The following is a 115,343-nucleotide window of genomic DNA, read 5'->3' on the forward strand; positions in this document are numbered from 1 at the left end:
CGCAGGTATTCCCGCCCGCCGGCAGTGGTGGTGAAATCCAGTTTGTGGAATAGTGAATATTCGTCTTCACGGTTGAAGATCGAAAGGTCGAGGTAGGTTGTTTTGTCCAGCTCCATGCACAGGCGTTTTCGTGAAATTACAATGAATCAATCTAACGGGAAAGATGCCGGCCCCGGAATTTTCCATAAAAAAAGCGCCGCCGTTGCCGGGGCGCTTCGTGTATGGATGGGTTGAGATCCGCTTAGGCGTTGAATAACAGGCGTTGGCCGCACTGTTGTTCGTTGAACGTCCCGTTTTCGTAGGCGAGGTGCCCGCTCACGAAAGTATGGGTCACGGCTGCGGGGAAGGCATGCCCTTCGAAGGGGCTCCAGCCGCATTTGTAGTAAATGTTGTCTTTGGAAACGTTGGTCGCGGCGTTCAGATCCACGATCACGGCATCGGCCCAGTAGCCCTCGCGCAGGAAGCCTCTTTCCCGGATGCGGAAACATTCTGCCGGTGCGTGGCTCATCTTGCGCACGAGCTGCTCTATGGTGAAACGCCCTGCCTTCACCTGTTCCAGCATCATGAGCAGGCTATGCTGCACGAGCGGAACGCCGGAAGGCGCCTGCAGGTAAGGCTGTTGTTTCTCTTCCCAGGTATGCGGCGCATGATCGGTGGCGATAATGTCGAGCCGGTCGTCCAGCAAACCTTTCCACAGGGCTTCCCGGTTGCTGGCGGCCTTGATGGCGGGGTTGCATTTGATGAGGTTGCCGTATTGCGCATAATCATCGGCCGAAAACCAGAGGTGATGCACGCACACTTCCGCCGTGATCCGTTTTTCGGAAAGCGGTTTCATGTTGCTGAAAAGCTGCAGTTCCTTTTCGGTGGAAATATGGAGGATGTGCAGGCGCGAGTTGTGCTTCATGGCGAACTGAACGGCTACGAGCGACGATTCAAAGCAGGCTTCCTCGTTGCGGATCAGCGGATGGTCGGCCGCGGTGAGCTGGTCGCCTTTCGCTTTTTTGAATTCCTCCATGTTGTGGCGGATGATCTTCTCATCTTCGCAATGCGTGGCAATGAGGAGCTCTGTTCCGCCGAAGATTTTCTCCAGGGTAAGGAAATTGTCGACGAGCATGTTGCCGGTAGACGAGCCCATGAATATTTTCACGCCGCAAACGCGGTCTTTTTTGGCGTTGGTTTTCAGTACTTCCTCGGCATTGTCGTTGGCTACGCCCATGAAAAAGCTGTAGTTGGCGAGGGAGGTGCGGGCGGCGATGTCGTATTTTTCTTCGAGGCGTTCCTGGGTAACGGCTTCGGGCTTGGTGTTGGGCATTTCCATGAAGGAAGTGGTGCCCCCGGCCACGGCGGCCCTGGCTTCGTGGCGGATGTCTGCCTTGTGGGTGAGGCCGGGCTCGCGGAAATGCACCTGGTCGTCGATGACGCCGGGCAGGAGGTGTTTGCCCGTTCCGTCGATTTCACGGCCGGTTTCCCCGATCTGCGGCGCTATTTTTTCGATGCGGCCGTTGCGGATGAGGACGTCGCCCACGGTGGTAGACCCTTCGTTAACGATGGATATATTCTTGATGATGGTGTTTTGCATGCCGCAAAGGTAAATATTTTTACCCTTGCAGATGGATGGAAAACACGATGGTGCGGGTATTGAGCTGGTCGAGGACGCGGGAGTACCGGAGGTTCGGGTCTTTCACGTGGACATCGTTCAAGCCGTTGCTGATCTTGAATTCGGGAGTGAAGATGAAGGAAGGGAAGTAAATTTCAAAGCCGGCGCCCACTTCGTATCCGTAGGCGGTCTTGTTGATTTTTACGAGATCTTCCGCCCGGCGGAGCCCTTTGTTGGACGCCAGGTCGTAATCGAGCTTCATCCCGGCGATCGTGTACACGCGGAGGTTGCCAATGCGGTCGGATTTGAATTTGATCTGGAGGGGGAAGGAAGCGGTGATGGATTCCACTTTCTTTTCGGTAGTCCTTTCAGGATAATTCTCCTTGTAGGAAAGGTTTTTATTGGCGAAGAACAGTTGCGGATTGAAGCGGAGGTCGAACCGGTGGTTGAACCGGAGGTTCGCCAGCAGGCCTACGTTGAAGCCGATGGTTTTGAGGGGCTCGGCTACCATGATGGAATCCTGTTTGAGGAAAATATCACTGTGAGTGAGGCGCAGGTGGCTTTGGTTCACCGCGAGGGTGATGCCGAAATAATAGGGTTTGCCGTCGTGTTCTTCCATATTGAGCTGCGCCTTGGCGGGCAGGGCTGCGAGGAAGAAAACGGCCAGCGTCAGCGGGTGGCGCAGTAAACGGAACAGATCCCGAAAGTAAGCGTTTTGCATGTAACGTCTTGAAAACCAACTTTTTTAAGGATATCGCACATCTCCTGGCCTTGCGGCATCTCTTTCACGGAACTCGGAAGGTACGAATAGGCCGCTTTGTTGCGGGCTACGAGCTTACCGATCGTCGGTGTAATATAACGAAAATAAAAATTATATAATTGTTTGACGGGGAAAGCTGTCGGGTTGGAGAATTCGAGGATAACGGCCATGCCGCCTGGTTTGAGGACGCGACACATTTCGCCGAGGCCTTTTGCCAGGTTTTCGAAGTTCCGGACGCCGAAGGCCGCCGTTATGGCATCAAACGTTGCATCGGGAAAACTTATTGTTTCGGAGTCGCCCGTTTGCAGGGTGATTTTATCGCTGAAACCGGCTTTCGCTACTTTTTCCCGGCCAATTTCGAGCATACCTTCAGAAATATCGATGCCGGTGATATGGTCGGGGGCGAGCATCCGTTGGGCCATGATGGCCACATCGCCGGTGCCGGTGGCTACGTCGAGCAGGGATTTGGGGGCCAGGGGCTTCAGTTTCCGGAGGGCTACTTTCCGCCACCAGACGTCGATCCCGAGGCTCATGAAATGGTTCATGAAATCGTAGCGGCCGGCAATATCGTTGAACATGCTGGCCATCTGCTCCTTCTTGCTTAATTTTGACCCTTCAAAAGGAACCACTTTCTGTACGTCTTTGCTCGTCATAATGGGGCAAAGGTAACAGAGGGGCCGCAAATGGAAAAATTATGGTGATCAAATCTGCAGAATACCTCATCAGCAACGTCGACTGGCAAAAATGCCCTGTGGCCGACAAACCGGAATACGCCTTCATCGGCCGTTCCAACGTCGGGAAATCGAGCCTGATCAACTTGCTGACCAGCAGGGAAAAACTGGCGAAAACCTCGGGTACGCCGGGCAAAACGCAGCTGATCAACCACTTCCTGATCAATAATCAATGGTACCTGGTGGATTTGCCGGGATATGGCTTCGCCAAGGTATCGCAGGGGCAGCGTAAATCGTGGGAGCGGATGATCGAAGATTATTTGCGGAAAAGACCGAACCTCATGAATGTGTTCGTGCTGATAGACAGCCGGCATACGCCGCAGAAGCTCGATATCGATTTCATCAACCAGCTCGGGGAGTGGAACATTCCGTTCCAGCTGGTGTTCACGAAGGCAGACAAAAATACGCAGCTGGAAACCAGCCGTAATACGAAAGCATTTCTTAACAAGCTGCGCGAAACCTGGCAGTTCCTGCCCGCAAGCTATGTCACTTCAACGGTTAAAAAGACGGGCCGCGATCAGATCCTGGCGTTTATCGAGGAAATGAACGCGCGCTTCCAGGGGATTGCCTAATTCACGATCTTGTTGGCGCAGGAGCTGCTGGCAAAGGCTTCCGGCTTGGCCTTGAAGGCGAAGCCCATCCCCAGGATGTAGCCCATGGCCTCGCGCAGCGCCAGGTTGCTCTTGAATTGCGGATTGGTGTTGATGTCTGCATGCACTTCCATGTCCACATCATAATCGGTGAACAGGTCGCACAATTCATAGGCGATCTCGATGCTGCGGGCCACTTCCACGAGCATCCGCTCCTTGATGGAATAAACGTCCCGCGTTTTTTCGTTGTGAATGAACATGAACCCGCCATGGCCTTCGCGCAGGAAAACGATCACGGTGGCGAATTCGGTTTCCAGGCCCTTGACCTGGGAATCCGTACCGATGCAGACCTTTAATTTGTGCCCACGACCGGTTTCCCGGACGATGGCACGCCGCACTTCCTCCTTAATGGGCAGGTGAATGGGTTCACCATTGAATCTTCTCCATTTCATACAGGAATGTTTTAACGGTGATGCGTAAACGATGTGCCTTGCTGATAGTCTTTGTGCCGGTCTCCTGGGTTAAGCCTTTGTATTTGGAATTATTCGAATATACGAAATTTAACTGCAGCAGTAGTTTATCTGGCAGCGGGGAAGATGGTTTGGGGAAATCGTGTGGATTGTGAAGGTCAGAATTGCCCGGTGCTCAGCAGCACGAGGGTGCAGGCTTGTTGGGGGATGATACCGTTTTCCCGGGCCAGGGTTTCCAGTTCCGGGTTTTCGGTGCCGGGGTTGAAAATGATCCTTTTCGGATGGAGGCTGAGGATGTAATCGTAATACTGCACCTGGTTCATGGGATTGAGGTACAACGTCACCGTATCCACACCGCTCAGTGCCGGATGTTCATCCGTAATCGGCGTGTCGCCGATGGAACCGGTGCGCTTGCCGATGGCGGTAACCGGGTGGCCATGCGCCCGGAGCCGCGTAACGGCCAGATATCCGTATCGTTCGGGATTGGGCGAAGCGCCGAGCACAACCGTGTGTTTAGGTGTATCCATACTGTAAAGTTAAGGTTCTACGGATAGGCACACAAAAGTTATACCACCCTTAGAAAAGATGGTACCGTTTGCGGGGCAAGACGCCTTTCACCTGCAGCAATGCGCCCTCCAGCACGGGATATCTGAACGCATAACCGGCCTTCAGCACCCTGACAGGCAATACCCACCTGCTTTTCAACAAAAGCTCAGTTTCCGTACCGATCAGTGCCGCACCGATGTGCAACATCCAGGCAGGTGCCGGCAACCCGAAATTATGTCCGTAGACTTTCCGCAAAGTGGCCGTAAAGCCTCGGTTGTCTGTCGGCTGCGGAGAACTGCAATTATACACCCCGTTACATTCCCCGTGTTCTATTAAGAATTCCAACATCCCCGCCACATCGGTGATATGCACCCAGCTGAATTTCTGTTTCCCGCTGCCCTGGTGCCCGCCCAGGCCGAATTTCAGGAGGTTGAGGTAAGGCTCCATCACACCGCCCTGTGCGCCGATCACGATCGCCATGCGAAGGATGATCTTGCGCGTTTGCGGTGTATCCTGACTGTTGAATACGCTTTCCCAGCGCTGGCATACCTGTACGGAGAAGTCGCTGTGGAATTCGCCGGTATATTCGTCCATGGGCCGGTCTTCCGCATGCCGGTATATTGTGGCCGATCCGGCGTTGACCCATAGCGCCGGAGCTTTTTTGCAAAGACGGACGGCCTCGCCCAGCGCTTCGGTGCTGCGCGTCCGGCTATCGAAAATCTCGTTTTTGTTGGCGGGGGTATACCGGCAATTGACGCTTTTGCCGCAGAGGTTGAGCAGGAGGTCTGCGCCTTCGAGTGCCTGCGTCCAGGCGCCCTGTGTGGCGCCGTCCCAATGGAGGTAGGTAACATTGCCATGCGCCGGGGGCGCCGGTTGGCTGCGGGTCAGGATAACGATGAAGTTGTTCACTCCCCATTCCTCCACCAATCCTTTCCCGATGAAACCGGCGCCGCCGGCGATGACAATGCGTTTATTTCTCATAATATTGAAAATTCAGAAACAATTGAAATATATGGTCAGATGAAAGTCCATCTATGGAATGTCTTAAAAAAATCAGCGGATCACTTTCATGAGGGTGCTGTAGAACCAGTTTTCTTCAGACTTGATGAACGCGTTGAGGGCGGCATCTGTCTGGTGGGCGAATTTCTGGATATTCTGCATCGTGTCCCGGAAGGCGCGGACGTTTTTGTCTTTCGGGTCCCCTTCCACTTTACTGAGTTGGAGGAGGACTTTCAGGATGGGGTCGAGCTCGCGTTTTTTCCTTTCCCTGGCGATGGCGGTCCCTACTTTCCAGATATCTTTTTCGGCGACGAAGAACTCTTTTCTTTCGCCGGGCACGAGTACTTTTTCCACGATTCCCCAGTTCATCAGTTCACGCACGTTCATATTGACGTTCCCGCGCGAGATATCGAGGCCGGTCATGATGTCTTCGGCGCTCAGGGGTTCGGGAGCGATCAGCAGCAGCGCGTGAATCTGGGCCATGGTCCGGTTCACGCCCCACTGGGCGCCCAACAATCCCCATGTCTGGATGAACTGCGCTTTGGCTTCTGGCAATTTCATATATCAAATGTAGGATAAGTTATTGAACTTTCAAAACTTTTTGAAAATTAAATGTTTTAATCGATAGATGCATTGGAGTAAAAATTCGAGAAAAGGGTGAAATATTTATGTTTATATAATATCATAAAGTGATGATTTTGTATCAAAGTGATCAGTACATTTGCAACCCTAAAACGATTGAATAATGAGCAACGAAAATTTAGCGATGCTATATGAAGATGTGGCCCTGATTGCGTTTGAGAAGCAAATGAGAGGCAGTGATCCTTTTAAATTAGGTGATGCGAATCATTGGGATTTGCTGAAGAACGAAGTCAGCGGTGTAGAAGGTTTTAATGTTAAGTTCGCGCTTTCCTATGCAGTTCGGAAATTACTAATCTCGTTAAAAGATGAAGTAAATGCAGCGGAAAAACTGGACGACCTGCATGAAAGAATTGTCCTTGCGAAACATTATCATGAGTTGGCTGATTCATTGAACGAAGTGCATCAATGGCAACAACATTTAAAGGCGCAACAAGTAGTTGATAGTGGCAAGTAAACATTTATCGTAAGCGGAGCGACGAATCGCTCCGTTTTTTAGGGGCTAATCAATAAAAAAGCGCCTCCCGCTGGGGAGGCGCTGTATGGCAGATGATTGTTGCTTTGGTTATACCAGCATGTTTACCGGGTTCTCGAGGAAGTTCTTCACGGTAACGAGGAAGCGGGAACCTACAGCGCCGTCTACCGTACGGTGGTCGCAGCTGAGGGTAACTTTCATCACGTTGGTGGTTTTGAACTGTCCTTTATCGGCAACCACGATCTCCTTGATGGCGCCAACTGCGAGGATGGCGGAATCGGGGGAGTTGATGATGGCGGTGAACGATTCGATGCCCATCATACCCAGGTTAGACACCGTGAAGGTATTGCCGGAGTAATCGTTCGGCTGGAGTTTCTTGTTTTTGGCTTTGTCGGCCAGGGATTTGGCTTCCGCAGCGATCTGGGAGAAGCTTTTCTGGTCGGCGAAGCGGATCACGGGAACGATCAGGCCTTCATCCACGGCAACGGCGGAGCCTACGTGGATGTGTTGGTTGTAGCGGATCACGTCTCCTCTCCAGCTGCTGTTTACGTCTGGATGCTGGCGGAGGGCCATGGCGCAGGCCTTGATGACCATATCGTTGAAGGAAACCTTGGCGGGGGAGATTTTATTGATGGCTTCGCGGGCTGCCATGGCGTTGTCCATGTTGATTTCCATGGTCAGGTAGAAGTGCGGCGCCTGGAATTTGCTTTCGCTCAGGCGGCGTGCGATGGCTTTGCGCATCTGGCTAACGGGCACTTCGTTGAAGCTTTCTTCACCGATAGCTGCGAAGGCGGCCACCTGCGGAGCGGGGGCACCAGCAGCAGGAGCGGCGGCAGGTGCAGCGGGAGCTGCTTTACCGGGCACAAAGCTGTCTACGTCGCGTTTTACGATACGGCCATTGTCGCCGGAACCGGGCACCTGGTTGATGTCGATCCCTTTTTCTTCCGCCAGCTTGCGGGCCAGGGAGAAGCTTTCACACGGCCATCCGCAGAGGCTGCGGCGGGAGCGGAGGCTGCAGGGGCCGATGCTGCTGCGGGAGCGGCTTCGGTTTGAGCTGCGGCCGCGGGCGCTGCACCACCGGATTGTTCGGCGGAGAGGATGGCGTCCACATTGGTGCCTTTCTTGCCGACGATAGCGATGATGCCGTTTACTTTGGCGACATTCCCTTCGGGGATGCCGATATGGAGAAGCGTACCGTCTGCATACCCGATCACTTCCATGGTCGCCTTATCGGTTTCCACTTCTGCGAGCACGTCGTCAGATTTTACGGTATCGCCCACTTTTTTATTCCATGCTACGATCTTGCCTTCCGTCATGGTATCGCTCAGGAGCGGCATGCGGATCACGGTAGCGTTTTTGAGGGCTTCGTCCAGCGCGCCTTTATCTACAGCGGGAGCTGCGGCGGCAGGAGCGGCTGCTTCGGCCTTGGGAGCGGGAGCGGCGGCCTGGGCTGCAGGAGCAGGAGCGGCGCCTCCATCGAGGAGCGATTTGAAATCTTCTCCCGGTTTGCCGATGATGGCGATGATCTCGTTCACCTTAGCGGCTTTCCCTTTTTCCACGCCGATGTATAATACGGTTCCGTCCACGTATGGCATAACCTCCATGGTAGCCTTGTCGGTTTCCACTTCGGCAATTACATCGTCCGATTTTACGGTATCGCCTACCTTTTTATGCCATTCCGCGATCACCCCTTCTGTCATCGTATCACTTAAAAGGGGCATTCTGATAACTTCTGCCATAGTGTTTCTTCGAAATTTTGCCCAAACCTACAAGTTTTTGCGCAAAAACGCAAAGGATGCAGTGTAAGGGAGTTTAAAAATAGTCGTTCCCAAAGGGATGTTACGTTAAAAATCGAGTTCCATGTTGAGACGTTCGCGCAGTTCCTTTACCAGGGGGTATTTTTCCATCATCCGTACAAATTGTTCCTTGCTGGAAAGCGGCACCGGGCCGGTGTCTACCTCAGACTGGCGCGTTTCGTCGAGCGAAAGGGTCAGAATGAGGTCCTTATTCCGGAATTTCTGCTTGAAAAACTCGGAAATTTCGAGTTTTTCCTCTTCCATGAAGCGGTACTGAACGATGTTCCTGCTGGTGATATTGATCTCTTCGGGGCCTCTCAGCTCGGTTTGGGCCAGCTGGAGGTTGCCTACCACGGTCATTTTATTGGCTTGCCTGAACCGGTCGATGAATTCGTCCCAATACACGGCAACGGCGCCGGCGGTAAGGGGGATGGATTCTTTGACAACGGCGTTGGCGTTTTGCTGCTGTTTGGCGGCCAGGGCTTCCTTCATGGCGGCGAGCCCGGTCATTTTGGGCTTCGGCGCACCGTTCCCTGCTGCCGGCGGAGGCGCAGACGCAACCGGGTTGGGCGCGGGCGCGGGTTTCGGGGCCGGCGGCGTAGGGGCCGGGGCCTGAACGGGCTGCACGGGTTGTGCGGGTTGTGCGGGCCTTGCTGCGCCAGACTCGATAGTGAGTTTAGGCTCAGGCGGCGTGATTGTTTTGCTGGTGGCCGGTTTGCCGTAGATCGGTGTGGGGAGCGGGGCCCTCAGGCGCTGGGGAGCCCCTTCAGGAATCAAGTTTTTTTACCACTTCGCCCGTCTGCTCATTGCTCACGAGCGTCACCGCCTGTTGGAGGTAACACAGCCGGATAAGGGCCATTTCCACGTGCAGGCGCTTGTTCCGCGCCATCCGGTACCCGATTTCGGTATCGTTCAGCAATTGCAGGGCCGTTACAATGAAAGGCGCACTCAGGCGGCCGCTCATCTGGCGGTAGCGGTCTTTCAGGTTGGCAGACACTTCCATGAGGTGGAGCACCTTTTCATCCTTGCAAACCAATAAGTTACGCAGGAATTCGGCCAGGCCGCCCAGGAAGTTGTCGCCCTCGAAACCCTTTTGCAGGATTTCGTCGAATATCAGCAACGAGCCCGCGATATCCTGGTGCAGCACCCCTTCCATGATCCGGAAGAAGTAGTCGTAATCGAGGATATTGAGGTGCTCGAGGGTATTTTGATAAGTAAGCTGCCCGCCGGTAAAGCTCACGATCTTGTCCAGCGTACTAAGCGAATCGCGCATGCAGCCGTCCGTTTTCTGGGCGATGAGGTGCAGGGCGTCTCCCTCTGCGGAAAGCTGCTCTTTGTTCACGATCTCCTGCAAATGGTCTACCGTGTCCTGGATCGTGATCCGCCGGAAGTCGAAAATCTGGCAGCGAGACAGGATGGTGGGCAGGATTTTGTGCTTTTCGGTGGTGGCGAGGATGAAGATGGCGTAAGACGGCGGTTCTTCGAGCGTTTTCAGGAACGCGTTGAAGGCCGACGAGCTGAGCATGTGCACCTCATCTATGATATATATCTTGTATTTACCAGCCTGGGGGGCAAAGCGCACCTGGTCTACCAGGGTCCGGATATCGTCTACCGAGTTATTGGACGCGGCGTCGAGCTCATGGATGTTGAAAGAGCTGCCTTCATTGAACGTGCGGCAGGAGTTACATTCGTTACACGCTTCGCCGTCTGCCTGGAGGTTCTCGCAGTTGATCGTCTTGGCGAGGATCCTGGCGCAGGTGGTTTTACCCACGCCCCTGGGCCCGCAAAACAGGAAGGCATGCGCCAGCTGGTTATTGCGGATGGCATTCTTGAGAGTGGTGGTGATGTGGGCCTGGCCTACTACCGTCGAGAAGTTCTGTGGGCGGTACTTACGGGCCGATACGATAAAATTTTCCATGATGGGCGTCGCTCCTTTCCAAAAGTCGAAAGTAACGCAAAAAATAGGAAGTAAAAAGTTGGAAAACGAAAACCGGCCATGGAGGCCGGTTTTCGTAATATTTTCCCTTATTGGAGCATGGGGTGCCGTTTGAACTCCCGCTGCCGGTCGAACAGGTACCGGAAAGTGGTCAGTTTCCGGCTGTGGAAGCCTCCCAGGCTTTCGGCCACATTGAGCATTTTAGGGTTCCAGTCGCCCACCCATTGCATTTCATATTGATCGTACCGCTTCCGGGGCTGGATGACTTTGGCGCCTTCCACGATCATATAGGAATCGACCCCTTTCCCCTGGAACTCCGGTACCACCCCAAACACCAGCCCGGTAAATTTCCGGCAGGCGCCCGTCATCTTCAGCCAGAGGAACTGCAATTTCTGCAACAGGCCGAATTTGCCGTGCATGTGCTTGAAGTACTGGTTGAGGTCGGGGAGGTTGAGCCAGCAGGCAATAGGCTCGTTGTTATGATACACGAACCAGACGATCTCCTCGTCCATCACCGGTTTCATTTTCCGGAAGATGAGGACGGCCTGTTCCCGGCTCATTTCCTTATTGCCGCCGTGGCCCGCCCAGGCTTTGTTGTAGACGGTCACGAAATCGCCGGCGAATTTATCCAGCTGGTCTTTACGGAGATGACGCGCCTCGAATGCCGGGTCTGCCGCGATGGCCGCATGGCGGGCATGGAACTTGCTTTTTAATGTGGTCCCCTGCACGTCGAGCCCGAAACATATCTGGTGGAAAAATGGCAAAAAGCCATAGTTTTCAAACAAAGTTTTGTAGTACGGCGGATTGTAAGCCATGCCGAAAGGCGGGTCCACGAACCCTTCCACCTGCAATCCCCACCAACGGTCGCGGTCCCCGAAATTAATGGGCCCGTCCATCGCCTCCATCCCTCTTTCTGCCAGCCAGGCCTTCGCGGTATCGAACAGGAGATCGGCCGCTGCCTGGTCGTCGACGCAGTCGAAAAAACCGACGCCGCCAACGGGGAAATCGTCGCCCATGGTTTTATATCGCTTGTTCACGAACGCGGCGATGCGGCCGGTGAGCCGGCCCTGTTCGTCTTCCATCACCCAACGGATGGCTTCTCCGAACCGGAACGCCTTGTTCTTCTCCGGGCTGAAAATATCCTCAATGTCTTTATCGAGCGGTTGGATCCAGCCTTCCTTGTCCTGGTTCAGTGTTACGTGTACCTGGAGGAATGCCCGTGCTGTGGTTTCGTCGTTTACCGGTTTTATTTTCATCTGGGACATAGGTGCAAAAATAAAATATATTGGAATCCGTTATTCATCCGGGCGGTTTTTAGAGATGCAAAGTAATGGAAATCATATTTCGCCCCCTAAAAATCCCGTTTGAAATGCGAACTTATCCATCTGCCACAATTAACGTTTCGTTTAGCTTTCCCCTACTATTTTTATGGAATAACTGAACCCGTGCATCCCGTTAATACCGCCCATGGTGGTTTACGCAGTTGAGACCTGAAAAATATATTCCGACATACCCTTGATTCATACCACACACCGTTCTGTTATGCTAAAAAAGAAATGGTGGCTGATTGCTACCCTCCTGTTTGTTTGTGCCTTGATAGGCTTTTTCATGTTCGGGAAGAAGGCGGAAGGCCCCGGCGCCCGCGCTACCGTGAAAAAAGATATGTTCCGCGACATCGTGGCCAGCCCCGGCGAGCTCATGGCGGAAAACACCGTTTACATCCAGGGCCCTCCGCTCCAGGCCAACCAGATCTATGAAGACGTCAAGATCCAGGACATGGTAGCGGAAGGCATCACCGTGAAGGAAGGCGATTACATTGCCACCCTCGACCCCGCCGTGGTCAATAAAAAAATCAGCGACGTGAGCATGGAGCTCGACCGCGCCAATACCACCCTGTCCCAAACCGCGCTCGACACCACGCTCCAGCTCCGCGAATCGCGCGATGCCATCACCAACCAGGTGTTTGGCCTGGAACAGAAACAGATCGCCCTGCAGCTGAGCAAATTCGAACCGCCCGCCACCATCCGCCAGGCGGAGCTCGACCTCGACAAAGCCCGCCGCGACCTCCAGCAACTCGAAGAAAAGCACAAGATCAAGGAACGGCAAAGCATCGCCAAAATGGAACAGGCCCAGCGCGATGTGGCCCGCCATCAAAAGAACCTCGCCAACCTCGAGGAACTGAAAAGCAAATTCACCATCAAAGCCCCGAAAAACGGACTGCTGGTATATGTGAACGACTGGTCGCAGGGCGGGAAGAAAAAATCCGGCTCCTCCATCCGCAGCTGGGACCCCAACCTCGCCATGCTCCCCGATCTCTCCAGCATGCTGTCCAAAACCTACATCAACGAAGTCGATATCAGCAAAATCAAAAAAGGCCAGAAAGTGACCATGGGCCTCGATGCCTTCCCGGAAGTGAAACTCTCCGGCATCGTATCCTCCGTCGCCAACATCGGCGAAAACAGGCCGGGGTCGAACGCAAAGGTGTTTGAGGTGATGATCAAACTCGAAAAAGTGGATTCGATCCTCAAACCGGGGATGACCACTTCCAACAATATCCTCATCAATGAAGTCCCGGGCAAGCTGACCATCCCGCTGGAAAGCGTTTTCAGCGAGAAATCGAAAAGCTACGTGTACCTGCGCAAAGGCAACGTCATCGAAAAGCGCGAAGTGGCCCTGGGCAAGAGCAACGACGAGGTCGTGATCGTGGAAAAAGGCCTGGCGGCGGGAGACGAGATCTTCATGTCTGAACCGGCATCCGCCAAGGAAAACGCCATCGTACCCATCAAATAACCCCTAAAACCGCCACTCATGCAGCAATTATGGGGTACCCGTAATTCCAATAACCTGCGCATCGCGCTGGATTCCCTCGTGGCCAACCGGCTGCGATCGTTCCTCACCGCGCTGGGCATCATCTTCGGCGTGGGCGCAGTGATCGCCATGCTGGCCATCGGCCGCGGCGCCAAGGAGGAGATCATGAACCAGATGAAACTGGTCGGGGTCAACAATATCGTCATCAAGCCCGTCACCGAAAAAAAGGAAGAAGAAGAGAAGGAAGGAACGGAACAGAAAAAGCCCGCCGGACAGGAACAGAAGCAGAAGTTCTCCAAAGGCCTCAGCCTGGCCGACGCGCATTCCATCCTGAAAATGGTGCCCACCGTGGAAGCCATCAGCGCAGAGATGATCCTCGAGCAGGACATCATCTATAAAAGCAAAAGCAAAAAACTGAAAACGGTGGGCGTGGAGCCGTCGTTCTTCGCCCTCAACAATATTGGACTGGCCGAAGGGAAGATGTTCAACGAGCAGCAACTGGCCCGGGGAGAAGGCGTGTGCATCATCGGCGCCGGCGTGAAACGGAAGTTCTTTTTGTCGGAAGACCCGGTGGGCAAAGACATCAAGATCGGCCAGCAATGGCTCCGCGTGATCGGGGTGACCGACGAAAAGCTTATCAGCAGCGCCACGAAAGAAAATCTCGGCATCCGCGACTACAACATGGACGTCTATATCCCCATCCAGACGGCCCTGCTCCGCTACCGCAACCCCGCGTTCCGGATTTCGGAAAACCGCTGGGAAAGGGACGATAATCCGCCGCCGACGCACCAGCTCGACCAGCTCATCGTGAAAGTCCACGACCCGGAGCAGCTCACCGAATCGGCCGGCATCATCAGCCGGATGTTGAAACGGCGGCATTCCGAAGTGGAGGATTTCGAAGTAACGATCCCCGAACAGCTCCTGAAGCAGCAGCAGAAAACGAAAGACGTGTTCAACATCGTACTGAGCGCCATCGCGGGGATTTCGCTGCTGGTGGGCGGTATCGGCATCATGAACATCATGCTGGCGTCTGTCCTGGAGCGGACCAAAGAGATCGGTATCCGCATGGCTTTGGGCGCGCAGAAGCGGGACATCGTCATGCAATTCCTCTTCGAAGCCGTGCTCATCAGCCTTTGCGGTGGCATCATCGGGATCCTGCTCGGCGTGGCCGGTGCTTATTTCGTGGACAAGGTGGCCGACATCAAGACCATCATTTCCGCCATTTCCATCCTTTTATCCTTTGTGCTGGCGTCGTCTGTAGGGTTGATCTTCGGGATCTCCCCCGCACGGAAGGCCGCTAACCAGAACCCAATTGAATGTTTACGCCATGCTTAAAAAACTGATCCTTTCCGCCGTGGTGGCGGCAGCCCTCATACCTGCGGCCCGCGCGCAGCAATCGTTGCACCTCAAAGACGTTATTTCCCTGGCGCAGCGCAACTCGCCCTCGTTCTATCGCGCGCAAAGCCGCGCCCTCAACTCGCTGTATGCCTACCGGTATTTCAAATCGGGACAGATGCCGCAGCTGGCGCTGAACTTCAACAACAGCAGCAGTTTGCTCGGTGAAACGGTGGAAGTGTTGCAGCCGGACGGGAAGATAGAATACATCCGGAGGAAAACCTCCAACACCTCGCTGGGGCTCGGTTTGCGCCAGAATGTGCCCTGGACCGGGGGCTCTTTCTCCGTAAGGTCGGACCTCAGCCGGTTCGATGTGTTCGGCGACCTGTCGTCCCAAAACTACCTGGCCACGCCGTTTTCCATCAACTATAACCAGCCATCGGTGGTGTACAACCCTTTCCGCTGGGAGCGCATGATCGCACCCATCATGTACGACGAAAGCAAGCGCCAGTATGTGGAAGACCTGGAAGTGGTGGGGCTCGACGGCGCTTCGTATTTCTTCGCCGCCCTCAACGCACAGGTGCAGGTGAAAATCTATCAGCAGAATGTAGACAACACGGATACCCTGTACAAAATCTCCAAAGGCCGGTTCGACCTGGGGAAGATCGCGGAGAACGAATTGCTGCAGATCGAATTGAGTTTGCTCAATGCCCGTAACACCCTCGAGCAGTCGACCCTCCAGAAAGAAATGGCTTACCAGGAACTGAAGCGGTTCCTCAACATGCCGAAAGACGCGGATATTTCCCTGGCGATGCCCGACGCGGTGCCCCAGTTCGAAGTGCCGCTGGATAAGGCCGTGGCCGAAGCGTCGAGCAACCGGCAGAGCGTGCTGGAATTCCGGCGCCGGCGGCTGGAGGCCAACCGCGATGTGGCGGCGGCAAAAGCGTACAGCGGCTATGAGTTCAACCTGCAGGCGCAGCTTGGCCAGCGGAACAACGACGAAAAGTTGCGGAAAGCCTATTCCGGCGGCGAAGTGCAGCAGAACCTGAGCGTAGGCGTGGGTATCCCGATCATGGACTGGGGGCGCGCCCGCAACAGGGTCCGCCAGGCAAAGGCCAACCGCGACCTCATCGAGATAGACGTGCAGCAGGAAGAAAGGAAATTCGAGCAGGAAGTGTACCTCCAGACCCAGCAGTTCAACATCCAGAAACGGGTGCTGTCCAGCGCCGCGAAGGCGGATACCATCGCCCGTTTGCGGTACGAGATCACCAAGCAGCGGTACCTCATCGGTAAAATCAGCATCACCGACCTCAACCTCGCGCAGCAGGAGAAAGACCAGGCCACGCAGTCGTACATCACCGCCCTGCGCAGCTTCTGGAACAATTATTATACCCTCCGCCGCCTGACGCTTTTCGATTTCGAGAAAAACGAAAAGATCAGGTACGAATACGACGAACCATAAAACGGAGCCATATACCAGACGGTGCCGGGTTTTCTCCTTTGAAAATCCGGCATTATTTTTTCTGTAAGGGAGGATATGCGTCCCAATTGGATTATGATCGCCGTATTATCCGTGCTGGTGGTGGCGTTCGGGATTAAGTCCTGCGCCGACCAGAGCCGCGCCCGCAAACTGCTGCGGGTGAACGCGGGCCTGATCCGTGAAAACCAGGAACTGAAAGACAGGCTTACCCTCAGCAACCGCACCACCCAGCAGATCGCCGACCGGAAAGACATGCAGTTGCAAATGCAGGCCACTTTCGTGGACCGGCGCGAATATTTCCGCCGGAATTGGAAACAGTACATCACTTTACATACCGGAGATTACAAAACCGGCTTCCTGGGCGGCATCCGCAACCTGGAGATCACACTCCGCAACCAGACGGAATATCCGCTGGACAATGCCGTGGTGATCGTGGAATACCTCCGCGGGAATGGCGCTGTCTTCAAATCCGAGCCTTACACCCTCCATAATATCCCCGAAAAAGGGAGCCGCACCATCCAGGCCAGCAATTCCCGGAAAGGGACAAAGGTGAACATCCGGCTGATGAGCGTCACGAGCCAGCCCATGAACTTCTGCTGGTCGGCCGACAAGCGGGTGGCCCCGGGGGATGAAGACCCCTGGGCCTGCGTTCCCAAAGCCAAACCGGCGGATTCCCTCGCCCGGTAGCGCCAAATGCCCTATATTTATGCCCCGGCGGTCCCCGCTTCGGCATCCGGGCTAAGCCGCATCAGACATGGAGGAGCATATCAACTGGGAAGGAGTCATCGCCGGCGACGTACCGTCGCACACCGCGCTCTATAACCTTTATTTCGACCGACTTTTCAACTACGGCCGCAAGCTCACGGCCGACGAATCCCTCATTGAAGATACCATCCAGGAAACGTTCGTCCGCCTCTGGGCTGACCGCCAGAAGCTACCGCCCGCCGCTGCCTGGAACGGATACATCTTCCGGATGTTCCGAAACGCTCTCTTCCGCCATTTCCGAGACGCCGAGCGCCACCGCCTCAGCCTGGAAGAACTGGAAGCCCGCCTCCCCGAATTCAATGCCGACCACATCCTGCTGGCCCGCGAAAGCGATGCTGCCACGCAGGCCCGCCTTCGCAAAGCGATCGGCGCCCTCAGTGCCCGCCAGCGCGAAGCCATTTTCCTCCGCTTTTATGAAAACCTGTCCTACGACGAAATCGCCGCCGTGATGGACATCTCCGTCAAAGCGTCCTATAAACTGATGGCCCGCGCGCTCAACGAGATGCGGGAAGCCATGGGACTGTCTTTGGTGGCATTACTCTTCCTCCTGAGGCCCTGCTGAAAATTTTTTTTCATTTCCGTGGGGTAAAATTTGCCCCAGCGGGATCATTTAGTTTGTATGATGCATCGATCCGAAGCAGAAAGGAACCCGTCTACCGTAGACGAACTGTTGGCCGACACGCGATTCCAGGAATGGGTGTTGCGCGGAAACCCCGCGCCCGACGTGTACTGGACGGCCTGGATGGAGCGCCATCCCGGCGGGAAAGCCATGATCGATGCGGCCCGGGAAGTGCTCCTGTCCATCCGTTTCGCTGAGCACCGCCCCGATCCTTCAAGGAAAGCCGCGGCCCGGGAATCGTACCTGGCCGGATTGGCGGCTGCCATGGAACGGGAGCGCAGGGCCCGCGTGGTACGGATGTTCCGTAGCGCGGCGGCTGCGGCGGCCGTGCTGCTGGTGGTGAGCGCGGGATGGTATGCCTGGCGCAACCTCAGGGCCGAAGAGTACGCTACCGCCTACGGTGAGATCCGCCGGCTGACATTGCCCGATCATACGGAAGTGGTGCTGCAGGCCAATTCCAGGCTTCGCGTTGCCGGAAAGTGGCGGTACGATGGCGACAGGAAGGTACAGCTGGACGGGGAGGCCTGGTTCAAGGTGCCGCCCATCGCGCAGCACGGCAACCCCGCGCCGCCGTTCACCGTTTCCGCCGGCCATGCTTCCATCACCGTGCTGGGCACAACTTTTAACGTACGCCACCGCAGGCAGGCGCTGGAAGTGGTGCTGGTAGACGGAAAGGTACGGGTAGATGCAGGCGAAAAAAGCCGGGTACTCACGCCGGGAGAAAAAGTCCGCTTCGTGAAAGGGCAGCAAGTCATGAGCGTGACGCAGGCAGATACCGCCGCCGTTGCCGCCAGGGCGAAAGGCCAGCTGGTACTGCATCGCACCACGGCGGAAGAAGTGCTGCATTACCTGGAAGATAATTATGGCTATACGGTACGCCAGGTAGACAGCTCGCTGCTGAAAAAGGAACTGGAAGGTGAATTCGTACAGGGCAAACCGGAAGACATCCTCTTCCTGCTATCCCAACTCCTCGACGCGGATATTACCGTCGACGGCAAAAACCTGGACTTGAAGAAAAGATAAACGGGCAAGACGCCCTCAAATACCAACCGTTAACATAACCAAAATCGAAGCATGATGCACATGAGGGACAAGATCCGTCTGACGATGCTGAGTTTATTCGTATTGATCAGTCAGTTCGCCGTTGCGCAGCAGCAACGCAGCCAGCCATTGAGCGGCATTTTGAAGGAAGTGGGGAAAACGTACAACGTCCGCTTCGCCTATGAGTTTTCCATCCTGGAGAACAAGTCCAGCAATTTCGACCTCGCGGCGCATAAGCAATTGCCGCTGGACGAATTGCTGAAGCAGCTCCTGTATCCGCAGAAACTGGTTTTTATTTACGTGAAACGTGGGCATTACGCAATCGTGCCCGACAATCGCCGGGAAACGACCCCTCCGGCCGACAAATCCCAGCCGGCAGCGCCGGCGTCTTATGACATGAGCGGAACGGTTACGGGCGATGGCGGAACTCCGGTGGTAGGCGCTACCATCAGCGTTCCGGGCACCACGCTCGGCGCGGTGACGGACGACGACGGCCAGTTCCGGCTCCGCCTGCCCATGCCCGCGGCGAAGCTCCGCGTTTCCTGCCTGGGTTACCTGCCGCAGGACGTGCTTCCCGGCTACCGCGACCGCATCGCCATCGTTCTGCAAAGCAATGTGAAGATGCTGGAACAGGTGGAAGTGTCGACCGGTTACCAAACCCTTCCGAAAGACCGGCAAACCGGGGCTTTCGGGCAACTGACGGCCAAAGACCTCCAGCAGAAGCCCGTCCCGAACATCATCGACCGCCTGGAAGGCATGGTGAGCGGCGTTTTGGTGGATGTGCGGAACACAGACGCCATGCTGTCATCCTCCGGCAGCTCGCGCATCGGGATGAGCATCCGCGGGCGCAATACCATCAGCAATCCCAGCACATCGCCGCTGGTCGTGATCGATGGGTTTTCCACCGAACTGGACCTCCGCGCGATCAACCCCGACGACATTGAACGGATCACTTTCCTGAAAGACGCCGCGGCAGCGTCTATCTGGGGCGTTCGCGCGGCCAACGGCGTGGTGGTGATCGAAACCAAGAAGGGAAGCTATCATAAAGCGCCCAGCGTCAACCTGTCTACCGTATTGTCTGTCGCCGGCCGGCCGCGGCTTGCCTATCGCCCGATCCTGAATTCCACCGAATATCTCGATTTCGAGCAGGAAATGATCGATAAGAAACAGTTGACCGATCCCCTCAGCCAGCGGAACCCTTTCATGATCAGCGAAGGCATGGAAATCATGTTCCAGCAGCTGCGCGGAAAGATCACGCCGGCGGAAAAGGAAGCCGCGCTCGCACAACTCCGCGCCCGCGACTACAGCGATCAGTATCAAAAATATTTCCTGCAGAACCCCGCCAACCAGCAGTATAACCTGTCGGTTTCCGGCGGTGAAAACGCCATCCGGTATTTTCTGTCCAGCTCCTACGCGAAAGAATTGCCTATCGCCAAAGGGAACTCGGCAGACCGGTGGACCGTCAACCTCCAGACTACCGCCAAATTCCTGAAACGCTTTACGCTCACGGCCGGGCTCAATGCGGCCAGCGTGAAACAGGAGAATAACGGGTACGGACTGTCGCCCTTGACGCCGGGGACCAGTACGGTATTGCCGTACGCGCGGTTCGTGGATGCAAACGGCCAGCCGGTGTGGGAATCGCGCGCATTCTATTATTCGAAGCTCGACGAGCTGGAATCGAAGGGTTATCTGCCCTGGCGGTTCTCTTATCTCGATGAAATGGCGAATATGGACAACGTGACCAGGGATTATACCTATCGTTTCAATGGCGCGCTCGACATCGACCTGATCAAGGGGCTCAAGGCCACGATCATGGGGATGCAGGAAAAGGGGTTCGTGAAGACGCGGAATTACTATAACGAAGCGTCGTACACCGTCCGCAACACGATTAATAACGCCACTTCCATCCAGACCGGAACGGGCAAGCTCGTGTACGGCATCCCGAAGGGCGCGATCCTCAATCAGCAGGACAATGAGCTGAGCCACTACAACCTCCGCGGCCAGCTGACCCTCAACCGCACGTTCGGCACCAAACACAGGGTAGACGCGGTAGCGGGTTCGGAAATCCGCCAGTATCTCATGACCACTTTCTCCGACAGGAAATATGGTTACAATGACCAGGACCTCACGTTCCAGGCGGTGAATTACGACCTGGAATACTTCACGGCCGTATACAACAACCGCACGAAGGTGGCCGTTCCATCTACATTGACGTATGACCGTAACCGTTATTTGTCGTATTACGGGAACGCCAGCTACACATATATTGGGAAGTATACCTTGTCGGGAAGCGCGCGGCTCGACGATTCCAATCTTTTCGGCGCCAGCAGGAAATACCGCTCCACGCCGCTCTGGTCGGCAGGTATGGCCTGGAGGATCAGCGAGGAAGCCTGGATGAAAACCAACTGGCTCGACAAGCTCCAGCTCCGCGCCACATACGGCCTCAACGGCAACGTAGACCGCAGCACGAGCCCGTACCTCATCGCCAATGTGCTCCGCGATAACATCAACGATCTTTCCTACGCCACGATCCGCAATCCGGAAAACCCGTACCTCCGCTGGGAAAAAACCGCAACACTGAACATCGGTACCGATTTCGCGATGTGGGACGGGAAGTTCGGTGGATCGGTAGACGTGTATTTCAAGAAGAATACCGACCTCCTCGGGCCCGCCACACTGAACCCCACATTGGGTTTCGGAACGGCGACCATCAATACCGCCGCCATGAAAGGCCGCGGGGTGGACGTGACGCTGTTCGGCACGCTGATCGCGCAGCGGAACTGGGGATGGAACACGATGCTGACATTTGCGTGGAACAAAAACGAAGTGACGTCAGCCGACCGCCAGCTCGATAACGTGACGTATTACCTCAGCGGCCAGGCCATCAAGGGAAAGCCGATGAACTACCTGTACAGCTATCGTTACGGTGGATTGGACAACGAAGGCCAGCCGCTGATCTACGACGACAAAAATACGCTCGTGAACACGACGGTGACGGTGACCAATCCTGCAGCGCTGGTGTACAGCGGCGTAACGGTGCCGCCGTATTTCGGTGGATGGACAAATACCTTCCATTGGAAAGGCCTCGAGCTTTCGGCGCTCATCACGTATAAGCTGGGCCACGTTTTCCGTCGGGCTTCGGCGGGGAACTACAGTAACTATATCTCGCAGAAAATCCTTCATGCCGACGTGTCCGAACGCTGGAAGCAACCCGGCGACGAGCAGTTGACCGATGTTCCGGGGATTCCCGTGTTCAACGGGCGCAGCAATCCGGCACGGTACCTTTCCAGCGATAAGCTGATCGAAAGCGGCAGTCATGCCCGTTTGCGCGAGGTGACCCTCAGCTACAACGTGCCCGTTCCTGCTTATGTGAGAAACGTATTGCGGACGCTGCAGGTGAGCGTACAGGGCCGTAACCTCGCCCTGTGGACGAAGAACAAACAGGGCATCGATCCGGATTTCATTCCGTCAGACAACGCTACGGTGCTGCCGCCGGCGAAATCGTTCATCTTCTCGCTGAGAGCAGGATTCTGATGTAACCACAAAAAAGGAAGAACATGAAAAAGATCATCTTTTATATATCGGCGGGATGCATGTTGGCGATGGGCGCCTGCCGCGATTATGTAGACATCAAGCCGAAGGGCGTCATCATTCCCCAGACCGTCCGCGATTACCGGTTGCTGCTCAATAACGTGGGTACGCTGAGCGCGTCTTACGGTACGTCTGACATGGGTTCCGACGACTATGACTTCAACACTGACCCCGCGCTGCAAAAATCCCTCGGGGAGAGCACGATCAATATTTACACGTTCCAGCCCGATTTTTACCGGCAGGATGTGGACGACGGTGAATGGAACACCCTGTACAAACTCATCTACACCGCCAACGTCGTAATTGCCGGATTGCCGGACGCGACGGGCGGAACGCAGGGGGAGAAAGACCAGCTGATGGGCGAGGCGCTCGTGCACAGGGCGTTTGGCTACTGGAGCCTCATCAACCTGTACGCAAAACCCTGGAACGAATCGGCTTCGTCGTCCGACCCCGGTGTGCCTTTGCTGCTGGCGCCCGATCTGAACGCAAAACTCGACCGCGCCACCGTGAAAGCCGTGTACGACCGCATCCTGGCCGATCTGCAGGCCGCATCGTCCATGGTGGCGGAGAAGCCCGCGGTGAAGCTCTATCCCGGGAAGGCGGCCGTGTACGCCATGTTTTCCCGCACATACCTCATGCGCCGCGATTACGTGAAAGCCGGGAAGTATGCAGACAGTACGCTGGCCATCCAGAGCGACGTGCTCGATCTGAATACGATCAAATCGAGCCCGGGTACCCTCATCCCGAGGAACATCCAGAACCCGGAAGTGATCCTCTATAAAACCGCTTTCAACGCATATGCCAGCGCGTTTTACAGCCAGGAGTTCCTGACGCTGCTGGGCACCAAAGACCTCCGGTACCAGATTTTCACCGGCGATGGTCAAACGCTCCTCGGCATCGAGGGGCGCATCTACAACGGTGAATTCCTCGCGTTCGATACCCGCGACGTTGGCCCCCGCGTTCCCGAAATGCTGCTCACGCAAGCGGAGGCGCGCGCCCGTGAAGGCAAAACAGCCGAAGCTTTGACCATCATCAACAACCTGCGGCGCAAGCGTTTCGAGCCGGCGGATTTTTCGGAACTGACGGCGGCTACGCCGGCGGAGGCGCTGAAAATAGTGCTGGAAGAAAGGAGACGGGAACTGTTCAGTCGCGCGATGCGCTGGTTCGACCTGCGCCGCCTCAACCTGGAGCCTGCTTTCGCGAAGCCTGTGACGCACCGGTTCGGGGATAAGTCCTTCACGCTGGAACCGAACAGTGTAAGGTATACATACCCGATCCCGTCGCGGATCATGATGCTCAGTCCCGAAATCAAACCCAATCAACGATAATTTAAAACGGATTGCATATGAACCTTCAAAAACTGACTTTGTTCTTTTGCCTCATGCTCGCCACGCTGACCGTAAGCGCGCAGGACGAAGGGATCCGCTTCACCCACGGCCTTTCCTGGAAAGCTGTGCTGGAAAAGGCGAAGCGCGAGAATAAATACATTTTCGTGGATTGCTTCACTACCTGGTGCGGCCCCTGTAAAATGATGAGCCGCGACATCTTCCCCCAAAAAAACGTCGGCGATTTCTTCAATGAAAAATTCGTGAGCGTGAAGATGCAGATGGATCGTACCGCCAAAGACGATGAAGAAGTGAAGGCGCGCTATGCCGACGCGGATTTCCTGGCAAAGGAATATGCGGTCATGGCGTATCCTACTTTCCTGTATTTCACGCCGCAGGGGAAACTGGTGCACCTGGTGGTGGGAACAGACAGCGCGAAAGGCTTTATCGCGAAATCGGCCGCCGCTTTCGATCCTGAAACGCAATACTACACCCGGATGGAGAATGCCCGCAAAGAAGTTGGCAGCGATCCGGAGAAAGTGAAATCCCTCGTCAGGGAAGCCAAAAAAGTCTACGACGGCGTCAACATGACGAAGCTGATGAAAACCTGGCTGCAGGTGATGCCCGATGTGTACAATAAGGAAGACCTCGCATTCCTCGACGAAATGACCATGCGGTCCGAAGATCCCGGTTTCACCATCTTCCTCCGCCAGCCCGCAAAAGTGGACGCTGTGATGGGGAAAGGGTTTTCAGCGAAGAAAACCGGCCAGATCATCGCCGGGGAAGAGTTGTACAGCAAATGGAAAGGCGAAGGCGAACCGGATATGAAAGGGCTGGAATCCGCGCTCAAAAAGAAATATCCGCAGCAGGCCGGTAAACTGTTCGGGATGTTCAGGTTGAACGTGTACCAGCGGAACGGCCAGTGGGACAAGTTCCAGGCCGAAGCGCGCCGTTTCGTGGAAAAATACGGCGCGGAGATCGCGCCGGCCGAGCTCAGCTCCCTCGCCGGATCGATCGCCCGGAACTGCAGCGATCCCGCCTGCCTGCAATCCGCACTGAAATGGAGCCGCCAGGCCATGGAAGCGGAAGCTTCCGAGCCGATGATCAAAAGTGTATACGCGCACCTGTTGTACCGGCTGGACCGTAAGCCCGAAGGCATCGCATTGCAGAAGGAAGTAGTGGCAGCCTATGCCGCCAGCACTGAAAAATCCGGTGAATACATGCTGAAATCAGCGAAACAACTGCTGGAAAAGATGGAGAAAGGTGAGAAAACCTGGAAAAACTAACGAATCAGCCATGATGATAAACCAACGGCCCCCGTGTTCGCGGGGGCCGTTGGCGTTTTATATTGTTTGGGATGTCAGCGTTTGCTTTTCAGTTCCACTTTCCCGAATTCGGACCCATCGTCTTTCAGCATCACGAGCTGCAGGTCTTTTTCCGTGGCTTTTACCTTGATGAGCGTGCGGTTGCCGTCTTTCGGCCCGCCGCCGATCACGATGGGGTAGGAGTGTTGTCCTTTCACCGGCTGGTAAATGCCCATTTTGTGGGTGTGCCCGGCGATGAAGAGGTCGATGCCCGATTTGTCGAAGGTTTCGGCGAACATTTCGCGGCAATGCATGGGGCCGTGCCAGTCGCCCGAGTAATAATGCGGTATATGCATCATCACTACGCGGAATTTCGCTTTTTTGAATGCCGGGGTGGCCACGATTTTTTTCAGGGTTTCGGCCTGTTGGCGGCGGTATTCGTCGAAGCTCACGATGCCTGCGTATACCGGGTGGTCGTCGGGTTTGTCTTCTCCGGTGTCGAGCACGGTGAAGTGGACGGGGCCCCAGGTGCGGTCGAAGATATATTCGCCGTCGAAGTAATTGGCCAGTTCGCGGCGGTATTTGCCCCGGGTTTCGTGGTTGCCTCGGGTGAAGATGAACGGTTTATTGGAGGCGAAGGCTTTGCCGGCGGGCGCGAGGAGGTGATCGATGATTTGCTTCTCATCTTCCTGATAATCAAACACATCGCCGTTAAAGAACACGAAATCGTACGGGTCTTTGTTCAGGCCGGTGAGGTGGGGGATGGATTGCGGGCGGTCGTGGATGTCGTTGATCACGAGCCAGGATACTTCCGTGGGCTTGAGGGCGGGGGTGGTGAACGAGTATATTTCGGAGACGAGGGTGTCTCCATAAGTGAGTTTATATGGCTGGAATTCCGCAATTTCCTTTGAGTGTACCCGGTAATGATAGGTGGTGCCGGGTTTGAGGTGGCTGAGGCGGATTTTGTGGAGGGTGTTGTAGGAATCGACGACGCCGGCGTTGCTGTGCTGGGCTTTGGAGCCGAGGGCTTCGGTTTCGCCGTATTCTACCCAGCTGTAGGTGGGCTTGTTGCTGAGCCACATGACCGTCATGCCGTCGGGCATGGGGTGCTGGAGGTAGGGTTGGCAGAGGAAGGCGTGGGCTTCTGCGGCGGGAGCGGCTTCCGGAACGGCGTTGGAAACGGCCGCGGCGGCGGTGCGGGCTCCGGGTGCCAGGGTGGCGGCGCCGAATAATCCGGCTTTGGTAAGATTGCCGAGGAATTTACGGCGGGATGGTGCGGGCTTATCGTTTTGTATCATTATAAAGAGTGTTATGCCGCTAAAAATAATATCCCCGGCCGGGAAATGCCAATTTATTGACTATAATTAATATATATTTGATGTCCCGGTGCGGAAAACTGACGAAAATCACCCCAAATCAAATTCCCGGAATTTTGGGTTTTCTGGCTTCAATCGTTACCTTTGCGCGAAATTTTGCATTAGCACATTTTACTTGCGTACTATAAACAACTAACAAATATGCCTAATACAGGTAAGATCAAACAAATCATCGGTCCCGTTGTGGACGTGCATTTTGAAGGAAAATTGCCGGAAATTTATAACGCGCTTGAACTCACCCGTGATAACGGCCAGAAGGTAATTCTGGAGGTGCAGCAGCACCTGGGCGAAGATAGCGTGCGTACTGTGGCTATGGACTCTACCGAGGGCCTGGTTCGTGGTATGAATGTGACCGACAAGGGCGGTCCCATTAAAATGCCGACCGGCGATGCCATTAAAGGCCGTCTGTTCAACGTGGTGGGCGAGGCTATCGACGGTCTCGGCCAGCTGGACGCTACCAACGGCGCCCCGATCCACCGGATGCCTCCCCGTTTCGAGGACCTGGCAACCGACACCGAAGTGCTGTTTACCGGTATCAAGGTAATCGACCTGATCGAGCCTTACGCGAAAGGTGGTAAAATTGGTCTGTTCGGCGGTGCGGGTGTAGGTAAAACCGTACTGATCCAGGAGCTGATCAACAACATCGCGAAAGGCCACGCCGGTCTGTCCGTATTCGCAGGCGTTGGAGAGCGTACCCGTGAAGGGAACGACCTGATGCGTGAGATGATCGAAGCGAACATCGTGCGTTACGGCGATAAATTCAAGGAATCCATGGAACATGGCGGTTGGGACCTCTCCGCTGTAGACCAGGAAGAACTGAAAAACTCCCAGGCTACTTTTGTTTTCGGCCAGATGAACGAACCTCCCGGAGCCCGTGCCCGTGTGGCCCTCTCCGGTCTCACCATGGCGGAATACTTCCGTGATGGCGACGGCACTGCCGGCAGCGGTCGTGACATCCTCTTCTTCGTAGATAACATCTTCCGTTTCACCCAGGCAGGTTCTGAAGTATCCGCACTGCTGGGCCGTATGCCCTCCGCAGTAGGTTACCAGCCCACCCTGGCCACTGAAATGGGCCTGATGCAGGAGCGTATCACATCCACCAAAAACGGTTCCATTACCTCCGTACAGGCGGTATATGTACCGGCGGATGACTTGACCGACCCCGCTCCGGCAACTACCTTCTCCCACCTTGACGCTACTACCGTACTTTCCCGTAAGATCGCGGATAAGGGTATCTATCCCGCTGTGGATCCCCTGGATTCTACCAGCCGTATCCTTTCTCCCGCTATCGTAGGTGAATCTCACTACAATACCGCTCAACGCGTGAAAATGATCCTCCAGCGCTATAAAGAACTGCAGGACATCATCGCGATCCTTGGTATGGACGAGCTGAGCGACGACGACAAGCTGACCGTATCCCGCGCCCGCCGTGTGGAACGCTTCCTGTCTCAGCCTTTCCACGTAGCAGAGCAGTTCACTGGTCTGAAAGGCGTACTGGTTCCCATCGAGGAAACCATCCGCGGCTTCAACATGATCATGGACGGCGAAGTGGACGAATATCCGGAAGCTGCGTTCAACCTGGTTGGTACCATCGACGATGCCATCGAGAAAGGCAAGAAACTGCTTGCGGCTGCTGCTAAATAAGGCCACACACCACTAAACCGATTAACATGTTATTGGAAATATTAACACCGGAAAGAAAGCTGTACACAGGAGAAGTATATGGCATCCAGTTGCCGGGCGTAGACGGTTCCTTCGAAGTGCTGGACCGGCACGCTCCGCTGATCGCCGCCCTGGGTAAAGGCAAGATGAAGGTGCTGAAAGATAAGAGCCATGCAGATCATTACTCCATCGAGGGTGGTTTCGTAGAGGTGCTGAATAACAAGGCGACGGTGCTGGTAGAAGGCGCCACCGCCCAGTAATCTCCTCACAGGCAATATATTAAGGCCGGGCAGCGATGCCCGGCTTTTTTTATGGGTGTATGATGCCGGAATAGTTCAAATCAGTTGAGGGACGGGTCTATCGGGAAATTGGCCATCATGGCGAAGTTGTTGCCCAGTTTCTGGAGGGATTGCTTCCAGATTTCTTCTTCGTTGCCGCTGAAAAGGAGCGGCGGGGTGATGCGGGAAAGGATCCAGCTTTTCTCGTTCAGTTCGCCTTCGAGCTGGCCGCTGCTCCAGCCGGAGTAGCCGATGAAGAATTTGATTTTCTGCAAATCCAGTTCGCCGCGGTTGATGAGCTCTACAACGGTGGCGAAGTCGCCGCCCCAGAAGAGTCCGGGAAATACTTCGAAGCCGCCTTCGATCTGGTCGGGGAGTTGATGTATGAAATGAATGGTGTCGAGCTGGACGGGGCCGCCGTAAAAGACGGGAATATTGGGGGTAACGACGGCGGGAATGAGCTCGTCGAGTTTATGATCGAACGGGCGGTTTACCACGAACCCGAAGCTGCCTTCTTCCTGGTGTTCGCAAAGGAGGACCACCGTTCTGGCGAAATTCGGATCTTTCAGGAAAGGGTCCGCAATCAGCAATATTCCAGGCGCAAGTTGTTCCATACCTTATTCCACATGCTCTAACCAAATTTAACCAACTCCGGGCAACTATCGGCAATAGAAGGTGACTTTTTTGAAGGGGAACTTCTTTTAGACGCATTTTGCCCTTTTTTTGTCGCTTCCGGCATGCATGAAAAAGGATGGCCGTCGGTATTTTTGATTAACACAAAACCCTTTCAAATCATGGCTAAGACCGATTTCAAAACCATCGACCAGTACATTTCCACGTTCGACGCGGCAGACCAGGCGGCGCTAACGAAAATCCGCCAGGCGATCCGCAAAGCTGCGCCCAATGCGGAAGAGGTGATCAGTTACCAGATACCGGCCTATAAGGAAAACGGGTACGTTATTTACTTTTCGGGTTTCAAGGAGCATTATTCCCTTGCGTTTCCTCCGCCGTTTACTGTTTTCGAAGTGTTCGCCAAAGAACTGGCGCCTTACCAGCAATCGAAAAGCGTGGTGCAGTTGCCCAAAGGTTCCCCGCTACCCCTGGACCTCATCGGGCGCATGGTGAAGTTCCGGCTCGAGGAAGCGAAGAACTCCTCCAAATTGAAACCCAAGCCCGCCGCGAAGAAGGCTGATAGTGCTGCCTCCAAAGCCAAACCAGCGGCCGCAGCGAAACCTAAACCCGCCGCGAAAAAAGCCAGCACTTCGGCCCCCAAAGCCAAGCCGGCGACAAAAGCGAAGAAAAAGTAGGGTTAGCTACGCGAAAGGCGAATCCGCCGATTCCCGCTACACAAGAAAGACGCGGCTAAAAGGGCCGATGAGGCAGTTTACTGCGAAATTTACTAAGAGTGAGTCGGCGGTGCCCAATTGCACGAAAACGCATCCTGTCAGCCCGGTTTGCGGTGGCGAACCATTTTCATCCTGCTTCCCTCCCGGGGCGCCGAAATGCTTTTTAAGCCTCGCTGTTGTAGCATCGAGGTATCGATCTACGTTTTGTCTGCACGAAAACGCATCTATACAGCCCGGCTTGCGGCGGCTAAACGTTTTCATCCTGCTTCCCTCCCGGGTCGCCGAAATGCTTTTTGAACCTCGCTGTTGTAGCATCGAGCAAAGACCTGTAGGTCTCGATCAACGTTTTGTCTGCATGAAAACGTTGTGATTTCAGGTATGCTTCATGTTCGCCGGTAATGGCCTGCCTGTCTGCCGCCTGCGAAATGTGGGCTGACATGCGCGAGCTGTATTTTGAGATGTTGTGCTGCAAATACCAGCGGAACATTTTCCTGGCAATCCAGGGAATGACAGCTGCCGTGGCCATGGTACACAGCGGACTGAGATAATGAATCACTTTGCCGATCGCTTTATCGTCCCACCCGCATTTTTCAGACAGGAAAATAAAAAGGACGCCGCAGGTAATACCGCATATCGCCTGGCCAAACCGGTTCAGCGAGAGTTGTTCTTGTTGATGAAAATGATTGGGTCCAAACAATGTTGCAAGTTTTAATTAATGCCCTCGCAGCGAGGCCGCGTAATACTTTAATTCATGGAGGATGGCCAATGCCTGCCTCATCGCTTCATCGGAATTTTTCCGGTGAACATACAGCCAAACCGTTTTACCGGTAATAGGCCCCTTCATTTTATACCGGCTATCCGGATGCCGGAACACGAGCGCATTGTACCATGGCGAAATCGGTAATGATCTCCCCACTACCAGGAATACAGTGATAAATGCATATAAGCCGGTAAGCAATAAAGTCATAATTACGAGGTCAACAATCGTTACATTCATAATGGAATCGTTTATTGGCGGGCAATCTACACGAATAATCCATTCAAAAATTAACGCCTCCGCAATTCGGAGATACCCAGAAACCAGATTTGGGCCCGATTTCCCCTGAAAGCCCCCAGCACCCCGCCCCTCCGGATTCCGCAACGAACCCCGATCTCCGGAAAACCGGGAAATTCTCACCCCAGCCACGGCTGTTTTTCCACACCCCGACACACGCCAATCCCCCACAAACACAATACGCCCACCAGTCCCCACGTTATTCCCTCCGGCCGGCTCAAACCACCAGGCAAGCAAAAGGAAGGACTCCAAACAGCTGTAAGACAATTATTTATAATTGAGAAAGAAGCAAATAAAAAAAGGGACCTAGAAAGATCCCTTACCATTTTATCAACCAAAATCTAAATCGCTTATGGAACGAATCCACGTCGATGTATGTAGAAAGTTTATTCGCTTATTTGTATCTGTTATCCAGTAGCAAATTTGGTACCAGATGACAGAACAAAGGTATGTAAAGAACACATAATAACCGCGCAATTTCTCCGTTAAAATTACGTTAAAGTGGTGTTTTTTAACAGCAGTGCCCCTTTTTATACTATCCACCCCTATAATTTTGTATCATAGTTGCTGTAGCAATTACCAGCGTACGCCACTTTTTTCGCTATATTTATCGTTTCATAGTCTTATAAAATGCTGCCGTTAAAAAAGATATTTCCTGTTCTGATTGCATTGATTTCACTTTCCCTGCTGGGTATCATTTATATACAGTTTAGCTGGATTCGTAATGCTGCCCATATCAAAAAAGAAGAGAAAGAACATAAAATGGAAGAGGCCGTTCTCGCCGCCGGCAACGACATCCTCAGCAAATCCGTCACACCCGTCACCCGCATCCAGATCGACCGGAACAAACCCGACGGCGTGCTCGGCAAATTCATGCTCGACCCCTTTTCCGACAACAACATTAAACAGGTTATACCCATCTCGGCACAGGTAGATATCAACGAAGTGTCTGCCGCGCTCCGCAAATCCATGAAGGAACGCAAGCTCGACACCATCTTCGAATTCGGCGTCGAATCCCCCACGCCACACGGCATCAACATCCAGCTCAGCTCCCGCAATTTCGTGGAACGCCTCCGCCGGCGCGACGTCGACTCCGCACTTTACCAGGAAATCATCGTTCCGCTCGCCGATAACCTCACATCGCCCACCATGGAAGTGCTCCACGTATTCGTTCCGCAAAGCAGTTTCACGGTGTTCAAATCGCTCGGATGGATGATCTTCGGCAGCATCGTTTTCACCATCATCATCGTCACCGCTTTCGCGCTCACCATCCGCACCATGCTCGGCCAGAAAAAACTCTCCGAGATCAAGAGCGATTTCATCAATAACATGACCCACGAGCTGAAAACGCCGCTCGCCACCATTTCCCTCGCCATAGACGCCATCGGCAACGAACGCGTCATGGAAAACAAGGAAAAGATCAGGTACTTTTCGGGCATCATCAAAGAGGAAAACAAACGGATGAACAAACAGGTGGAATCCATCCTCCAATCCGCCCTCATGGAAAAAGAGGAACTGACCCTCAACCTCCAACCCATCGACGTTCACCAGCTCATCACCCATACCATCGACAACCTCCGCCTGCAGCTCGACGGCAAGAACGGCCGCGTGGAATTGCAGCTGAACGCCATCCAGCCCATCCTGAAGGCCGACGAAGTGCATTTCTCCAACCTCATCTTCAACCTGCTCGATAACGCGATCAAGTATTCGAAAGACAACCTGGAGATCCGTATCGCCACTTCCAATACCCGCAAAAACCTCGTGATCTCGATCGCCGACAACGGTATCGGGATGAGCCGGGACACGGTGTCGCGCATATTCGAGAAATTCTACCGCGCCCATACCGGGAACGTGCATAACGTGAAAGGCTTCGGGATGGGGCTTACTTATGTGAAAGCCATCGTAGACGCGCACAAGGGAAAGATCCGCGTGGAAAGCGTTATCGGTAAAGGCAGCCGTTTCACGATGGAGTTTCCGCAGGAGTAGGTTATCTTTGCGGAGGAAATCAGACCGTAGCATAACATGTTGTCAGAAAAAGAACTGAACAGATATAAACATCCCATCGCGGTACCCGGAATGGGCGTGCAGATGCAGGAGCAATTGAAGAAAGCGCGCATTCTCATCATCGGCGCGGGCGGATTGGGAAGCCCCGTTGCCCAATACCTCAGCGCCGCGGGCGTTGGCGTGATCGGCATCGCGGATTATGGGGTGATTCTGGAGGAAGACCTCCATCGCCAGCCCCTCTTCAACATGCAGGACGTGCGCAAGCACAAGGCAAAAATGGCCGCCAGCCGCCTCTTTTCCCTCAACCCCTGGAACAAACATTACCCTTTCCTCATACAGGTAAAACCGGAAAACGCCCGGCAGGTTTTCCAGGGATTCGACCTCATCGTGGATTGCTCGCAGCACCGCCCCACGCACCTCGTGACCAACGACGCCTGCATCCTCGATAACAAACCCTTCGTCATGGGCGAAGTCCATAACTGGACGGCCTGGTGGGGCGGGTTCAACATGCTGCCCGCCAGCGGAGCGCCCGCCGCTTCGTACCGCTGCAACGAATTCCTCCTCGACGATTTCCGCAATTTCGACGCCGGCGCCATGGGCGCCACGCACGGCGCCACCGCCTTGCTCATGGTGAACGAGATCATCAAATACCTCGCGGGCGTACCGGGACTTGCAGGAAAATTGCATACCTTCAATTACCTGCATCACCAGTTCGACGTGCGCGACCTCCATTCCGACGCGTCCAGAATTCAGGGCGTGAAGGACCAGGGGCTGCTGACGGCGGACGATTACGGCATGGAGATCGTGCCGGATGTGGAAGACTGACCCGTTTTCACCCAAAGTCCCGGTCCTGTATGGTATACTACATCCTCGCCGGTTATATCGTTCTCATCGTACTGGCCTTCGTCATCCAGGACCGCTTCATCTGGAAGCCGGAGAAACTGCATCCTGACTTCACTTTCCGGTACGATCAGCCTTTCGAGGAGCTTTTCTTCGACCCCGAACCGGGCGTGCGGCTGAACGGGCTGCATTTCAAGGTGCCGGAGCCGAGGGGGCTTTTGCTGTATTTTCATGGGAACACCCGCAGCATCAAGGGTTGGGGCAAATACGCCCGCGACTATACCCGTCATGGCTACGACGTGCTCATGGTGGATTACCGCGGGTTCGGGAAGAGCACGGGAAAGCGGTCGGAACCGCAGTTGCTGAAGGATGCGCAGTTCGTGTACGACGTGCAGCTGGAAAAATACCCCGAAAGCCACATGCTGGTTTACGGAAGGAGCATGGGGAGCGGGTTTGCGGTGAAGCTGGCCTGCGATAACCGGCCACGGTACTGCATCCTGCACGCGCCGTATTACAGTTTTACCCGCGTCGTCAAGCGATTTTTGCCTATTTTACCGGTAACCTGGGTGTTGCGGTATCACCTTCGCGCCGATCAATGGATCCGGAAAGTGAATTGCCACACCTACATCCTGCATGGAACGAAAGACAGGTTGATCCCTATCCGCCACAGCGAAGCCCTCCGCGCGCTCAATCCCGCGAAAGTGACGCTGATCCGCATCCAGGGCGGCGGGCATAACAATCTGCCGTCTTTCCCGGAGTATCATACTTTCATCCGCGACATCCTGCAGGAATAAAGTTTACGAATCATGGAGCAGCAGCCGTCTACCATCCGCAAATATCTGAAGAAGATCGCCCTGTGGGCCATCGCCGCGTACCTCCTGGCCGGGGTGATATTGTATTTTCTGCAGGATAAACTGCTATTTCACCCGGAAGTGCTGCCGGTCAATTATCAGTACAAATTCGACGTGCCTTTCCAGGAAATGCTCATCCCCGTCAATAAGAAAGTGAAGCTGAGCGCGGTTTTGTTCAAAGCGGAGAATGCGCGGGGGATGGTGCTGTATTTTCATGGGAATACGGCCAATATCAACCGGTATGCGAAGTATATGCCCGATTTTACCCGGAACGGGTACGAAGTGCTCATCATGGATTACCGGGAATTCGGGAAAAGTACGGGCAGGTTGACGGAAGAAGCGTTGTACGAGGATGCGCTCCTCATGTACAAGGTGGCCCGCACCCGCTTTGCGCCCCACCAGATCGTGATTTACGGGAAATCCCTCGGCACGGGGATCGCTACGGAACTGGCGTCTGTCCGCGATTGCAGGCGCCTCATCCTCGAAACGCCCTACTACAGCATCCACGACGTGGCAGCCGAAGCGGCGCCCATCTATCCCTACAGCCTCATGCTCGATTTCAAGCTGCCCACTTACGAATATCTCCCCAAAGTGACCGCCCCCGTCGTGATTTTCCACGGAACGGACGACGAAACGGTACCCTACGCCTCCGGCGAGAAGCTGAAAACTTTCTTCAAGCCGGGCGATACGTTGTTCACGATCAAGGGCGGGGAGCATAATAACCTCGGGGATTATCCCTTCTACCACCAAAAACTCGATTCCATCCTGCAACTTTGACAGGACGCCTGCGGGATCAGCGCACCTCCGTCAGCGAAACGCCGCGGGGCGTCACTTTCAGCTCGTGCGGCACGCCCATTTTGAGGGCGTAGTTCTCGTCCTGATGCCCGACGGGGAAGTCGTAGCACACGGGATAGTCGTATTCCGCCACCAGGTTGCGGATGATCTCGAACTCGGTCTGGCCGAACGGGGTTTCCGTTTCCCGGGGATCGGCGAACGAGCCCACCACGAGGCCGGCCAGGTTATCGAGCCAGCCTGCCCGTTTGAGGTTGTACATCATGCGGTCTACGTTATAGCGGTATTCGCCGATGTCTTCCAGCACGAGGATTTTCCCTTTGGTGTTGGGCTGGGATGCGGTGCCGGAAACGTTGGAAAGGAGGGTCAGGTTGCCGCCCACCAGTTTGCCGGCGGCTTTACCGGTACGGTTCATGTGGTGGGGCTCGGCGGTATACCGGCTCCGTTTGCCGGACAGGGCATCGCGGAGGCTGGCTACATAATTATTGTCCTGGGTAGACGGGGTGATGCCGCTGCACATGAGGGTGTGGAGGCTGGCGATCTTGAATTGTTCCTGGAGATGGGTATGCAGCACCGTGATGTCGCTATACCCGCAAAGCCATTTGGGATGGCGGCGGAAGCGGGAAAAGTTGATCCGGTCGAGGATGCACACGAGGCCGTAGCCCCCGCGGCCGAAAAGGATCGCCTTGATCTCCGGATCGTCCATCATATCCTGCAATTCCTCCAACCGGAGCTCGTCGGGCGCGGAAAAATTATGGAAGCTGGTGCCAACGGTGATACCGAGGTGGACGCGGTAGCCCCATGACCGCAGTACGTCTGCCGCAAACTCGGCCACCTGGAGCTCCATTTTACTGCTGGGGCACATAATGCCTATAAGGTCGCCTTTTTTAAGATAGGGCGGAATTTTGCTCATTCGTCGTCGCTTTAGTTTACCTTTGCAGATTAGTAATAAATTCACAAATAACCTGCTTCGGGTGACCAAAGTAAGTGTTATTTTCAATTTTTTAACGGAGAATACGCCAATGGAAAAATTTAACAGATACCTGGTGACGGCGGCTTTACCCTATGCCAACGGACCGGTGCACATCGGGCACCTGGCCGGCTGCTATCTGCCGTCCGATATTTACGTGCGGTATCTCAGGGCCAGGAAAATGGATGTAAAATTCGTCTGCGGGACAGACGAGCATGGAGTGCCTATCACGATCAAAGCCATGCAGGAAAACGTGAGCCCGCAAGACATCGTTGATAAATACTACGCCGTCATCCGCGACAGCTTCGCGGCCATGGGCATTTCTTTCGATATATTTTCCCGCACCTCCCGCCAGGTCCATCATGAAACGGCCGCGGCGTTCTTCAAGGAGATGTACGATAAAGGCCTGTTCGAAGAACGGGAATCAGAACAATATTTCGACGAGATCAAACAGGTGTTCCTCGCAGACCGTTACATCATCGGTACCTGCCCGAAATGCGGTAACGACCGTGCTTACGGCGACCAGTGCGAACGTTGCGGCAGTTCCCTCAGCCCGGATGAGCTCATCAACCCCCGTTCCGCCCTCAGCGACGCGGTGCCGGTGAAGCGCAAGACCAAACACTGGTACATGCCCCTCCAGCAATACGAGCCCTGGCTGAAACAATGGATCCTCGAAGACCACAAGGAATGGAAAAATAACGTGTTCGGACAGTGCAAAAGCTGGCTGGACAATGGCCTGCAAAGCCGCGCCATGACGCGCGACAGCAGCTGGGGCATCAAGGTGCCGCTGCCAGACGCCGAAGGGAAAGTGCTGTACGTTTGGTTCGACGCGCCGATCGGGTACATCTCCGCCACCAAAGAGCTCACCGAAAACTGGGCCGATTACTGGTGCAAGGACGACACGCGCCTGGTGCATTTCATCGGGAAAGACAATATCGTGTTCCACTGTATCATCTTCCCCGCGATGCTCAAGGGCCACGGCGGTTTCATCGTTCCCGACAACGTTCCGGCCAACGAATTCCTCAACATCGAAGGTGAAAAAGTATCCACTTCCCGCAACTGGGCCGTGTGGGTACACGATTATATCCAGGATTTCCCGGACCAGCAGGACGTGCTCCGCTACGTGCTCTGCTCCACGGCGCCTGAAACGAAAGACAACGACTTCACCTGGAAGGATTTCCAGGACAGGAATAACAACGAGCTGGTCGCTAACCTCGGCAACTTCGTGAACCGTACCATGGTATTGATGCACAAGCTTTGCGGCGGGAAAGTGCCTCAAATGCACGCTTCCGTGAAAGATGCGGCAGACGATGCCATTTTTGCGATGTTGCAGGACGCGAAACTGAAGATCGCCGAGAACCTCGAGAACTTCCGCTTCCGCGACGCCCTCGCCGAAGTGATGAACGTAGCCCGCGAAGGCAACCGCTACCTCCAGGAAAAGCAACCCTGGATCCTGGCGAAAACGCCGGAACTGCAGGCTGCCAACCAGGAAAAGATCGACAACTGCATGCACGTGTGCCTGCAGCTGACGGCCAACCTCGCCATTTTCCTCAATCCCTTCCTGCCGTTTACCGCGCAGAAAATCTGCCATATGCTGAAAGTGGTTGACAGGATGCTGGATTGGGAAAACGCCGGCAGCATGAAGCTTGTTAGCGTAGGATACTCGCTGCGCGCGCCCGAACTGCTGTTCAAGAAGATCGAAGACGAACAGGTAACGGCACAGGTGGAAAAACTTCATGCCGGACTGAAAAAGTCTGCCGCGGCGGCCGCAGCTGCTGCGCCTGCGCCGGAAGCGAAGCCCGCCAAAGCTGAGATCCAGTACGACGATTTCGCGAAGCTGGACCTGCGCGCCGGTACCATCACGCATGCCGAAAAAGTACCGAAAGCGGATAAACTGTTGAAACTCACCGTAGACCTCGGCAGCGAACAGCGGACCGTGGTGTCGGGGATCGCAGAGCATTACGCGCCGGAAGCCATCATCGGCAAACAGGTGACGCTCGTCGCCAACCTGGCCCCCCGCAAAATGCGCGGCATCGAAAGCCAGGGCATGATCCTCATGGCGGAAGATAACGGCAAGCTCGTATTCGTGAACCCGGATGCCACCGTGGCCCCGGGAAGCGGGATCAGCTGATCGTGAGAAAATAATGTTAAAAGGCCGGCGGATTCGCCGGCCTTTTTCTGTTTACGCAAGTTTTCAACCGTAAAAAATGCTAAATTCATTGCTCTAAAGCTGGAAATTATGCAAAGAAGGATCAATAAAGTTGCTGTGCTGGGCTCTGGTGTAATGGGCTCGCGGATCGCGTGCCACTTCGCCGGTGTAGGCGTGAAGGTTTTACTGCTCGATATCGTGCCGAAAGAACCCAACGAAAAGGAAAAAGCCAAAGGCCTCACCCTCGAAAGCAAAGCCGTTCGCAACCGCATCGTGAACGACGCGCTTCAGGCCGCCATCAAATCCAATCCTTCCCCGCTTTATACCAAAGAAGCCGCCAATCACATCTCCACCGGCAACTTCGACGACGATATGAAATCCATCGCAGGCTGCGACTGGATCATCGAAGTGGTGGTAGAAAATCTCGATATCAAGAAAAAGGTGTTCGAACAGGTGGAGAAATTCCGTACGCCCGGCACCCTCATCACTTCCAATACTTCCGGCATTCCCATCCATCTCATGACGGAAGGGCGCAGCGAAGACTTTCAAAAACATTTCTGCGGCACGCACTTCTTCAACCCGCCCCGCTATCTCCGCCTGCTGGAAATCATCCCCACGCCGCATACAGACCCGGCCGTGACGGATTTCCTCATGCATTACGGCGACCTGTATCTCGGCAAAACCACCGTGCTGTGTAAAGACACGCCGGCGTTCATCGCCAACCGCGTGGGCGTTTTCTCCATCATGGCCATTTTCCACATCATGCAGGAAATGGGGTTGGGGATCGATGAGATCGACGCATTGACGGGCCCCATCATCGGCCGGCCCAAGTCCGCCACCTTCCGCACCGCAGATGTGGTAGGCATCGACACGCTCGTGAAAGTGGCCAAAGGCGTGGCCGAGAACGCGCCGAACGACGAAGCGCGCGCCATCATGGACATTCCGCCGTTCCTGCAGAAAGTGGTGGAGAATAACTGGCTCGGCGATAAAACCGGCCAGGGCTTTTACAAGAAAACGAAAGGCGAAGGCGGGAAGGAAATCCTTACCCTCAACCTTCAGACCATGGAATACGGTCCGAAGCAGCGCGCGAAATTCGCGTCCATCGACGCAGCGAAGCCCGTGGAAGACCTCAAGCAACGTATCAAAATGCTGGCAGGCGCCAGCGACAAAGCGGGCGAGTTCTACAAAAACTTCCACGCGTACCTGTTTTCCTACATTTCCCACCGCATTCCCGAAATCGCCGATGACCTCTACAAAGTGGACGACGCCATGAAAGCCGGCTTCGGTTGGGAGATCGGGGCGTTCGAGACCTGGGACCTGCTCGGTGTGGAAAACGGTATTAAAACCATTAAAGACAAAGGCCGGACAGTGGCTCCCTGGGTGGAAGAAATGCTGGCTGCCGGCGTGAAAAGCTTTTACAAAATCGATGGCGGGAAGAAATTCTATTACGACCTCGCTTCGAAATCTTACAAGCCGGTACCTGGTGAAGACGCGTTCATCATCCTCGAAAATATTTCCAACAACATCGTCTGGAAAAACAGCGCCTGCAACCTGTACGATTTGGGCGACGGGATTTTGTCGCTTGAATGGAAGACCAAGATGAATACCATCGGCGGCGAGGTGCTGGAAGGTGTGCACAAATCCATCGACCGTGCGGAGAAAGACTTCCGCGGCCTGTTGCTCGCCAACGACGCGGCCAATTTCTCGGCCGGTGCCAACGTGGGCATGATCTTCATGTTTGCGGCGGAGCAGGAGTACGACGAGCTGGACATGGCCATCCGCCTGTTCCAGCGGAGCACGATGCGGCTGCGGTATTCTTCCATCCCTGTGGTGGTGGCGCCGCACGGGCTGACATTGGGCGGAGGATGCGAGATGAGCCTCCATGCGGATGCGGTGCAGGCCGGTGCGGAAACGTACATCGGCCTGGTGGAGCTGGGGGTGGGACTGATCCCCGGCGGCGGTGGTACCAAGGAATTTGCACTGCGCGCGTCTGACGAATACCGGGAGGGGCAGATCGAGAACCCGATTTTGCAGGACCGCTTCCTGACCATCGCGCAGGCGAAGGTGGCCACGTCGGCCGCGGAGGCGTTCGAACTGGGGATCCTGCGGCACGGAACGGACGCGGTGAGCCTCAACCACAGCCGGATCATCGCAGACGCCAAGCAGAAGGCCGTGGAACTGGCCGATGCGGGATACGTGCGGCCTATCGAGCGGACGGACATCCGGGTGCTGGGGCGTGGCGCCCTGGGCGCGATGCTCACCGGTATCAATGCCATGAAATTTGCCAACTATATTTCGGAGCACGACGGCAAGATCGCCGGGAAGCTGGCGTACGTAATGTGCGGCGGCGACCTGTCTGAGCCTGCGCTTGTCAGCGAGCAATACCTCCTCGATCTCGAAAGGGAAGCGTTCCTCAGCCTTTGCGGAGAGCGGAAAACCCTGGAAAGGCTCCAGAGCGTGCTGAAAACGGGCAAGCCGATCCGAAACTGATTTTATATTTTCGCCATTCAAATCTGTCAACTTGGAAAACACACACATGCTATCCCTGCACCAGCTCTCCAAGCGCTATGGCCCTGTCCAGGCGTTGAAAGGCGTTTCCTTCGACGTGCCCGCGGGCAGCGTTTTCGGGGTACTGGGCCCTAACGGCAGCGGTAAAACGACGTTGCTGGGGATCGTGATGGATGTGCTGAAGGCTGATTCGGGCACTTATGCCTGGTTCGGCCAGCCGCCGCATCATTCCCTCCGCCGCCGCATCGGCACCCTGCTGGAAACACCCAATTTTTACCATTATTATTCCGCGGTCCGAAACCTGGAGATCGCCGCAGCCATCAAGCAGCGCGGGCACGACGACATCGAGCGCGTGCTGAAAATCTGTGGACTCTGGGCAAGGAAAGATTCGAAGTTCAGTACGTTTTCGCTGGGGATGAAACAGCGCCTCGCCATTGCCAGTGCTTTGCTGGGCAATCCGGAAGTGCTGCTGCTGGACGAGCCCACCAACGGCCTCGATCCTGCCGGTATCGCCGAGATCCGTGAGTTGATCCGGGAACTGGGGCGCCAGGGCACCACCGTCATCATGGCCAGTCACCTCCTCGATGAAGTGGAGAAAGTCTGCACCCACGTGGCGATCCTGAAAATGGGGACGCTCCTCACTTCCGGGCATGTAGACGAAGTGCTGGCGAGTGAAGATATGATCGAGGTAAATTCGGCTGACGGCAACAAACTGGAACAGGTGTTGAACGCCATGCCGGGCTTGCGCTCCCTGCGCCGGCATAACGGCGGTTTCCAGGCCGTTTTCGATAACGGGCAAACTGCAGAACAGGTGAATCGTTATTGCTTCGAGCAAGGCGTTGCCCTCAACTATCTCGCACTGCGCAAAAAGAGCCTGGAAGCGCGTTTCATTGAACTGACCAATTAATCCCCCCGCCATGACCGAACTTTTGAAAATAGAATGGCTGAAAGTTAAAGCCTATCGTACATTCTGGCTCTTATCCGGACTGTTCCTCGTGATCGTGCCATTGATTTTATGGTCGTACGAGCTGATCCTGAAAAACAACAGCCAAATGGCCACCTTCCTCGGCGCATTCAGCTTCCCCAAAGCCTGGGAAACGACCGCCTGGATCGGCAGTATGATGTACCCGATCATGGGCATTCTGCTTATCATCTTCCTGACGAACGAAAATAACTTCCGTACCAGCCGCCAGAATATTATCGACGGGTGGAGCAGAGACCAGTATATCCTGGCCAAATTCGGTGTGATGATCACCATGGCGTTGTTTATGACGCTCGTGATCACCCTTTGCGCCGTATTTTTTGGCTTGCGGTCTGGAAATGGAAGTCCGGGCGATGGGATGGGAATGATCTGGCTGATATTTGTACAGTCGATGGATTATCTGGCGTTGGCGATGTTCCTCGGTGTGTTCATGCGCCGTGCCGGTGTGGCGATCGCTATTTACGTGATGTATGCATATGTATTCGAGTTTTTCATCAGCCGGCTGGTGGATTTTAAAGTGAGGGCACATCTGGGCGCACTTTTTCCGCTGGAATGTACCGACAGGATGATCCCCGGGGAAACAAAACTCGTGAACCAGTTGGCATCGCAGGGGATTCAGCCGTTCGAGCAATCGACATTGCAACTGATAGCTTTCGGGTACATTTTGTTGTTCAGCTTCCTCGCTTACCGGAGGATCAAGCGGTCCGATCTTTGATCTCATCGTTAATATTCCGAACGGCCGCAGGAATTGTGGGCCGGTGCATGTACATTTGTTGATAAAAGTAAAAAGGTGAAGCAGGAAAAATTGATACTGGTGACGAACGACGACGGGATAACCGCCCCGGGCATCCGCAACCTGATCGAAGCCGTACGGCCCCTGGGGCAGGTGGTGGTGGTAGCGCCCGACAGTCCGCAGTCCGGCAAAGGCCACGCCATTACGCTGGGGTTTCCCCTCCGGCTGAATTCCGTGGATATCTTCGAGGGTATTGAGGCCTGGCAATGTTCCGGTACGCCGGTCGATTGTGTAAAGCTCGCCCGCGACAAAATCCTGGACCGTGCGCCCGATGTTTGCGTGAGCGGCATCAACCACGGTGCGAACCATTCCATCAACATCATTTATTCCGGCACTATGTCGGCCGCCATGGAAGCGGCTATCGAGGGAATTCCGTCGGTAGGGTTTTCATTCCTGGACTATGCGTATGATGCGGATATGTCCATCCCGCGGAAGGTAGCGCATGAAGTGACGCGCAAAATGCTGGAAACCCCGCTGCCGGCGCATACCCTGTTCAACGTGAATATTCCGGCCGTTCCGGAGAAAGAATATAAAGGTATCCGTATCTGCCGGCAGGCTAACGCCAAGTGGCAGGAGGAGTTCGACGAACGGAGAGACCCTCACGGCAAGAAATACTACTGGCTTACCGGCGCGTTCAAGAACCAGGACAGTGGCGACGATACCGACGTTTGGGCGCTCGAGAACAACTACACATCGCTCGTGCCAGTGCAGTTCGACCTTACCAACTACCGCCTGAAAAAACAACTGGAAGCCGAATGGCATTTCCGATAATCCTATGACCATGTTGAAACAAGACAAACTATCGCTGGGCATTTTGCTGGGGCTCCTGACTCCCATTATCGCCTTTCTGCTATATTATTTGGGTGTTTTTTACCCGAAAGGCCAGGGGCTGGGGGAATTCATCAAAATGTTAGGCGACAACCGGTTCCTCATCCCCAAAATCATCAGCATTTGCCTGCTGGCCAACGGGATCGTGTTTTACCTGTATACCCGCAAACGCCGCGACCTCACGGCCCGCGGGATATTCCTGATCACATTGTTATACGCAATCGTTATCTTGCTGCTTAAAATCATCTAAGAACGGGGCATGAAGTATTACATCATTGCGGGAGAGGCCTCCGGCGATCTGCACGGAAGCAACCTGATCCTTCAACTCAAAAAACAGGACCCCTCGGCCGATATCCGCTGCTGGGGCGGCGATCTCATGCAGAAAGCCGGTGCCACCGTGGTAAAGCATTACCGCGACCTGGCATTCATGGGTTTTGCTGAAGTGATCATGAACCTGCGCACCATTCTTAAAAACCTCGATTACTGTAAACAGGACATCGCAGCCTGGCAACCGGATGTGCTCATCCTGATCGATTATCCCGGGTTTAACCTGCGCATCGCCGAATGGGCGAAACAGCAGGGCATCCGGACGGTTTATTATATCAGTCCGCAGGTCTGGGCCTGGAAGGAAGGGCGTGTGAAGAAGATTCGTGAGGTGGTAGATAAGATGCTGGTGATCCTGCCGTTTGAGCAGGATTTTTATAAAAAGTGGAATTTCGAAGTGACGTATGTTGGGCATCCGCTGATTGAAGCCGTGAAGGCTGCGCAGCAGGCGCCGCCGTTGCCGCCGTTTTCCGACAAGCCGATTATCGCGCTGCTGCCCGGCAGCCGTAAGCAGGAAGTGTTGAAGAAGTTGCCCGTGATGCTTTCCGTAGCGAAGTATTTTCCGGAATACCAGTTCATCGTGGCGCAGGCGCCCAGTCTGGACGATTCGTTTCTTCGTCAGTTTACGGATGCTTATCCGAACGTTTCCACGGTGAAGAATCAGACGTATCCATTGCTGTTGCAGGCTACGGCTGCGCTGGTGACCAGCGGAACGGCCACTCTCGAAACGGCGCTGTTCGGCGTGCCGGAGGTGGTTTGTTATAAAGGGAGCCCGGTTTCGTATTTCTTCGCCAAGCGGCTGATCAAGGTGAAGTATATTTCACTGGTGAACCTGATCATGGACAAGCTGGTGGTGAAAGAACTGATCCAGCACGACCTGACGGAAGAAAATCTCCTGAAAGAATTGACGTTGATATTGAAGGATACCGCCCGCCATCAACAGATGAAAGCCGACTACGCTACCCTTTGGACCCTTTTGGGCGATGGGACGGCGTCGGAGAAGGCGGCGGGAGAAATTGTGAAGATGGTTCACGGGAAGTGAGCCTTGCAGAGGAAAAATTGCATGTGCGGCCGGGAGTTCCTGGTCGCACATTTTTTTAGCGGTGGGTGAATGGCTTTTAGAACGAGAAGATGCGCTTTAAAATCCTACTATTTTGATTGCGCTTCATCTGCATTTAATTGAATGTGATAACGATGGAATTAGCGATGGATAGGGGTTTGGTGTGATGGTTCGGGTGTTGTCGATAGCGATTATCATCAGGACGTCTCACAGGAAATTTTTTATCTTCTATTCATTGGCTAACAATTTCCATTGAATAGAAATTCTGTAATGCAACTTATCATAGAACACCCTATACATCAATCGCAGAAAAGTATTCCGTCGCACCAAGCCGATTGTCTGTAACTAGCGAATCGCCATTTAAGCCGGAAAAATTCATTAATGCGACTTATGAAAGAACACTTTGTATAATAGGATCAGCAGCGCGACGAGGAACATTAGGATGGAGATCCTGTTCATGCCATGCATCAATTTCGTATTGGTGTTAAGCGGCTCCGATTTGTCGCGTTTGCGGATGTAGAGATACTGCAAAATCTGGTTCCAGATGCTTTTCATGCCCCAAATATCCGAAATGCCCGCCGATTCTTCATAAACTGTTATTTTTACCCGGTATTTAACCATTTTTCAGACAGTTATGAGGAGAATTATCGGGATTTTGGGACTGGCGATCTTGTCGATGCCGGTCCTGGCGCAGCAACAACAGGAATTAAACTCCGGCTGGGAATTCCGCCGGACCGATGAAAACATCTGGCGACGGGCCACCGTTCCTGGGACCGTTCACACCGACCTGCTTGCCCATCGGCTCATTCCCGATCCCTTTGCCGGAGCCAACGAAAAAGGACTGCAATGGATCGATAAAAAGGACTGGGAATACCGCACCACCTTCGATATTCCGGCTTCCATGTTCTCGCAGGACGCCATCGCGCTGGATTTCACCGGCCTGGACACCTACGCGGACGTCTACCTCAACGATTCCCTCATCCTGCAAGCCCGGAACATGTTCGTGGGCAAACAAGTGACCATAAAAGGCATCGCCCGGGAACGGGGAAACGCCTTGCGCATCCTGTTCCACAGCCCGATCGCCTACGACATGCCGAAATTCCTCAACGATCGGCTCGTTTATCCCGCCGGCAACGACGCCAGCGATATTCCCCTCAGCATTCATGCCCGGAAAGCTCCCTACCATTACGGATGGGACTGGGGCCCGAGATACGTGACCAGCGGCATCTGGCGCCCTGTGTTCCTCCGTTCCTGGAACAAATTGCAACTGAAAGACGCCTGGGTGCGCCAGCAACAACTCACCGATGCCGCTGCCACCCTCGATGCCACGATTACGCTGGACGTTCTGCAAGCAGGGAATTATACCGCCGTTGTACACAGCGGCAACAAGGCTTTTTCAGCGCAAAAACTGCAAACATCACTTCAGGCCGGCACCCAGACGGTCACCGTTCCCTTCTCCATTCGTCAACCGAAACGCTGGTGGCCCAATGGACTGGGGGAGGCCTACCTGTACCCGGTAACCGTTTCGATCCTCCACGGAAAAGATACCATCCAGCAAACGACCCGCCGCATCGGCCTGCGAACGGTGGAAGTCGTGAATGCGCCCGATAAGGACGGTACCTCCTTTTTCGTGAAAGTCAATGGTAAACCCGTGTTCATGAAAGGCGCGAACTACATTCCGTCCGACAACTTCCTGCCGCGTGTTACAGATGAACGTTATCGCAAAATGTTCCATGACATGGAAATCAGCCATTTCAATATGGTCCGGATCTGGGGCGGCGGCATTTATGAAAACGATATTTTCTACGACCTGGCGGATGAAAAAGGGATCCTGGTGTGGCAGGACTTTATGTTCGCCTGCACGCTTTACCCGTCCGATCCCGCTTTCCTGTCGCAGGTAAAGGAAGAAACTGCCTATAACATCCGCCGATTGCGCAATCATCCCTCGCTGGCGCTATGGTGCGGCAACAATGAGGTGGCCGTGGCGATCAGGAACTGGGGCTGGAAAGATGGTTACGCCTATTCCGACCCGCAATGGGCCACGTTGCTGAAAGGATACGAAACCCTTTTCCAGGAACTGCTGCGCGACGAAGTGAAGGCGCATGATCCCGGGAGGTTCTACTTTCCCTCCTCGCCCATCAGCAACTGGGGGCGCGCGGAAGATTTTCGCCATGGAGATAACCACTACTGGGGTGTCTGGCATGGTATGGAGTGGTTTGAAGCATTTACTTCGCACGTTCCCCGCTTCATGAGCGAATTCGGTTTTCAGTCGTTCCCCGATCTGCATACCGTTCGCCGGTTCGCGGATTCCACGCAGTGGGATATCCATTCCTTCGTGATGCAATCGCACCAAAAATCTTTTACCCGCGGTAATGCGGCGATCCAGACTTACATGGACCATTATTACCATCGCCCGAAAGATTTCGCCGGATTCCTCTATATGAGCCAGGTATTGCAGGCGGAAGGGATGAAGATCGGGCTGGAAGCGCACCGCCGCAATATGCCGTTCTGCATGGGCACGCTTTACTGGCAGCTGAACGATACCTGGCCCGGGGCCTCCTGGAGCAGTATCGACTATTTCGGTCGCTGGAAGGCGTTGCAATATTTCGCGCAAAAAGCGTTTACGCCACTGCTGGTAAGCCTTACCGCCGAAGAGGGGCAAGTGAGGGCATATATCGTGAACGATCTTTGGAAGGATGAAAAAGCGAAACTGGAATTGACGCTGATGGATATGGAAGGGAAGGTGGTCCGTTCGTTTTCCGAGCCGGTCACGGCGAAGGCCAATACTTCGGAAATCGCCTGGCGGATAGACAAGGCCGCGTTGTTGCAGGGCGCTGATCCGCGGAAGGTAATATTGTATGCCAAAGTGGTAAATGAGCGTCAAACCCTCTCTGAGAATGTGTATTATTTTGTTGCACCCCGGGAACTGCAGCTGCCGGAACCGGGCATACAACTGGAAGTGACGGAATCGGGCGGAAAAAAACGGGTGACCCTCCGCTCGCAAAAGCTGGCGAAAAACGTCTGGCTGCTGCTGGACAAAGACGACCAATCGCATTTTTCGGATAACTACTTCGACCTGCTGCCGGGCATGAGCCGTACGGTGGAGGTGGAAACAAGCCTGGGGCTGGAAGCGGTACGTTCGCAATTGCAGGCCTGGCATGTTGGAAGTGTTACCAAACCATAACAGTGAACAATTAAAAACAGTGAACAAAACCATGAAGATGAAGCATTTGATATTGGCCGGCTGCCTGCTGGCGGGTATTTCCGCCCAGGCGCAGCACGAGCCGTACGTGAAAGAAACGGACCCGCTGGTGCTCGAAAAACTCGAAGCATGGCAGGATTGGAAGTTCGGACTGATGATGCACTGGGGCACCTACTCCCAGTGGGGGATCGTGGAGTCCTGGAGCCTTTGTCCTGAAGACGAAGGCTGGACCCAACGGCAACCCGCCGGCGTACCTTATTACGAGTACGTGAAAAAGTACGAAGCGCTGCCCAATACTTTCAATCCCGTAAATTTCGACCCCGCAAAATGGGCCGCCGCGGCAAAAAAGCCGGGATGAAGTACATGGTCTTCACCACCAAGCACCACGACGGCTTCAATATGTTCGACACCAAGCAGTCGGATTATAAGATCACCGCGCCCAATGTGCCTTTCAGCAAGGATCCCCGGGCAGATGTAACCAAAGAAGTCTTCAACGCTTTCCGTAAAGAAGGCATTCACATCGGTGCTTACTTCTCCAAGCCTGACTGGCACGTAGATTCCTACTGGTGGAGTTATTTCCCACCGAAAGACCGTAACCCGAGCTACGAACTGTCCAAATACCCCGAGCGCTGGAATTCCTTCAAAAAATTCACGTTTAACCAGATCCAGGAACTGATGACCGGCTATGGCAAGGTCGACATCCTTTGGCTCGATGGTGGCTGGGTGCGCCCGCTCAGCATGCATACCAAAGAATCCCTGTCGTGGAACAAAACACCGGCGCAGGACCAGGATATCGATATGCCCGGAATCGCTGCCATGGCGCGGAAGAACCAGCCAGGCCTCATCGTGGTAGACCGCAGCGTTCACGGCCCGTACGAAAACTACCGTACGCCCGAACAAACCATCCCCGACAAACCCCTCGATTATCCCTGGGAAACCTGCATGACCATGGGCGGCTCCTGGAGCTACGTTCCCAACGATCAATACAAATCCACCAACACGATCATCCATAACCTGGTAGATATCGTGGCCAAAGGCGGGAACTATCTGCTCAATATCGGCCCCGGACCCGACGGCACCTGGCACGACGAAGCTTACCGCAAGCTCGACAGCATCGGCACCTGGATGCAACTGAACGGCGACGCGATTTACGGCACCCGCTCCATTGCTCCTTACAAGGACGGGAACGTCTGCTTCACTCAAAAGCGCGATGGCGGCATTTACGCGATCTATCTGCTGAAAGAAGGTGAGCAGCTCCCCGCCGTGATCCGTTTCAACGGTTTAAAGCTTAAGAAAGGCGCGAAAATGCAACTCCTCGGCTACAACGGTAAGTTGAGCTGGAAGGAGCAGGATGGCGTCGTAGAGATCAAAATCCCGGCCGCTGCGCAGCAAAAGGGATTCCGGCATGCCGCAGCCATCAAACTGCAATAAATCATCGAACGAATTCGAATATTCGGGAAAGCGGGCTTAATGGTCCGCTTTTTCTTTTAGATCCACTTTTTCTTTCGGCGTCCATAACGGAACTTCATACGCTTCAACATATACTTCTGGATCTTCTTTACTGGGGACCATTGCTGTCATAAAGCAGAAATTAGCGCCCCAGCGAGGAACGAATCGAACTGGATTGGCCTTGGTCCAGGCTGCCGCTTTTTGCGGTGCTTCTATGAGCCACTGTTGGATAGTATTTGACATAATGAACTGTATTTTATTTCAGGAATTGAATTGGTTTTTCATGATCAAATAATAACGAAATGGATCTGTCGCCTTTCTGCTTCTGGGCAGTATATCGAACTTTGGACGGAGATGGTAGCTATCGCTTTGCAATCTCTCAAATTCCCCGGTCCTTAATTGCCTGACATACCAGTCAATTCCAATGTGTTTACAATGGTTTTTCAAGTAAACCTCATTAGATAGGAATAGCCTGTGATACAAATACGTCCTTGCTTCGGACTGGAAATGCCAGATTCAGCTCAATGAAATTCAAACTCGTTTTCAATGGTATTTTTTCGCCATTCACCGGCTCCGCAACAAACGTAGCGCTCATCAGTTCTTCATCGCAATTCGTCACTGCATAGGTATCCTCGAAATCTATTCGGATCATAGATGGTCGATGTGTGAATTCGGGTTAACAAATAATCGGGGATCGATGCGAAACCGATCGTTATGCAGAGGTAAGTGATTTTTTGTTTGCCATTTTATTCAATTTAAGTGCTGGGTTTATACACCTGCTGAAATGGAATAAAAAAAGACTCACGTTAGCGATCCGTTTTTTTACTGAAGCAGATCCTGCAGGTCCGAAGCCTGCCCATCTTCACCAGCGATCACTGCACGAAAAAACCAGGCAACACTGGCATCATCCGGCGGCAGCGAAAAGGAAGTCCGCATCAAAAGTTACAAGCCGCTTCCACAAACAAAACGGCCTGCAACCGGCGGCATTCAATGCCCTTCCTGGTGCAGACCGTTTATTAAAATGCAGCCGGACAACCGGCAGTTCGTTAATCCTTCAGCCAGTTCCCGAAATTCACGGAAATGCCGGTATTGAAGGAGAAAGGCTGGAAGTAATTGTTCAGGGTCGGGCCCGCTTCCACACCGTCCGAACGCAGGGGAACGGAGGCGCGCAGCTGCCAGAACCATTTAATGTTTTTAAAGCCCACGCGCACCGTAGCCGCCGGTTCCATGAAACCGACCAGCTTGCCGTCCAGCCGCTGGAAATCCATTCTCATATTGGGATCGCCGTCCCAGGTCAGCGAACCGCTGGAAACACTATTGAAATTCACGAGCGAAAACCGCGTGGAAACCGCGACTTCCACCACCTTGTGCGACAATCCGAACGAAGGCTGGATAAAGAACTTGTGAAACTTCGTGCGAAGCCGGTAATCGTCGTACCCGCTCACGGAATCGGGCTTGTACAGGTAAGATTCCTGCAACGTTCTGAACCCTCCATAACCATATCCGCCATACACTTCGAAAACGGCTTTCTTCGAAACGCCGAGCGCCTTTGTATAACCCGCGCCCAATTCGATCAATCCGCCGCGGGTATTGGGGTCTACGATCGGATCATCATCGACCCCATCGCCATCCACCGTCAGCAGGCGCGAAATATACTGACCGTTGGCCATGATGGCGAAATTATCGGTTACGGCATAGGCCGCCTGCCAGTCAGACAGTGAAACGGAGGCTTTCACCTCGCCCTTTTCCTTCAGCAGGGGAACGTTGATCTGATTGGGGACGTAAACGTTTCTGTTACAGGCGAATAATGCCATGGCGGGAGCCAGCAGAAACAGGTAGAATTTCTTCATACTAAAGTTGTTGTAGGTTGATCGGCTATTAAACGGTTACGATATGGTTTAGGTTACAGGGCAGACGATTCGCGCTGGATCAGTTCCACTTCGAAGACGTAATTCTTCACGATCTTGATCTTTTCTTCCTTGTTGATGAGCTGAACGAGCGTTTCCACCGCCTTTTCCCCCATTTTGTAACCCGATTGTTCGATAGTGGTGAGGGAAGGACTGATAATGCGCGAGGAGAGGTCGTTGGAATATCCTACCACCTTGATTTTCCCGGGGATTTCGATCCCTACTTTCCGTGCTTCCTGGATAAACGCGACGGCAGAGGCGTCGTTGGCCGCGAAAAGCCCGTCAGGCAGCTCTTTTCCCGCAAAAATCTGCCGGGCCGCTTCGGCGCCCGCGTCCAGCGTGAGGTTGTGGACGTACAGCAGCGATTCGTCGTACGGGATCTTATATTTGGCCAATGCGGCCTTATACCCCGCCAGGCGCTGCTGGTAAAGGTTACAGGTCAGCTGGCCGGAAAAATGCGCGATCTTTTTGCATCCCTGCTTGATAAGATGCTCAGTAGCCAGGAACCCTCCCTTGAAATCGTCGCCCGTGATCGTGTAACCCGGAAAGTCCAGCGGCACGCGATCGTAAAACACAAGCGGGATATTATTCTTGATGAAAGGGGAGAAGTGGTCGATATTGGTCGTGAACATGGACGAAGCCGCCAGCAATCCGTCTACCCGCAAAGAAAAGAAGGTGTGCGCCAGCTCTTTTTCCATGGCTACCGTTTCGTCAGACTGGCCGATCACGATGCTGAACCCGTACTTGTGGGCTTCGTGCTGGATGCCGCTGATGGCGGTGCTCTGGAAATACATGCTGGTGCGGGGCACGATGAGCCCCAGGATATTGGACCTTTTCTTGCGCAGGCTCGACGCGATCCAGTTGGGCACATAGCCCATATTGGTGGCCGCGTCCTGCACTTTGGTGCGGGTTTCTTCGTTGATCAGCGGGTTGTTCTGCAACGCGCGCGATACCGTGGAAGCGCTGAGCCCCAACGCCTGGGCGATGTCATAGATCGTGATCTTGTTGGTGTTAGGACGTTCTTTCACGGGGTGGCAGTCAATTTAGGGCGATATTAAGAAAATTTATTGATAGGTGTATTTTTGCACCCGATGAAGAGACATATGAAACGGACTTACCGTATAGCGAAGTACGTAATTTACCGGGAAACGCTGGTCGACCGCAAAGATATGGCCTGGTCCTTCCTCGGGGCTTTGCTCGGGGTGGGGCTGATCGGGATGATCAATCATTTTTACCTGCCCGCGCGCGATAACCTCTTTGTGCTGGGCTCCTTCGGCGCGTCCGCCGTCCTGATTTACGGGCATACCCAAAGCCCACTGGCCCAGCCGCGCAACGTCTTCGGCGGGCATGTGCTCAGCGCCGCCACCGGTGTAACGATGGGTTTGCTGATCTCTTCCCCCGAATGGGAATGGCTGGCCGGCGCGCTGGCTGTGGCCTGTTCCATCGTGGTGATGCAATGGACGAAAACGGTGCATCCGCCCGGAGGCGCCACGGCTTTGCTGGCCATCGCCGGCAGCGCAAAGATCCGGGCGCTGGGTTACCTGTACGTCCTCACGCCTGTAGCCACCGGCGTGGCTTTGTTATTGATCGTGGCATATGTCGTCAACAATATCCCCGGTAACCGGAATTATCCCGCCAGGGGAAAATGGTGGTAAAAAATTCACTGCGCAGATACAATGCATACCGCATACCTAATTTTGACCCTGTACTTTTATTAGTATAGGGAAAATGACAGGACCGCCTACTCATGGGCGGTCCTTTTTTTATGCGAAAAGCCGCACCCGGTAAAGGATGCGGCTTCCGCGACTTATCAATTTTTCATCAGTGCCGATCAGGACTTCGGGTTCAGGGCCTGGCCGATGCGCTCGGCGAGGTCCTGCAGGTGGAAGCGGGTCATGGCGTCGGGCGCTCCTGCCGCTGCCGTGCGCACTTCGCCGCGGAGCGCGGTCAGTTGTGCGCGGGCAATGCTGGCCGCGTCGGATGTCATGGGGTTGGGGCTACGGCCCATCATCGGGTTCTGGGAAGCCTCAGGCTCCTTCACCAGCTTAGACAGCTGCGCGATGTAGGATTTCTGGAGGTTACGACGGTAGATGTCTACAGACTTGCCGGTGTAAATCTCGGAGAAGATGCCTTTTTTCAGGTCGGTAGCGTAGTCGATCGCTTTGTAGGCAGCGGGGTTCACGGCTTCGTTGTTCAGCAGCTTCACAAAGGTGTTGGTGCTGAGCAGACGGGCAAGCACGCGTTCCTGCTGGCTGAGGATGAGGGTGGGCGCGTTGCCGCCAACGCGGGCCAGGATTTCCTTGTCGAGCAGCCAGTTCGGGGTGGTGAACAGCTGGGCCTGGAGGAATTTCAGGGCTTCCTGCTGGGTGGCTTTGGCAACGGGCTCGTAAACTACGCCTGATTGTTCAACGGTTTTCGGTGTTTCGTAGATACCGGCGATGTTTTTGGCGACGTGGCCGTTGTAGCGGCCGAACTGGCCCAGGAGTTCCTGGTACATGGTGCCCAGGTTGGAATAGCCTTCGTTTTCGGTGCGGGTCCAGGCCATGAGATTAGGCAGGATGCGCTGGAGGTTCTTGATACCGTATTCGCTGGCTTTCATGGCGTTATCGCCAAGGTCTTCGTTCTGGCTGCGCGGATCGTCGGGGTTCATTTCGGTACCGAACCAGTAACGTTTGTCCTGCAGGCGGTTGATCACCCATTTGTTGAGGGTCGCTTTCTCCGTATCGGCATTGGTACCGGGAATGGCTTTGTAACCCCATTCGATGGCCCATTTGTCGTAATAGTTGATGCGGGGATACAGGTCGGCGCCGGAAATGCCGTCACCGGGCTGCGCCACGTAGTTGAAGCGGGCGTAGTCCATGATGGAAGCGGCGTGGCCGTGCTCTTTCACCCAGTTTTTATCGCGGAGCTTTTCCACGGGGTAGGTAGAGCTGGAGCCGAAGTTGTGACGGAGGCCGAGGGTGTGGCCAACTTCGTGGCTGGATACGAAGCGGATGAGCTCGCCCATCAGCTGGTCGTCGAATTCCATTTTACGGGCGCGCTCGTCGTTGGGCGCGGCCTGGATCATGTACCAGTTGCGGAGCAGGCTCATTACGTTGTGGTACCAGTTGATGTGGCTTTCCAGGATCTCGCCGGAGCGGGGATCGTGTACGTGCGGGCCGGAGGCGTTGGGCACGTCGGAAGGCTTGTACACGATGGCGCTGTAGCGCGCGTCTTCGAGGCTCCAGGTGGAGTCTTCTGCGCGGGTGGGGGCCATGCGGGCAGAAATGGCGTTTTTGAAGCCGGCCTGCTCGAAGGCGGCCTGCCAATCGTTCACACCCATGATGAGGTATTTACGCCATTTTTCCGGGGTAGCGGGGTCGATGTAGAAAATGATGGGCTTTTTGGGCTCCACCAGTTCGCCGCGACGGAATTTTTCCATGTCTTCCGCCTTGGGCTCGAGGCGCCAGCGGGTGATCATTGACAGTCTTTTCACGCCTTGCGGATCAGCATCGTAGTCGGTGAGACCGGTGGCGAAGAAACCTACGCGGGGGTCGAAGTAGCGGGGTTCCATGGGCACGGCAGGAAGCAGCACCAGCGAGCTGTTCAGCTCAACGGTTGCAAAGCCGCCGCCCATCGGGGGCATGCCCGGCATCGGGGAAGAGCCTTGCTTGGTATAGGTTTTTACCGTTTTGATCTCGAGGTTCTCGGGGTACGCGCGGACGTCGTCGATGTAGGACTTGTCGCCCTGGGGAGCGCCGAGTTTCAGTGCGCTCTTCACGCTGTTGTCGAAGAAAAGTACGTCATTGTCACTGTTGATGTAATCGGTGAGATCAACTACGGAGCCTTTGCCGCTTTTGGAATACGCTTTCACGTCGAACGAAGCAACGATAGGCTGAACGTTGGAGTTCATCACGGCCACGAACATGGGCTGTGTGGAGTCTTTGGAACGTTCCGAGAAGGAGATGTTCTTTAAGAAGATGCGGTGGTTAGGGCCTTTTTCGAAGCGGATAACGGATTCGTTGATCTGGTCGCCGGCGAAGCCCATCATCTGGGAGCGGAGGCCGGCGGCGGATTTGGAGAGGCGGCTTACCACGAGGATGTCTCTGCCGAGGAGGGCATCGGGGATTTCGGCGAAGAAGCGGTCTTCCTGTTTATAGATGTTAAACAGGCCGGAGTCAGCTACGGCGTTGGCGTTGATGACTTCGGTGAACTTCTTGGGTTGCGGTTTGGGCGGGCCGGAGGGCCTTTGGGGGCCGGTGGGCCGGGCGGTCGTGTCTTTGGCCGGGGACGCGGCGGCAGGAGTTTTTTCATCTTTCTTCCTGCGCTGGGCGTGAGTGGCGGACGGCATCAGCAGGGCTGTGCACAATACGCCGGCTACGGCAGCGGCAAAGGTGCGCTGTAGTTGCATGTGCGTGGTGATTGGTTTTTGTGTGGTAAATAATAAGCGGAGACAAAAGAAGGGTAAGAAAGTCATAATAAATCGTTAAAATCCATAAAAGACAAAAAATGCAGTAAGAGCGGAAATTAAAAATCTGTAAATTGCCCGAAGGCATTCCCTGCAACGGGAGCGTTGCTGCGATGGGAATGCAGGGGAACCATGAAATAAGAATCGTAAGTATTTAAAATTTCTGTTGGATCATTTGGAAATTTTCTTAAATTGTGCGTCCAACTTTGAAAAAAAATCAATCGATTCCGCCGTGTCGGTAGAGCTAAGTTGGGAGAGGACAGTAAGAATAACATTATTTATTTTTTCTATCTAAGTGTTTGCTCAATTAATGTGAAGGGGAGTGGAATGCCCTATAGTGGGGCTTTTGTGAAGTATGGTTAAATTTTTTGGGTGACACTTGTTTTTTTGAGGAAGGCTTATAACTTTGCGAATCACTGATTATAAGCGGGTTACCCGTGTGAATATTGAAATTGCGATCTGAACTTTTTAATTACTAACAAACAAACAGTTTAATTTTTAACACTAAAATTCAATCAACATGGCTGAGACTAAAACAACTGTGACTGCAGCTGCTGCCAAAACGACTTCTCATCAAGCCAAAAAATCGTCCAATTTATTTGCGATCCTGGCTGTACCCATCTGTATCGCCATCGGTTACATCTTTTACATTTTCGTATTAGGTAATCCTGCCAACTTCCAGGGTGGCAATCCTGACAACCATCCCGTAGAATCTGGTATTGGCAAATGGTTTGGTACCGTGCACAAAGGTGGCGCCATCGTTCCCATCCTGATCTCTACCCTGTTGATCTGCGTAACTTTCGTAATCGAGCGTTTCCTGTACCTGGCTAAAGCAAAGGGCAAATTCAGCGGTTCCGAACTGGTTCGTAAAGTTCAGTATCACCTGGCTAACAAGAATGTGGACGCTGCACTGGCTGAGTGCGACAAACAGAAAGGTTCCGTAGGCAACGTGCTGAAAGCCGGTCTGAAAAAGTACAAGGAAATGATCAGCAACACTGAGCTGGACACAGATCAGAAGATCCTGACCATCAAAAACGAAATCGAAGAAACTACCGCGCTGGAACTGCCGATGATGGAAAAGAACCTCGTGTTCCTGTCCACTATCGCTTCCGTAGCTACCCTGCTGGGTCTGTTCGGTACCGTACTCGGGATGATCAAGGCGTTCTCCGCAATGTCTTCCAGCGGTGCTCCTGACTCCTCCGCACTGGCACTTGGTATCTCTGAGGCCCTCATTAACACGGCCCTGGGTATCGGTACCTCCGCTATCGCGATCATCATGTATAACTACTTCACTACCAATATCGACAGCATCACCTACGCTATCGACGAATCTGGCTTTACTTTGACACAGTCTTTCGCTGCCAACCACAAATAATTTCGTAAATTATTGTGGAATTTACCGCGAACTGAATCTAATTAAGTGAACCAAACAAAAGGAGTGTAAGATGCCAAAGGTAAAAATGCCAAGGAAAAGCACCCTCATCGACATGACTGCGATGTGCGACGTGGCTTTCCTGCTGCTGACCTTCTTCATGCTCGCCACCAAATTTAAGCCGGACGAACCGGTTGCGGTGGTGACTCCCTCCTCCATCAACACCCAGCTGCTGCCGGACGCGGACGTGATCCTGCTGACAGTGGACAAAGACGGAAGAGTGTTTTTCAGCATGGACGGTCAGCCCAAGAGAAGACAACTCATCGAAGATCTGAATACCAACTTCAAGCTTGGCTTGGACGAGAAAGATATCCGGAACTTCATGATCGGCTCCAGCGTAGGTACGGATTTCAAAAACCTGAAACAGGTATTGAACCTCACGGCCGACCAGCGCAAGCACGGTAATGTTGAGAAAGGCATCCCCATGGATTCCACCAACAACGAGCTGGCGATCTGGATCGAGTATGCCCGTGCTGCGCAAGGGAACAACAACAAGCTGAAGTATTGCATCAAGGCCGACAACGAGACGCCCTACCCCGTGATCAAACGGGTGCTGGACACCTTCAAGGAAAAGAAAATCCAGAAACTGAACCTGGTGACCAACCTTGAGGCCAAACCGGCAGGCTCCGCGGCTGCGCTGTACGAAGAGCAAAATCAGGATAAAGCCCACTAAGCTTCCTGGTACAGTAAACAACTTTACATCACTAAAAAATATTGCTACCATGGCTGAAATGGATACCAGTAGTTCTGGTGGTGGTAAGAAGAAACACGGCGTCAAGAAGGGGAAAAAACTTTCTACCCGTGTGGACATGACTCCGATGGTGGATCTCGGGTTTCTCCTGATCACCTTCTTCATGCTTACCACGACCATGTCTAAGCCCAAGACCATGGACCTGATCATGCCCAAAGACACGGAGAAGCAGGAAGAGCAGAACAAGGTGAAAGAATCCACCGCTCTTACCATCCTGTTGGGTAAAAAAGACCAGGTTTACTACTACGAAGGGTTGGCACAGGATCCGAATGCCTCCAGCAACCCGGACTTCTTCAAAGCAACCACCTTCGCCAACACCAACGGCATCCGCGACGTCATCATCAAAAAACGTGACGAAGTGGCCCGCCTGCGGAACAGCAAGGGAGAGCCTGAAGACGTGGTTGTCATCATCAAAGCTGACGATGGCTCTACGTACAAGAACTTTGTCGATTTATTGGATGAAATGGCCATCAACCGTATCCAGCGTTATGCTACGGTGGATATCAGCGACCAGGACAAGCAATGGATCAAATCTACTGAAGCCAGCAACGGCATCCAGTAGTATGGAAAACAATCATTTTTTGCATCCATCAATAAACGTGTAACAATGGATACAGCTAAAATTCTCAAGTCCGACTTTCTTGACATCCTGTTCGAAGACAGGAACAAGAACTACGGTGCTTACGAGCTTCGCAAGAAGTACGATAAGCGCGTTCGGAACTCTATCCTGGGAACGGCTGCCATGGCGTTGCTGATTGTCGGCTCTTACTTCATCTATCTGAACCTGAAAGCAGACAATACAGACAAAAACACCAAGCCCGTCATCGAGGATATTAAACTGGAGGACGTGAAGTTGCCGGACGATCCGAAAACTCCGCCCCCGCCCCCTCCGCCGCCCGCTCCGCCCCCGCCGGTGAAGCCGTCTGTTCAGTTCACCCCTCCGGTGATCAAGAAAGACGAAGAGGTGAAAGCTGAGGAAGAACTGGTAAAACTGGAAGACATCAAAGACAAGGCCGTTTCTACCAAAACCGTAGAAGGCGATCCCAACGGTATCGACCCGGGTCTGATCAATGATTCCAAAGGTACAGGCGTGGTTGACGCGCCCCCGCCGCCCCCGAAAGAGGAGATCTTCACCTTCGTGGAGCAACCTCCGACCTTCCCCGGTGGTGACGAAGCGCTCAACAAATTCCTCAGCAACAACATCCGTTACCCCCACCTGGCCACTGAAAACGGCATCCAGGGTACCGTGTTCGTATCATTCGTGGTAGACTCGGAAGGTAACATCAAGGATGTGAAAACTGTAGGGCAAGCCAAAGGCGGCGGTCTCGAAGAAGAGGCCATCCGCGTGGTGAAGAAAATGCCGAAATGGAAACCCGGTAAGCAGAACGGACGCCAGGTATCTGTGCAGTTCAACCTGCCCATCCGCTTCACCCTCCAAGAGTAGTATTTAGTCTCAAGCTAGTAGTACATACTAAATCCCCCTGGTTTACCGGGGGGATTTTTTATTTCAGCCAGCCGCACCGCCCCGCCGGCACGGAGATTTTCTTTAATTTCGGGCCATGATAGGAAAACTTGGCGGGCACGACGACACCATCGTGGCCATCGCAACCGCGCCGGGCGTTGGCGCCATTGCCGTGATCCGGCTGAGCGGCAAGGCCGCTGTAGCCATCACCGACCGGCTGTTCCCCTCGAAAGACCTGGCTTCGCAACCCACCCACACCCTCCATTTCGGCGGGCTCCATTTCCAGGGGCGCCTGGTGGATGAGGTGGTGGTTTCGCTGTACCGCGCGCCGAAATCTTATACCGGCGAAGAAGTGGTGGAGATTTCCTGTCATGGTTCGCCTTTCATCCAACAGCAGATCGTAGAAGCCTGTATCGCTGAAGGCGCGCGGCTGGCGAGGCCGGGAGAGTTCACCCAGCGGGCGTTCCTCAACGGCAAACTCGATCTCACGCAGGCCGAATCCGTAGCCGACCTGATCGCCAGCAACACAGCCGCATCGCATCAAACGGCGCTCCAGCAAATGCGCGGCGGCTTTTCGCGCGAGCTGTACGCCCTCCGTGAACAACTCATTAAATTTTCCGCACTCATAGAGCTCGAGCTCGATTTCAGCCAGGAAGACGTTGAATTCGCGGACCGCACCGCCCTGTATGAACTGGTAAACGAATCCGTTTCGGAAGTTTCTCGGCTGATTGCTTCGTTCAAAGTAGGGAACGTTATCAAAAACGGTGTGAATACGGCGATCATTGGGCGCCCGAACGCCGGGAAATCCACCCTGCTCAACACGCTGCTCAATGAAAACCGCGCCATCGTAAGTGACATCGCCGGTACCACGCGCGACACCATCGAGGAAGTGCTCAATATCGGCGGCATCCTGTTCCGACTCATCGATACGGCGGGAATCCGGGAAAGCAACGATGCCATCGAAAGCATCGGAGTTCAGAAGTCGCTCGAGAAGATGCGCGAAGCGGGCATAGTGGTATACCTGTTCGATGTATCTGAACTGACGGTGGACGATTTGCTGGAACAAGTGAAGGAATTCGATCACGAGGGGATTTCGTACCTGTTGGTCGGCAATAAATCCGACGTGCTGGGTGCCGAAGAAGCGCGCGCCAAATTCAGTTTCATTCCCGGTATCATTTTCATTTCCGCCCGCGATCATTCCCAGATCACGGAGCTGAAAGACCAGCTGGTGCACAGGGTAATGGGTGGCTCCATCAACACGGAGAATACCATTATTACCAACGTTCGCCATTACTCGGCGCTCCAGGAAGTGCTTTCTTCGCTGAAGGATGTGAAGGGAGGAATGGATAACGGGCTGCCGGGGGATCTCCTCGCACTGGATATTCGCCGATGCCTGCATTACCTGGCAGACATTGCGGGGGAAGTGACGAATGAGGACCGGTTGGATTATATTTTTTCGAAGTTTTGTATCGGGAAATAAGAATACAAAAACAGTAACGCTGTTTGATGGAAGTTGTCCCTCCGGATCATTGCATTTCAATGCCTCCAGAGGGACTAATAACTACTCAGCAACCGTCTTTGGGAGGAATATGCTTGAAAATCATCTTACTATCCCGTTCCACATAGTAGCCTGAAACAATTGGATATGCATACTTGGGCGCATACGAAACAGCATGGCTCCGGATAATTATCCTGTCGTCCACCTTCAGGCTTTGCAATTGCTTAAGCTGAGATTCTTCCGGCTGGAAGAATGTTAAAATGTAATCATCGCCATTAATCCTGACCATCACCCCGAAGCCTAACCGGGAGCCTGGAGGAAGGGAAAGTGAGGTTATTACACCCTCCATATTGGTGGAGTCGCTGATATGGTGCCTTATTTTTCTGGCACCGGAAAGCACTTTTTGACCTTCGGGAGATGCTTCCCACATTTTAAAATGAATGCCCGCCGGGGTAGCTTCCCAGGCTTTCCGTTCGGCATCCATTTGAGCTGCACAGATTGGCCTGGGGGTAGATTTTTTAGGATTATCATTATTGATATCGCGATTCGCGAATACGAGTCCGCTTACCACAATCAGCGGTACGATCAGTACATAAATGATTTTTTTCATAATTTTTGTTGGTTTAATTAACATAAATCGATTTCCAGGTAAATCTGATCCGTTGAAGGCGTTTCTTCGACTTTCATATCCTGAGAAAGTTGATTCAGCTAATTTAACCGGACGTCTTCCAACTAGCGGAATTTGGATTGTAAATAAAAGCGTAACCTTTGTAAATAAATCGTAAATGGGTATGCCTGATAGCCGAAATTTGCTTTCCGGGAAACGCAAGTACTTGTGGATCTTTGTATTACTCGTTACTGTTTTTGTAATATATCTGACTTTGCAAATGACCGGCAGCGACAGTTTTGATATCGCCAGGAGGGAAGTTTTGCTTCGGAAGATAGGGGATGAACTCCTCACACAGTCGGGCGACAGTAAATCCAGGATACTTCCGGTAAGAAAGATCGCCGAAAATGAATACCAAATCCGCTTCGAGAATGAGCTTACTTTTCAACCAGACTCGCTGGTGAATACTACCCGGCGTTTGCTGGGCCAAGCCCCCCTCGCCAGCGATTATATTGTTAATGTGCTGAACTGCAGCGACTCCAGCGTAGCCTATGGATACGCTATTTCCCACAATAAAAAAAATGACATCGTAGCTTGTAAAGGAAGAGTACAACCCCGCAGATGCTACATGATCAACGTCAGATTCAAACCATCAGGCATAATTACCGCCAGGAAGGGATATCTTTTAGGCAGCCTGACATTACTGGCATTTGCCGGATTCGTACTTTTTAGATCGTTTAAACCCCGAAAAGCCAGGCCTGCCCATCAAAATACGGGCATTGTAACCTTTGGATCGGTGTCGTTTAATACGGAGGAACGGCAACTGGTAATCCATAAAAACACCATCGACCTGACAGACACGGAAGCCCGTCTACTGCTCATTTTCGCATTGTCGCCCAACCAGACCATCGAAAGAAGCCGGCTGCAAAAAGAGATTTGGGAAGATGAAGGCGTAATTGTGGGGCGCAGCCTGGATATGTTCATCTCGAAACTCAGGAAAAAACTGGAACCCGATCCCAAAATCAACATCGTAGTGGTACGCGGTAAAGGATATAGGCTGGAAATCAGCAATTGAGGAAGAAATCGCCCCTTTTTATATATAATCGGTTCGTAACATGGGTAAGAAGGCGCAGGTTAACAACCAATGGCCCTTTCTTCGCTGCATCCATCCACCATCCCATCCCAATCCCCCCAGAAATCCGTACCTTTGCACTTTATGACACGCATCTCCACATATAATCGCTCGCAGATCATTGCAGCCTGACGCAGGCCCCAAAAGCACCACCTTTTACCTGCGTTTTGACGTCTTAAAATGATTTATTGTAACCGCTCTGCGGCGCTTTCCCGCGCCCGCAAGGCAAGAATTGTATTATCATGTCGACATTACAGTCGTACGGATGGAATGCGCATTTCATGCATCATTTCGAAACAAACACACATCAAAACCTCGAAGCAGCAAGAGTCCTGTCGATCCAGGGTTTCAAACACCTCCTCATCACCGCTGAAGGTAACCTCGATGCCCTCCTCGCCGGAAGCCTCATCAACAGCCGCGAACCCGAATCCCTCCCCAAAACGGGCGATTGGGTACTCGTAAAACGCTACGACGAAGAAGGCATCATCATAGACATCCTGCCCCGCATCAACGAGCTCAGCCGGAAAATGCCGGGTTCCCAAAGTACCCGGCAAGTACTCGCCGCAAACGTCGATGCTGCGCTGATCGTTCAGGGGCTCGACCGGGATTTTAACCTCATGCGCCTGCAACGATACCTCCAGCAGATCGCGCAATGCTATATCCGGCCGATCGTGGTCCTCAACAAAACGGACCTGGTTCCCGATCCGGAAAATTACCGGCTACGAGTAGCCGAACTGGGATATGATTGTCCGGTCATCCTTACCAGCGCACTGGACGAGGCGCAACAAAGCGCGTGGACGAACCATCACCTGCTGCCTGGGCACACCTATATTCTCCTGGGCTCGTCGGGCGTTGGGAAAAGCACGCTGGTCAACAGTTTGCTGGGCCACGATTTGCAGGAAACCGGCGCCACCAGCTCGGCCAACAGCAAAGGGAAGCATACCACCACCACCCGGCAACTGGTGCAGCTTCCCAACGGAAGCATGATCATCGACGTGCCGGGAATGCGTGAATTTGGCCTTACTTCGGAAGATGGCGACGAAGGCATTCATCACCCGATGATCGATGCACTGGCGCCGCAATGCCGGTTTGGGGATTGCACCCATCAGCACGAGCCCGGTTGCGCCGTTGTAAACGCCGTGGAAAACGGGGATCTGCCGGAGATCGTTTATCGCAGCTACCAGAAATTGCTACGCGAACAAAACCATTTTCAGGCGAGCGAAGCGGATAAACGGCGGATGGGCAAGCAATTCGGGAAGATCGCCAAACAGGTTTCCAAACACCGGAAAGACAGGAAGTATTAATTCATCCAACACCAAAGTGCAGGCACCCGCTTGCGCTTTGGTGTTCATTTTTCAATCCACCACCCGCAGCAACGGCGTCCCGGCATTGCTGACAACGAACACCTTCCGGTACTCCCGCGGCGTAATGCCCTGGTGGATCTTGAACTGCCGGTTGAAATAGGATACATTGTCGAACCCGCAGGCATAACAGATGTCGGTAATATTGTCGTCTTTCCCGATCAGCAGCCGCGTAGCGTGACTGATCCTGATTTCATTGACGAACTGTGAGAAAGTTTTGTGCGTGTTCCGTTTGAAAAACCGGCAAAACGCCGCTTCGTTCATACAGGCGAGCGATGCCGCGGTCCGGATGTCTACATCATGATGGTAATTCTCGAGCACATAGTTGAAAATGGACGACAGTTTCTCCGCGTCGCTTTCCTTGTATTGGATCTTGCGGCTGTCGTCGGTAATGATGGACCCTTCTTCCTTATTGAACTGGCATAATTCTTCCAGGATCTGCAGCAGCACGATGAGGTTTTTCATCTGCTGGTTGGGCTGGAACTGGAAAAACAATTGGTGGAGAGATGCATGATTGTTGCCGAACTTGATGCCGTAAGCGGACCGTTGCAGGAGCGTCTTGATATTCCTCAGTTCGAGCGTGTCGAAAAAATCCTTCCCCATGAAATCCGCTTCAAACTGCACCACTACCGCATGCACGTTTTCATTTTTCCCGACGGAAAGGTTGTCGTTGGAAAAACAATGCACCAGCCCCGGCCCGAACATAAATATCTCCCCCTCATCATAATTCACCACTTTATTGCCCACATATACCTGTCCCGCGCTTTTCACGATCAGCGTCACTTCATATCCCCGATGGAAATGGAAGGTGTTGGTGAAGTGCGGCTGGCAGAATTCCTTGATGGCAAAACTGGCATCCTCCGAGGTGGATATATGTCGGTAAGAAACTTTCATGCGGCCAATTTTAGTACAATAATTGTTTTCCGGCGGCTGGAAATCGGATTTAGGTAAATATAGTATTGAAAATCGGCAAATGGTGTACTTTTATTTCAACGGTAACCTGAATAAGTTTGTAACATCAGCTTCACGAGAGGAAGTCTACCTTGCATACCGACCTGATCATCAATTTCACTTTATATACAGCCCGATATGGAACTCGCGATACACAATTGGATGCGCTCCGAGACAGTCACAACCACGATACGGAGAATTGCCGCACAAGGGTACACCCGGTTCGAAATTGCCGGTAGCCCGGAACAATACGACACCGCTGAAGTACGGAAAACTTTGAAGGAGCACGGCGTCAAATGCTGGGGATCCGTTACCCTCATGCTGGGAGAACGGAACCTGCTCGCCCGGAACGAAGCACAGCGCGCCGCATCCGTTCAATACGTAAAGGATGTGGTGAAAATGGTGAAGGAATTGGATGGACATATGGTGTCCGTAGTCCCCGGTACCGTTGGAAAGCTCGTGCCCGACGGCCGCCCGGAGGAAGAATGGCAATGGGCCGTAGACGCCATGAAGGAAATTTACGCCTACAGTGAAGCCGCCGGGATCGTGCTGGGTATAGAGCCCATCAACCGGTTCGAAACGTATTTCATCAACCGGGCCGACCAGGCGCTGGCGCTCGCCGCCGCCGTAGGGCCCAATTGTGGCGTGTGCCTCGACACCTTCCACATGAACATCGAAGAAACGGATATGTTTGCCGCCATCCGCAGGGCCGGCAGCAAACTGGCCGGTTTCCATGTGGCCGACAATAACCGGATGGCCCCGGGCATGGGGAACCTCGACTGGAAAAAGATCGTGGACACCCTCCGCGAAGTCAGCTACGACAAAGTACTATCCGTAGAATTCTGCGCCCCGCTCGACCGGACGCCGGCCAATCCTTATCCCGGCTCGATCGACGAAGCGCCGGAAAACCTTTCGCCCGAACAGGAAAAATTCCTGGTAGACCATGGCAGCTCTTCCGTTACGGAGGAATTTTATTCCATGCTCACCCGTGAATCCTACAATACCTTATCTAAACTTATTTAAAAGCGGTCAACTTCAGTAAATGAAAATCTCGAACGTAGAAGCGTTTTGGTTACGCTGCCCCATCCCGAAAGAAAAACAGCACGCCTCGGATTATGGCTTGCTGACGAATTTTGATATGACTTTGGTCGTAATTACGACAGACAGCGGGCTGCAGGGCTTCGGTGAAGCGAAAGCCGCAGTAGGTTCGTCTGGCGTATGTGCATCCATCGTCAACTGTATCGAAAACGAACTGAAACCCTTGCTGGTAGGTAAATCCGTCAGCAACATCACCCGCCTGTGGGAAGAAATGTACAACGGCACCCGCGATCATTACGCGCTGTCGAGAGGCCGGAAGTTCCCCATCCTCGGCCGGCGCGGCCTCACCATCTCCGCCATGAGCGGGATCGATACGGCCCTGTGGGACCTGAAAGGCAAAATGCTCAACGTGCCCGTGCTCGACCTCCTCGGCGGCGCCTGCCGCGACCATATGCCCGCCTACGCAAGCGGCGGATGGGCGGATGTCAATAACATCGGCGCACAGGTAAAAGGCTATGTGGATAAGGGTTTCAGAGGTGTGAAAATGCGGGTTGGGGTGATGGACGATAGCGTGCAGAAAAGCATCGACCGGGTGAAAGCCGCGCGGGCGGTTCTCGAACCGGACGTAAAATTGATGGTAGACGCACACGGCACATTCAGCGTGCCGGAAGCCAAACAGTTTTGCCGCGGCGTGGAAGACAGTAATATTTATTGGTTCGAAGAGCCGATCAGTCCGGACAACAAGCCCGGCACCGCAGAGGTAAGGGCAGCCACCTGCATTCCCATCGCGGCCGGCGAAAGCGAATTCACCAGTTTCGACATACACGAACTTTTACAGCTCAGGGCGGTGGACGTGATCCAGCCGGATGCGGCCATCATCGGCGGCATATCGGAAGCCATGCGGGCAGGGCATCTTGCCTGTGCACACCAGGTAGAAATGGCTCCGCATTGCTGGGGTTCCGCGTTCTCCTTTATGGCCGGGCTCACAGTGGCGTTTGCCTCCCCATCCGCCACCATCATCGAATTTTCGCTGGGCGGCAACCCGATGATGTACGACCTCGTGAAAGAAAAAATTACGGTTACCAACGGCTCCATCGCCGCGCCCACAGCTCCCGGATTGGGAATGACGCCGGATTGGGATTTTGTCAGGGAATTTAAACAAGGTGTTTAAAAAAAGTATTTATGGCTAAAGCACTTAAAATCAACCACGTAACATTAATAGTGGACAACCTGGAAAAAGCAGGCGAATTCTATAAAAATGAGCTCGGCCTCGAGCCGCTGCCCGCTTTCCGATTCGATTACCCGGTGATGTTTTTCCGGTTCAACGCCGAACAGCAGTTGCATCTTTCGGAATGGGACGACCGCACTTCTTTCCGCGGGCACATCTGCGTGCAGGTAGACGATTTCAACACGATATTTTTCCGCATGAAAGAGCTCGGTGTGATCGACGTAGCCCCCTGGGGCAAGGTGCGCAAACTGCCCGACGGCGCCATGCAGATGTTCGTGAGAGATCCGGCGGGCAACCTCGTGGAGCTGTCGTCTGCCCCCGGCGCACCGATCGATCCGCGTATCCTGGAAGATGAATTTTACGAAGAAGGATTATATGTTTCCGGCCGGAACGATTTCCGCGGAGACCGCTCAGACGACGCCACATTATACCACAACAAGCCATGAAGAAAAACGTAATGCTGCTGGAAACCATTGCCGACGAGGCTTTGGCCGTGCTCAAGGAACACGCGCATGTTTTTACCGGCTATGATACTGCCAGCCAGGAATCGGTGCTGGCATCCACGGAAATCCATGCCGTCATCACGCGGGGAAAAATGAAGGTCGACGACGCGCTCATGGCCGCGTGCCCTCAGCTGGAAGTAGTGGCCCGCTGCGGCGTGGGGCTCGACAATGTGGATGTGGCGGCCGCTTCGGCAAGAAAGATCAGGGTGGTCAACGCCCCGGGAAGCAATGCCGGCACCATCGCGGAACATACGCTGGGCCTTATGCTGATGGGGATGCGCGATCTCTTTGCTTCCATCGAACATGTGAAAAAGGAAGACTGGAACTGGCGCAACCAATATGCCGGCGATGAGCTGGGCGGCAAAACCCTGGGCATCCTCGGCATGGGCAACATCGGCAAACGCGTGGCGCGCCTGGCCGAAGCGTTCGGGATGAACGTGGTGTACTGGAGCCGATCGGAACAGGAACTGCCTTATAAATATTTGTCGATGCAGAAAGTGCTGCAGCAATCCGATATCGTCAGCCTGCATCTTCCATTGGCGAAAGGAATGGAAAACCTGATCGGAAAAGCGGAACTGGCGATGATGAAACCAAATTCGCTGCTCATCAATACGGCAAGAGGCGCACTGATCGATCATGTTGCGTTGCTGGATGCGCTGAACGAAGGTGCCATCGCGGGTTTTGCCGCAGATGTACTGCCCGATGAGCCACCAGTACAGAGCCTGCCGCTGGTGAAGCACCCCCGTGTGCTAGTGACGCCGCATTCCGCCAGCCTCACCGCCACCACGTACCGGAAAATGTGCGTTTACACCATCAACAATGTGGTAGCATTACTGTCCGGCCGCGAGCCGGAAAAGGAAAGCGTTTTCAATAGAAACTCGTTTGTATGATCATCACAAATCCCTGTTAAAATGAATACTTTTTGTTTCGGTTTATTATTGACACTGGGAGGTTTGTTCTGTACCCAGTCTCCTCAAAAGGCGAAGAAGCCGCTGGTCGTTTTTGTGTGCGGAGACCATGAGTACAGTGGCGAAGCAACCCTGCCGATCCTGGCAGCGGAGCTGGAAAAGAATTACGGCATGAGAACGATCGTGCTCAAGTCTTCCCCCGACCATAACAGCGAAGAAAACATCCCCGGGCTGGAAGCCTTGAAGGATGCGGATCTGGCCGTTTTTTACCTCCGCTGGCGCAGGCTACCTGCCGATCAGCTGGCACATATCGAAGCTTACCTGAAATCCGGGAAACCGGTGATGGGCTTCCGTACCACCACTCACGCATTTAATTTCCCCGCCGGCCACGCCAGCGAAAAATGGAACGCGTTCGGCGAATTTGCCCTCAACGCGCCTCCGGGCTGGGGCGGTAAAGCCAAACATACGCACTATGGCCACAGCAGCAGCACCGATGTGAGCGTGATCCCTGAACAAGCCGCAAACCCTATACTGACGGGCGTTGCGAAAGACTGGCACGTGCGCTCCTGGCTCTATCATGTTGTGCCCGATTACCCCGTTAAAGGCTCAACGTGGCTGCTGACGGGCAAAGCGGTAAACCCGGAAAGACCGGCCGTGGAAAATCCCGTGGCCTGGACCGGCACCAACTCCTTCGGCGGAAAAGTATTCATGACCACACTCGGTCATCCCGAAGATTTCAGGGTGGAAGCTTTCCAGCGACTGCTGATCAATGCGATTCATTACGAGCTTGGCCTCAAGGTACCGAAGAAATGGAAAGGCAAGATCGATATCAACGTTCCTTACCGTGTAGCTAATTAGAATAAATTACCGGAGATCATGAGATTAACCACGTTTGGCGGGCTGCTGCTATGTGCAGTTGCGCCTGCAATACTGTTATTGAACGCCTTCAGGGCAAAAGACCCGCCGCCGCTGACGCTTGTCAAAGGCGCGCGCATCGCCATGATCGGCAATAACCTGGGGTCGAGGATGATCCATTACGATAACCTGGAAACCGAGCTCCAGGTGCGCTTTCCAACGTATCAACTGTTTATCCGCAACATGTGCGACCCCGGAGAAACGCCGGGGTTCCGGCCACACGCGGGCCGCACCACGCCCTGGGCTTTCCCCGGCGCTGAAAAGTTTTCGGTGGAACGCGCCAATCTTATCAGAAGTAAAACCGATCCCGCCAAACTGATGCTGGACGAAAACGATCCCGCGGAAGGTTTTTTTGAAACGCCCGATGAATGGCTCACCCGGCTCAAAACCGATGTGATCATCGCGTTCTTCGGCTATAACGAATCTTTCGCCGGCGACGCCGGTCTACCCAATTTCAAAGCCGAACTGGCCGCCTTCATCAAATGGACGCTCCAGCAAAAATACAACGGCGCCTCCGCCCCGCAGCTCGTCATCGTGTCCCCGATCGCTTTCGAAAACCTGTCAGACACCCGCGATCTGCCCGATGGCCGCAAGGAAAACCGCAACCTGCAATTGTACGCCAACGCCATGAAAGAGGTGGCTGCGCAGCACAAAGTCCTTTTCGTGGACGCGTTCAATCCCTCCATGAAATGGTACAACGAATCCGCCGCGCCATTGACGATCGACGGCTCCCAGCTGAACGAAGCAGGTTACCGGAAATTCAGCGTGTTGCTCGCCGATCAGATTTTCGGAGATGGGATGACGCAGGCGCAAACCGACCGGAAACTGGTGAACGACGCGGTGCTGGAAAAAAACTGGATGTGGTTGTACGATTATAAAGTGCCGAACAGCGTGCATGTGTACGGTCGGCGGTACAAGCCTTACGGGCCGGATAACTTTCCGGCGGAAATCAAGAAGGTCCGCGAGCTGACCGACATTCGCGACACCGCCATCTGGCTGGCCGCATCCAAAGGAGAAATCATGGACCTGGCGGCGGCGGATAAAAATACCAGCGTGCTGCCCGACATTCAGACCAACTACACCGAAAACCGTAAAAACGGGAACCTGAAATATCTGTATGGACAGGAGGCGGAACATAGCCTGAAGCTGCCACCGGGCTACAAAGCGGAGCTTTTTGCATCGGAGTCGGAATTCAGTTATCTCGCCAAACCCGTACAGCTTTCGTTCGACAATAAAGGCCGTTTATGGGTGGCTACCATGCCCACGTATCCCCAATACAGGCCCGGCGATCCCAAGCCCAACGATAAGATCATCATCCTGGAAGATACCGACCAGGACGGAAAGGCCGATAAACAAACGGTGTACGCGGATGGCCTGCATTTGCCGCTGGGATTTGAAATAGCACCGGAAGGCGTGTATGTTTCGCAGGGGATCGACCTGGTGCTGCTCAAAGACACGGATGGCGATGGAAAGGCGGACCAGAAGGAAATCTTGCTGAGCGGGTTCGACGATCATGATTCGCACCACAGCAATCATGCCTTCACGGCAGACGGTTCCGGGGCTATTTTTTCGGGCGAAGGCGTGTTCCTCCGTTCCAATATCGAAACGTCGTACGGCCCGGTTTACGCCACCAACGGCGGTTTTTACCGGTTCGATCCGCGGCGCATGAAACTGGAGCGTACCGCGCAGCTGGATATTCCCAATCCCTGGGGCATTTCGTTCGACGACTGGGGACAGCCTTTCTTCGCCGAAACCTCCTCGCCCGACGTGCGCTGGATGCTCCCGGGAATGGTGATGCCGCGATACGGCCGGGCAACGCACAAATCCGAACAGCTGGTGGAGCCGAAACACCTGGTGCGGCCCACTTCCGGCATCGAATTCGTTTCCAGCCGGCACTTCCCCGACGATGTGCAGGGCGATTTACTGATCAATAATACCATCGGGTTCCTGGGCATCAAGCAGCATACCATGGAAGACGCCGGTACCGGTTATAAAAGCCAATTCCATATGGATCTGCTGCGGAGCGACGATCCCAACTTCCGGCCGGTAGACCTGGAGTTTGCGCCCGACGGGTCGCTGTACGTGGTGGACTGGCATAACGTCCTCATCGGTCACATGCAACACAATGCCCGCGACCCCCTGCGCGACCATACCCACGGAAGGATCTATCGCGTCACCTATCCTGCCCGTCCGCTCGTGAAACCGGCGAACATCGCCGGTGCGGGGATCGACGAGCTGCTGGAGAACCTGAAACTGCCCGAATACCGTACCCGCTACCGGACCCGCAGGGAACTGAGGGGAAGGGATGCAAAAGAAGTGATGGCAAAAGTTAAAACCTGGGCCGCCCGGCTGGATACCGCCGATGCCCGGCGCGAGCATCATTTGCTGGAAGCGCTTTGGGTGAGCCAGGGAACCGGGAAGGTAGATCCGCAACTGTTGAAGCAGGTCCTGAAAGCGAAAGATTACCACGTTCGTGCCGCGGCCGTACAGGTATTGCGGTACGCCGGGCCGGAAGTGCCCGACCAGGCCGCGCAGATGCTGGTGGCCGCGCGGGACAAAAACAGCCGTGTGCGCCTTTCGGCCATCGTGGCCGCTTCTTGGATGAAGAAGGAAACCGGGTTGGCGGTGCTCGCCGCGGCGGGCAAGTTCCCGATGGACAAATGGACCATCCACGCCTATAAAACCGCGCTCGCGCATTTGAAGGGCGTGGATGTGGAGAAGGAGGCCGAAACCGAAACGAAGAAGAAGCCAACCCTGCAAGGCCCTGAGCTCGCGTTGTTCAACCAGGGCAAGCTCATCTACAATAAGGAAGGATATTGTAAAACCTGCCACCAGGCCGACGGGAAGGGCCTGCTGGCTGCGGGGTTCCCGCCGTTATCCGGGAATGCCTGGGTGAACGGGAATGACGAGCGGCTGATCAAACTGGTGCTCAAGGGGCTCGTGGGGCCCATCGAAGTGAGCGGGAAAAAATACCCCGGCCAGGTGCCCATGACGCCTTTCGGCGGTTTGCTGAAGGATGAAGAGGTGGCCGCGGTGTTGACGTATGTCCGGAATTCGTTCGGGAACAACGGTGCCGCCATTTCCCCTGAAAAAGTAAAGAAAATTAGAAAGGCCACAGAAAATAAAAAAGATTTATATTCAACGGATCAATTACTGAAAGAACACCCTATGAAGTAATTCGGCGTTGGGCCAAATCTAAAATTCTACGTCATGAACAACAAACTAAGATTGTTTTATGGCAGTTGTTTTGCACTGATCACAACTGCATTTTCCTTCAGCATCAGGGCGGGCATTCTTCCGCAGCTGGCTGAAACTTTCCAGCTGAGCGCCACGCAACTGGGATTCATCAATTCCATGTGGTTCCTGGGCTTCCCGATTTCCATGGTGATCGGCGGGCTGTTTTATTACCAGATCGGGCCGAAGCGGATCATGATCTTCGCATTTTTCGCGCATACGCTGGGCATTCTCCTGACGATTTATTCCGGGGGATATACGGGCCTGTTGATTTCCACGCTGCTATTGGGTTTGGGGAACGGTTGTACGGAAGCGGCCTGTAACCCCATGATCGCAGACAGCTATTCCGGCAAACAGATGAATACGCTGCTGAACCGTTTCCACATGTGGTTTCCCGGCGGTATCGTCATCGGCAGCCTCGTGAGTCTGGGCATGACGCACCTGAAACTCGGTTGGGAAGCACAGATATGGATCATCCTGTTGCCGACGCTGGTGTACGCTTTCCTGTTCTACAAACAGGAATTCCCGAAACCGCAGCACCAGGAAAGCGTTTCCGTTGTAGAAAACCTGAAAGCGATGGCCACACCGCTTTTCATATTCATCGCGCTTTGCATGACGCTTACCGCCATCAGTGAATTCGGGCCGCAACAGTGGACCGGCATCATCATGGCCGCAAGCGGCGCCGAGCCCATGGTAATATTGGCGCTGGTAACGGGTTTGATGGCAGTAGGGAGATATTTCGGCGGAAGCATCGTCGGGAAATTCGACCAGACCGGCGTGTTGCTGGGATCAGCGGTATTCGCCACCATCGGTATTTACCTGTTCAGCACGCAAACCGGTGGAATGGCTTATGTAGCCGCCATCTTCTTCGCGATCGGCGTATGTTATTTCTGGCCCAACATGATCGGGTTCGTCGCCGAAAAAATTCCCAAAAGCGGCGCCCTCGGCATGTCGATCGTAGGCGCGATGGGGATGTTCTCTACTTCCATGTGGAACCCCGTGATCGGCCGCTGGATCGATGAAAGTCGCGTGACAGCCGCAGCGAACGGTTTGACGGGCGCCGATCTGGAGCTCGCCGCCGGCCAGGAAACCATGAAGCTCATGATCATTTTCCCCGGGGTTTTGATCGTGCTCTTCGCATTGCTGTGGTTTTGGGTAAAACGCAAACCTGCGCAAGCCGTAGGGCAACCCGCACATTGATTTGATACGCTTCATCTTCTCCTTGGAAGATGCGGAAATATAAAACAGGCAACGATTCAGGAGGAAGTGACTTCCCTGGTCGTTGCCTTTTTTTGTTATTCTTGGAAGATGCGGAAACATATAACAGGCAACGATTCGGGAGGAAATGACTTCCCTGGTCGTTGCCTTTTTTTATTATTCGAGGAAGTTGCGGAAATATAGAACAGGCAACGATTCAGGAGGAAATGTCTTCCCTGGTCGTTGCCTTTTTTATTATTCGAGGAAGATGTGGAAACATACAACAGGCAACGATTCGGGAGGAAGTGACTTCCCTGGTCGTTACTTGTTTTGTTTATCTAGTGCAGTTACATATCGTCCATTTTGCATGTCGACAATCGAATAAATAAAATAGGAAAATTTACAAGAAAAAATAATTTTGAAATATAATTTTATCGGTATATTAGTTGCGTTGTTATCCGAAATGTGTTGTTATCCGATTCCCTGATTTGTGTTGTTATCCGATTCCCTGAAGAGTGTTGTACCCTGATTTTGTGTTGTTACCTGAATAACTTTCTACCATGCGCCCTTACCTAGAATGCAGGTACGTAGTTATGTTGTTATCTGTTGTTTACCTGTGTTGTTACCCGATCATAACACTAGCTATTTACGAAGACCCTGTTCCCGCGAAATGCATATTCCCAGCATCCCAGCCGGAAAATTTATCGTGTAAGCAATCTGACCGTTTCCCGGATGGGAACGACACTATCCCCCGCGGCATCTTGTCGCCGTCCATCGATTCATTGGGGAACAGGTTGAACGAAACCGTTGAAAATTACACGGACAGCATCCCCGCGCAAATGAAACGCTCCCTGCAGGGGAAACTCCGCCAGGCGCCCAATTCCCTGAAACAGCGTGCTGCAGGTTATTTGCCCGGTTCTCCCCTGAAAACTGCCAAAGGCATGCTACAGGAAGGCAAGGAAGCCCTCTCTCTGAAAAAGATACTCAACAACCATAAAGTGTCGGTCGTGAATGAAGGCCAGCTGGAACGTACCTACTGGGGCCCCGGCTACCATTTCCTCAATACCCTCGAGATCAATGGCTCGGTGACCGTAGCGAAAATCCCGCTCAACGTGATGTTCATGCATCAGGATTACCTCAACCCTTCATTTTCCTACCGCAACGTTTTCCGGACGAATTTCGACAAGGAAGCTTTCCTGAATAATTATCGCAAACAGTTGAAAGACAAGCTGGACGTGGATAAGATCGTGCCGAAAGACAAAAGCCTCCAAGCCGCGAAGAAAGCCGCCGAAAAGGCCGTTCGCAGCGAACTGGATGGCATGATGCAGGAATATGCCAGCGAATTCCGCGAGCCGCTCGCCGCGTTCGACTCTATCAAAGACCTTTCCACCGGCAATATCGGCAACGTGTTCCAGTCGCTGGTGAGCCAGCAATATGTGTCGAAGATCCGGGAGAAGGAACAGCAATTGCAGCAGCTGTCTACAGAAGCGCAATCCGGGAAAATAACAGAGCGCAGTCAGGCGATCCCCGGTCTCAAAAAGGAAATCGCCATTTATACGAAACTGCTGGCCTTCTACCAACGCTACCAGGCCCTGAAAAAGAAACTCGATCTGGTAGGGCTGGAAAACAGGTTGAACGAAGAAGGCATCGCCCGCATGCAGCAATTCGATAACATGCTCGACGATCCCTCCAGCCTGCAACAGCTCGCCGGACAACATTTACAACAAACCGGGCTGGAAAAATTCTTCATGCATGTGGAACAGATGAATGCCGGCCAGCATTCCGTGAGCCTCAGTCCTTTGTCGCTGTACAATTACCTCAACAACGGTCTCAGCATGGAGATCAGCAAAGACAATAAATATTTCTTCCTCCTCGCCGGCAAGGAAAAAGACCTGAACAGCCTGTACGACCGTTCCAACTTTACTGCGCTCAATCAAAACGATCATATCGGCATGGGCGTGCGGATGGGCCGGGGCAGCATTAAGGAGAACCATACGCACCTGTCCGTTTTTTCGTTCCGGCAATCCAAAGTGATGGGGGCCGCGCAGAACTTCGACATGCCGAAGAAGAATACGCTGGTCCTCGGTTTGAGCAACCGTTTCACCATCGGGGAAACGTCGACGGTGGAAATGGAACTGTCGAAATCGTCTGCCGTTTACACCCAGGCGGAATATGGGAATGATACGGCCGGCCGCCGCAAATCCGCCATCGCGCAGATGATGAATACGGAGGACTTCGGCCGCAGTCTGGCCATGGTGTTGAATTACGCCGGTAGTTTCGAGGAAGCGGGGCTTACCGTCGGCGCCAATTATACGCATGTGGCATCTGCATATACCAATCCGGGATCGGCATTTATGATGGGTGGTTCGAAAGATGCGGGTTTACAGGTGAAGAAAACTTTCCTCAAGAACAAAATCCAATTACAGGCCCGGGGCAATTTGCGGGAATATGCGTACGCCATGTTGCCCGGCAGGAAATGGCAGAACTTCAGTTCCCTGTTCGAAACCCGTTTCCGCTTTGGCAAAGGGCAACAGGCTTCCCTGAAATACCAGCCGATCCAAAGCTTCCGGAAAATCCCCGGCGGCAAAATCACCACCAACAGCACAAACCGCCTCACCGCCGAACTGAGCTTCCAGCAACGAATCCGGCAGTCTTACTACAGGAACGTTGTAAGCACCGCGTACAACGCCAGCCGCTACCTGTTGACAGACAGCCTGGCCAATCTGAAATCCGTGACCCTGAGCTCGCTGCAAAACATCAGCATCGGCAAGCAACTGGTTTACTGGAACGTTACCTACACGTATGCGCACAATCCCGGCGGACCGGCGTACCTGAATTCCGTGCTGAACACCGATGCCGGCATTACGTATATGCTGGGCGGGAAAATAAGCGCCACCACCGGGCTCAACTATTCCAGCGCGCAGAACTGGTACCGTCAGGTAGGCGGCCGGCAGACGATTTCCGCCAATATCAACAGCCGGATGCAGGTGAGCCTTTTCGTAGACTTCCGACAGAACATACAGCAATTCGACGCTTATTACGATGACCTTGTAAGGGCCGACTGGAGTTTCCGGTACAACTTTTAAAACAGGACCTATGAATAAATCCCTCCTATACCTGATCGGTATTCTCCTGTCTGCGTGCCCGTTGCGTGCGCAGATCAATTTCAACTACATCCCCGCCGTTAACGGCCAAACCCTTGACGGGCTGGCGATGGTACAGGTGGTGAACAACGGCGGCGCTACATTGAACGGTGCATTGAACATCCGCGTGAAAGACGGGGCGGGAAGAGTAGTGGTGAACATCGATGTGCCGAAAGTGAGCGTTTTGCCCGGTGGCAATGTGCTGCATAAAGGCGTGCTGGGAAATGCCGCCGTACGGTTCGGGAGCAGCCCCGCCGCCAGCCTGATGGGCCAGTCCGGCCGTTTCCCGGAGGGCGAGTATGAATATTGTTTCCGGTTCATCCAGGCGAATGCAAAGCCGGGGTACGACCCGCTGATCTTCGAAAACTGTTTCGACCATACCATCCAACCCGTGTCGCCGTTACTGTTGACAGACCCTTTCAACGGTGACCAGATCTGCAACACCCGCCCATCTTTCAGCTGGCAGCCTCCGGTGCCCATCGGGCCGGATACGCGGTACCGCATCGTGGTGGCGGCTGTGGAGGATAAGCAGGACGGTATCACTGCGCTGGCCAACAACAGGCCGGTCATCAACCTGTCTGAGCTCCGTTCGCAATTGCTGCCCTATCCGCCGCAGGCGCCGGATTTGGAGAAAGGGAAACAATACGCCTGGCAGGTGTGGGCGTACCAGGGCAAAACGATCGTCACGAAATCGGAAATCTGGCAGTTTACCATTCAATGCGATACGGTGAAAAATCAGAAAGACAGCTATCGCGAAGCCAAGCCTGCATTGGACGGCAGCTTTTACCTGGCGAAGGAAGTGCTGTATTTTTCTTTCAACAACCCTTATCGCGCCGGGCGACTGGAATACAGCATCTACGACCTGTCTGACCCCCTCACCGAAATCAAAAAACTGCCGCGGGTGAACATGAAGCAGGGCATCAACCTGGTAGACCTGAAGCTGTCTGGCAACAAATCGTTCCTGCACGGCCATCAATACATCCTGAAAATCCGGAATGCCGGCAATGCTGAACTGGTTTTAAAATTCTCCTATGCCGAATAGATTCCTGTCATGCGCATGGATGCTGCTGTTGCTGGCATCGTGCGGGCGTACGCCGGAAACCTACGTCAAATTTGTGAATGACCCGGCCAACGGGCTCACGTTGCAGCGGAATGTCGGGGATGTCTGGTACCGGGCGCAGCTGCTGCCGGCAGATTACCAGATACTGCTGTCGCGCAGCGGCGATGCGGGGATCGGGAATATGGAAAGGGACAGTCTGCGGGCGATGTACGGTTCGTATTACTACGTGCGGTTCGAAGTGGGCAGCACCCAGGCGGAAGACGGTGCCTCGGAGCTGAACCTGCATTACGACGCCACCGGCAATTTCATGCTGGTAATGGGCGGAGATTCGCTATCGGCGGCCTTCTGCCAGCCTATAGCCGGCGGCAGGAAAGGAGCGGTGGAGTATATGATGGCTTTCCCGAAAGAAAAACCGCGGAGCGAAAATATCACGCTTGTGTATAATAACCCGGCCTGGAACAATCCCATCCAGCAGTTCACTTTTTCTGACAAAAATTTTGATGTTACCCTGTTTTAAAACTATACCTAATGAACCTAATTTTTAAGTTCAGGAAACCCATTGCCATGTTCATGCTATGCGTGCTGGTCACGGAACTGGCTGTTCCTACGGCGGCATGGGCGTTGACGTCTGGTCCGTCGCAGCCGGAGATGACCGGTTTCAAACAGGCTGGCACCAATGATATGGTAGACCTGTTCACCGGAGATCTTGGCTACAACATCCCCTTGATGGATGTGGCCGGTTACCCCATTAACCTTTCTTACCAGGCTGGCTCGGGAATGGACGATGAAGCCAGCTGGGTAGGGCTCGGATGGTCGCTGAACCCCGGCGTGGTGAACCGCCAGATGCGCGGGCTGCCGGATGATTTCAACGGCGATGTGGTGAGCAAGGAATTCAGTATGAAAGATGATATTACCGCCGGCGGGAATGTGCAAATTTATCCGGAATTGTTCGGCCTCGGTAAAAAACTGAACCTTTCCGTGAATGTCGGGATATTTAAGAATTCATACCGTGGCTGGGGCGCGGAGATCGGCGCGAACGCGGGTATCAACCTCGCCAGCGCGGCGGCGGCGCCCAGTACTACGGAAACCTCGTCAGGCGGCTCCGCCGGCTTGTCGATCGGGTTGCAATCCAGTTCCAAAGACGGCGCCAGCATCAAACCGAGTGTCAATCTTTCCATTTCAAAAAAATCGGCGGATAACAAGGAAACCAATGCCGGGCTGTCTATCGGGTCGGGATATAACTCCAGGGCGGGCGTGCAGTCGCTGACCCTGTCGCCGAGTTTGCAGATGTCTGCCATCGAGGACGTTAAATCGGTAGACAAAGCGGGTAATTCGGTGGTGACGAAGGAAAAGAAAGAAGCCGGAATCAGCGGATCTTCTTCGATTTCGTTCGCGCGGCAGAGCTATTCTCCGCAAATCGATATTCCTTTCAATAATCAATCCTACACGTTCAGTGCGAGCTTCGGGCCGGCGGCTTTCGCTTTCCACCTGAAAGGCGGCATCACCGGGTATTACATGAAGCAAAAGCTGGCGCGGAATTCCCAGGACCTCAAAGCGTACGGGCTGCTGAACGCCGAAAAGGGCCAGCAGGACGTTCATGCGCTGATGGACTTCAACCGGGAAAACGATATTCCCTACCAGGATGGCGTGCCCTATCTGCCGGTCCCCATCCCTACGGCCGACCTGTTCAGCGTAACCAGCCAGAACGGCGGCGGGCAATACAAATTATACCGCAACGGTTCCGGTGTTTTCTTCGATCACCGCGGTGTGAACAACAGCTTCTCCGCATCGCTGGGCGTGGAAATCGGCGCCGGGAACATCTTCCAGGGCGGTGTGGATATCTATGCGCAGAAAGTGACCACCAAAGCCGGGAAGTGGCAGGATGACAACGATTTCCTGGGAAAAGGACAGTTCAATTCCGCCGACAACGCCAAGCCCTTGCTGGAGCCCGCTTATTTCAAAAGAGTGGGCGAGCCCGTTGCCGTCGATGAAAGTTATTATGCCGGGTTGTACGGCGATCAGCCGCTGCGGGTAGACATCCGCCGGGGAAAGGATATGCGCGCCCTCAATACCGTGATCACCGGAGACGGCAGGCAGGCTACCGTTTCCCAGCCCTTCAAAAGGGAAAAAAGAGCAGCGCGCAACAACGTGTTCAGTTATCTCAACGCCCAGGAGGCCTCGCAGGTGGGGCTCGACAAAACCATTCATTCCTATCCGAAGAACGAAGCGGTTTTCAGCGGCTGCGATCCACAGAACAAGATCGTCAAAACCGCGCGTACCCTCAAGCCCACGCACCACATCTCCGAAATCACGACCACCGATAACGGCGGCACGCGCACGGTTTTCGGCATTCCCGTATACAACACCCTCCAGGAAGAAGCCACCTTCAGCGTAGACCCCGCCAACGGCAATACCGCCACCGGAATGGTAAAATATACACCCCTCACCGACGACGGAAGCGGCAACCGCAAAGGCCGCGATCATTACGCCAGCAAGCAATCCACACCGCCGTATGCATATGCTTACCTGCTGACGGGGATCTTATCGCCCGATTACGTGGACGTGACCGGCAACGGCATTTCCGACGACGATCTCGGTATCGCGGTAAAATTCAATTATACCAAAGGGCTTCCGTCTTACGGATGGCGAACGCCTTACCGGCAAGACAGTGCCAACTTCAACCAGAATATGCTCAGCGATCCCCGAGACGATAAAGCCAATTATACTTACGGGCGCAAGGAAATCTGGTATACCCATTCCATCGAGTCCAAAACGATGGTGGCGGTGTTTCACACCAAAGACCGGGAAGACGGGCTGGGCGTGACGGGGAGCAATGGCGCCAGGGACCTTTCCAATCGCCAGCAATACCTCGAAAAGATCGTCCTCTACACCAAATCCGACCTCAGGGAAAAAGGCGTCAATGCCGTGCCCGTGAAAACCGTTCACTTCGAATACGATTATTCCCTCTGCGCCAACACCCCCAATAATAGCGGGAACCCCGTGATGGTGGCCGGTCAGGATATCAACGCCCGTAAAGGGAAACTGACGCTGAAGAAAGTGTATTTCACTTTCGGCGGCAACCGGAAAGGGATGTTGCAGCCTTACCGTTTCCAGTACAAAGACCAGGTGAACGGCGGCGTTATTCCCTATGCGGCTAAACAAACAGACCGTTGGGGCATGTACAAAGACGGTTCCTCCAACCCAGGGAACATGCGCAACGACGAACATCCCTACGCTACCCAGGATAAAACGAAAGCCGATGAATACGCCGGGCTCTGGCAACTGAACAAGATCCAGCTACCTTCTGGCGGCGAAATCAACGTGACGCTGGAATCCGACGACTATGGCTACGTGCAGAACCGGCGCGCCATGCAAATGAGCACCATCGCCGGGTTCGACAGCAAGGGCAAGGCAGACGGGATGATGTATGCCAACGAATTGCTGGTGAACCTCCCGCAACCGGTGAGCAACCGCGAGGAACTGGTGTTCCGGTATTTCCAGGGCGTGGAGAAATTATATTTCAAATGTTACACCGACCTCGACGGGCAGGGCCATTACGAATATGTGCCGGGCTACGGAACGGTGAAAAATGTACGACTGGTGGATGCCAATACCGCCGCCGTGACATTGGAAAAAGTGGAAGGCGTGAGCCCCATGACCAAGACCGCCTGGCAGTTCTTGCGGATCAACCTGCCGCTGCATGCCTATCCCGGGTCGGATACAGACGACCTGGGCGGCGACGTGACGCAGATCATCCGGTCGCTGGCGGCTGCGGTGGCCAACCTGAAAGAACTGGTGGAAGATTTCGACGCCAAGGCCGAGCGGAAGAAATTCGCAAACCGCGTAGACCTTTCCCGGTCGTGGGTGCGGGTGAATGCACCGTCGTTCACCAAGCTGGGCGGGGAAGCCGGGTGAAATCGATCCGGATATCGGACGTGTGGCAGGCCATGTCTGGCCAGGACATTGCCGATGGCGTGTATGGCCAGGATTATCATTATACCACTACAACCGCCAATGAAAAAGGCCAGCAGGTGCAGATTTCCAGCGGTGTGGCGGCTTATGAACCGATGATCGGGAACGACGAAAACCCTTTCCGGCAGCCGTTTTCGTATCAGAACAAACCCAGCTTCCTGGGGCTGAACAATTATTATTACATGGAAGATCCGATCGGGGAGGGGTATTTCCCCGCGCCAACGGTCGGGTATAGCAAAGTAACGATGCGGCATGTGGGGGCCGATAACTCCACGAACAAAACCGGTTACATCGAAACGGAGTTTTATACCGCGAAAGATTTTCCGGTGATCGTTAAAAAGATGGACAAGCATCACCAGTCGCACAAGCCATCGCCCATATTGAGCCTGTTCAAAGTGAAGGTGGCCAATGCGGTAGGGGTTTCTCAGGGATATTCCATCGAATTGAACGATATGCACGGGCGCCAGCGTGGCGAATCCGTTTACAATCGTGGTGGCAGCAAGATTTCGGGGATCGAGTATTCCTATAAAACGGAAAATCCGCTGGCCGCGCAGCAACGCCTCCTCAACAACGTGCTGCTGCTGAACCCGGACGGTACGATCAAGGACGGCCGTATCTCCGAGGAAGTAGAGCTGTTCACTGACATGCGCGAACAGTACACGGAAAACATCGGCGGCAGCGTACATGCTTCCGTGGGCGCTTTCATGGCCTGGATCTTCCCCGTTCCCTACTTCTATCCCGGCATCGGGCCGAACATCGAAACGCGGGCGTTCCGTTCCGCCAGCACCGTGAAGGTGATCAACAAATTCGGTGTGTTGCAGAAAGTGAAAAAGATTCAGGACGGGTCGGCCGTTTCCACCGAAAACGTGGCCTGGGACAGTGAAACGGGCGAAGTATTGTTGACGCGGACTTACAATGAATTCAACGACCCTGTTTACAACCTCACTTATCCCGCACATTGGGCGTATGGAGGTATGGGACAGGCGTATAAAAATATCGGTATCGAAATACGCGGTGTGAGCACCACCACGAACCGGCAACTGGTGAACCTGCCGCCAGACCTGCTCGTGCCCGGCGATGAAGTGCTGAACGTAGGCACCGGGCAGAAAGGCTGGATTTCCATGCCGCCCGGATCGGGGATGTACCTGATCAATGCGGCGGGAGAATCGCAGGTACTGTCTAACGCCACGCTGAAAGTGACGCGCTCGGGCAAGCGGAACATGGCGCAGGTGCCGGTAGGAGCGGTAACCTCGCTGCGTAATCCCATCAAAGGCGGGAGGATCGATGTGACGGCGTTTTCGCAGGTGCTGGATGTGAGCGCGGCAACGTATAAGGAAGAATGGCAGGTGCCGTTGCCGAAAGAAAATTGTGCGGGCTGTGATGCCGGCTACATCCTGAGTGCGGATGGCCTCTGGTGTGAGCGCTGGGATACGGTACCACGTTACCGGCCGGATAGCACAAGGGTATGCGCCGCTGTTTATCCCTCCTATGGTGCAAGATTCACGTTTGTATATGATCCGGGATACAGTGTCGGCGGCCTGGGCACGGGCAACAGGATTCCTTTTACCAGTACATTCTGGCACAACCAGAGCCAAAGCGCTTCTGCGGGCCCATTGAACAGGACGGGCGTTTGGTCCTGCAAAGCCAGTGAGATCCCTTATAACAGGTGGATCGGTTTCCGGACCTCTATCGAAGTGCCGGCGACGAAAACATATTATGTAGGCATGGGGGGCGATAATGAGATCCGATTTAAAGTAGATGATTCTGTAATTGTGGACATGGATGTACCTGCAATGGGACTCGAGCATGGTGGGGGCGGCCTTCCCAATGCCTTTACGATCTGGCATGTTTACCCGGTAACCTTATCCGCCGGTACACATACTATTGAAATGGAAGGGCTCAACTATAATGATACTGCATCTTTTGGGGCGGAGATTTACGATAACACGGCACTGGAGATACTCAACTCGAATGGTTATATCGAAGATGTGGCCGGCGGGGTGGATACGATATTCAGTTCCAGGAACGCCCGCGGCAAGTATTTTCAGGTGGGCGATACCACTGCCGTCTGCCGCAACGGATTCAGTCCCCTGCCCGACGGCCTTCGCTGTGTAGGTGTCGGGGACAGGAAGGCGGCGGTAGTGCAAAGTCCGCTCATCAACCCATACGCCGCCGGTATCCTCGGGAACTGGCGCCCCTGGCAGCAATTCGCTTATCACGATGCCCGGAAGAACATGCCCGCCAGCGCCGCGAATGCGACGCCCACGATCCGGAAATCAGGCGTGTTCAATTCTTATACTTCCTTCTGGAACTATTCCGGTGGGGTTTATAAACCCGTGAACAGCAACAATTACCCGAATTGGGTCATGAGCAGCGAAGTGCTGAAGTATTCCGACAAGGGTCAGGGTATTGAAGAAAAAGATGCCCTGGACCGGTATAATGCGGCGCTTTTCGGTTACCTGGGATCAGTTCCCGTAGCCGTGGCCTCCAACGCCCGCAATACGGAAATCGGGTTCGACGGGTTCGAGGATTATCAATACGCACTGGCCTGCAATGTTGCCGTTCCCGACGAATGCGCTATCGAAAAGCATTTCGATTTCAGGAAACTCATCCTCCAGGGCAATGCGCCCACGCGGGAAGCTGCGCACACCGGGAACTTCAGCCTCAAATTGTCTGCCCCCGCCGTCATGAAGAGAAATGTGACGATCACGGAAGGAGGGGATTTGCTGGCTTACGCCACTAACGGTCAAGCGTCTATCACCCCCAACACCAGCCTGAAACAGTTCATGCCGAAGCGGGGCGCGAAATACGTGGCGAGCGTTTGGGTGAAGAATAACACCATCAATGCCAATACCGCCAATGTGATCGACGTCCTTTCCGGGACAACGCTCATCGCCGGTTCTGAAGTGGCCGGCCCGCGGATCGAGGGATGGCGGAAGGTGGAAGTGGTATTTACCGTTCCGGCGAATGCCACGGAGATTTCCTTCAGGCTCAATCCCAAAGGCGGCGCCACTTACTTCGACGATATCCGCGTGCATCCGTACGACAGCCACCTGAAAGGGTTCGTTTTCAACAGCGGCAACATGTTCATGATGGCAGAGCTCGACGAGAACAACTACGCTACTTTCTATGAATACGACGACGAAGGAACGCTCGTCCGCATCAAGAAAGAAACGGAAAGAGGCATCATGACCCTGAAAGAAAACAGGTTAGGCTATAAAATTCAATAACCCGGTCCTACAAATCCAACACTATGAAAAGAGTTTATAAATATATAGCGGCCATGCTGGGAATGATGGCCTTCACGTTGCAGACCTTCGCCCAGTCGGATGCCCAAAGGCAGGCGGAGTCCATCTTCCAGGCGTATCAATCCAGTCCCGCGCTTTCTTTCAAAGCTGTCATTAAAATGTACCCGGCCGGCAAACCCCAGCAGCTGATCGACCAGGTGAATGCCGACTACGTTTTGCAGCGCGATAAATATTACTGCAAAATGGGCAATGTGGAGATCGTGCATAATTCGGAAAGCAGCCTGGTAGTGGACCACGACGATAAGATCGTGCTGGTGGGCGGAAGCCATCCCGCGCAGCGGAAATCGAAACAGGAAGAAGCGGCGTTCGACCTGCAATCGCTGTTGTTCCGCATGCAACTGGACAGTGTGAAATACACTGTAGTGCAGAAAGGCGCCCAGAAAGAGTTAAGTATTACCGGCATGGCGGACCCGCGTGTCAGAAAGTACCGCATCTTATACGATCCCGCCACTTTCCTCGTGAAACAGTTGCAGATCGAAATGCTCCCGGAAGACCAGACTTTCGGGAAAGACCCGCTGGTGGTGGATATCAATTACTATCAATACAATAAGACCCCGAAACCCGATTCCTTTTTCACCAGTGGGAAGTTCGTGGACCTGAAAGGAAAAAGCACCCGTTTGAAACCCGCTTATAACGCTTACCAGCTTGTTAATCAACTTTAAGACTGAACCCTATGTACCCTGTACCCATAAAATATCCGTTGACACTACGCCTGCTGCTTGTTGGCCTGTTGATGATATTCGGATTTGGCGCGAAGGCCGGTGACGAGAATTTCCTCAATACGCTGACCGGAAAGATCCTCTCGGGGCAAACCTGCACCGTGCAGGACGATAAATACGGAAACCCCACCGCCTGGCAGGCCATCGAAAGAGACTTGTCCGTCAATAACATCGTAACGTTCGAGTTGCGGTTCGATACCAGTATCTATTACTACAACCGGCCATTCACCTGTTTGCTGGATTATAATCTCGAATATGAAGACAGGAACGGGGTAACGAAGACGTTCAATAACCTCAAGCTGGATATTGCTTACGACACTACGCCGGGTAGCCAGTACAAAGGTATCGCGATGTTCAAGTTCGCGGGCGGGCATAAGGTGAAGATCACGGTGAACAGTATTTCCAGTCCACAGTTGGGCGGCCAGAACGATCTGCCGGCCATCTTCCGGATCAAGAACGAAATCCAGATCGTGCGGCGCTATAATTTCAGTACATCGAATACCGACATCGCGCAGCACAGCTTCAATGCTTCCCAGAACCTCGGGAAACAATTGATCGTAAGTTGGGACACGCAGGAAGGGAAATACGCCGGCGCTGAAAACTATGACCTGGAATGGACTTTCATTGATGACAATACGGCGATGGCCGACAGGGTGCGGACGCTGAACACGCCGGCTCAGATCGCGGCGGGGACGATCACCGTTCCGGATGCGGAATTGCAGCAATGGTTTTTGAATAATAATACCCGGGTAACGGTGTCGTCGCCCACATATACCATCAACCTCGTCTATCCCGCCGGGTTCGTGTTGTACCGCATCCGTGGAGTGAGGATCAATCCTTTGGATAATGAGCGGCAGGAATCCGACTGGAGCTATAAGGCCGGGCTTCCCGGCAGCACTACCAGCGCCGTCGCCAGGTTGGAGCAATCGCACGAGCCGACGCTGAACTGGCAATATAATGCCAGTTTTGCGGAAGAGGGGAAAAGGAGCGAAACGGTTTCTTATTTCGACGGAACGATGCGCAACCGGCAGTTGGTGACTTTGAACAATTCCAGCAACCGGGCGATGGTGCAGGAGAATATCTATGACGCCACGGGGCGCGCGGCCATGAGCTTTCTGCCCAGCGTGGAGCTCGACAGCAGTTTGCATTTCTTCAAAAATCTGAATACGACGATTTCAAGCGGCAAACCTTATAGTTTCAAGGAATTATCAGGCGATACCGCAGCATGCGTAATTGCGCCGGAACCCGCGAGCACGGCTACGGGTGCTTCCCGCTATTATTCGGAGAACAATCCCCATACGAATTCCCTTTTCACCAAATACCTGCCGCATGCGGAAGGTTATCCCTTCGCCGCCACCCAATTCGTTGGAGATCAAACAGGGAGAGTTAGAAGGCTTGGGAACGTGGGCCCGCAATACCAACCGGGCAGTGGCCATGATACAAGATATTATTACGGAAAGCCGTCGCAGCAGGAGCTTGACCGCCTCTTCGGTTCGGAAGCCGGCGATGCTTCACATTACCTGAAGAACCTGATCGTTGATCAGAATAACCAGGCCAGTGTTACCTATGTGGACGCCCGTGGGAAAACCATCGCTACCGCACTTGCGGGGCGTGTGCCGGATAGCCTCTATGCCCTGGCTTCTTCCCAGAATGCGATAACGCCTTATACCGGGGAGCTGGCTACCCCTCAGAATACGACCCGCAGCACGGCCGACTTCACGGTTACTTCCGCCAGCAGCCTGCTCATCCCCCTGTCCGGCACCTATCGCTTCGATTACGCGTACGATCCCGCAGTAGCGATAACCAGTCCGTGCGAAGAAAACATGCAAGACCTTTGCAGCGATTGCTATTACGACCTCTGGATCACCATCAAGGACGAATGCGGCGTCGTAAAACATGAAGTGAAGATCGCGGCAGACCTTACCGGCATCGAAACCACCTGCGACCGGAAGCTCCCGGCCGTAAGCGGTACCTTCAACGCCGAACTGGAAATCGGCGAATACCAGACTACGTACCAGCTGCGCGCCAGCAGGGCCGCCGCTGCGTATTACGATTCCGCCTACCTCCAGCAGAACACCTGCATCCTGACGCTGGAAGATTTCAAAAGAAATTATCTCCATAATATCGACCTCTCCGGCTGCTTCGGCGATGCCGCGCCCTGCGCGGCCACGCTGGGCACCAAATCCCTGTTCACCACCCGGTTCCTGAACCTCATGCTGGAACAGGATATCGTCCCGGTTTCGACAGACACGGTGTACGTTCACCAGCTCTACGATTCCCTGCTGGCGCAATGCCAGGCCAACACGGCCGGCGGAGAATCGCCCTGCAACGATATGCTGCTGCAGATGGAGGTAGACGTTACGCCCGGCGGGCAATACGCGCTGTACGACGACGGGGCCCTGCAGAACAACGCCACCAGCGTTTTCCTGGAAAGGAGCATCAACGTGCTGGACAAATACAAACTGGTGACCGATTTCAGGAACAGCGACGGGCAGCTGGACACCGTGTACAACGATGCCGGCGTGCGGAAAGCGCCGCAGGCGCTCACGGAATCCGAGTTCATTCGCAACTGGAAACCTTCCTGGGCGGCCTCTTTGCTGCCTTACCACCCTGAATACTGTTTCTATCGCTGGTGCCAGCAAACCGATGCCAGCCGCCGGTTCGATGCATCGCTCGATAACCTGAACACCGCCCAGGCCGCGCGCGATGCGGGCGTTTGGGACGGCAGCAACCCGCTGAAGCTCCTGCAGCAGGATCCCTTCTTTGCCGCGGGAGGCGCAGGGAACGGGCATTACGGCGCTTTGAGCGGACAGCTCCAGAATTATGCGGAGTACATCCGGCCGGGGGCTTCCTTGCCCGCCAGCAGCGTGTTGCAGGTCATTAAATATGTCATCTACTGTTCGAAAGATCCCAACGTAACTTCCTTCAACGCCTGCGCCGGCCCGGCAGATTGCGCTGCCGGAAGGGATGAAGACAGCGAATGGGAAATTTACCGCGCGCTCTATCTCCAGCTGAAAGGCCCCATGCTGGAAATCGCCCGCAGCAACAATTCGGACGCAACGATCCGGAATTGCCGCAATTGCTACATCGGCAGCGGCCTGGTAAACAACGATACCACCATGGGCGACGATTACGGGCAACAGGAAATTATCAATGGAAGAGTAGGTACTTGTCCTTCGGACCCGCTCGCCGCCGCCTATAAAGACAAGCGCCGGATTTTTGCGGAAGATCTCCAGGCCCAGGGCGTGTTGCAGAACCTTTCGTCCAAATCGCTGGTGGAACTGAGCGACAGCATCCGCAATGTGAACAACGCCGCACTGGCAGACAACTGTCTGAAAAACTGCGAAGCCCAGGCCGACCGTTGGATGGAGGCGCTGAAAGGCTGCAACAATCTCATCGGCCCCGGTAACGATTCCACCAAATTCAAACAACTGAAAGCCGGGCTGATCGACGTATGCCGGAAAGGATGCGATATCACGCACTTCCTCGGTTCCAGCACTATCAGTCCAGACAGCACGAACATCGACCAGAACTTCCAGGCCGTGATCGTGCGGGTGCTCGGCGCCGGTGCCATCAACAGCAACTGTACCGCACTGCTTATCAATTATCCGACGTCCTTCGACAACCCGTCGCTGGAATATAATACCGTAGACAGCTGTACCTGCGAAAAGATCAGCTCGCTCCATACTCAATACCAGGCGAATGCTTACAACAAATCTACCGCAGGGTTCCTCCGCTGGCTGAAACAGAAGTTCGGCCCGTCTTTCATGATGACCACCGGCCAGCTGGACCTCCTGCTCAACAAATGCGTGAAGGGGGATTGTGTGAGCCCGTCTCAGCTTCAATTCCCCATCCCGTATGCCCTGGCTTGCAATACCTGCGTGTCTTGCAGCGAAATACAGGTGCATGTGAACGCTTTCCGGGCGCAATTCCCGGCATTGACGCCGGCTTCGGCCAATTACGAGCCGTTGCTGACGAACTATCTGAACAATGCGCTGAAGTACAATCTCAGCTATTACGAATATCACCAGTTCCTGGCGCGTTGCCAGGGCGATATCGGCAGCGGGCCCATGACGGATATCACCTGCGAAGCCTTTACCATGGCGTATGATCAGTTCAGCCGCCTCAAGCCCAATTATTATGCGAACCCCAACGGCAGCGTGCATGTGGCGGATAGCTTTAAAACGCATGTGGCCGACTGGATGAATATCATTTTCAACCGCCAGATGGTGTTTGCCGATTACGAGCGCCTGGCGCAGAATTGTAACATCGCGTTGGATATCCCGCACGACAGTGCCGCCGCCAATTGCGAAGGTCCCGTTACGCCGGAACGCCAGATCCAGGCTTGTCTGCCCGTGATGCTGGATTGCTGTGCGCTGGACGAATACCTGGTAAGGTTCAGGAATGTGTTCCCGGCAAATGCGAATGCCCGGTTGCTGGCATATTACTTCCGGATGCAGGCGCAGCAATGGTGCGCGCCGACGGGGATGCCGGTGATCAGTCATTTGCAGCCTTACAGCCAGGTGACGGCTTATTATAACAACCTGTCGCTGCCGCATGATGTGATCGTGGATATCGTGGATTCCGTGGCCACTTATACCAACAGCGGCGTGGCGCAATGCAACCAGCCGTCGTACAACTTCGGAGAAGGCGGTACGGGGCTTGGGCTTTCGGATTACAGGCTGTGTAACAGCCCGGCTTCGCTGGTATATGTGCCCGATTCCGTGGGCTGTATGCGCACGGCGATGGAAATGACGTTGATGAACGCATCGCTCGCATATGCGACCTATCGGGATTCTGTGCTAAAGGATTTCCAGGACATCTACCAGAGCAAATGCCTGGCGGTGCAGCCGCGGCTGAATGTTTCCGGCGACCTCTACGAATATCATTATACCCTGTATTATTACGACCAGGCGGGTAACCTCGTGAAAACGGTGCCTCCCGCCGGCGTGAAGCTGCTGACGGAGCCCGAAATTGCCGCCGTCCGGCAAGACAGGCCTTTCAATATCGCGGAATGCTTCGAGCGGACGGATTCGCTGAGCTTCGCGGGAACGGGGGCTTACATCCCGCAGCCGTCGTGGTTGCTGAACGATGTAACGCAGCCGTATACGATCGAAACATGGGTGAACCCCGCGGCGGGTCACGACCAGGGGATTTTCTCCGACAACGTTCCGGTGAGCGCGCCATCGCGTTTCATCGACAGTACCTATACCATTCCCGCTTTTTATGGGGAGAAGGGTGTGAGCTGCTATACGCGCGGCAACCAGCTGGTGTTCCGTTACGGACAGCATATGCCGTTCACTTTCCCTTACCCGGTGTTCCTGGAAATGGAAGGGGTGGCCGGCGTGCCGGTGTCGGCTTTGTTACCGGCGGGCAAGTGGTCGCACATCGTGATCACGGGCACGGGGAACCGCAGCAAGCCGTTCTCCGTGGTGATCAACGGGCGTGCGATTCCCGTGACCTACATTACGAAACGCGATACGCTGGGCGGCAACCTCGCCGAGCTGGAGCCGCGGCAGTGGCGTTATGGCGCCGTGCTGGCGGACAGTGCCTGGAAATATATGAAGGGATATTCCAAGCAATTGCGGATTTATAACCGGGTGATGGGATACGCCGAGGCGTTGCAGAATTATAATAACACATGCCTCCTCCCACGCAACGACGCCGGGCTGGTGATGTGGTTGCCGATGAACGAGGGGGCGGGCGCGGAGCTGCGCGATATCGTGAAGGAAATGGACGTGAAGGTGGTGGGCGCCGGGAAGTATAACTGGATCCGGCATCATGATCCGGTGTTTGGTAAACATACGATGACGTCGGGGTATTTGTATACGACACTGGACGCAGTGCGGGAGCAGGTGACGCCGGATGCGGGGCTCACAAAAAATTGGTACGACCGGCTGGGACGTGTAGCGGTTACTCAAAATGCTGAACAGAGGCAGCCAGTGAACGGAGGGGTAGCCAACCGCTTCACTTTCATGGAGTATGATAACCTCGGCAGGATAGTAGTAATGGGAGAAAAGGGGGGCGAACTTGAATGGCATTAACACCCTTGATCCGGTGGCGCTGACCGGATGGATGGCAACAGGAGTGAAAATTCAGGTGATCCGGCATAATTATGATCAACCAGTCAATAGTCTGCCTTTCGTGCAAACGAACCTGAGGAGGCGGATCGCGTCTTCCGAATACGATGTAGATGGAGATGGAAAGATTGAAACTGCCACCCACTTTAGCTATGATGTAGCAGGAAATGTCAAAAGTATGTGGCACTACCATCTGAAAATGGAAGAAGCCTTGGCGGGGCAAGGGCTGAAGCAGATAGATTACCAGTATGATCTTGTTAGTGGCAGAGTACGTGCTTTGCATTATCAGAACGGACAGCCCGATCAGTTCATTTACAGGTACAACTATGACGCCGGCAACCAGTTGAATTCAGTGTCCAGTAGCAGGGACCAACTTACCTGGCAAAACGATGCCAGTTATCAATATTATCTGCACGGGGCCCCTGCACGTATCGAGTTAGGGACTTACAAAGTACAGGGGACGGATTATGCCTATACCCTGCAAGGACGGTTAAAGGGCTTTAATAGCGGTTTGCTCGATCCTGCTGTGGATATGGGAGAAGATGGTAAGAGCAGTTCGCTGCACAGTACGGTGGCCAGGGATGTGATTGCTTATACTCTGGGCTATCATACAAACGATTATATTGCAGCTGGTGTTGTAGCTGCGCAAGCGTTCAATACTGCGTTCAATGCGCCTTCTGTTTTGAGTACTGGAAATGGGCTGTATAATGGAAATGTTAACTCATCTACGATTGCCTTTTCTAAACTGGATAATGGTCTCACGAAAGGGTATTCTTACGGTTACGACCAGTTGAATCGTCTTGTGGAAGTACGGCAGCACAGTGGGATTACGGGAGGATGGAGTAATGGTTCGATTATCGAAGATTATAAGGAAAGTATCAGTTATGATGCGAATGGGAATATTCTGCATCTACATCGAAATAGTACAACAGCAGGAGGAAGGCTGTTGTTGATGGATAAGATGGCTTACAACTATAAAGCAGGTACCAATCAGCTGACTTTTGTTACGGATGAAGTCGCCTCAGGTAATTATTCAGAAGATATCGATAATCAATCTTCAGGTAACTACGCTTATGATGCGGCAGGACGGATGATCCGCGATAATGCAGGCGGCATTGGTAGAATAAATTGGAATGTATTTGGGAAAGTTAGTGCGGTGTATGGAAAGAATGTAGTACAATATGGTTATGATGCCAACGGAAGCCGAATTGTTAAAACTACAGGAGATTCATCCGTTTTCTATATTAGGGACGCCATTGGAAATATACTTTCCGTTTATGAAAGCACGCCCGCAGGATTCAATTGGAAAGAACAGCATTTATATGGTAACCAACGATTAGGCATATGGGAGCAAGGTAAAGGTATGCCGGCGCGGATACTCAGTCCGCAATCAGCATTGGATACCTTGAGCAACACCTATAGCATTGGCAGCCGGACGTATGAATTGTCCAATCACCTCGGTAACGTACTTGCTACCATCAGTGATAAGAAATCCGGAGTATCTTCAGGTGGTGCCCTAGTTGACTATTATGTAGCGGAAAGCCTCTCGCAGCAGGATGCTTATGCATTTGGTATGGCCCAGCCAGGAAGGGACTACTCCATAGATGGAAAATACCGTTTCGGGTATAATGGGCAGGAAAGGTCAAGCGAGATAGATGGGAATAGCTTTTCGGCGGAATATTGGCAATATGATGCGAGAATTGGCAGAAGATGGAATCCGGATCCCAAAGCCGTAGAATGGGAGAGCGTTTACGCAGCAAACCGCAACAATCCAAATGTTCACACGGATCCTAAAGGGGATAATCCCGTACTTGGCGGAATACTGGGGGCGCTCACGGAATATATGGGTATAGTGGGAAACAAGATGTTATTTGAGGGTATGTCATTTGCTGAAGCAAATAGCGACCTTGGATGGAGGGATGGTTTGGATATCATAATCGGAGGTGCTATGGGAGCCGCGTCTGGAGCTATTGATGGCGGATTGACGAGAATGGCCAAATGGCTGAGCAATCCTACGCACCAGAAAATTTTTGTAAAGCTGCTTGAAGTTGGCGTCGAAGCCTTGGAGACATCTTTAAAAGCTTTGTATAAAGACACTGAATTTGACCTGAAGAGTATACTTCTGGCTTCCCTGACCGAAGTAGGCCTCGGGCATTTGATGAAGTCAGACGCTGTACAGGATGCGGCGGAACAAGCTATAAAAGAAGTGAAGCCGGCAATTGTACAGGCTGAAAGGAAGATTAAGGATCTGTCCAAACGCGCTAAACCCCAGCCGAAATTGATTAAAAAAGCCAAGTATGAAAAGAAGATCGCTATTGAAAAGGGGGTTATGTTTACAACTATGCATGTTGGGCTGAATGGAACCGGAGAAGGAGCTGCTAAGGTTGTCGCTAATGCTGTACAAGATGGCGTAGATCCTAAAATTAAGAAGGATAAGAAGGAGGAAGTGGAAAAGCCAAAAGAGAACTAATCTTAATACTATATCATATGGGATCAGGTAAAATTGTCCGGATTTTTTTGCAGTGCTGTTTATCGTCATTGCGTTCGTTAGCGGATGGAATTATTTCGAATATAGAAAGGCATTGGCGAACGGACAGCCGGTTCAGTATGGTTATGTAGACAGGAAAATCAAAAAAGGGAAAGGGCGGACGCATGAAATGACTGTTGTATACAATGGAAAAGAATATGTTGTTGATATAGAAGGAGATATGTACTACGACGTCGATGCCGGCAAGTTTCCCCCAATGTATTATGTTGCGTCCAGGGATAAGCTGATAACCGCATGGTATGTTACATTCTCTTTACGTCTCGTATGCATTTTTTCTGGATTATTTATTGTTTGCATGCTACCCTGGGACCGCTGGACGGCTAAGTGGAATCATCCCAAATCCTTAACGAAAAAGTAAAATAAAAGCAAAACCCTACACCGTGAAAATATTCGCCTTATCCATTGCCTGGCTGTTAACCAGCCTCGTGTCCCTCGCGCAGCACGTCTACCCCATAAAGGCAGACAGCGTCCGGATATACAACACAAAGGATACCGCCGAGCTCATCCTGGAAAACCACACCCAGCGAGTGAACGGATTCCTTTCCAATAAAGGCCGCGGCCGCACCGAATTCCGGCGCATCCAGCTCGCATCCGTGGGAGACACCGCCCTGGCGCTCAGCGACCAGGACAGCCTCTCCATCCGCGACATCCTCTGGAAGGGCGGGCTCACGCACGATCTCACCATCACCCCCGACGCGGATTACACCATCCCACGGAACGTAGGGATCATCCTGCTCCGCAACCCCACCGCCGGCCGGAAAATCAACCTGCCCCCGCCCGCCGCCAACCTCAACCGGGAAATCGTACTGCTCGATAAATCCACCGGGAACCACCGGTGGACGGTCAACGGCGCTTTCGTTACCCGTGAGGCCCTGGGGAACCCTCCTTATGCTACGCAAAACAATGTGGTCATCGGTAAAGGCGACCGGATCCACCTGTTTTCCGACGGCAGCAAATGGTACGACCTCAGCACCTGCACACCCGGATCCAACCTGCCCCCGCAGGCCAATGCCGGTCGAGATACCTCACTGCCGGCAACCGTCACCCAAACTACGCTCAACGGCACCGTAACCCCCGGTTCCAGCAATACCTTCACCACCACCTGGCGCATCATCAGCCAGCCCCCCGGCAGCTCAGCGCAACTGGCAGACAGTACCAAAGCTTCCACCACGCTCACCGGCCTGTCTGGCGGCGTGTACGTCCTCGTCTTCACCGCAAAAGACCATCTCGGCCTCACCGGTACAGACACCATCCGCATCACCATGGTCAACCCGTCGCAGATGTACTCGTCTGGCGGGTACAACGATAACGTCTACGATTCCGCGACCGGCCGCAAAACCTGGATCTACCTGCCCGATGGTTACGATCCGCAGCGCGCCGAAAAATATCCCATGATCATCTATCTCTGCGGCATGGGCGAAAACGGGACAGACGTCAACCTCATCCTCCAACCCACCGCCGGATTGCCCAAACTGCTGTACGACCGCGCATTCCCCATGGAATCCATCGTCATTATCCCGCAACTGACGGAAGGCTGGTGGACCACCGCCATCATCAAAAAAGCATACAATTGGGCCGTACAGAATTATAATGTAGACCTGCAACGGGTGTACACCACCGGCCTTTCCACCGGCGGCAACGGCGCCAGCATGATGGCCTACGATTTCCCGCAACTCATCGCCGGCTTTATGCCGATCGCCAGCGTGGAATCAAACGTGCAGCAAAACGGGCCCGTCGTGAAAGATATTCCCGCTTTCTTCCTCAATAATATCAACGATCCGTATATCGACGAGCAACTCGCGTTCGATTGTATCAACAGCATCAACAGCGCCAATCCCAAAGGCCTTTACCCGCCCATCCTGAAACTGGTGAGAACGGGCGATCATGGCCCCACGGTCTGGAACAATAACGTGTACGACAAACGCTTCGCACCATTCGATTTCGAGCAGGATTTCTTCCTCATGCACAGCAAAAATCCCGAATACTCCGCCACGAAATATGTGGAAAGATCGGAGGGGTCGATGGACATCGTGGATTATGGAAGGGCGAAAATTCTGCTGGACAAATTGCCCGCCAGCGCCGCGAAAACCGCCCTGCAACAGCGTTTGCAGAACAGGCTCCTGGCGCTCACGGAAAACGACCGCTATTTCACGATCGACCCCGGCGTTTCCGCCAACCCGGCATTGCCCAATTCGAACAAAGTGACCTCCGCCGCACCGGGCACCATTACTGCCGGACTGACCGATATCAAAGGCGCCGCTTCCGCGATCCGTTTCGAGGTATTGTCGGCTGCCGATCCGGTGATGGTCAACGATGGACTTGATCATGACTATATGGGCTTCGACAGGTCGGCCTACAAAGACGGGATCAACATCACCGGCACCGGCGCGCAATTCCGGTTGCACGACCTGAAACCGAATGCCAGCTACGATATCTATTTCTTCCATTCCCGCAAACAGCGGAAAAACGGGCCTGAAACCCCATTCCGCGCAACCGCCAACGGCGAAAGCGGCCTCTCCGGCGAAAACGCCTGGAATGGACTGGATTACCTGGCCATCGCCAACGTGGTCCCCGATGCCAACGGGAAAATCGATCTGACCCTGCTGCCCACCAACGACACCGCCACGGTGAACGTGATGATGCTGAAAGAGAAACCAGGCCTCCAGCCCGGGACCAAAGCGAAATTCAACTTCTGTCGCACCCCGGTTAACCTCCCCGGCTGGACGGACGTAAACGGCGACCCCACCGCCAACGTCCAGGAATTCACGGACGCCGCCACCGGCTGGGCGGTGAATACCGTGAGCACCTCGGCATGGAAACGCTATTTCGAAATTTATGCGGTGGATAATGAAGGAATGCTGACCGGCACCTTCGGGGAATTCCCGGTGGATGTGGTGCGCAGCAACTTCATCAACTTCCAGTTGAAGTTTACGGGGAACAATTACAACCTGGAAGTGGGGCGCCCGGGAGGACAGGGTTTGCCTGCAGGAAATTACCGCATCAAGGTGATGTCGTCTGTCCGCAGCGAGATCAACAACCTGAACCGTGGCGAGTTGAATGTGAAGTTCGGCAACGGCGGCAATCAGCTGCAGTATATGTACCCCAAGGATAATGTGAACGTGTCGGTGGTTTTCACTGGTTACGTACAGGAAGGAGGAACGATCAAAATTGGTGTGCACAGTTACCTGAACTGGTCAGACTTCGCACTGATCAATGGTCTCATCGTGGAGAAAATCGATTAAAAACATCGCACAAACCCTATATAAATGAAAAAAATCATTCTGTTCATAGCCTGGTTCTTCATCCATCTCGGTGCGTATGCCCAGCATATATACCAGATCAGGGCGGATAGTGTGCGCATCTTTAACATTTGCGACACGGCGGAGCTGATCATAGAAAACCGCACGCAAAATATCAGGGGCTTCCTGTACAACAAAGGGGGCGGCCGCACGGAATTCCGGCAGCTGCAGCTGGTGGCGGTGGGAGATTCCGCCATCGCGATCCCCGGGCAGGATACGTTATCGCTCCGGGCCATGTTGTGGAGCGGGGTGATGAAGCGCGGCCTGGTCATAGCGCCCGATGCGGATTACACCATCCCGAACGATGTCGGGGTCGTGATCCTGCGGGAAGTGGCGGCCGGCCGGAAAATTATGCTGCCTCCCGCCAATACCAACATGAACCGGGAAATCGTCATACTGGATAAAACCACCGGATCTAACCGCTGGAAGGTAGACGGAGGATATGTTCCTCGCAGCGCGAAAGGCGTTCCACCCTACGATACCGTGCAAAATGCGGTGCTCGTAAAAGGGGAAAAGCTGATCCTTTTTTCGGATGGGGAAAAGTGGTACGACCTGAATGTGTGCGGCGCCGGCGGCAATAAAAGTCCTTACGTGAACGCCGGCAACGATACCGCGCTCAACCAGGGTACTACCAGCACCACCGTGAAAGCGATCGTTACGCCCGGCACGAGCTCCAGCTATACGGTAGATTGGGAGATCGTGAGCAAGCCCGCGGGCTCGAACCCCGTTATTTCGGATACCGCGGCGCTGTCGCCGACGATCACCGGCCTCACGGGTGGCAGCTACGTGATAAAGGTGACCGTTACGGATGCGAATGGGCTGATTGCCGTGGATTACATCACCGTTACGGTATTGCAGCCGGCACAGATGTTCTCGTCTGGCGGATATAATAATAACGTATACGATACCTCCACCGGCCGTAAAACATGGATGTACCTGCCCGCCGGATACAATCCGCATAAGAAGGAAGGATATCCGCTCATCATTTACCTGGTGGGTGCGGGACATAGCGGAACGGACATCAATATGCTCGTGAATGCGGACGCCGGCCTTTCCCGCTACCTGCACCAAAACGCCTTCCCGATGGAATCGGTGGTGGTAACGCCGCAGCTGACTACCGGATGGTGGACGACCGTGGAAATCAAAAAAGCATACGATTACGCGACACAGCATTACAACATTGATCTTGACCGGGTGTATATTACCGGTTTCTCCTCCGGCGGCAGCGGGTCTTGCGATGCCGTGGCCAAGTACCCGGAGCTTTTCGCCGGATATATGCCCGCGTCTTCGGTGGAAAACCAGCTGAAATATAATGGCCCGGCGGGCAAGAACGTGGCTGGGTATTTCCTGCACGACCTGCGCGATATGTACGTGGACCCCAACAACAGTTTCACGGCCGTCAACAGCGTGAACGCCTCCAGCCCCAAAGGCTACTATCCGCCTATCGTGAAAGCGACCCGGCTGGAAATGCACTCCGGGCTGTGGGACCGCGAACTGTACGACAAACGCATCGCGCCGCTGGATTTCGAAAAAGATTTTCTTCTCCTGCATAACCGCAATCCGCTCAAAACGGCCGCTAACTATGTGGCAAGAGCGGAAAATTCCACCGATTACATCCAGGTGGCGATCGCCGCGAAGCTGCTGGACAAACTGCCCGCCAGTGCAGAGAAAAGCGCGCTCCGGCAAAGGCTGGACGTAAAGCTGGCCACATTGACGGCCACGCAGCGGTTCTTTGTGGTAGACCTGGCCCATCCGGCAAACGCGCCCGCCGCCAATACCACGCAAATTACAAGTGCGGCGCCCGGCACCATTAAACATGGCTTAACGGATGTGACCGGCAGTAACTACCCCATCAGCTTCGAAGTGACCGCTTCCGCTGCCACGCAGCCGTTGAACGATGGTCTGGAGAATGATTACCTCGGCTTCCAGCATACCGTTTACAAAGACGGGTTCGAGATCAGCGGTACCGGGTCAACATTCGTGTTTGCCAATCTTTCCCCCCATTCCCGGTTCAATATCCGCGTTTTCCATGCCCGCAAAGCCCCGCCACAGGCACCCAAATATGATTTCAGCATTACCGCGAACGGGGTTACGCAGCCTTCCGGCGAAAACGCCTGGAATACCGACCAGTACGCTGAATTGGGAAATATCGCGGCAGACGCGAATGGGAAAATCACCCTGCAGCTCACACCCCTGAACGGCAACGCCGCCCTGGTGAATGCGATCATGCTCATCGAGAAAACCGCGCCGCAAACCACCGGCCTGAAAGCCCAGTTCGATTTTGGCATCACGCCGTCCAACATTCCGGGCTGGACGTCCGTTTATGGCAACCCGGTGCAGCAGGTGCGCGAGTTCACCGATGCACAAACAGGTTGGATGATCAGCACCGTGAGCACCGCGAACTGGAAGCTTTTCGATAACAGGTACGGTTCCGACACCAATGGCGTGCGCACCGGTACGTTTGGCGAATTCCCGATGGAAGTGGTGAAAAGCTATTTCATGCATTATTGGGACAAGTTCAACGGCACCAATTACAACCTGGAAATCAAACGGCCCCACGGGCAGGGGCTCCCCGCGGGCACCTACCGCATCAAGATCCTGGGCTCGATCCGGAAGGAAAGGGTGGACCTGGTCGATAGCGATGTGAACGTGCGCTTCGGCAAAGGAGGAAACATTTTCGTGAAAGATTACCCGACCGATAATGGGAACAAAGCCATCATACTGACCGGACAAGTACAGGAAGGCGAGACCATCAAAATCGGGATACACGCTTCGCAAAGAAGTTGGCCGGAATTGGCTTTTATCAATGGTTTGATCGTAGAAAAAATTGATTGATATGAAAAGAATATGCTTGATGATACTCCTGGCCGCCGGCACGCTTTCCGCCGCGGCGCAGAAAAAATACCAGATCAGCGCAGACAGTGTGCACATCTTCAGCGATTGCGGCATTGCGGAACTGATCATCGAAAATAAAACGAAACAGGTGGATGGGTACCTTTTCAATAAAAACCTCGGTCGCACGGAGTTCCGCCGGCTGGAGCTGGTATCCGTGGGCGATAGCGCCATCGCCATTCCCGGGCAAGACACTTTGCTCCTGCGTTCGGTTTGGTGGATGGCGGATATGTCGCGCGGGTTGCAGGTGGCCAAAGACGAGGATTATACGGTGCCGACCAACACCCGGATCGTTATTTTACCGGAAATTACCGCGCCCCGCAAAATCATCCTGCCGTTGCCTGCGGATAACCGGAACCGGGAAATCACCATCATCGACAAATCGAACGGCGCCAACCGCTGGAAAATCAGCGGGAGCATCGTGAACAGGGGCGTCAACGGCGCGCCGCCCTACAATGCGGAAGATGGTGTGGCCATCGGTCAGGGCGATAAGCTCATCCTCAACAGCGACGGGCAGAAATGGTACAATACCCAGGCCTGCTGCGGCAACTGATTTTTTTAATAAGGCCTTGCTTTGACGGGCAGGGCCGTTCAAAAATCCAATCCTGATTGCGGGGTTGGATTTTTTTATTCCCGGCAAAAATTTATTAATGTGCTGATAATTAATGTTTTATATTTTGTTGTGTAGTTGTATGGATGGGGTGATTGAGCTCCCTGGGGCCGTCGTCCCCGCCAAAAATCCATCCATCCCGGCCGGCATAAAACCATCCTCATGTTTCCTTGTTATGTTTTCAGCGCCGGATTTTCCGGATTCGGTACACCTTTTGCTTCTTCACTATAAAACAACCCATATGAAGAAATTGCCCCTCTTGTTCCTCCTGTTAGGCATTGTGCTTTTCACCACTTCGGCTTGCAAAAAGGAATATATTACGAATGAAACGATACCCAATTTCACCGTGGTACATACGGTTGTAGTTGCGGATTGGACGCTCAACCAGGCAGACGGCACGTATACGGCGGTCATCAAAATGCCCGAAATCGACAACGTGTCTTTCGACAACGACGGGGTAGTGGTGGCTGCGATGTTCGACAACGTCAATTATGAAGCGTTGCCACAGGTGTATGACGGTTTCAGCTACACGTTCTTTTACTCCCCCGGCTTCCTGACCATTTCCGTACAGGGCGCCAACGGCGGAGCGGGTTCCAGGCCCACCGGCCCGATCAAGTTCAAGATCGTGCTCGTTCCCTCGGCACAGTAATTCCCCGCCAGGCGCTGTGAGCCACAGCTATTGCGCAAAAACATACTCCGGCAGCATATCGCCCAAACAGCGGATGCTGCCTTTTTTATGCTCCCCATCCCCCAAAACCATTTGCAGAAATCCCGAAAAATTGTACATTAACGAGTCCATAGCAATTTCGCAGTCCTAACTATCGTATATTCTGACATGTGAACAAACGTCCGCAATTAAAACGCACGCCGGATTTACCGGACCAAAATCAATAAGAGCCGATTTATTAACAAAGAGCAAATCATATCCCCGTACGCAAGCAGTTTTGTATGAAAAACACGCCTTCGAAGTATTACCTGACGGCCAAAAAGTTCTGGAAAACGGTCGTAGACATAGAGACCGACGCCGATCCCGCCGCATTGCACCAGCAGATCGAAATCCATAAGAAACTCCTCAACGTGTTCCAGGCCGGGAACTATTTCTATTTTGTTTTTAATATGTATTCGGGGGAAACAGACCTCATGAGCCCCAGCGTTACCACCATGTTGGGGTACGAACCTGAAGAAATGTCGATTTCGTTCCTGATGGATTGCATCCACCCGGACGATAAACCCTATTTCCTCAATTTCGAGCACAAAGTCGTCGAATTCTTTAAAGGCCTTCCGTTCGAAAAAATCCATTGCTACAAAGTGCAGTACGATTTCCGGATCAAGGCCAAAGACGGGCGGTACGTTCGCCTGCTGCACCAGGCCGTTCAAATCGATTTCGACGAACAGAATTTCTACCGGACGCTTTGCCTGGAAACAGACATCTCCCACATCAAGCCCGAAGGCATGCCCTGCTTCTCCATCATCGGTCTCGATGGCGAACCCTCTTACTACAATATCCAGGACGCTCAGGTGTTCACCAAGTCGTTTGACCGGTTCACCAAACAGGAACGGGTCATTCTCAAAGGGGTCGTGGAAGGGAAATCCAGCAAAATGCTCGCAGACGAGCTTTGCATCAGCCTCAACACCGTCAACGTTCACCGGAAAAACATCCTTCGGAAAGCGGAAGTCAACACGCCGCTGGAACTGGTTACCAAAGCCATCGGCGAGGGTTGGATTTGATGTAAAATAACTAGCGGTAGGTATTTTTTCGCTTTTCCGAAGCCGGTAGCTTTGTCAGCAAGAATGCACCTTACCATGAAAAGTCGCCTACTGCTCGTTGCACTTGTATTGCAAGCCACCGCATCGTTCGGTCAACTCAGCGTTTACCTTTGCTCCGAAACCAATGAAATCGGGTGGAGCGCCGGATTGGAGAATCCCCCGCGCGACAATAACGCCTATCAGCATTGTAAAGAACGCGGGGGAAATTCCCTGCTTTGCTGTTCACGAACAACGGCCCGGGGTATTTTGCCATCGTGGCCGCGCAGAACGAACAGGGGAAAAGGGTTTATGGCGTTGCCGCCGGCTTCGATTCGGACGAATCCGCGTTGCGGGAAGCCCGGTCGCAGGCCATGTTCAGGGGCGGACAGGAAAAAACTTTCTATACCATGTCGTCCGGCAGCAGGTTGAGGCCCAAAGCGAACAATCCCACATCCGCCACCCAACCTGCCCCGAAACCCGACTGGAACGAATGGCGCAACACCGCATGCGCCAACCTCCAATACCGGAATAAAACATTGGAAGGGTACGACTGGAATTACCAGGTCCATATGTACTTCCAGGTGAAATCGGATTTTAAAGTGCCGGTAACTTTTGTGTTCGGGTTGTACGACAAAAACGGCAAAATGCATTTCGGCGATGTGCACACCCTCCGCCCCGGGGAACAGCAGGAGTTCGTCCATAAAATGAGCGGCCGCATCATCGAAAGCATCCGCATTACCGAAGTGAAAAACGCGCAAACGGGTAGAAACCTTTCCTGCGACGACGATGGAACGAAGAACCCCGGCGAATCGGAAAAGGATTTGATGCTGGAGATCAATGGCTACGCCGTCAAGATCCCGGACGACAACCCCACCAAAAAGCATTACCTCCAACGGATCGAATATGCCCGGAAGGATACGAAAATCACCGAAGAAGGATACATCAACGTCCTGAAAGAGGCGCGGGACGGGCTCAAACAGCTCCACGAATCCATCACCAAAACCCAAAACTGGCAGAACAACGCCAACGCGCAAAGCGCACGCATACTCGAAGACCAGAAACAGAAAGCGGAAGAACAGCGCATTGCCGAAGAACAGCGCAAAAAGGAAGAGCTGGAACGGAAGATGGCCACGGAAAAGGCCGCATTCGACGATAAAATGCAGAAGGGCGACGCGGCGATGAATAGTAAAAATTACCCCGCCGCGATGAGTTATTACCAGGCTGCCCAGAACAGCACGACAGACGCCAACGACCGGGCCCGGGCCGTCAACAGCTACAACGCGGCTTTGGATGCGAAGCGGAACGCCGACCGCGAAGTGCGGGTGGAACAGGCAAACATTCGGGACAAGGACGAGAATATCGCTTATGGTACCATGGCCACCGCCGCCGCCGGCACCATGGCCTTCCTGAAGGATGGATATAGTGGAAAGGGCTTTGCCGGGAAATTTTTGCTGGGATTGGGGTACGAGCATTCGCCGATCCTGAGCAATGGCACCGGCGAATTTGCCGCCGCCAAATCCTGGATCGAGGAGCGCAACCTGTTGACGTTCCACACCGGCTTCCTGTTGGGTGTGCTGAACAATAAGCCCGTATCGATTTACCTGAAACCGGAAATGAACCTGGGCATGAGCGCGCTGGTATCTGGCGTGAGCGGCGGGTATTTCAGTTATGGAGGGGCCGCGGTACTGCAACTGGCGGTGAAGCCCCACGCAAAATTCAGCATCTTCGGCGAAGGTGGCTGGATGCGTTACAGCGGTACGTTCAAGTACGATGCCGATGCGCAGAACAATACGGCTACAGACGATGTGCGGGAAGGGAATATGTCGTTCAGCAAGTTGCGGTATGGCGGCGGGTTTATGCTGCGGTGGATCGATAAGGGGCAGGGGAAGGAAACGTACCTCCGGCCGGGGGCTTTCTTTGAAAAGCCATCGTTTTTCACAGGCGCCGCGAAGCCGGTCTTGAGCATGAACCTCCAGGTCAATGTGTACAGCGCCATCCTGCTCGACTTCACCTACACGCCCAAAACGTTCATCCCCGGAGAATTGCATTACCCCGCTACCCTCGAAAGGAAGGATGTGAACTATTTCGCGGTGAAGATCATCCGCCAGGGCCGACTGAACTGATTTTGCGCTTAACCGAAAACATTTGCACCATGAAATCGCACCTTATATTATTCGCAATCGTTGCCTTATTTACCGTTTCCTGTTCGGAGGAATCGCAGATCGAAGGGCTCATCGCCACCAAGCCCACCGTTGTGGCCCTGAATGCCGAAGTCGGGAAGGGGCAGGAGAAAACCGTAACCATGACGGTCAACGGTTCCGCCTGCAACCTGTTCGTCAAGAATATGTTCTCCGTTTCCGGTTCCACGGAATACCGGAATTGCCTGTTGGCCCTGCAAAACGGCGCGGGGACGTTTTCCCACAAATACATCAACTCCACTTCCTACATCAAAAAATCGGATATGGGAACGCAGGTAACGGGCGCCATCTTCAACCCCGAAACGGCGACGGGCTTTTTGTTCTCCACCACCAATCCCGTAAGCACCGGTAACTATACCTACTACGAATCTGCCGTCAAATTCAATGAAACGGCTTATATACCGGTTAAATTCACGCTGAACAGCAGCGCGCCCGTATTTGGCTACCTGGTGGTGACGCCGGCGCCAGACAAACTCGTCATCAGTAAAGTGGTGTATAACGTGGTGGGGGAAATTTCGGCGGGGAAAGAATAGGGAGGCAACAGGAGCTCGTCTTCGTTCATTTCACTTTTCATAAAAAGAAAAGAGCGGCACATCGGCCGCTCTTTTCGTTACCGGGAAACCGGGAATTATTTTTTCCGGAAAGCTGCGTCCAGCGAGAAGCGCCCGCTGCCGAGCACGAAAATCACGATGCTCAGGAGCAGGTAGGCGAAAGCCAGTTCCTTGTTCTGGAAAGGATCTTTGGCGTGCGCGATGAAAAATGCAACGATCATGGTAATGAAGATCGGGATGATCGACAGGCGGGTAAAGAGCCCGAGCACCACGAAAATCCCGCAGAAAAACTCCGCGAAGATCACCAGGATCACTGTGGGCTTCACACCGATGCCGATGATGTCGGTAAACATCTGCAGCATGGTTTCGTAGTTGGCCAGCTTGCCGTAGCCGTGATAGATGAAAAGTCCACCAACGATAAGGCGCAATAAAAGCGCGGCAAGGTCGGTGCTGAGCGGTTGTGTGCTGAGGATACTGTTTTTCATAAAGATGTTCGCATTTAGGTTGAGTACACATCAAAAGTAAGTAGAATATTTATTTGTTTCGCTATCATCCTCAAAAATTCATTTACAGCCGTAATCCACTTACAGGATAATTTCAAGGCCATGCGTTTCCTTGTCCTCCCCGCGAATTTCCCCCGAATCGGCACGAATATCAATCCGGCGATCACGAATATACAAGCGCCCCGATTCGGCGGTTGTTAATCCCGATTTTTACTGCCGGAAAACATTTCCACCCGCAGCAATCCGATCATCCTCTATTCCGAATACACATTTGTTAACAATTAAATCAAAAAAATGAAACGTTTATTTCTCGCTACGTTCTGCCTCGCACTGGGCGCAGGTGCATTTGCAGCTGATGCTAAAACCGCAAAACCGGCTACCGCAACGGTAAAGACCGCCAATAACAGCGACATCGTGGTAAGCACGAAAAAACAGGAAGTGGGCCAGTTCCGCATCCAGCGCCAGATCCTGACGCAGGACCTTTGCGGCAACCACATCATCGTGTACGTATCCGGCCCGAACAATTCTACCTGGCTGTCTATGTACGATTGCGCCATTACTTACGTATCCCAGCACCTGGATTCCAACGGTTGCTTCAACGGGTAATTTCCATTAGACATGAGGTGATCCAAGCCAGACCCCAAAGCCGGGCGATCCCGGTATTTCAATATCCAGGCTTACACCAAAGGGCAATCCATCGGGTTGCCCTTTTTGATTGCCCACACCCGGACGCAGGCTGTCCACATTCGGACGGTTTGGTGAAATATTGTTACTGAAAATCAATCCGTTATCGTCTGGCCTGATTCCTGCGGCCCGGGTTATCCAGAAATCCCCCGCATATGCAGTATAACCAGATCAGGATCGCCTGCAGGAACCTCTGGAAAGATAAATCCTATAGCAGTCTCAACATCGCCGGGCTTGCGCTGGCCGTTACCGTATTCCTGTTTATCCTTCATTATGTAAGGCTGGAGCACAGCTATGAAAACGTCCATTCGAAAGCCGACGGAATTTACCGCATCACGCTCGATATGTACAATGGATCGGAATTCGTGGTGACGGATTGCGAAACCTACCCCGTGCTGGGCCCCCGGCTCCTGCGCGATTTCCCTGAAGTGAAAAGTTATGCGCGCGTGGAGCATGTCGGCAATACCGAAGTGGGCGTGGGCAGCGAAGGGCATATCGTGAAAAGGGTGTTTGCGGCGGATTCGCAGTATTTTTCCATGTTCGACATCGAATTCGTTCAGGGCGTGAAGACACGCGCGTTGACGGGGCCGAACGAGGCCGTGATCAGCGCTTCTACCGCAGCGCAGCTTTTTGGAGGGAAAGACGCCCTGGGCCAGGTGATCACCATCGCTCACCAACCGCTCACCATCACCGGGGTTTTTAAAGACATCCCCGAAAACACCCACCTCAAATTCGATATGCTGCTGCCTTTCCAGCGCGTCACCAAAACCGATCCGGCGCTGGACCAGTGGAACAACAATAATAACTATACGTATGTGGAATTGGAGAAAGGCGCATCGCTGGAGGGTTTCAATCAAAAGCTGTACCGCCTGTCGAAAGAGCGGCTGCGCAGCGAAATCCTCGTTGCCGCCCCGATCCGCGACATCCACCTTCATTCCACCCGCAGCTACGAGCCCGAACCGCCGGGCAGCATCGATACCGTGAATTTCATGCTGGTCATCGGTATCCTGATCCTGCTGATTGGCGCCATCAACTACGTCAACCTTTCTACCGCCCGCGCGTCCGAACGCTGGAAGGAAGCGGGCATACGGAAAGTGATGGGTGCCTCGCGGGGCGCGCTCATCCGCCAGTTCCTCCTGGAATCCATGATCATCAATCTCGCGGCGTTTCTACTGGCGTTGGTCATGATCGTGGTATTAACACCGGTATATCTCCAACTGGTCGATAAGCCCATGAACCTGTCGGTCATCTGCGCACCGGGTTTCTGGTGGCTTTGCGGCATCCTGTTCGCCGTCAATTGCCTCCTTTCCGGTTTGCAACCCGCTTTCATGATGTCTGCCGTAAAGCCGGTTTCGGTATTGGCGAGAACGACGGGGCGCGGCGGCGTGAAGGGCGGCGCTTTGCGGAAAGTATTGGTGGTGGCGCAGTTTACGGTGGCGGTGGTCGTAATTTCTTTTATCCTGATCATCCATCGGCAGTTGCGTTTCATGCGGGAACAAGATAAAGGCGTGAACCTGGAACAGGTGCTCGTGGTCAAAGATCTGCCCGACGGTACGGGCGACTCCCTTCGCCAGAGCCGCCAGCTGGCCATGCGGGAATCGCTGCTGCAATTGCCCGGCGTGAAAGAAGTAGCGCGTTCCTATTCGCTCCCAGGCTCGGATGTGAACGATGTTAATACCACGAATAACGTCCACCGCGAAGGCGCGCCCCAGAACGGGTACAACTTTTACAACTATCCGATAGACCCGCATTTCGTGCCGCTGATGGGCATTGAGGTGGTTGCGGGAAGGAACTTTTACGAAACCGGCGGTAGCGACCGCGACGTTTTGCTCAACGAAGAAGCCGTTCGGGTGTTGGGTTTCGCGTCTGCGGAAAAAGCGATCGGCGGGAGAATTTCCTATCTCGGCGGAACGCAGGTGGTAGGCGTGTTGAAGGATTTCGCGCAGCGATCGGTGAAAGACGCCGCCGTTCCCATGATCCTTTCCAGTCATGCGCAGTTCTCGCAGTACATTTCCGTACGGTTGCAGACGGATAAAGCCGCCGAAACCATCGCGGCGGTGGAGAAGATCTGGCGAGTGCATCAACCCGGCCGGGCGTTCGATTACTTTTTCCTCGATCAGCAATACAACCAGCAATTCCGTGCCGACCAACGTTTCGGATCGATTGTGGCCGTTTTCACGGCATTCACCATTTTCATCACCTGTCTCGGCTTGCTGGGGCTCACGGCGCACAGCATCGCGCGGCGCACGCGGGAGATCGGGATTCGCAAGGTATTGGGGGCAAGTGCCGCCGAAATCGTACGCCTCTTCGCAAAAGATTATGTAAAACTCGCGGCCATGGCCATGCTGGTAGGTTTGCCCCTGGCCGCCTGGCTGGGGCACCGCTGGCTGCAGGATTTCGCGCTGCGGGCACAAATGCCCTGGTGGATTTACACGCTCGCCGGAAGCTCGATCCTGGTGGTAGCCCTCGTAACGGTAGGCCTCCAATCCGTTCGGGCCGCGCTCGTGAACCCGGTAAAAAGTTTGGGGGAATAAAGGATCAGAATCCAAATGAATACTTCACCATCAATGTTCTGCCGCGCAACGGCATTTCCATGATAGACAATTGATTGGCCGTGGTCACGATCTGCCGGTATTTTTCCTGTCCCAGTAAATTAATCCCGCTCAACTCGAATGTGCTTTTCCATTTCGGAACGGCATATCGTGCCTGCACATCGAAAAAATGCTGGTGGATACCGGCTTGTCCGGACGGGCGGTAAGATGTGAACTGATAGGCCGGCGTGATGGAAAACTTCCCGGTCAACTGCTGCTGCCATTCCGCCTTCGCCTTCACCGATTCCGTGATATTGGGCGCTGCAAAGCCTTCCCGTGGCTCCAGCCGGTACACCTGTTTCCCCGCTTCCCCGAACAGGGAGATCTTTGCACCGAAAGTCAGTTTCTTTTGCATGGCCATGCTCAAACTGAATTGATGGGAGTTGAAGGGCGATATGTCGCCGTTATACCACATGTTCCCGGTTTGCAGGCTGCCCTTTGCGGCGGCCGACAGCTGAAGCGACAAGGCGAAGATGTATTTCGAATAATTCCCGCTGGCGGTATATTTCGATTGACGGTTGTCGTAATCCATGGCCGTGATGCGGGTGATGCCGCTATCTACCGTAAAGGCCTGCAGGAAATTTTGCCGGGTTTGTTCCGCCGAAAGCGTGACCTGCCAGAACATCATCTGGATGGGCTTGCGGAACGTGAAACGGCCCATCGCGGAATGGACGCCCGTTTTGGGGAGCGGCGCCGCGTTGGCGTTGAATTGCCGGTAGTTGACGAGGATGGTCCCCGGATAAATATCGTTGACGTGCCCGAACGTGGTTTGGCCGCCGTACCGGATTTGTAATTCACTATACCGGCCCAGGTTTTTTCTGAATTCGAGCGTTGGGTTCAACAGGAAGTACTCCTGCCTGCGGGCCCCGTTTTCTCCCTGCAGGGTATACCCGATGAAATGCATTGCCGGCTTCGCTTCCGCAACGATCACGCCTCGCGGCAGCATCCAGGTGGCGTTGGCGCTGGCGAACAATCCCAGGTTTTCGAAGGTGACATTGTTGGAGAACCGGTCTCCCGCGCTGGTGGGCTTCCCGGCACTGTCTGTCACCTGGAGGCCGGAGCGGAGATGGTTCCTTTCATAATTTCCCCCGCGGAAAACGACCACACCAACCGCCCCCACTTGATCCTGAACGCGGCGGACTGATGCACGTAAATCTGTTCCGTTCGCACGCGTTGGCCGAGTTGCAGAAAGCCCACGCTGTCGTTAACGAGGTTTTCATGAAGCCCCGGGAGGATGTAAAGGTTTTCTTCCACATGATCATATTGCAAAACCGAATTGTATTGCAGCAAATGCCTGCCGCCGAGGGCTTTCACGATCTGTGTTTCGTTGCCCGCGCCTTGCTGGCGGACGGGCAGGCGCTGCTGCATGAACCGGCCGTTCTGCCAGGCATCTCCCCGTTCGGTGACGCTGGGGATATTCAACTTGGTGGAAGATTTCACGAAAGCGCCTGTACTGTTTTTCTCGAATTGCGCCTGCACCTGCCATTCGCGGTGGCGGTCTGTGTTGAACTGGGATTCGTGGTAGCCGATGGTGTCTCCCTGCGGCAGAAAATACTGTACCGACTGCGAAAAATCGTACCTGCGCTTCAGGTCGAGGGCGGTGAGGTTTAGCCGGAGCGCCCATTCTGCGGGGAGTTTGAACAATGCGTTGGCGTTGACGGCGTGGTCGGTGTTGCGGAGATAATATTTCTCGTCTACGGCCGGCAGGTTTTCGCCGGTCATGGAAAGATAGGCGTGGGGCTGCGGGGGCGGCGTGGCGCCGTTGGCGGAAGAAACCCCGAGGTCGGCGGTTTCCCGTTGCAGGTTGCTGCCCGCGTTGTTGGATTTCACATAGTTAATGCTCTTGACGCGTTGCTGCAGGATCAGATTGCTGAAGGAAAGGAGGTATACGTAGTTCCCGGCGCCCGCTTCGCCGGTATTGATCGTGGTGGCGCGGGCTTTGGCAGACAGGCGGAGGTTGAGGGAAACATTGTCTGCCGGAACGTATCCGCTCAGGACTTTCACGGGTTGATCGCGTTCCAGTACTTGCACCTGTTCCACCGCGTCTACCGGCACGTTGTTCGTAGCGATGCCGTAGCGCCCGTTGAGGAGGTTTTCTCCGTCGATATAAACATTTGAAATGCGTTTACCGTTGTAGCTGATCGTACCCTTTTCGTCTACTTCGATCCCGGGCAGCCGGGCGATCAGGTCGCCGATCACCCGGTCGTTCTTGTCTTTGAAAGCGGCGACACGATAATTCAGCGTATCGCCGGAAGCCTGGATGCCGGTTTTTGATTTTACGGTAACCTCCGCCAGCGCGGTAGGCAGTGGGGAAAGGGTAACGAGGAATGGTGACCTGCCGCTGGAAATGGTTTGGATGAAAGGCCGGTAGCCCAGAGCGGTCACCTTGAGCGACAGTCCGTCGCCCGGGGAAGGGAATTTACAGTCGAAAGCGCCGTTGGCATCTGTTTTCGTAAAATGGACGCCGGCGCCGGATGCGGTGACGATCGTCACGGAAGCTGCCGCAATAGGCCGGCCCGTACTGTCTTTCACCATGCCGTTCACCGGGGAGGGGTTTTGCGCCAGGGTTCGCAGCGCGAAAGAAAGTAAGGGCAATATCAACAACAGCGGTTTCGTGCGCAATCCGGTATTTTTTACTTGGTTAATGGAAGCTCGAGGGGATAATTGAACCGGGGCTTGTTGTTGGGCGCGTTCATCTGCTGGCCGTTCACCGTTGCGGTTTCGACCCGAATATCGTCGGTGCTTCCGGCATTGGCCGAGAGCCCTTCGCGGTAGGCCGCTTCCATCCGGAGGAAAGCGGTATTGGTGGTGCTGGTGGCGTCTGCCGGCGGTTCGAGCGAAACCCCGGAAGGCAGCGCGGCGTCCGTTTCGATACGGGTGCAGGTGAAGCGGATGCGGTTGGCATTGTCGTGCGCTTCGAGGATAAGGCCGGGCAGTCCGTAGAGTTTCCACGGGCCGAAGCTGGCGGGAATATCGGTGGTGAACCAGGCGGTATAAGTTCTGCCTTTCACGGTGCCGGTGGCTTTCTGGCAGGTGTGGCCGAGGATTTGTTTCGTTTCGGTAGTGATCTGCCAGTCGGTTTTTTCCAGGGGTTCCTTGATGAGGTAATTCGCCTGGCGGAAGCTCCGGTTAACCAGGAGGGCCTGCCCGTTGTTGTAAACGGATTCTTCGGTGACAGGTCTCCAGACGCCCATGTTCACCGTGGCGCTGTTGGTGCGCTCGGCTTCCTCGAAGGCCGCGCGGTGCGCGGAATCCTGCCGGCGCTTGGTGGCGCTGAGGTACACGCTCTGCTGCGGCCCGAACGCCAGCTGGAAATCTTCTTCCCAGATGCGGGAGGGGCGCATGGTGTCGCGGACGTGGGAGAAGTGATAATATGCGATGCCGGCGCGCCCTTCAATCGGTGTGTCGTCTTGCTGGCGGAAGGAGAACAGTGCGGAAAGCAGCAGCGCAGGTATAATGTATTTAAGGAATGAATTCATATCCAAATCTCGCCCCCAATCGTAGCCCCGGCAACGGCAAACCGATATCCGGCGGATTGAAATCCATATTCGAAGCTTTTCGGCCCATATTTGAACCGGGCGGAAAGCCCCGGCGCAGGAATCCGGCGAATATCGGCGGATTTGGACCGGAACCCGGCGGATATGGAACCGGCACCCCATATGACCCCCATGATAGGTACATTTATATTGTTATGCGATCTAACCGCTCCGCATATAGGGAACGGATCGTATTTTTATGTTTTTAGCTGAGCAAATTATTAAAGGATGAATGTAAGACCGGCATTGGCTGTCTTCGGGATAATCGCCTTGTTCATGACCGCATCCTGCGGAGAGCAGCCCGCGCAGCGGAAAGCCCCGCAGCAGGCCGCGGTACCGGAAGACAAGGATTACCTTTCTCTCGTTATCGGTATGGACACACTCGCGTCTGACCAATTCTGGAAAGTGGTTTTCCGGGAAGACAGCCTCCTGTCCAAACGGCCAGACAGTAGCACCAACCCCTTTTTCCACTATTTCCGTGGGCGGCGGCTCATCAAGCAGGAATTCCGCGACAGCGCCATGGCCCAATTCGCCAAAATGAAAGGGAATGGGGAGGATGACGATATTTCCCTGCTCCGCGACCACACCATCCTCGACTACGAAAGCCGCGGCGGCATGATGGTGGAAGCGGAACTGATGCAGAAGATACTGGCGGCGATGAAGAGAGCCGAGCGCCTACACAGCCCGCTCACTTTCAGGTTCTACGACCTCATGGCCAAAGCGTATTATCAGAACGAGAACGAAAGCGAATCCCTCGAGTACGCCGAGCGCCACTTCAAATCGCATCCCTACAATACCCATCCCGTGATCATGCAGCGGCACTACGACGTCTCGTTCCTCCTCGCATACCGGATGAACGATTTCGATAAAATGATGCTGTACAACGCGCTGTCCCGTAAACTGGCGGTCCATATCGGCGACAGTCTCGCCATCGTGCGCACGTACGACAGCGAAGCGCAGGTGCTCAGCAAGCGGGGCGAATTCGCCAAATCGCTCGCCTGCAGCAAGATTTATGTGGATTACCTCGAAAGGACGAACCGCTCCCACGAGATCGCGTACAACAACCTCGCCACCAGCTTCAACCACAACGGCCAGCCCGATTCTGCCATCCTGTATTACAACAAAGCCATGGCCATGGCAAAAGCGATGAACAACAGCCGGCAAACGCCGCTGTACTATAAGGGGCTCGTGGAGGCTTACCGGTTGAAGGGGGATATGAAGAATGCAGTAATGGCGCTGGATTCGGCGTATGGCATCGAGGTGCGCAATCTTAAAAAGATCGAAGCGGTCAAGTTTGCCGAGATCCACGAAAAATATGAAACCGAGAAAAAAGACCGCAACATCGCCGAGCTGAGCAGCCGTAACGCCCTCAACGAAAGCGTCATCCGCCAGCAAAGATGGATCCTCGGCCTGGGGACCGTCGCGTTCCTCGGCGGCATCGGGTTCCTGTTTTTCCTCTACCGTCAAACCAAACTGACCGAAAGAAATAAACGCCTCGAGTCGGAAAACCATCGGCTCATCATGGAGCAAAAATTACTGCAGGCGCAACTGAACCCGCATTTCATCTTCAATTCCATCGCCAACCTGCAAAGCCTCGTGGCCTCCGGCGACACCCGGGAATCTGTCCGCTACCTGAGCGTTTTCTCCGGCCTCCTGCGCAATGTGCTGGAGCAAAGCCGGAAAGATTTCATTTCGCTCGAAGAAGAGATATTTTCACTGGAAAATTACCTGCAACTCCAACAGATGCGGTATCCGGGGCTGTTTGACTATAAAGTGGAACTGGCGGAAGGCACCTGTCCGGAAGAACTGCTCATTCCACCCATGATCATTCAACCGTTCGTGGAAAATTCGATCGAGCACGGGTTCCGTAATATTCAATACAAAGGGATGCTGACGATCGGGTTTGCGCTGCGCGATGGCAAACTGAACATCACCGTGGACGATAACGGAAAAGGCATCACCGAAAAAAGCCCCGGAGAACAGAAGAAACAATCGCTCGCCCAAACCATTCTGAGAGAACGGTTCCAGGCGCTGTTCACGACAGATTGCCGGCGGGC

The 115,343-nt window shown here is 53.9% G+C and carries 87 protein-coding genes and 1 pseudogene (2 of these 88 cut by a window edge); 60 read left to right on the forward strand and 28 right to left on the reverse strand.

The window, feature by feature from the left end; all coding sequences use genetic code 11:
• From WJU22_RS08390 to ubiE, 4 genes are all read right to left on the reverse strand, one after another.
• Nucleotides 1-116, reverse strand: the 5' end (the start) of a protein-coding gene (locus tag WJU22_RS08390; protein WP_341842789.1) for a MutS-related protein. 1,219 nt of this gene lie to the left of the window's left edge; the window shows 116 of its 1,335 coding nt (coding positions 1-116); it begins with the start codon at nucleotides 114-116; its stop codon lies beyond the left edge, outside the window.
• A gap of 125 nt (nucleotides 117-241) precedes the next feature.
• A complete protein-coding gene (locus WJU22_RS08395; RefSeq protein ID WP_341842790.1) occupies nucleotides 242-1,579 on the reverse strand; it encodes a dihydroorotase in 1,338 nt (445 codons plus the stop codon).
• A 19-nt stretch (nucleotides 1,580-1,598) separates the two neighbouring features.
• Nucleotides 1,599-2,318 (reverse strand): porin family protein, encoded by a 720-nt coding sequence (locus tag WJU22_RS08400; RefSeq protein ID WP_341842791.1) that lies wholly within the window; start codon nucleotides 2,316-2,318, stop codon nucleotides 1,599-1,601.
• Nucleotides 2,267-2,944, reverse strand: a complete 678-nt coding sequence (gene ubiE, locus WJU22_RS08405; protein ID WP_341842792.1) for a bifunctional demethylmenaquinone methyltransferase/2-methoxy-6-polyprenyl-1,4-benzoquinol methylase UbiE — start codon at nucleotides 2,942-2,944, stop codon at nucleotides 2,267-2,269. Before ubiE ends, WJU22_RS08400 begins: the two co-directional genes overlap by 52 nt.
• A 107-nt stretch (nucleotides 2,945-3,051) precedes the next feature.
• Here ubiE and yihA point away from each other — a divergent pair, with 107 nt between their 5' ends.
• Nucleotides 3,052-3,660, forward strand: a complete 609-nt coding sequence (yihA, locus tag WJU22_RS08410) for a ribosome biogenesis GTP-binding protein YihA/YsxC (protein ID WP_341842793.1) — start codon at nucleotides 3,052-3,054, stop codon at nucleotides 3,658-3,660.
• On the opposite strand, the gene WJU22_RS08415 is transcribed toward yihA, so the two are convergent.
• The 4 genes from WJU22_RS08415 to WJU22_RS08430 all read right to left on the reverse strand — a co-directional run bounded on the left by WJU22_RS08415 (nucleotide 3,657) and on the right by WJU22_RS08430 (nucleotide 6,254).
• Entirely contained in the window at nucleotides 3,657-4,130 is a 474-nt protein-coding gene (locus WJU22_RS08415) for a ribonuclease H-like YkuK family protein (protein ID WP_126244957.1), read from the reverse strand. The two genes, yihA and WJU22_RS08415, sit on opposite strands and share 4 nt — an antisense overlap.
• A gap of 176 nt (nucleotides 4,131-4,306) precedes the next feature.
• Entirely contained in the window at nucleotides 4,307-4,675 is a 369-nt protein-coding gene (locus tag WJU22_RS08420) for a CoA-binding protein (RefSeq protein ID WP_341842794.1), read from the reverse strand.
• Between the two features lie 49 nt (nucleotides 4,676-4,724).
• Nucleotides 4,725-5,675 carry a TIGR01777 family oxidoreductase gene (locus tag WJU22_RS08425; protein WP_341842795.1) on the reverse strand — a complete coding sequence of 317 codons (951 nt, stop codon included), beginning with the start codon at nucleotides 5,673-5,675 and terminating at the stop codon, nucleotides 4,725-4,727.
• A gap of 72 nt (nucleotides 5,676-5,747) precedes the next feature.
• On the reverse strand, nucleotides 5,748-6,254 hold the full coding sequence (locus WJU22_RS08430; RefSeq protein ID WP_341842796.1) for a GbsR/MarR family transcriptional regulator: 507 nt from the start codon (nucleotides 6,252-6,254) through the stop codon (nucleotides 5,748-5,750).
• 184 nt (nucleotides 6,255-6,438) lie between these two features.
• Here WJU22_RS08430 and WJU22_RS08435 point away from each other — a divergent pair, with 184 nt between their 5' ends.
• A complete protein-coding gene (locus tag WJU22_RS08435) occupies nucleotides 6,439-6,789 on the forward strand; it encodes a hypothetical protein (protein WP_341842797.1) in 351 nt (116 codons plus the stop codon).
• 108 nt (nucleotides 6,790-6,897) lie between these two features.
• On the opposite strand, the gene WJU22_RS08440 is transcribed toward WJU22_RS08435, so the two are convergent.
• From WJU22_RS08440 to WJU22_RS08460, 5 genes are all read right to left on the reverse strand, one after another.
• Nucleotides 6,898-7,770, reverse strand: a complete 873-nt coding sequence (locus WJU22_RS08440) for a dihydrolipoamide acetyltransferase family protein (RefSeq protein ID WP_425165454.1) — start codon at nucleotides 7,768-7,770, stop codon at nucleotides 6,898-6,900.
• Nucleotides 7,692-8,546 (reverse strand): biotin/lipoyl-containing protein, encoded by an 855-nt coding sequence (locus tag WJU22_RS08445; protein ID WP_341842799.1) that lies wholly within the window; start codon nucleotides 8,544-8,546, stop codon nucleotides 7,692-7,694. The genes WJU22_RS08440 and WJU22_RS08445 overlap by 79 nt, the downstream gene beginning before the upstream one ends.
• A 105-nt stretch (nucleotides 8,547-8,651) precedes the next feature.
• Nucleotides 8,652-9,380, reverse strand: coding sequence for a hypothetical protein (locus tag WJU22_RS08450; RefSeq protein WP_341842800.1), 729 nt, complete (start codon nucleotides 9,378-9,380; stop codon nucleotides 8,652-8,654).
• Nucleotides 9,370-10,521, reverse strand: a complete 1,152-nt coding sequence (locus WJU22_RS08455) for a DNA polymerase III subunit gamma/tau (RefSeq protein ID WP_341842801.1) — start codon at nucleotides 10,519-10,521, stop codon at nucleotides 9,370-9,372. Before WJU22_RS08455 ends, WJU22_RS08450 begins: the two co-directional genes overlap by 11 nt.
• 107 nt (nucleotides 10,522-10,628) lie before the next feature.
• Nucleotides 10,629-11,804, reverse strand: a complete 1,176-nt coding sequence (locus WJU22_RS08460; protein WP_341842802.1) for a hypothetical protein — start codon at nucleotides 11,802-11,804, stop codon at nucleotides 10,629-10,631.
• Nucleotides 11,805-12,081: 277 nt separating this feature from the next.
• Here WJU22_RS08460 and WJU22_RS08465 point away from each other — a divergent pair, with 277 nt between their 5' ends.
• From WJU22_RS08465 to WJU22_RS08505, 9 genes are all read left to right on the forward strand, one after another.
• Entirely contained in the window at nucleotides 12,082-13,329 is a 1,248-nt protein-coding gene (locus WJU22_RS08465) for an efflux RND transporter periplasmic adaptor subunit (RefSeq protein WP_341842803.1), read from the forward strand.
• Nucleotides 13,330-13,347: 18 nt separating this feature from the next.
• A complete protein-coding gene (locus WJU22_RS08470; RefSeq protein WP_341842804.1) occupies nucleotides 13,348-14,682 on the forward strand; it encodes an ABC transporter permease in 1,335 nt (444 codons plus the stop codon).
• A complete protein-coding gene (locus tag WJU22_RS08475; protein WP_341842805.1) occupies nucleotides 14,675-16,144 on the forward strand; it encodes a TolC family protein in 1,470 nt (489 codons plus the stop codon). Before WJU22_RS08470 ends, WJU22_RS08475 begins: the two co-directional genes overlap by 8 nt.
• Before the next feature lie 93 nt (nucleotides 16,145-16,237).
• Nucleotides 16,238-16,849 carry a hypothetical protein gene (locus tag WJU22_RS08480; RefSeq protein ID WP_341842806.1) on the forward strand — a complete coding sequence of 204 codons (612 nt, stop codon included), beginning with the start codon at nucleotides 16,238-16,240 and terminating at the stop codon, nucleotides 16,847-16,849.
• Between the two features lie 67 nt (nucleotides 16,850-16,916).
• Complete coding sequence (locus tag WJU22_RS08485) at nucleotides 16,917-17,489, forward strand: RNA polymerase sigma factor (protein ID WP_341842807.1); 573 nt, start codon at nucleotides 16,917-16,919, stop codon at nucleotides 17,487-17,489.
• Nucleotides 17,490-17,546: 57 nt separating this feature from the next.
• Nucleotides 17,547-18,569 (forward strand): FecR family protein, encoded by a 1,023-nt coding sequence (locus WJU22_RS08490; RefSeq protein WP_341842808.1) that lies wholly within the window; start codon nucleotides 17,547-17,549, stop codon nucleotides 18,567-18,569.
• A gap of 51 nt (nucleotides 18,570-18,620) precedes the next feature.
• Nucleotides 18,621-22,121 (forward strand): SusC/RagA family TonB-linked outer membrane protein, encoded by a 3,501-nt coding sequence (locus tag WJU22_RS08495; protein ID WP_341842809.1) that lies wholly within the window; start codon nucleotides 18,621-18,623, stop codon nucleotides 22,119-22,121.
• A gap of 23 nt (nucleotides 22,122-22,144) precedes the next feature.
• Nucleotides 22,145-23,506, forward strand: a complete 1,362-nt coding sequence (locus WJU22_RS08500) for a RagB/SusD family nutrient uptake outer membrane protein (RefSeq protein WP_341842810.1) — start codon at nucleotides 22,145-22,147, stop codon at nucleotides 23,504-23,506.
• Between the two features lie 17 nt (nucleotides 23,507-23,523).
• Nucleotides 23,524-24,789, forward strand: a complete 1,266-nt coding sequence (locus WJU22_RS08505; RefSeq protein WP_341842811.1) for a thioredoxin family protein — start codon at nucleotides 23,524-23,526, stop codon at nucleotides 24,787-24,789.
• Between the two features lie 74 nt (nucleotides 24,790-24,863).
• Here the strand turns inward: WJU22_RS08505 and WJU22_RS08510 are convergent, their stop codons facing one another.
• Nucleotides 24,864-26,105, reverse strand: coding sequence for an FN3 domain-containing metallophosphoesterase family protein (locus WJU22_RS08510; protein ID WP_341842812.1), 1,242 nt, complete (start codon nucleotides 26,103-26,105; stop codon nucleotides 24,864-24,866).
• A 219-nt stretch (nucleotides 26,106-26,324) separates the two neighbouring features.
• On the opposite strand from WJU22_RS08510, the gene atpD reads away from it, so the two are divergent.
• Both atpD and atpC read left to right on the forward strand, forming a co-directional pair.
• Nucleotides 26,325-27,827 (forward strand): F0F1 ATP synthase subunit beta, encoded by a 1,503-nt coding sequence (gene atpD / locus WJU22_RS08515; RefSeq protein ID WP_341842813.1) that lies wholly within the window; start codon nucleotides 26,325-26,327, stop codon nucleotides 27,825-27,827.
• A 26-nt stretch (nucleotides 27,828-27,853) separates the two neighbouring features.
• On the forward strand, nucleotides 27,854-28,105 hold the full coding sequence (atpC, locus tag WJU22_RS08520; protein WP_126244974.1) for an ATP synthase F1 subunit epsilon: 252 nt from the start codon (nucleotides 27,854-27,856) through the stop codon (nucleotides 28,103-28,105).
• A gap of 80 nt (nucleotides 28,106-28,185) precedes the next feature.
• On the opposite strand, the gene WJU22_RS08525 is transcribed toward atpC, so the two are convergent.
• Nucleotides 28,186-28,737, reverse strand: coding sequence for a YqgE/AlgH family protein (locus WJU22_RS08525; RefSeq protein WP_341842814.1), 552 nt, complete (start codon nucleotides 28,735-28,737; stop codon nucleotides 28,186-28,188).
• Between the two features lie 180 nt (nucleotides 28,738-28,917).
• Here WJU22_RS08525 and WJU22_RS08530 point away from each other — a divergent pair, with 180 nt between their 5' ends.
• Nucleotides 28,918-29,430, forward strand: a complete 513-nt coding sequence (locus WJU22_RS08530; protein ID WP_341842815.1) for a DUF1801 domain-containing protein — start codon at nucleotides 28,918-28,920, stop codon at nucleotides 29,428-29,430.
• Nucleotides 29,431-29,716: 286 nt separating this feature from the next.
• Here WJU22_RS08530 and WJU22_RS08535 read toward each other — a convergent pair whose 3' ends face one another.
• Nucleotides 29,717-29,908 carry a hypothetical protein gene (locus WJU22_RS08535; protein ID WP_341842816.1) on the reverse strand — a complete coding sequence of 64 codons (192 nt, stop codon included), beginning with the start codon at nucleotides 29,906-29,908 and terminating at the stop codon, nucleotides 29,717-29,719.
• A gap of 1,377 nt (nucleotides 29,909-31,285) precedes the next feature.
• On the opposite strand from WJU22_RS08535, the gene WJU22_RS08540 reads away from it, so the two are divergent.
• From WJU22_RS08540 to WJU22_RS08555, 4 genes are read left to right on the forward strand one after another with little or no spacing between them, the layout of a single operon-like run.
• Nucleotides 31,286-32,509: a HAMP domain-containing sensor histidine kinase gene (locus WJU22_RS08540; RefSeq protein ID WP_341842817.1), complete on the forward strand. Its 1,224-nt coding sequence runs from the start codon at nucleotides 31,286-31,288 to the stop codon at nucleotides 32,507-32,509.
• A gap of 36 nt (nucleotides 32,510-32,545) precedes the next feature.
• A complete protein-coding gene (locus tag WJU22_RS08545; protein ID WP_341842818.1) occupies nucleotides 32,546-33,352 on the forward strand; it encodes a HesA/MoeB/ThiF family protein in 807 nt (268 codons plus the stop codon).
• A 29-nt stretch (nucleotides 33,353-33,381) separates the two neighbouring features.
• Nucleotides 33,382-34,161: an alpha/beta hydrolase gene (locus WJU22_RS08550; RefSeq protein WP_341842819.1), complete on the forward strand. Its 780-nt coding sequence runs from the start codon at nucleotides 33,382-33,384 to the stop codon at nucleotides 34,159-34,161.
• A 12-nt stretch (nucleotides 34,162-34,173) separates the two neighbouring features.
• Entirely contained in the window at nucleotides 34,174-34,995 is an 822-nt protein-coding gene (locus WJU22_RS08555) for an alpha/beta hydrolase (RefSeq protein ID WP_341842820.1), read from the forward strand.
• Between the two features lie 16 nt (nucleotides 34,996-35,011).
• On the opposite strand, the gene WJU22_RS08560 is transcribed toward WJU22_RS08555, so the two are convergent.
• Entirely contained in the window at nucleotides 35,012-35,923 is a 912-nt protein-coding gene (locus WJU22_RS08560) for an LD-carboxypeptidase (protein ID WP_341842821.1), read from the reverse strand.
• Nucleotides 35,924-36,032: 109 nt separating this feature from the next.
• Between WJU22_RS08560 and metG the strand changes: the two genes are divergently transcribed.
• The 7 genes from metG (at nucleotide 36,033) to lpxB (ending at nucleotide 44,606) form a co-directional block, all read left to right on the forward strand.
• Entirely contained in the window at nucleotides 36,033-38,111 is a 2,079-nt protein-coding gene (metG, locus tag WJU22_RS08565) for a methionine--tRNA ligase (protein ID WP_341842822.1), read from the forward strand.
• 108 nt (nucleotides 38,112-38,219) lie between these two features.
• Entirely contained in the window at nucleotides 38,220-40,619 is a 2,400-nt protein-coding gene (locus WJU22_RS08570) for a 3-hydroxyacyl-CoA dehydrogenase/enoyl-CoA hydratase family protein (protein WP_341842823.1), read from the forward strand.
• 31 nt (nucleotides 40,620-40,650) lie between these two features.
• Nucleotides 40,651-41,544 carry an ABC transporter ATP-binding protein gene (locus WJU22_RS08575; protein ID WP_341842824.1) on the forward strand — a complete coding sequence of 298 codons (894 nt, stop codon included), beginning with the start codon at nucleotides 40,651-40,653 and terminating at the stop codon, nucleotides 41,542-41,544.
• 10 nt (nucleotides 41,545-41,554) lie between these two features.
• Nucleotides 41,555-42,334, forward strand: coding sequence for an ABC transporter permease (locus WJU22_RS08580; protein ID WP_341842825.1), 780 nt, complete (start codon nucleotides 41,555-41,557; stop codon nucleotides 42,332-42,334).
• A 75-nt stretch (nucleotides 42,335-42,409) separates the two neighbouring features.
• The gene (gene surE / locus WJU22_RS08585) at nucleotides 42,410-43,183 is read left to right on the forward strand and encodes a 5'/3'-nucleotidase SurE (RefSeq protein ID WP_341842826.1); all 774 of its coding nucleotides are present in this window, start codon (nucleotides 42,410-42,412) and stop codon (nucleotides 43,181-43,183) included.
• 10 nt (nucleotides 43,184-43,193) lie between these two features.
• The gene (locus WJU22_RS08590) at nucleotides 43,194-43,490 is read left to right on the forward strand and encodes a hypothetical protein (protein ID WP_341842827.1); all 297 of its coding nucleotides are present in this window, start codon (nucleotides 43,194-43,196) and stop codon (nucleotides 43,488-43,490) included.
• 9 nt (nucleotides 43,491-43,499) lie between these two features.
• Complete coding sequence (gene lpxB, locus WJU22_RS08595; RefSeq protein ID WP_341842828.1) at nucleotides 43,500-44,606, forward strand: lipid-A-disaccharide synthase; 1,107 nt, start codon at nucleotides 43,500-43,502, stop codon at nucleotides 44,604-44,606.
• Nucleotides 44,607-45,002: 396 nt separating this feature from the next.
• On the opposite strand, the gene WJU22_RS08600 is transcribed toward lpxB, so the two are convergent.
• On the reverse strand, nucleotides 45,003-45,179 hold the full coding sequence (locus WJU22_RS08600) for a DUF6728 family protein (protein WP_341842829.1): 177 nt from the start codon (nucleotides 45,177-45,179) through the stop codon (nucleotides 45,003-45,005).
• A gap of 79 nt (nucleotides 45,180-45,258) precedes the next feature.
• On the opposite strand from WJU22_RS08600, the gene WJU22_RS08605 reads away from it, so the two are divergent.
• Nucleotides 45,259-47,808, forward strand: a complete 2,550-nt coding sequence (locus WJU22_RS08605) for a beta-mannosidase (RefSeq protein WP_341842830.1) — start codon at nucleotides 45,259-45,261, stop codon at nucleotides 47,806-47,808.
• Nucleotides 47,809-47,845: 37 nt separating this feature from the next.
• Nucleotides 47,846-49,257 (forward strand): annotated as a pseudogene (locus tag WJU22_RS08610) (alpha-L-fucosidase).
• A 36-nt stretch (nucleotides 49,258-49,293) separates the two neighbouring features.
• Here WJU22_RS08610 and WJU22_RS08615 read toward each other — a convergent pair.
• From WJU22_RS08615 to WJU22_RS08625, 3 genes are all read right to left on the reverse strand, one after another.
• Complete coding sequence (locus WJU22_RS08615; RefSeq protein ID WP_341842831.1) at nucleotides 49,294-49,518, reverse strand: hypothetical protein; 225 nt, start codon at nucleotides 49,516-49,518, stop codon at nucleotides 49,294-49,296.
• 803 nt (nucleotides 49,519-50,321) lie between these two features.
• Nucleotides 50,322-51,125, reverse strand: coding sequence for a hypothetical protein (locus WJU22_RS08620; protein ID WP_341842832.1), 804 nt, complete (start codon nucleotides 51,123-51,125; stop codon nucleotides 50,322-50,324).
• Nucleotides 51,126-51,178: 53 nt separating this feature from the next.
• Complete coding sequence (locus WJU22_RS08625) at nucleotides 51,179-52,210, reverse strand: LacI family DNA-binding transcriptional regulator (protein ID WP_341842833.1); 1,032 nt, start codon at nucleotides 52,208-52,210, stop codon at nucleotides 51,179-51,181.
• Between the two features lie 63 nt (nucleotides 52,211-52,273).
• Between WJU22_RS08625 and WJU22_RS08630 the strand changes: the two genes are divergently transcribed.
• Nucleotides 52,274-52,837: an HPP family protein gene (locus WJU22_RS08630; RefSeq protein WP_341842834.1), complete on the forward strand. Its 564-nt coding sequence runs from the start codon at nucleotides 52,274-52,276 to the stop codon at nucleotides 52,835-52,837.
• A gap of 176 nt (nucleotides 52,838-53,013) precedes the next feature.
• On the opposite strand, the gene WJU22_RS08635 is transcribed toward WJU22_RS08630, so the two are convergent.
• Entirely contained in the window at nucleotides 53,014-55,572 is a 2,559-nt protein-coding gene (locus WJU22_RS08635; protein ID WP_341842835.1) for a zinc-dependent metalloprotease, read from the reverse strand.
• Between the two features lie 598 nt (nucleotides 55,573-56,170).
• Here WJU22_RS08635 and WJU22_RS08640 point away from each other — a divergent pair.
• The 5 genes from WJU22_RS08640 to mnmE all read left to right on the forward strand — a co-directional run bounded on the left by WJU22_RS08640 (nucleotide 56,171) and on the right by mnmE (nucleotide 60,754).
• A complete protein-coding gene (locus WJU22_RS08640; protein ID WP_341842836.1) occupies nucleotides 56,171-57,004 on the forward strand; it encodes a MotA/TolQ/ExbB proton channel family protein in 834 nt (277 codons plus the stop codon).
• An 85-nt stretch (nucleotides 57,005-57,089) separates the two neighbouring features.
• Nucleotides 57,090-57,734 carry a biopolymer transporter ExbD gene (locus tag WJU22_RS08645; RefSeq protein ID WP_341842837.1) on the forward strand — a complete coding sequence of 215 codons (645 nt, stop codon included), beginning with the start codon at nucleotides 57,090-57,092 and terminating at the stop codon, nucleotides 57,732-57,734.
• Between the two features lie 136 nt (nucleotides 57,735-57,870).
• Nucleotides 57,871-58,374 (forward strand): biopolymer transporter ExbD, encoded by a 504-nt coding sequence (locus WJU22_RS08650; protein WP_341843762.1) that lies wholly within the window; start codon nucleotides 57,871-57,873, stop codon nucleotides 58,372-58,374.
• Nucleotides 58,375-58,419: 45 nt separating this feature from the next.
• The gene (locus WJU22_RS08655; RefSeq protein WP_341842838.1) at nucleotides 58,420-59,256 is read left to right on the forward strand and encodes a TonB family protein; all 837 of its coding nucleotides are present in this window, start codon (nucleotides 58,420-58,422) and stop codon (nucleotides 59,254-59,256) included.
• A gap of 115 nt (nucleotides 59,257-59,371) precedes the next feature.
• Nucleotides 59,372-60,754 carry a tRNA uridine-5-carboxymethylaminomethyl(34) synthesis GTPase MnmE gene (gene mnmE, locus WJU22_RS08660; protein ID WP_341842839.1) on the forward strand — a complete coding sequence of 461 codons (1,383 nt, stop codon included), beginning with the start codon at nucleotides 59,372-59,374 and terminating at the stop codon, nucleotides 60,752-60,754.
• Nucleotides 60,755-60,839: 85 nt separating this feature from the next.
• Here mnmE and WJU22_RS08665 read toward each other — a convergent pair whose 3' ends face one another.
• Complete coding sequence (locus WJU22_RS08665; protein ID WP_341842840.1) at nucleotides 60,840-61,382, reverse strand: hypothetical protein; 543 nt, start codon at nucleotides 61,380-61,382, stop codon at nucleotides 60,840-60,842.
• A 181-nt stretch (nucleotides 61,383-61,563) separates the two neighbouring features.
• On the opposite strand from WJU22_RS08665, the gene WJU22_RS08670 reads away from it, so the two are divergent.
• A complete protein-coding gene (locus tag WJU22_RS08670) occupies nucleotides 61,564-62,454 on the forward strand; it encodes a winged helix-turn-helix domain-containing protein (RefSeq protein ID WP_341842841.1) in 891 nt (296 codons plus the stop codon).
• 299 nt (nucleotides 62,455-62,753) lie between these two features.
• A complete protein-coding gene (gene rsgA / locus WJU22_RS08675) occupies nucleotides 62,754-63,815 on the forward strand; it encodes a ribosome small subunit-dependent GTPase A (RefSeq protein WP_341842842.1) in 1,062 nt (353 codons plus the stop codon).
• Nucleotides 63,816-63,866: 51 nt separating this feature from the next.
• Here the strand turns inward: rsgA and WJU22_RS08680 are convergent, their stop codons facing one another.
• Nucleotides 63,867-64,766, reverse strand: coding sequence for an AraC family transcriptional regulator (locus WJU22_RS08680; RefSeq protein ID WP_341842843.1), 900 nt, complete (start codon nucleotides 64,764-64,766; stop codon nucleotides 63,867-63,869).
• A gap of 195 nt (nucleotides 64,767-64,961) precedes the next feature.
• On the opposite strand from WJU22_RS08680, the gene WJU22_RS08685 reads away from it, so the two are divergent.
• From WJU22_RS08685 to WJU22_RS08790, 22 genes are all read left to right on the forward strand, one after another.
• Nucleotides 64,962-65,846, forward strand: coding sequence for a sugar phosphate isomerase/epimerase (locus WJU22_RS08685; RefSeq protein WP_341842844.1), 885 nt, complete (start codon nucleotides 64,962-64,964; stop codon nucleotides 65,844-65,846).
• 19 nt (nucleotides 65,847-65,865) lie between these two features.
• A complete protein-coding gene (locus WJU22_RS08690; protein WP_341842845.1) occupies nucleotides 65,866-67,032 on the forward strand; it encodes a mandelate racemase/muconate lactonizing enzyme family protein in 1,167 nt (388 codons plus the stop codon).
• Between the two features lie 11 nt (nucleotides 67,033-67,043).
• The gene (locus tag WJU22_RS08695; protein ID WP_341842846.1) at nucleotides 67,044-67,535 is read left to right on the forward strand and encodes a VOC family protein; all 492 of its coding nucleotides are present in this window, start codon (nucleotides 67,044-67,046) and stop codon (nucleotides 67,533-67,535) included.
• Nucleotides 67,532-68,482, forward strand: coding sequence for a 2-hydroxyacid dehydrogenase (locus WJU22_RS08700; RefSeq protein WP_341842847.1), 951 nt, complete (start codon nucleotides 67,532-67,534; stop codon nucleotides 68,480-68,482). The genes WJU22_RS08695 and WJU22_RS08700 overlap by 4 nt, the downstream gene beginning before the upstream one ends.
• 21 nt (nucleotides 68,483-68,503) lie before the next feature.
• Nucleotides 68,504-69,358, forward strand: coding sequence for a ThuA domain-containing protein (locus tag WJU22_RS08705; RefSeq protein WP_341842848.1), 855 nt, complete (start codon nucleotides 68,504-68,506; stop codon nucleotides 69,356-69,358).
• Between the two features lie 18 nt (nucleotides 69,359-69,376).
• A complete protein-coding gene (locus WJU22_RS08710) occupies nucleotides 69,377-72,592 on the forward strand; it encodes a PVC-type heme-binding CxxCH protein (protein WP_341842849.1) in 3,216 nt (1,071 codons plus the stop codon).
• Nucleotides 72,593-72,625: 33 nt separating this feature from the next.
• On the forward strand, nucleotides 72,626-73,849 hold the full coding sequence (locus WJU22_RS08715; RefSeq protein WP_341842850.1) for an MFS transporter: 1,224 nt from the start codon (nucleotides 72,626-72,628) through the stop codon (nucleotides 73,847-73,849).
• A gap of 836 nt (nucleotides 73,850-74,685) precedes the next feature.
• On the forward strand, nucleotides 74,686-76,932 hold the full coding sequence (locus WJU22_RS08720) for a hypothetical protein (protein ID WP_341842851.1): 2,247 nt from the start codon (nucleotides 74,686-74,688) through the stop codon (nucleotides 76,930-76,932).
• 10 nt (nucleotides 76,933-76,942) lie between these two features.
• Entirely contained in the window at nucleotides 76,943-78,031 is a 1,089-nt protein-coding gene (locus WJU22_RS08725) for a hypothetical protein (RefSeq protein ID WP_341842852.1), read from the forward strand.
• Nucleotides 78,021-78,566 (forward strand): hypothetical protein, encoded by a 546-nt coding sequence (locus tag WJU22_RS08730; RefSeq protein ID WP_341842853.1) that lies wholly within the window; start codon nucleotides 78,021-78,023, stop codon nucleotides 78,564-78,566. The genes WJU22_RS08725 and WJU22_RS08730 overlap by 11 nt, the downstream gene beginning before the upstream one ends.
• 11 nt (nucleotides 78,567-78,577) lie before the next feature.
• Nucleotides 78,578-81,964, forward strand: coding sequence for a hypothetical protein (locus tag WJU22_RS08735; RefSeq protein WP_341842854.1), 3,387 nt, complete (start codon nucleotides 78,578-78,580; stop codon nucleotides 81,962-81,964).
• Nucleotides 81,961-85,251, forward strand: coding sequence for a hypothetical protein (locus WJU22_RS08740; protein WP_341842855.1), 3,291 nt, complete (start codon nucleotides 81,961-81,963; stop codon nucleotides 85,249-85,251). The genes WJU22_RS08735 and WJU22_RS08740 overlap by 4 nt, the downstream gene beginning before the upstream one ends.
• 23 nt (nucleotides 85,252-85,274) lie before the next feature.
• Complete coding sequence (locus WJU22_RS08745; protein ID WP_341842856.1) at nucleotides 85,275-85,991, forward strand: hypothetical protein; 717 nt, start codon at nucleotides 85,275-85,277, stop codon at nucleotides 85,989-85,991.
• Between the two features lie 38 nt (nucleotides 85,992-86,029).
• Nucleotides 86,030-92,092 carry a hypothetical protein gene (locus tag WJU22_RS08750; RefSeq protein ID WP_341842857.1) on the forward strand — a complete coding sequence of 2,021 codons (6,063 nt, stop codon included), beginning with the start codon at nucleotides 86,030-86,032 and terminating at the stop codon, nucleotides 92,090-92,092.
• Nucleotides 92,079-94,598: a hypothetical protein gene (locus WJU22_RS08755; protein WP_341842858.1), complete on the forward strand. Its 2,520-nt coding sequence runs from the start codon at nucleotides 92,079-92,081 to the stop codon at nucleotides 94,596-94,598. The genes WJU22_RS08750 and WJU22_RS08755 overlap by 14 nt, the downstream gene beginning before the upstream one ends.
• Before the next feature lie 458 nt (nucleotides 94,599-95,056).
• Nucleotides 95,057-97,918 (forward strand): PKD domain-containing protein, encoded by a 2,862-nt coding sequence (locus WJU22_RS08760; protein ID WP_341842859.1) that lies wholly within the window; start codon nucleotides 95,057-95,059, stop codon nucleotides 97,916-97,918.
• A 24-nt stretch (nucleotides 97,919-97,942) separates the two neighbouring features.
• Nucleotides 97,943-100,810, forward strand: coding sequence for a PKD domain-containing protein (locus WJU22_RS08765; RefSeq protein WP_341842860.1), 2,868 nt, complete (start codon nucleotides 97,943-97,945; stop codon nucleotides 100,808-100,810).
• Between the two features lies 1 nt (nucleotide 100,811).
• Entirely contained in the window at nucleotides 100,812-101,420 is a 609-nt protein-coding gene (locus tag WJU22_RS08770) for a hypothetical protein (protein ID WP_341842861.1), read from the forward strand.
• 298 nt (nucleotides 101,421-101,718) lie between these two features.
• Nucleotides 101,719-102,126, forward strand: coding sequence for a hypothetical protein (locus tag WJU22_RS08775; protein WP_341842862.1), 408 nt, complete (start codon nucleotides 101,719-101,721; stop codon nucleotides 102,124-102,126).
• Between the two features lie 299 nt (nucleotides 102,127-102,425).
• Nucleotides 102,426-103,205 carry a LuxR C-terminal-related transcriptional regulator gene (locus WJU22_RS08780; protein ID WP_341842863.1) on the forward strand — a complete coding sequence of 260 codons (780 nt, stop codon included), beginning with the start codon at nucleotides 102,426-102,428 and terminating at the stop codon, nucleotides 103,203-103,205.
• Nucleotides 103,206-103,459: 254 nt separating this feature from the next.
• The gene (locus WJU22_RS08785) at nucleotides 103,460-105,346 is read left to right on the forward strand and encodes a hypothetical protein (RefSeq protein WP_341842864.1); all 1,887 of its coding nucleotides are present in this window, start codon (nucleotides 103,460-103,462) and stop codon (nucleotides 105,344-105,346) included.
• Between the two features lie 29 nt (nucleotides 105,347-105,375).
• Nucleotides 105,376-105,954 carry a hypothetical protein gene (locus tag WJU22_RS08790; RefSeq protein ID WP_341842865.1) on the forward strand — a complete coding sequence of 193 codons (579 nt, stop codon included), beginning with the start codon at nucleotides 105,376-105,378 and terminating at the stop codon, nucleotides 105,952-105,954.
• Between the two features lie 95 nt (nucleotides 105,955-106,049).
• Here the strand turns inward: WJU22_RS08790 and WJU22_RS08795 are convergent, their stop codons facing one another.
• A complete protein-coding gene (locus tag WJU22_RS08795) occupies nucleotides 106,050-106,457 on the reverse strand; it encodes a DoxX family protein (protein ID WP_341842866.1) in 408 nt (135 codons plus the stop codon).
• A 312-nt stretch (nucleotides 106,458-106,769) separates the two neighbouring features.
• Between WJU22_RS08795 and WJU22_RS08800 the strand changes: the two genes are divergently transcribed.
• Complete coding sequence (locus WJU22_RS08800) at nucleotides 106,770-107,081, forward strand: hypothetical protein (protein WP_341842867.1); 312 nt, start codon at nucleotides 106,770-106,772, stop codon at nucleotides 107,079-107,081.
• A gap of 233 nt (nucleotides 107,082-107,314) precedes the next feature.
• Nucleotides 107,315-109,693 carry an ABC transporter permease gene (locus WJU22_RS08805; RefSeq protein WP_341842868.1) on the forward strand — a complete coding sequence of 793 codons (2,379 nt, stop codon included), beginning with the start codon at nucleotides 107,315-107,317 and terminating at the stop codon, nucleotides 109,691-109,693.
• Between the two features lie 4 nt (nucleotides 109,694-109,697).
• Here WJU22_RS08805 and WJU22_RS08810 read toward each other — a convergent pair whose 3' ends face one another.
• Genes WJU22_RS08810 through WJU22_RS08820 form a run of 3 tightly spaced genes read right to left on the reverse strand, consistent with a single transcriptional unit; the run spans nucleotide 109,698 to nucleotide 113,229 of the window.
• Complete coding sequence (locus WJU22_RS08810; protein ID WP_341842869.1) at nucleotides 109,698-110,855, reverse strand: hypothetical protein; 1,158 nt, start codon at nucleotides 110,853-110,855, stop codon at nucleotides 109,698-109,700.
• Nucleotides 110,795-112,372: a carboxypeptidase-like regulatory domain-containing protein gene (locus WJU22_RS08815; RefSeq protein WP_341842870.1), complete on the reverse strand. Its 1,578-nt coding sequence runs from the start codon at nucleotides 112,370-112,372 to the stop codon at nucleotides 110,795-110,797. The genes WJU22_RS08810 and WJU22_RS08815 overlap by 61 nt, the downstream gene beginning before the upstream one ends.
• 11 nt (nucleotides 112,373-112,383) lie before the next feature.
• Entirely contained in the window at nucleotides 112,384-113,229 is an 846-nt protein-coding gene (locus WJU22_RS08820; RefSeq protein ID WP_341842871.1) for a GLPGLI family protein, read from the reverse strand.
• 333 nt (nucleotides 113,230-113,562) lie between these two features.
• Here WJU22_RS08820 and WJU22_RS08825 point away from each other — a divergent pair, with 333 nt between their 5' ends.
• Nucleotides 113,563-115,343, forward strand: partial view of a histidine kinase gene (locus WJU22_RS08825; protein ID WP_341842872.1) — the 5' portion only. The gene runs 82 nt beyond the window's last position; 1,781 of the gene's 1,863 nt are visible here — the first part of the coding sequence; the start codon lies at nucleotides 113,563-113,565; its stop codon lies off the right edge, out of view.

It is taken from the genome of Chitinophaga caseinilytica (assembly GCF_038396765.1).
Taxonomy (GTDB): domain Bacteria; phylum Bacteroidota; class Bacteroidia; order Chitinophagales; family Chitinophagaceae; genus Chitinophaga; species Chitinophaga caseinilytica.

What these genes read in the sequence shown, in the direction of transcription:
- WJU22_RS08395 (WP_341842790.1), bottom strand. Translation starts at nt 1,579, where the DNA reads ATGCAAAACACCATCATCAAGAATATATCCATCGTTAACGAAGGGTCT.
- WJU22_RS08400 (WP_341842791.1), bottom strand. Translation starts at nt 2,318, where the DNA reads ATGCAAAACGCTTACTTTCGGGATCTGTTCCGTTTACTGCGCCACCCG.
- ubiE (WP_341842792.1), bottom strand. Translation starts at nt 2,944, where the DNA reads ATGGCCAGCATGTTCAACGATATTGCCGGCCGCTACGATTTCATGAAC.
- yihA (WP_341842793.1), top strand. Translation starts at nt 3,052, where the DNA reads ATGGTGATCAAATCTGCAGAATACCTCATCAGCAACGTCGACTGGCAA.
- WJU22_RS08415 (WP_126244957.1), bottom strand. Translation starts at nt 4,130, where the DNA reads ATGAAATGGAGAAGATTCAATGGTGAACCCATTCACCTGCCCATTAAG.
- WJU22_RS08420 (WP_341842794.1), bottom strand. Translation starts at nt 4,675, where the DNA reads ATGGATACACCTAAACACACGGTTGTGCTCGGCGCTTCGCCCAATCCC.
- WJU22_RS08425 (WP_341842795.1), bottom strand. Translation starts at nt 5,675, where the DNA reads ATGAGAAATAAACGCATTGTCATCGCCGGCGGCGCCGGTTTCATCGGG.
- WJU22_RS08430 (WP_341842796.1), bottom strand. Translation starts at nt 6,254, where the DNA reads ATGAAATTGCCAGAAGCCAAAGCGCAGTTCATCCAGACATGGGGATTG.
- WJU22_RS08435 (WP_341842797.1), top strand. Translation starts at nt 6,439, where the DNA reads ATGAGCAACGAAAATTTAGCGATGCTATATGAAGATGTGGCCCTGATT.
- WJU22_RS08445 (WP_341842799.1), bottom strand. Translation starts at nt 8,546, where the DNA reads ATGGCAGAAGTTATCAGAATGCCCCTTTTAAGTGATACGATGACAGAA.
- WJU22_RS08455 (WP_341842801.1), bottom strand. Translation starts at nt 10,521, where the DNA reads ATGGAAAATTTTATCGTATCGGCCCGTAAGTACCGCCCACAGAACTTC.
- WJU22_RS08460 (WP_341842802.1), bottom strand. Translation starts at nt 11,804, where the DNA reads ATGTCCCAGATGAAAATAAAACCGGTAAACGACGAAACCACAGCACGG.
- WJU22_RS08465 (WP_341842803.1), top strand. Translation starts at nt 12,082, where the DNA reads ATGCTAAAAAAGAAATGGTGGCTGATTGCTACCCTCCTGTTTGTTTGT.
- WJU22_RS08470 (WP_341842804.1), top strand. Translation starts at nt 13,348, where the DNA reads ATGCAGCAATTATGGGGTACCCGTAATTCCAATAACCTGCGCATCGCG.
- WJU22_RS08475 (WP_341842805.1), top strand. Translation starts at nt 14,675, where the DNA reads ATGCTTAAAAAACTGATCCTTTCCGCCGTGGTGGCGGCAGCCCTCATA.
- WJU22_RS08480 (WP_341842806.1), top strand. Translation starts at nt 16,238, where the DNA reads ATGATCGCCGTATTATCCGTGCTGGTGGTGGCGTTCGGGATTAAGTCC.
- WJU22_RS08485 (WP_341842807.1), top strand. Translation starts at nt 16,917, where the DNA reads ATGGAGGAGCATATCAACTGGGAAGGAGTCATCGCCGGCGACGTACCG.
- WJU22_RS08490 (WP_341842808.1), top strand. Translation starts at nt 17,547, where the DNA reads ATGATGCATCGATCCGAAGCAGAAAGGAACCCGTCTACCGTAGACGAA.
- WJU22_RS08495 (WP_341842809.1), top strand. Translation starts at nt 18,621, where the DNA reads ATGATGCACATGAGGGACAAGATCCGTCTGACGATGCTGAGTTTATTC.
- WJU22_RS08500 (WP_341842810.1), top strand. Translation starts at nt 22,145, where the DNA reads ATGAAAAAGATCATCTTTTATATATCGGCGGGATGCATGTTGGCGATG.
- WJU22_RS08505 (WP_341842811.1), top strand. Translation starts at nt 23,524, where the DNA reads ATGAACCTTCAAAAACTGACTTTGTTCTTTTGCCTCATGCTCGCCACG.
- WJU22_RS08510 (WP_341842812.1), bottom strand. Translation starts at nt 26,105, where the DNA reads ATGATACAAAACGATAAGCCCGCACCATCCCGCCGTAAATTCCTCGGC.
- atpD (WP_341842813.1), top strand. Translation starts at nt 26,325, where the DNA reads ATGCCTAATACAGGTAAGATCAAACAAATCATCGGTCCCGTTGTGGAC.
- atpC (WP_126244974.1), top strand. Translation starts at nt 27,854, where the DNA reads ATGTTATTGGAAATATTAACACCGGAAAGAAAGCTGTACACAGGAGAA.
- WJU22_RS08525 (WP_341842814.1), bottom strand. Translation starts at nt 28,737, where the DNA reads ATGGAACAACTTGCGCCTGGAATATTGCTGATTGCGGACCCTTTCCTG.
- WJU22_RS08530 (WP_341842815.1), top strand. Translation starts at nt 28,918, where the DNA reads ATGGCTAAGACCGATTTCAAAACCATCGACCAGTACATTTCCACGTTC.
- WJU22_RS08535 (WP_341842816.1), bottom strand. Translation starts at nt 29,908, where the DNA reads ATGTCAGCCCACATTTCGCAGGCGGCAGACAGGCAGGCCATTACCGGC.
- WJU22_RS08540 (WP_341842817.1), top strand. Translation starts at nt 31,286, where the DNA reads ATGGAAGAGGCCGTTCTCGCCGCCGGCAACGACATCCTCAGCAAATCC.
- WJU22_RS08545 (WP_341842818.1), top strand. Translation starts at nt 32,546, where the DNA reads ATGTTGTCAGAAAAAGAACTGAACAGATATAAACATCCCATCGCGGTA.
- WJU22_RS08550 (WP_341842819.1), top strand. Translation starts at nt 33,382, where the DNA reads ATGGTATACTACATCCTCGCCGGTTATATCGTTCTCATCGTACTGGCC.
- WJU22_RS08555 (WP_341842820.1), top strand. Translation starts at nt 34,174, where the DNA reads ATGGAGCAGCAGCCGTCTACCATCCGCAAATATCTGAAGAAGATCGCC.
- WJU22_RS08560 (WP_341842821.1), bottom strand. Translation starts at nt 35,923, where the DNA reads ATGAGCAAAATTCCGCCCTATCTTAAAAAAGGCGACCTTATAGGCATT.
- metG (WP_341842822.1), top strand. Translation starts at nt 36,033, where the DNA reads ATGGAAAAATTTAACAGATACCTGGTGACGGCGGCTTTACCCTATGCC.
- WJU22_RS08570 (WP_341842823.1), top strand. Translation starts at nt 38,220, where the DNA reads ATGCAAAGAAGGATCAATAAAGTTGCTGTGCTGGGCTCTGGTGTAATG.
- WJU22_RS08580 (WP_341842825.1), top strand. Translation starts at nt 41,555, where the DNA reads ATGACCGAACTTTTGAAAATAGAATGGCTGAAAGTTAAAGCCTATCGT.
- WJU22_RS08590 (WP_341842827.1), top strand. Translation starts at nt 43,194, where the DNA reads ATGTTGAAACAAGACAAACTATCGCTGGGCATTTTGCTGGGGCTCCTG.
- lpxB (WP_341842828.1), top strand. Translation starts at nt 43,500, where the DNA reads ATGAAGTATTACATCATTGCGGGAGAGGCCTCCGGCGATCTGCACGGA.
- WJU22_RS08600 (WP_341842829.1), bottom strand. Translation starts at nt 45,179, where the DNA reads ATGAAAAGCATCTGGAACCAGATTTTGCAGTATCTCTACATCCGCAAA.
- WJU22_RS08605 (WP_341842830.1), top strand. Translation starts at nt 45,259, where the DNA reads ATGAGGAGAATTATCGGGATTTTGGGACTGGCGATCTTGTCGATGCCG.
- WJU22_RS08615 (WP_341842831.1), bottom strand. Translation starts at nt 49,518, where the DNA reads ATGTCAAATACTATCCAACAGTGGCTCATAGAAGCACCGCAAAAAGCG.
- WJU22_RS08620 (WP_341842832.1), bottom strand. Translation starts at nt 51,125, where the DNA reads ATGAAGAAATTCTACCTGTTTCTGCTGGCTCCCGCCATGGCATTATTC.
- WJU22_RS08630 (WP_341842834.1), top strand. Translation starts at nt 52,274, where the DNA reads ATGAAGAGACATATGAAACGGACTTACCGTATAGCGAAGTACGTAATT.
- WJU22_RS08635 (WP_341842835.1), bottom strand. Translation starts at nt 55,572, where the DNA reads ATGCAACTACAGCGCACCTTTGCCGCTGCCGTAGCCGGCGTATTGTGC.
- WJU22_RS08645 (WP_341842837.1), top strand. Translation starts at nt 57,090, where the DNA reads ATGCCAAGGAAAAGCACCCTCATCGACATGACTGCGATGTGCGACGTG.
- WJU22_RS08650 (WP_341843762.1), top strand. Translation starts at nt 57,871, where the DNA reads ATGACTCCGATGGTGGATCTCGGGTTTCTCCTGATCACCTTCTTCATG.
- WJU22_RS08655 (WP_341842838.1), top strand. Translation starts at nt 58,420, where the DNA reads ATGGATACAGCTAAAATTCTCAAGTCCGACTTTCTTGACATCCTGTTC.
- mnmE (WP_341842839.1), top strand. Translation starts at nt 59,372, where the DNA reads ATGATAGGAAAACTTGGCGGGCACGACGACACCATCGTGGCCATCGCA.
- WJU22_RS08665 (WP_341842840.1), bottom strand. Translation starts at nt 61,382, where the DNA reads ATGAAAAAAATCATTTATGTACTGATCGTACCGCTGATTGTGGTAAGC.
- WJU22_RS08670 (WP_341842841.1), top strand. Translation starts at nt 61,564, where the DNA reads ATGCCTGATAGCCGAAATTTGCTTTCCGGGAAACGCAAGTACTTGTGG.
- rsgA (WP_341842842.1), top strand. Translation starts at nt 62,754, where the DNA reads ATGTCGACATTACAGTCGTACGGATGGAATGCGCATTTCATGCATCAT.
- WJU22_RS08680 (WP_341842843.1), bottom strand. Translation starts at nt 64,766, where the DNA reads ATGAAAGTTTCTTACCGACATATATCCACCTCGGAGGATGCCAGTTTT.
- WJU22_RS08685 (WP_341842844.1), top strand. Translation starts at nt 64,962, where the DNA reads ATGGAACTCGCGATACACAATTGGATGCGCTCCGAGACAGTCACAACC.
- WJU22_RS08690 (WP_341842845.1), top strand. Translation starts at nt 65,866, where the DNA reads ATGAAAATCTCGAACGTAGAAGCGTTTTGGTTACGCTGCCCCATCCCG.
- WJU22_RS08695 (WP_341842846.1), top strand. Translation starts at nt 67,044, where the DNA reads ATGGCTAAAGCACTTAAAATCAACCACGTAACATTAATAGTGGACAAC.
- WJU22_RS08700 (WP_341842847.1), top strand. Translation starts at nt 67,532, where the DNA reads ATGAAGAAAAACGTAATGCTGCTGGAAACCATTGCCGACGAGGCTTTG.
- WJU22_RS08705 (WP_341842848.1), top strand. Translation starts at nt 68,504, where the DNA reads ATGAATACTTTTTGTTTCGGTTTATTATTGACACTGGGAGGTTTGTTC.
- WJU22_RS08710 (WP_341842849.1), top strand. Translation starts at nt 69,377, where the DNA reads ATGAGATTAACCACGTTTGGCGGGCTGCTGCTATGTGCAGTTGCGCCT.
- WJU22_RS08715 (WP_341842850.1), top strand. Translation starts at nt 72,626, where the DNA reads ATGAACAACAAACTAAGATTGTTTTATGGCAGTTGTTTTGCACTGATC.
- WJU22_RS08720 (WP_341842851.1), top strand. Translation starts at nt 74,686, where the DNA reads ATGAAACGCTCCCTGCAGGGGAAACTCCGCCAGGCGCCCAATTCCCTG.
- WJU22_RS08725 (WP_341842852.1), top strand. Translation starts at nt 76,943, where the DNA reads ATGAATAAATCCCTCCTATACCTGATCGGTATTCTCCTGTCTGCGTGC.
- WJU22_RS08730 (WP_341842853.1), top strand. Translation starts at nt 78,021, where the DNA reads ATGCCGAATAGATTCCTGTCATGCGCATGGATGCTGCTGTTGCTGGCA.
- WJU22_RS08735 (WP_341842854.1), top strand. Translation starts at nt 78,578, where the DNA reads ATGAACCTAATTTTTAAGTTCAGGAAACCCATTGCCATGTTCATGCTA.
- WJU22_RS08745 (WP_341842856.1), top strand. Translation starts at nt 85,275, where the DNA reads ATGAAAAGAGTTTATAAATATATAGCGGCCATGCTGGGAATGATGGCC.
- WJU22_RS08765 (WP_341842860.1), top strand. Translation starts at nt 97,943, where the DNA reads ATGAAAAAAATCATTCTGTTCATAGCCTGGTTCTTCATCCATCTCGGT.
- WJU22_RS08770 (WP_341842861.1), top strand. Translation starts at nt 100,812, where the DNA reads ATGAAAAGAATATGCTTGATGATACTCCTGGCCGCCGGCACGCTTTCC.
- WJU22_RS08775 (WP_341842862.1), top strand. Translation starts at nt 101,719, where the DNA reads ATGAAGAAATTGCCCCTCTTGTTCCTCCTGTTAGGCATTGTGCTTTTC.
- WJU22_RS08780 (WP_341842863.1), top strand. Translation starts at nt 102,426, where the DNA reads ATGAAAAACACGCCTTCGAAGTATTACCTGACGGCCAAAAAGTTCTGG.
- WJU22_RS08790 (WP_341842865.1), top strand. Translation starts at nt 105,376, where the DNA reads ATGAAATCGCACCTTATATTATTCGCAATCGTTGCCTTATTTACCGTT.
- WJU22_RS08795 (WP_341842866.1), bottom strand. Translation starts at nt 106,457, where the DNA reads ATGAAAAACAGTATCCTCAGCACACAACCGCTCAGCACCGACCTTGCC.
- WJU22_RS08800 (WP_341842867.1), top strand. Translation starts at nt 106,770, where the DNA reads ATGAAACGTTTATTTCTCGCTACGTTCTGCCTCGCACTGGGCGCAGGT.
- WJU22_RS08805 (WP_341842868.1), top strand. Translation starts at nt 107,315, where the DNA reads ATGCAGTATAACCAGATCAGGATCGCCTGCAGGAACCTCTGGAAAGAT.
- WJU22_RS08820 (WP_341842871.1), bottom strand. Translation starts at nt 113,229, where the DNA reads ATGAATTCATTCCTTAAATACATTATACCTGCGCTGCTGCTTTCCGCA.